This window comes from Arthrobacter sp. YD2 (assembly GCF_030410475.1).
Classification (GTDB): domain Bacteria; phylum Actinomycetota; class Actinomycetes; order Actinomycetales; family Micrococcaceae; genus Arthrobacter_B; species Arthrobacter_B zhangbolii.
Genome location: NZ_JAUHHB010000001.1, coordinates 1,183,718 through 1,296,897 on the forward strand (window position 1 = coordinate 1,183,718; position 113,180 = coordinate 1,296,897).

A 113,180-nucleotide genomic window follows, 5' to 3' on the forward strand; every position below is an offset into this window, starting at 1 on the left:
ATAGTAGGGGCGGACGCCCACCCAGAGCATCAGCAGATTCGCCCACCGTCGGGTGCTGTCCGAGCTGCGCAGCCGCAGTGACTCGATGCGGCGCGGTGCCTGGCCGAAGTACCCGAAGTTGCTCGCAACGACGTCGGCGTGCTGCAATTCCGCAACCATCGCGTCCACCCTCCCCGGAATCCAGACATCGTCCTGGTCCGAAAGGAAAATGTAGTCGCCCTTGCTCGCCGTCAGCGCCGCTTCGAAGGTCTTCACATAGCCGCGGTTCGTCTCGGCCCGGATGAGGCGGATCCGGGGGTCAGCCAGTGCCTCGATGACCTTCGCCGTGTCATCCGTGGAGGCGTCGTCGACAATCACCAGCTCGTCGCCGTCCTGCAGCTGCGGCAGGATGGAGGCGATCTGCTCCTCGATGTGTGCCGACCCGTTGTAGGCCGCCATGCAGACGCTGACCTGGCCGCGGGTGGGGGAGGAGGTGTGATTGCTGGGGTTCATGCCTGTCCTGGTGGTTCTTCGAAGATGGGGTGCAGTACCGCATCCAGCATACCGGCTGGCCTGTTTCGACTTAGCGGCGTGCCCTCCCTATAGTGGATGGTGTTCCCCTTCCTTTGGCTGCCCCATGACTGCGGCGCCGTTCGTCGGCTTGCCTGCCGTCGCCCATGAAAGTGAAAGAAGCAAGCCGTGACTGCCGTAAATGTAATGTTCCCGTACTACGGGGACGTGGAACTGATGAAGCAGGCTGCCCGAAGCGTGATGGGCCAGCAGCACCAGGATTGGCGCCTGGTGGTCATTGATGACGGATACCCGGATCCCGAGCCGGCCCGCTGGTTTGCCGGGATCGATGACCCCCGGGTCAGTTACCAGCGCAACGAGCAGAACCTGGGCGCCAACGGGAACTACCGCAAGGCCGTCGACCTGATCGAGGCGCCCATCGCGGTCATGATGGGCGCTGATGACATCATGCTGCCCAACTACCTCACCTCCGTGGTGGAAGCCTTTGATGAATTCCCCCAGGCCAGCGCCGTACAGCCCGGCGTGCAGGTCATTGATGAGTTCAGCCGGGCCACTGCTCCGCTGGGCGACCGGGTGAAGAAGGCAGCCCTTCCGCGCGGCAACGGCCGTCGCCTGCTGGGTGGCGAAGACCTCGCAACCAGCCTGCTGCGTGCCGGCTGGCACTACTTCCCGTCCATCGCGTGGAAATCCGAGACCATCAAGCGCATCGGATTCCGCACCGAGTTCGACGTGGTGCAGGATCTGGCACTGCTGCTGGACATCGCGGCCGACAACGGTTCGATGGTGCTGACCCCGGAATTGGCTTTCCTGTACCGTCGGCACTCCGGTTCCGACTCCTCCGTCAGGGCGTTCGACGGACGGCGTTTTGATGAAGAGCGCCGCTTCTTCGAAGGCGAAGCAGTCCGGTTCGAGAAGGTCGGCTGGAACCGCGCCGCCCGCGCCGCCAAGCTGCATGTGACCTCCCGTCTCAATGCCGCTGCGCTGATTGCACGCTCGGCCGCCGGCGGCAAGCTGGGATACATTCCCAAGCTGGCCAAGCACGTAGTGGGCTAGCAGCCCGCCGGCATCCCGCAGACACAAATGGAGCGGACCCCCAGAGGTCCGCTCCATTTCTGTCTGTGCTGCCTGCCGGTTCAGGCCCGGTGTGGAAGCGGGAAACTACTGCCGAAGGCCGTCCGCATTCCTGTCATCGGCGTTCTGCTCTGCAAGCCACGGCTTGGGCGCCTCGTCCAGAGCGATCCGGCGGGAGAGAGTGGTGATGGAGGTTTCCATCCCGCGGAACCGGTGGTAGGTGGTGGCGATGAAGACGAAGAAGCACACAATGGCCGCGTAAAGGACCAGGTCCGTGCCGCGCCCGATGCCGAGGAAGCCGGCAACCCGGGTCAGCGTGTCCGGGAAGAAAATGGACAGGGCAGCCGCCAGTGCAAAGACCATCAGCATGATCCGCCGGATGGCGAGGTGCTGGGCATTGACGCCTCCGCGCATCATGGCGATGGAAACCAGAATGACGGCGACGACGAGGACTATCTGGACGATTAGTAGCAATTCGATCACCTAAAGAAGAGTTCAGCCAAGATGTTTACGGAGTTCAGCAGAGACTGCCCCTTGGACTTGGAGTAGTCCGTGTAGATGATCTCGACGGGGTGTTCCACCCAGCGGGGACGGATCGTCGCCAGCTGGTTGACCAGTTCGGAGGCATGCGCCATGCGGTTCTGGGTCAGGTGGAGCTTGGAAGCCACCTCACGGTTAATCGCCCGGAGGCCGTTGTGCGCGTCCGTCAGGTTCATGCCGGTAGCCATCCGGGACTGCACGGCGGCAGTCTTCAGCACTATTTTCTTCCGCAGTGTGAGCTTGGTCCGGTCATCCAGGAAGCGTGAGCCCAGGACCACGTCGGCTTCACCGGAATTGATGCGCGCCACCATGTCCACGGCATCCTCTACCCGGTGCTGGCCGTCGGCGTCGAAGGTGACGATGCTGGTCATCCCCGGATCCTGGAGGGCATACTCCATCCCGGTCTGCAGCGCGGCGCCCTGCCCGAGGTTGATCGGGTGCTGGACCACCACCGCTCCGGCGTCGCGGGCGACCTGCTGGGAACCGTCGCGGCTGCCGTCATCCACGCAGACAACGTTGGGGAACACCCGTCGCAGGTCCTCGATGACGGAGCCGACAACGGTGGCTTCGTTGTACATCGGGATAACAATCCAAGTGCTGCTCACCATGTCAGTATCCCATATCCGGTGCGGACGGCTCTGCAGCAGGTTCTGCTCCGCCGCCCAGATAAGCGGCCAACCGCTCATCCGCATCCGCGGGCACAAAGCCTGCGGCCTTGATCTTGTCCAGCGCCAGGACACTGTTCAGCGGCCGGGGAGCGGCGGGCTTGTCCTTGAAGTACTCTTCGGTGCTGACCCCGGTGACGGCGGCTTCGGAGTGCCCGGTCAGGGCGTAGACGCGACGGGCAATATCGGCCCAGGACGCGGGTTCGCCGTCGTTCGTCAGGTTGTAGACGCCGTATTCGGCACCGGAGGAGAGGAGATGGAGGATGCCCGCAGCGATGTCCTCGGTGAAGGAAAGCCGGCCGATCTGGTCATCCACTACCGAGGGTTCAATGCCCCGCCCGGCCAGGGAGACCATGGTCCGCACGAAGTTCTTTCCCTCGCCGATGACCCAGCTGGTGCGCACAATGTAGTGTGCAGGCACGGTGGAGACGATTGCGTCGCCCGCAGCCTTGGTCTGGCCGTAAACACCCAGCGGCGTGAACGGTTCATCCTCAGGGTGCGTCTGCGCTGTGCCGTCGAAAACGTAGTCGGAGGAGACATGGACCAGGGTGATCCGGTGCTCGGCGGCAATGCGGGCAAGCGCCGCGACGGCGGAGACATTCACGGCCCACGCTGCGGCCCGGCCGGCGGGGGACTCGGCGTCGTCAACGGCCGTGTAGGCGGCGGCATTGATGATCGCCGAGTAGTTCTTCCAGTTCCGGTCCGCGTACGACGCCGGATCAGTCAGGTCAAGGTCACGGCGTCCGGCGAATTCAACGTCCCGGTTGCCGGCGCAGGCGGCGCGCAGCGCCTTGCCAAGCTGTCCGTCCGCACCCAGGACCAGGGTTTTCTTCGGTGCCATGGGAACCACCGCGTCAAGCCGAGGATGGGCCCGGTCCTTTTCGGACAGCTCGGCTTTCTCCAGCGGGATGGGCCAGGCAATGGCGGCGGTTTCATCAGCCAGGTTCAGGAACGTGTACTGTCCCTGTGCGTCGGCGCTCCAGTGGTCATTCACCAGGTAGGTGTAGGCCGTGTTGTCTTCCAAGGTCTGGAAGGCGTTGCCGACGCCGCGGGGGATAAAGATTGCCTTGCCCGGATCCAGTTCGGCGGTGAACACGGCACCGAAGGACGGCCCTTCGCGCAGATCCACCCACGCCCCGAACACGCGGCCGGTCGCGACGGAGATGTACTTGTCCCACGGCTCCGCGTGGATGCCGCGGGTGGTGCCGGCCTTCTCGTTGAAGGAAATGTTGTTCTGCACCGGTCCGAAGTCCGGCAGGCCCAGTGCGAGCATCTTTCCGCGCTGCCAGTTTTCCTTGAACCAGCCGCGGTTGTCGCCGTGGACCGGAAGGTCATACAGGACGACGCCGGGAATGGGAGTCGGGTGGGCAGCAAGGGGCTTGGAGAATTCCGGAGCCACGGCCTTACTGTCCCTGTTCCTTGTACTTGGCTTCGGTCTGTTCCTTCTGCGGCCGCCACCACGCCTCATTGGCGCGGTACCAGGCGATGGTGTCCTCGATGCCCTGGTCGAAATTGGAGAACTGGGGTTCCCAGCCAAGTTCGGTGCGCAGGCGGGTGGAATCGATGGCGTAGCGCATGTCGTGGCCCGGCCGGTCAATGACCTGGTCGTAGGCATCCGAGGGCTGGCCCATATGCTTGAGGATGAGTTCGACAACTTCCTTGTTGTTCTTCTCACCGTCCGCGCCGATCAGATACGTCTGGCCGATTTCGCCCTTTTCGATGATCCGCAGGACCGCAGAGGAGTGGTCATTCGCGTGGATCCAGTCCCGCACGTTTTCACCGGCGCCGTAGAGCTTGGGACGCACTCCGTCGATCACGTTGGTGATCTGGCGGGGGATGAACTTTTCCACGTGCTGGTACGGGCCGTAGTTGTTCGAGCAGTTGCTGATGGTTGCCCGGAGCCCGAAGGAACGCACCCAGGCCCGCACCAGGAGGTCTGAGCCGGCCTTGGTGGAGGAATACGGGCTGGAGGGGTTGTACGGGGTGGACTCCGTGAACCGCTGCGGATCATCCAGTTCGAGGTCGCCGTAGACCTCGTCCGTGGAGATGTGGTGGTAGCGGGTGCCGTGCCTGCGGGCAGCTTCGATCAGCGTGTACGTGCCGATGATGTTCGTATCCAGGAACGGCCGCGGATCATGCAGCGAGTTGTCGTTGTGGGATTCGGCTGCGTAATGCACCACGACGTCGGTGTCCGCCACCAGCGTGTCGACCAGTTCGGCGTCGCAGATGTCTCCGCGGACAAAGGTGAAGCGGTCCTCCGGGAGGCCCTTCAAGGACTCGAGGTTGCCCGCATACGTGAGCTTGTCCAGCACCGTGACCTCGTAGTCTGTGTTTTCAAGGACGTAGTGCACGAAATTGGAGCCAATAAAGCCGGCGCCGCCGGTGACCAGGAGTTTGCGCATGTAGAACAACATTACCGGATTTGCCGTCGCACCAATGAGCCGGGATGATGAGGTGCATGCGAGGAATCATATTGGCAGGCGGCACCGGCTCCAGACTGCACCCGATCACGCTCGGGGTCAGCAAGCAACTTGTGCCGGTCTACGACAAGCCGATGATCTACTACCCCCTGTCCACTCTGATCCTTGCCGGCATCACGGACATCCTGATCATCACCACCCCCCACGATGCAGACCAGTTCGAGCGCCTGCTCGGTGACGGAAGCCGCTTCGGCGTCAGCATCACGTACAAGCAGCAGCCCTCCCCGGACGGACTGGCCCAGGCATTTGTCCTGGGTGCCGAGCACATCGGCAACGGACCGGTGGCGCTGGTGCTGGGTGACAACATCTTCTACGGCCAGGGCATGGGCACGCAGCTGCGGCGTTTCGCGGATATCGACGGCGGTGCCGTGTTCGGTTACTGGGTAGCCGATCCCTCCGCCTACGGCGTGGTGGAATTCGATGAGTCAGGGCGCGCCATTTCCCTGGAGGAAAAGCCGGCCAACCCCAAGAGCCACTACGCGGTCCCCGGACTCTACTTCTACGACAACGACGTTGTGGAGATTGCACGCAACCTGGAGCCGTCCCCCCGGGGCGAGCTGGAAATCACCGATGTGAACCGGATCTACCTCGAGAAGGGGAAGCTGCAGGTGGAGATCCTGCCGCGCGGCACTGCGTGGCTGGACACCGGCACGTTCGATTCGCTGAACGAGGCCTCCGAGTTCATCCGCACCGTGCAGAAGCGCCAGGGGCTGTCCATCGGCTGCCCCGAGGAAATTTCCTGGCGGCTGGGCAACATCACCGATGACGAGCTGAGGCAGCGCGCCGAACCTTTGGTCAAGAGCGGCTACGGCCAGTACCTGCTGGACCTGCTTAACCAGAAGTAGCAGCACAGAACAGCAAAAGAGCCGGCCGGAGGAAACCCGGCCGGCTCTTTTGCAGTTCCGGCGTGTGTCGGAGACCTTTGGTCTATTTGCGGAACACGACGGCTCCGGAGGCCTTGGTCCACTCGATGCGGCCGCCTTCGTAAGGCTGAGTGCACTTGCCGGCAGCCGTGCAGGTCTCGTCAGCGGTGGGGTAGCCCAGATAACCGGTTTCAAAGCCGGTCGACTGCCACTTCTTCCGGATCTCCCCTGCCGTGGGATGGGCGCCGGCGGTCTTTGACCAGGTGATGGCTCCGCCTTGGTAGTTCTGGTAGCAGCCGCCGTCCTTGATGCCGCAAACCTGCCCTCCGATGGGGTAGCCCAGTCCGCCGTTTTCGAAGCCGTGCTTCTGGTACGCGGTCCGGATGGGCCCGGTGGGGCTGGCCTGTGCTCCGGTGGCAGGGGACCAGAGGATCGCTCCGCCTTGGTAGTTCTGGTAGCAGCCGCCGTTCCTGATGCCGCAGACCTGCCCTCCAGTGGGGTAACCCAGCGCTCCGGTTTCGAAACCGTGCTTCTGGTACTCGTTCCGGATCGGCCCGACAGGGCTTACATGGGCGCCTGTGGAGGGGGACCAGAGGATGGACCCGCCCTGGAAATCCTGGAAGCAGCCGTTGTCCTTGATGCCGCACACATTGGGGCTGCGCGGGTATCCGAGGGGGCCGTTTTCGAATCCGCTGGCGCGGTAGGCCTCCCGGATATCGCCTGCTGCACTGATCTGGGCTCCTGTGGAGGGGGACCAGAGGATGGATCCGCCCTGGAAATCCTGGAAGCAGCCGTTGTCCTTGATGCCGCAGGCCTTCGGGCCCGTCGGGTATCCCAGGGGGCCGTTTTCGAATCCGCTGGTGCGGTAGGCCTCCCGGATATCACCGCCGGTACTCACCTGGGCTCCTGACGCGGCGGACCAGAGGACGGCCCCGCCCTGGAAATCCTGGAAGCAGCCGTTGTCCTTGATGCCGCACACCTGGCCGCTGGTGGGGTAGCCCAGCGCGCCGTTTTCGAAGCCGGCGGCCTGATAGGCGCTGCGGATGGGGGCGTTGGGGCTGACCTGGGCTCCGGTCTGCGGGGACCAGAGGATGGATCCGCCCTGGAAGTCCTGGTAACAGCCGCCGCCGCGCAAGCCGCAGACCACGCCCGATTTCGCAGCCCCGAGCCCCGGGTTCGCTGCGGCCTTGGCCATGATCGCCGGGGCACCGGGAAGATTCGCGCCACGGGCAAAGGCATCCAGTGCCCCGGTGTTGCCGTTGAAGACGTTCGAGTCGCCGGCGAAGGGGCCGGTGCTGGAGTACTGCCAGACGGTGTAGGCCGGCCAGCCGTTGGGCAGTGCGCCCGCACCCTTCTGGCTGTAGGAGGCTATGTGCAGGGGATGGTTCGAGAAGGCATTGGTGTTCCCGGTGCAGGTACGCCACCAGTCAGTGGTCGAGTAGATCATTGGCACGCGTCCGGTACGGGCCTTGATGGTGTTCGAGAAATCCCTGATCCAAGTGATCATCTGCGACGCGCTCAAGTTGTAGCAGGTATTGCCAAGCTGCGGATAGGGGTTGTACTCGATATCCAGCAGCGGAGGCAGGGTGCGGCCGTCCGCTGACCAGCCGCCTCCGTTGTTGACGAAGTAGTTGGCTTCGGCGGCACCGGAGCCCACGGTGGGGATGGCGAAGTGGTAGGCGCCACGAACCATGCCTGTGTTGGCTGAGCCGTTGTACTGCTGCGTGTAGTACGGGTTCTTATAGTAGGTGCCCTCGGTTGCCTTGACGTAGGCGAACCGGGATCCCTGCCGCCAGGCGCCGGGCCAGTCCACGTTCTGCTGGTGGCTGCTGACATCCATGCCCTGGATACCTGGCGGCATCCAGCTGACCGCGGTATCCGCCGCAAACGCGGGGATAGCCTGGAACGCACTTACACCGGCGGTCACGGTCGTGTTGATTGAGGTAGCGGCTGGCGGCTTGCCGGCAGTAGTGTCCGGAACCTGCAGGGGCGCCTCCATGGAGACTTCGGCCTCGAGTTTCTCCTCTTGCTCCTGTGCTGACGGTACCTGCGGATCTCCGGTGGTGAGCAACCGCTCCATGCCCTGCCCCATATGGGCGCCTAGAAGGCCAGCCTCTTCTTCTACGATGTCAGCTGCGTCGGCGGCTGCGGGAGCCTCGGGTTCCGCCGGCACAGGTGTCTGCGGCAGTTCCTTTGGGGATTCGATTGCGGCCGCGGTCGGGACGGGTTCCGCCGTCGGGAAGGTGTCCGCCTCCGGCAGGGCGGAGGCCACCGGGGCAGGAGCAGGGACATCAGGTGCCTGCAGGGATCCGGCCACTGCGGGGGACATGCTGCAGACCAGGGCACCGGTTAGGGCCACGCTTCCCAGCCAGCGGGCGAGTGATTTTTTGTTCACGGTTACTCCAGATGTTTGCCCGGGTGCGGGCATGGGGGATCTATGAAGACTATCGGCCGCCTTGGATGAACCGGTAGAAACATATTTCACATCAGTAACACTCATTGGCTCAGGCAACACCTTCGGTCGGCGTTTGTTGCGGCTTGCCCCACCTGCGACAGGTGGAAACCAACCTGCACTATGCTTGCGGGGGTCACCGTCTCCGCGTGCAGGCCTCCGGTTACAGCATTGGTTTACGCGGCATACCAAGTCTCGACAATCGAAAGCTTGATTATTAATGTCCGCTAACTCTGAACAGTCCGCATGGGGGCCGGCATCCGCACGCACCACGCTGGGGGAACTGTTCGATCCCCGGAACAATGCCCTCAACGCCCTGCGCCTGCTGCTGGCATCCCTTGTCGTGGTGTCCCATTCCTGGGTCATATGCGGACTGGGGGAGGAGCCCGCGCTGGGCGGGCGGACGCTGGGTGCCTGGTCGGTGCTCGGATTCTTCGGGATCTCCGGATATCTCATCACCCGCAGCCGGATGAATGGACAGCCGGCCGCACGCTTTTTCCGTGCCCGGTTCCTGCGCATCTATCCGGGCTTCCTGGTGGCCCTGCTGCTGGTCGCCTTTGCCTTCGCGCCGCTGTCCGTGGTTGCCGGTTCACCGGGCAGCTTCACCCTGACCGACTCCCTGTCCTATGTGGCCAGGAACCTGTTCCTTTACCCGCCGATCGTTTCCCAGACCACCATCGGAACCACCCTGGCAGAAGGCGAAATTTGGAACGGCGCCCTGTGGAGCCTGTTCTGGGAGGCATGCTGCTACGTGGGCGTAGGGATCATCGGCATGGCGGCGCTGCGGCCACGCAGCAATGCCCTGCTGCTGGCCGTGTTCGCCGGCTCGACGGCGGCGGCGCTGGCCAGCCATCTGGGGGTCATCCCGCCGAGCGAACTGACCCTGGCCCCGCCGCTGCTGGCCGCGTTCGCGGGCGGCGCCTTGCTGTACCTGCACGCCGAGCGGATCCGGGTTCTGCCGGCCGTCGTCGTCTCCGTTGCGGTGCTCGTGGCCTCGGTCCTAACGGGCACGGCCACGGTCCTGGCGCCGCTGCCGTTTGCCATCCTCATCTTTGTCCTGGGCTCGGTGCTGCCGCTGCGGCGGATCGGAGCCAAGCGGGACCTCTCCTATGGCATCTACATTTACGGTGTCCCGGTGCAGAACCTCCTCGAGATCGCGTGGCCGGACCTCTCGCTGCCTGTCTACCTGTTGCTGACCTTTGCCTGCGTGGTCCCGCTGGCGTTTGCCAGCTACACCCTGGTGGAAGCACCGGCCATGAAGCTGAAGGGCCGCAGGACAGCAATAGCCGCAACAGTGCCTGTCTCCGTGGCCTGAGCGGCTTTCGCGCCCCGACGGATGCTCGGGCCACTACTTATCCACAACGGCTGACCACCACTCTCGCTTCTCCGCCATCCGGCCCCTACTCTGTCGCCCGTGGCCCGCAAACCGGGGCCGCCAGTCTCATGCCGGGTGCTGCCGCCCGGGTGAATACGGGGGATACGGATGGATGCGCTACGGATCGTGGAGGACGAGGTACGCGAACTCATCCGCGTGCGCGGCCTGGATCCGCAGGAACAGGTGGGGGAGGTCCGCCGCCTGGTGGACGCGGCAGTCTCGGATTACGACGAACGCTCGCTGCTCGGATCGCTGCCGCCGCTGGGCCGGCCCGAATCGGTGCGCCGGCAGGTGTTCGACGCCGTCGCCGGATTCGGCGTTCTGCAGCCACTGCTGGATGATCCGACGGTCGAGGAAGTCTGGATCAACTCTCCCTCAGAGGTCTATCTGGCGCGGGACGGCCGCTCGGAACTGACCTCGCTGACACTGACACCGGAACAGGTACGGGTCCTGGTGGAGCGGATGCTGAAATCCTCCGGTCGCCGGCTGGACCTGTCCTCGCCGTTTGTGGACGCTGCACTGCCGGACGGGTCCCGGCTGCACGTGGCCATACCTGATGTCACAAGGCGCCATTGGGCGGTCAACATCCGGAAGTTCGTGGCCCGCGCACGCCGCCTGGAGCACCTGGTGGAACTGGGCACGCTGTCCGCCCCCGCCGCCCGGTTCCTGGACGCGGCTGTGGGTGCCGGCCTGAATATCCTTGTGTCGGGTGCCACACAGGCGGGCAAGACCACCATGCTCAACTGCCTTGGCGCCGCCATTGGTGCCCGCGAACGGGTGGTGACCGTTGAGGAGATCTTCGAACTGCAGCTGCCGCTGCGTGATGTTGTGGGTCTGCAGTGCCGGCAGGCGAACCTGGAGGGGCAGGGCGAGATTCCGCTGCGACGCCTGGTCAAGGAAGCGCTGCGCATGCGGCCGGACCGCCTGATTGTGGGGGAGGTCCGTGAAGCGGAAAGCCTGGACATGCTGATCGCCCTGAACGCCGGCCTGCCCGGGATGTGTACCGTACACGCCAACAGTGCCAGGGATGCAGTGACCAAGCTGTGCACTCTTCCGCTGCTGGCGGGAAGCAATATTTCGAGTGCATTCGTGGTCCCGACGGTGGCCTCCTGCATTGACCTGGTGGTCCATTGCGAAAGGACCCCATCCGGGCAACGGGAAGTGACCGAAATCCTGGCCCTGGGGCGCCGGGTCGAAAACGGCCTCATCGAGTCATCTTCCGTTTTTGCCCGGTCCGACGGTCAGCTGGCCGTCACCGCGTCCTCCATGCCTGCTGCGGAGAAGTTCGCGCGGGCAGGAGTCAACGTCGCTGCACTCTTGGGGAGCGGACAGTGAGCGCCGCGGCCGGACTCTGTCTGGGGCTTGGTCTGCTGCTGCTGTGGCAGTCATGCTGGGTGTCTCCGGCCCGCCCGGGGCCCGGACGCCGCCGCACCGGGTTCCTGGAAGACCTGCTGCGGCAGGCGGGAATTGACCGGGTCGGTGTCGGCGGACTGCTGGTGACCTGTGCCGTCACCGGCATCTCCGTGCTCCTCCTGGTCTACGGCCTGACGCTGTCGGTGCCCATCGCCGCCTGCTTCGGTATCTTCGGTGCTGCCCTTCCCTATGCCCTGGTGCGGATGCAGGCCACCCGGCGGAGGGCGTCGCTTGCCGAGCTCTGGCCCGACGTCGTTGACCACCTGCGTTCGGCGATCCGGGCCGGACTCCCGCTCCCCGATGCGCTGATCCAGTTGGCGGACAACGGGCCGGAAGAACTGCGGGGGTACTTCTCCTCGTTCGCGTCGGACTACCGGTCCGGCGGCGACTTCGAGGATTCGCTGACCCGGCTGAAGAACAGGCTCTCGGATCCCGTCGCGGACCGGATTATCGAAGCCCTGCGGATTACCCGGCAGGTGGGCGGAACAGACCTGGGCCGCCTGCTGGGCACGCTGGCCGGTTTCCTGCGGGAGAACGCCCGTACCCGAAGCGAGCTGCTGGCACGGCAATCCTGGACCGTCAACGCGGCGCGGCTCTCAGCCGCTGCACCCTGGGTGGTGCTGCTGCTTCTGGCAGCCCGGCCGGAAACCGCGGCAGCGTACAACACCGCCGCGGGCGCCGGTGTCCTGGCGGCAGGCATCGGGATATCAGTGCTCTGCTACCGGCTGATGCTTCGGATCGGTGCCCTTCCGGAAGACGTGAGGGTCCTCCGGTGACCGGCCTGACGTCGATGGCGATGCTGGCAGGTGCCATGGTGGGCATCAGCCTGCTCCTGGTGCTGCACCGGTTGCCGCCGTTGCGCAGCACCACATTCGCAGAGCGCGTGGCGCCCCAACTACGCTCGGTCAGCCCGGCGTCGAGGCTGCTGGACCCTTCAACGGCGGACCTCACGCCCTTCGGCCCGCTGGAACGCATCCTGCGTCCGGTACTGCGAGACGCCGGACGCCGGCTGGCCCGGCTGTCTCCCGGGAACAGATCGCTCGCCGTCCGGCTGCAGCAGGCCGGCGGGACGAAAACCGTCCTGGATTTCCGGGTGGAGCAGGTGCTCTGTGCCGGTGGCGGGCTCCTGATGGGAGGGACGGCGACGGCGTTCCTGGCCGGCAGCGGACGCATCGGCGTGCCGGCTGTAGTCCTGGGGATTCTTGCCTGCGCCGCAGCGGGCTTCCTCCTGCGGGATTATCTGTTGACCCAGCAAATAGAGCGCCGCAATGCCCGCATCCTGGCCGAGTTTCCCAGTCTTGCCGAAATGATGGCGCTCGCGGTCGGAGCGGGGGAGAACGCCGTGGGGTCACTGGAACGTGTCTCGGCAGCGGCGCAGGGAGAACTGGCCGGGGAGTTTCGCAGGGTACTGGCACAGACACGGGCGGGGACACCGCTGACTGCCGCGTTGGAGGAGTTGTCCGACCGGATCCGGCTGGCGCCGCTGACGCGTTTTGTGGACGGGGTCAGCGTGGCTGTGGAACGCGGGACACCTCTGGCAGACGTGATGCGGGCCCAGGCCCAGGATGTCCGGGACGCGGCCAAACGCGAGCTGATGGAAACGGCAGGAAAAAAGGAAATCGCCATGATGGTGCCGGTGGTTTTCGGCATCCTTCCCCTGACGGTCCTGTTTGCCGTATTTCCCGGCATGGCGCTGTTGAGGCTGGGGCTGTGACGGGCAGCGGGCATAACGGTGTCCGGACATCCAAGACATGGCTACGACGGAAAGGGAGACCATGAATACCAGGAACGGCAGCAGGCACCGGAGGACCGAAACGGGCGGGGAGCGAGGCTGGAAAACAGCGGACAGCTGGAAAGCAGCCGCCGCCGTTCTGGCAGGCTGGTGCTACCGGCTCGTCCGTCAGGTTCGGGCTTCGGCCCGGCCTTTGGACAGGGAACGCGGCGACGTGCCCGGGTGGGTCATGATCACGCTTATGTCCGCCATCCTGGTGGCCGGGCTGCTGTTCATCGCCGAGCCCGCACTGGAGCAGCTTTTCAGGACGGCCATGGAACAGGTGAAGCCATAGCGCGGGGACGCCGTCCTGCGGACGCCCGGACCAGGGTGCTCCGTTCCGCACGGCTGCCTGCCGGCGCGACGGAGCGCGGGTCGGCAGTGGTGGACTTTGTGCTGGTGGGGGCGCTTGTCAGCCTGGTCTTTATGGCGGTGATCCAGCTGGCACTGGTACTGCACGTGCGCAACACGCTCATTGACGCCGCGGCAACGGGGGCCCGCTACGGGACGCTGGCGGACCGTTCTCCGGAGGACGGTATCCGGCGGACCTCCGAGCTGATCCATGCCAGCCTCGGGGCGGAATACGCCGGGGACATCACCAGCGCCGAGCAGACCGCAGGGGACGCCCGCCTGCTCGAGATCACCGTCCGGGCACCGCTGCCGGTGATCGGCCTGATCGGTCCCGACGGCGGGATCGAGGTGGCGGGGCATGCGGCCTGGCGCTGAGGGCGGACCGGACACCTGCGGCGGGACCCGGCAGGAGCAGGACGAAACCGGAAGCGCCGTCGTCGAATTCATTTTCCTGGGCCTGCTGCTGCTTGTTCCGGTGGTCTATCTGGTTATTACGGTGGGTCAGATCCAGGGTGCCTCTTTCGCTGCCGTGGGAGCAGCGGATGCGGCCGCCAAGGTCTATGCCACGGCCCCTGACGCGGCGACGGCCGAGCGCCGCGCCACGGAGGCTGCACAGCTTGCCCTGGATGACTTCGGATTGCCGGCCGGAACCATGGACATGGTCATCAGCTGCCCTGCCGACTGCCTGGCGCCGGGCACCCTCGTGACCGTCCGGGTGAGCGTTGATGTTCCCCTGCCCGGACTTCCCTGGGCAGGGGACTCACCGGTAGTGGTGGACTCGGAATCCACGCAGGTCGTGGAGCGTTTCGGATGAGGCCGGGCACCGGGAGCGACGGCGGTCCCGCCGGTGGCAGCGAGGGGCACGAAAGCGGCCAGGTAGGCGTGCTGATCATCGGCTACACCCTGTTGGCCCTGCTCACCGTGACCGTTGTGATGGCGGCATCTTCGGTGTACATCGGACAGAAGAAGCTGCTGTCGGCAGCCGACGGAGCAGCTGTGGCAGCCGCGGATACGTTCACCTTGGGCCAGTCCGACGCCGGGGACGGCCCGGCGGCGGCACTGGACGCAGGCGCGGTGCGCGCTGCGGCACGAAACTACCTTCAGGTAACGGGGGCCGAGTCCCGTTTCAATGACCTCGTGGTGGCGGAGGACACCGGTACGGCGGACGGCCGGACGGCCCGAATTGTCCTGGCTGCACGGGTGCACCCGCCGATTGTCAATTTCCTGGTCCCGGAGGGTATTCAAATAACGGCCGTCAGCGAGGCCCGGGCACGGCTGGTTCAGTAAACGCCCGCAGTGGCTATGACGCCTTTTTCTGCGCCATGTCCTGCGCCGGTCCGTGGCCCCAGCCGCCGTGGTCGATGTCCAGGACCTGCCCGTCCTCGCCGTAGCAGATATTGACGGGCTCCCCGTAGTACTCGCAGTTGCTGTCGGGGCACTTGTCGAACATCTTCACGGCATAGTCGTTGGAGAAGTCGCGGTCCCATTCGTCCACTTTGCCCATGGCCCAGGGATCCCCCTGCTCAGCCAGGTCGTTGAGTTCGTCGAGGGTGTAGAGGCGGCCGCGTTCGGGATGGGGGTGCGGATTCCGTTCGGTCAAGACAGGCTCCTTCATCAGGGCGTGTGTTCTTTCTCCGTCATTGGTTAATGTAACCCTCCCCGCCGACACATCCGTGCACTGCCGCGGCGCGTCAGGCGGCCGGTGCCGGACGGAATCTCCATCGCAGCGGCGGGTGAGGCCCGGCTGCTCCAGTGCTGCCCGGCCGCCGGAAGATACCGGGGGACGCCCGCCTTTACTGAGTCTCTGCCCCTGGCGCCGCGGGTGGCATACCCGACTTTGCATCCGACCCCCGCAATACCCTCGTCAAGGCCTTCCCGTGCTCCCTAGCCTTACGCCATAGCCACAAACCGGCCGCCCGATTCTCGCGGGACGGGCGGCATATCCGGTCCATCCCGTGCGTTACCGGGGGCCCGCCAGTGCATGCCGTGGGGATGGCAGCGGGCCGGGGCCAGTATCTGATCCGCGTGCGCGGATTGGACCCCGGCGGGCACGGCGATGATCCCGGCACTCTGCCCAGGAAGGAGGAGAAATGGAGGTCACGGTATTAGTGCCGGCGCACAATGAGGAGCAAACAATAGGGCAAACCATTGAATCCCTGCTTGCGCAGACCCGGCAGCCGGACCAGATAATCATTATCGCCAATGGATGCACTGATCAAACGGTCGAGGTAGCAAAAAAGTACCCGGTAATCGTTATGGATCTGCCCCGCCTGAAGCACCGCAAGTCCGAGGCCATGAACAGGGGATGGAATCTCTATGGCCGTGACTCCGACCTTGTCGTGTCCATGGACGCAGACACTGTACTTGTCCCCAATGCCATCGAAGACTGGGAGAAGGAATCATGGAAGCGTCTCTTCGGAGGATCGACTTCCAAATTCACCATCCGGCAGCCCGGTTTGTGGTGCAGGCTGCAGAAATCCGAATACGCCTACAACATCCAACAGGGGCTGAATCATGGCTGGACCAATGTCCTGGCAGGCGCCGGGTCTGCGTTCTCCGGCAGGGCGCTGAGGGAGATTGCCGCCAGGGACGACAGGGAAGGGCCGTGGTCGTACGAAAGTGCCGTGGAGGACTACGAGCTGACCTACCGGCTCCGGGAAGCGGGGTACAAGACCTACGTATCCACCACCATCAGGGCATACACCGACGGGATGAAGAACCTGAAGTCCCTGTGGGGGCAGCGCATGAAGTGGCAGACGGGTACCCTTCAGGATCTGCTTCGCTTCGGAGTCAACCATCTGACCATCAGGGATTGGGTTAGCCAGATGCTCAATCTGCTCGGACCTGCAATCCGCACACTCTGGGTGATGGTAATTTCGCTGGCGCTGTATCTGGATGCCCTGACATTGGCTTGGTGGGGACTGCTCGTGCCCATCCTGTTTATGGCCATCAACCTCAAGACGGCCCTTCGCGTCCCGTATAAGGACAAGTGGGACATCCTTATCGTCGTGTTGATAATCCCCATTGAGCTCCTGGCCTGCATACGTGGCGGATGGATTCTCGCTTCCTGGGGAGAAATCCTCCGCAAAAAGATCACCCGCAAAGATCGTGACTTGTGGGCGGCGCAGTACAAGGCAGAGGGCGTGGAAGCATGAAAGGGGTAATCCTGGCGTTCAAGGTTGCCGGCATCGCGGCAGCCGTACTGGAGATAGGCTCGATAGTCCTGTTTATCCTGGGCGGGATATTCGTTGCAGTAGGTCTTTTCACACTGCTGAAGAAGAATTCTTCCAACCGGCCCTAGGCAGACCCTAGGCAAAGGCCGTGCCCCGGCAGCGAAAACCTGCGAAGCCTTCCGCTGCTCTGCTGCCTCGCGGGCCGGACCCTGGCCCCAGCCGCGGTGGGACGACGGCAACGACGACGACGACGGGCAGCGGCGCAGGGACATGGCGTAGGCTGTAAGCACCATGGCAGAAATAGATTTTCCCGCAGAAATCCGCGCCCTCCGCTCCACTTTCGCCTCCATTGAAGAGGTCTCGGATGTGGCAAAGATCAAAGAGGACATCGAAGAGCTCAGCGAAATGGCCGGCGTGCCCGATCTCTGGGACGACCCGGCCGAGGCGCAGAAGATCACCTCCAAGCTGTCGCACCGCCAGTCGGAGCTGGAACGCCTGGAGAAGATCGAGTCCCGCATCGATGACCTTGAGGTCCTGGTGGAGCTGGCCCAGGATGAGGCGGACGCCGAGTCGAAGGCTGAGGCGGTGACCGAGCTGGAGTCGCTGCGCAAGTCACTGTCCCAGCTCGAGGTGGTCACCCTGCTCTCCGGTGAGTACGACGCCCGCGAGGCGGTTGTGACGATCCGTTCCGGCGCCGGGGGAGTGGACGCCGCGGACTTCGCCGAGATGCTGCTGCGGATGTACCTGCGCTGGGCCGAACGCCACGGTTACCCCACCACCGTCCTGGACACGTCCTACGCTGAAGAGGCAGGACTGAAATCGGCCACCTTCGAAGTCAAGGCCCCTTACGCCTTCGGCACCCTCGTGGTGGAGGCCGGCACGCACCGGCTGGTGCGGATCAGCCCGTTCGATAACCAGGGGCGCCGCCAGACCTCGTTCGCCGCCGTCGAGGTGATTCCGCTGATCGAACCCACCGACCACATCGAGATCCCGGACAACGAGATCCGCGTGGACGTCTTCCGGTCCTCCGGTCCCGGCGGCCAGTCCGTTAACACCACCGACTCCGCCGTCCGCCTGACCCACCTTCCCACCGGCACCGTGGTTTCCATGCAGAACGAGAAATCGCAGCTGCAGAACCGTGCCGCCGCCATGCGGGTGCTGCAGTCCCGGCTGCTGCTGTTGAAGAAGGAGCAGGAGGACGCGGAGAAGAAGGCATTCGCCGGCGACGTCAAAGCCTCCTGGGGCGACCAGATGCGCTCCTATGTGCTCAACCCGTACCAGATGGTCAAGGACCTGCGCACCGAACACGAAGTGGGCAACACGTCTGCCGTGTTCGACGGCGAGATTGACGACTTCATTGACGCCGGTATCCGTTGGCGCGCCAACGGCAGTGTCTCGGCCCGCAAATAACCCGGCGGATACGGCAGCCGGACAGTGCGTCGCGCCGGCAGGACCGCCGTCGTGCCGCCCGCCGGTTCCGACACGCGCCGGCCGGTTCTGGCCCATTGTCCGGCAAGCTGGCTATAGTCGAGGAGCCGGTGCCCATACCCCGAACCAAGGCCCGTGTCTCCGGCCGCTTCATGGGCACTAAGTAGTCATGATCACATTCGACAATGTCACCAAGCTGTATGACCGGAAGTCCCGGCCTGCGCTCAACTCAGTCAGCCTTGACGTGGACCGGGGAGAGTTCGTTTTCCTCGTAGGCGCCTCGGGATCGGGTAAATCCACTTTTATCCGCCTGATCATGAAGGAAGAGCACGCCACCAAGGGGACGGTCTACGTTGCCGGGGCGAATGTCGCGAAGATCCCCAGCTGGCGGGTTCCCCGGCTGCGCCGCGGAATCGGCGTGGTTTTCCAGGACTTCCGCCTGCTGCCCAACAAAACGGTTTTCGCCAACGTTGCCTTCGCCATGCAGGTGATCGGACGCAGCCGTGCCGTCATCCGTGACTCCGTTCCCGAGGTCCTGAAAACCGTGGGGCTGGAGGGTAAGGACAACCGCATGCCGCATGAGCTTTCCGGCGGCGAGCAGCAGCGTGTGGCCATCGCCCGCGCCATTGTCAACAAGCCCGGAATCCTCCTCGCGGACGAGCCCACCGGCAACCTTGACCCGACCACGTCGCTGGGAATCATGAAGGTGCTGGACCGGGTCAACCAGAACGGCACCACGGTGGTTATGGCCACCCATGACGACGACATCGTTAATGCCATGCGCAAGCGCGTGGTGGAACTGCGCAACGGCCAGATCATCCGCGACGAACGCGAAGGCATCTACCTGGGCGAGCCCGGGGCCGAACAGGATCCGGAGCCGCAGCCGGATGCGCCCGGCCGCCAGGAAAGCGGGGTATCCGAATGAGGCTTGCATTTGTCCTTGGCGAAATCGGTTCGGGCCTGCGCCGGAATCTGTCCATGGTGGTTTCGGTTATCCTCGTAACCTTTGTGTCCCTGACCTTCGTGGGTGCTGCCGGATTGCTGCAGCTGCAGATCGGGCAGATGAAGGGCTACTGGTATGACCGGGTGCAGGTGGCGGTGTACCTGTGCACCGACAATGACACCTCAGCCTCCTGCGCCGCGGGGGCGGTTACCGATGAGCAGCGCGACGCCGTCGAGGCAGACCTGCGGGCGGACCGGTATGTGGAAAGCGTGGAGTACGAAGACCAGGAAACTGCGCTGACGCATTTCCGTGAACAGTTTGCGAATTCGCCCATTGTGGACAGCATTACGGCGGAAATGCTGCCCGAGTCCTTCCGGGTGAGCCTGGTGGACCCGGAAAAGTATGAGGTCATCAACGAAGCGTTTTCCTCCAAGCCGGGTGTGGAATCAGTCAGCGACCAGCGGGAACTCTTCGAGAAGATGTTCACTTATCTGAACCTGGCGTCCGTGGCAGCCCTGGGCGTGGCGGCGGTGATGCTGATCTGCGCCATCCTGCTGATAGCAACGACTATCCGGCTCTCGGCCTTCAGCCGCCGGCGGGAAACGGGAATAATGCGCCTGGTGGGAGCCTCCAAGGCCGTCATCCAGCTGCCCTTCGTCCTGGAAGGCGTCATTGCCGCCGTTATCGGCGCAATCCTCGCTTCTGTGGCATTGTGGAGCACTGCACACTTCTTTATTGGTGCGCTGGCCAGGCAGTACCCCACCACAGCCTTTATCTCCTCGGAACAGGTTCTGTATCTAACACCCGTCTTACTTGTTCTCGGAGCACTATTGGCGGGCGTATCCTCGCTGTTGACGCTGCGTCGTTACCTGAAGGTTTAGAGTCATGAGCAGTACTCATGAGCAGTACATCGGCACCCGGAAGAGAAAGCTGAACATCATGGAGAGTCTCATCAATGGATAATGCCGTGTCCAAGCGGTCCCGACGCGCCCATGCATCACGGGCGGTCGCGGGTGTTGTTGTGCTCCTGACCATGACGCTTTCAATAGCCTTCACCAGTACTGCCAGCGCTGACGAACTGGATAACCGGCTTGAAGCCATCGAGGCGGAAAAGCAGCAGGTCCAGCAGAACTACGAGTATCTGGGTGAGGACATTGCCGAGACCGTGGCCAAGCTGAACATTTACAACGGGCAGCTGCCGGCAGCACAGCAGCAGCTGGCTGATGCTGAGGGCCGGGTGAACACCGCCGCAGACAAGGTCGGCGCGCTCAATGACCGGGTGGCCCTGGCGCAGAACACGCATGAGACCATCATGGGCCAGATTGAAAAGGACCGTGAGGAGATTGCGGCCACCGAGAAGGCCATCGGCCAGATAGCCTCCCAGGCCTATAAGAACGGCGGCGTTCCCTCCACCCTGTCGCTGATGTTTGGCGCCAAGGGTGCGGACAGCCTGACGGATTCCCTGGGCATGGCCGAACAGGCGCTCAAGGGTCAGAATGCAGCGGTGGAGAAGCTCTCCCAGCAGAACGCGAACAACCTCAACTCCGAAGCGCGGCTGGCCGCCGTTGCGGAGGAAATCAACAAGCTGAAGGCCCAGGCCGAAGAAGCACTGAAGGCCGAACAGGCAGCCCGCGATGCCGCTGCCGCCGAGAAAGCCAAAGTGGACAGCCTCATCGCCGAGACCACTGCCATGAACAAGGAACTCGAAGCGCAGAAGCCGAAGCTGCAGGCGCAGATGGCCACCTTGGAAAAGGAAAGCGCGCAGGTCACTGCGGACATTGCCGAACGGCAGCGGATCCTGCTCGAGGAGCACCGCAAGCGTGAGCAGGCGCGTATTGACGCTGCCAACCGGGCAGCAGCCGAAGAGGCCGCCCGAAACAACCGGCCGGCCCCTCCCGTCCAAACCGTGCCGCAGCCCTCCAGCCCGTCCTCCTTCGGACTGCGTTACCCGGTAGTCAGTGCACCCGTATCCTCCGGCTACGGGTGGCGTGCCACGCCTCCCGGATCCATCGACTTCTTTGGCAACGGCGGGTACCTGCACTCGGGCATCGACTTCGCCCCTGCCTGCAACACGCCGGTCTACGCTGCGGCCGCCGGCGAAGTCTGGCGGGCGGACCAGGGCGGCGGCGAGATGATCGGCACGGGAAACCGCATTGTCCTGAACCACGGTGTGGTGGGCGGCAACGTCCTGGCCACGAACTACTACCACCTCAACGGCTTCGCCGTCCGTGGGGGACAGTGGGTGAACCAGGGCCAGCTGATCGGTTACGTCGGCAGCACCGGTAACTCCACCGGCTGTCACCTGCACTTCGAGACGGTCCTGAACGGCAACCTGGTTGACCCGATGGGTCTGTTGTAGGCCTACAATAGAACTTTCGCTCAAAGACCAGCTGACGCTGAATCACTAAGGAGTTGCCCCGTGCCTAAGGAAAGTGGCCGGAAGGTAGTGGCCACCAATCGCAAGGCCCGGCACGATTACGAAATCCTGGACACCTATGAGGCCGGTATGGTCCTGATGGGAACCGAGGTGAAATCGCTGCGCGAGGGCAGGGCTTCACTGGTGGACGGCTTTGCCACGTTCTACAACAATGAACTCTGGCTTGAAGCCGCCTACATTCCCGAATACCTGAATGGCAGCTGGACCAACCACGCGGCCCGCCGCCGGCGGAAGCTGCTGCTGCACCGCGAACAGCTCGAAAAAATCATGCGGAAGACCAGCGAATCAGGCTTCACCATCGTCCCGCTCCAGCTCTACTTCGTTGACGGGCGGGCCAAAGTGGAGATTGCCGTGGCGCGCGGTAAGCGTGAGTATGACAAGCGCCAGACACTGCGGGAAAAGCAGGACAACCGTGAGGCACTTCGGGCCATGCGGGAGAAGAACCGCGGCGCATGAGCGGCACGTTCTGGGAAGCGCAGCCCGATGCCGCCGAAGAGGTAAGCGTCCGGAAGCCGGCTTGGACCTGGGTGGTGGCGGCCGTTGATCTGCTGATTGTCCTTGCCGTGCTGCCCGTAGTGATCCTTGTGGTAGTGCCGTTTTTCCTCGCTTTTTATCTCTACCTGGCAACGGTACTGGTCTGGCTGGCTCCGGTGCTGGTGGGAGCCAACATAGCGCTTTTTGCCTGGGCCTTCCGGCGCAAAGCACCTGGAATGACGGCGCTGAGCATCCTCTCCGTGCTGTTTGTCCTGGTCTCCTGGATTCTTCTTATCGCCTGGCAGGCGCCGGTAGTAATACTGGGCTTCACCCTCTAAACCCGGGCCTGCGGCGCATGGGCTACAATGGGTGTTCCGGCTCCGGCCGGATTGGCAACTCAATAAGGGGATGACCGGTTTCGACGATGTTTTGTTGAGACAGGGGAAGCGGGCCGAGGATACAGGGTTATCTCGTTAACGATCTCTGTAAACCAATAAGTGCCGAATCAAAGCGCACTGACTTCGCTCTTGCTGCCTAAGCAGTAAGGCATAGTCCGTCAGCCCGGGGATGCTCTCGCCCCGGTGCCTGGCGTCATTTAGAGGGCCACTGCTGAACACCTTCGCCGTTGGGGTGTTCGGGACTTTTAGACGGCTGGGTCCGGATCAGCCACTTGTTTGCGTGATGGCTGGGACCGAGAAAATCCGATGCAGACTGCGCCCGGAGAAGCCCTGACAAAGCGACATCGGACGGGGGTTCGATTCCCCCCATCTCCACTGTGTTCCGCACAAGACGGGACGTGTCCACGGACACGTCCCGTCTTGTGGTTTAAAGGCCGACGGTCATCGGACCGGGGCGGAGTTGTTTCTCACACCCACGCTTGTTTAGGCCGTAAGTCCGGGCTCCGCCGCCGGGACGTGCGGGACACGTTGCTAAACTTGCACTGAAGCACTACCCGCGCCGGCCCCCACCGGAGCGGGCGATATAACCGGTCGGAAGACCTCGTAGGAGACGCACCACTCTATGCAAAGCCCGGCAGTTGAATCCCAGCATGACGACCTCTGGAACCGACGGTACGACCCCAATGTTGCGGAAGTGAACCAGCTTTGCGACGCACTGGCCGAAATCAAGCCGGGCAGCCAGGTCCCCTATGTGGACCCCATGCATGACATCGGTGAATGCCGGATTGTCAGTCTTTTTTCCAACATCGGCGAAGCGCACGAGTCCGGGTTTATCACGGCGGGGGACAACGACGCCATGACGCGGCTTCTGGGTGTCCATTGGCAGGCCGGGCTCCGCCCCGAGTTTGTGATGCCGTGGAACACCTATCCCTGGCATGTGCCCGGCGAGCCCAATGGCAAGCTGACCAAGGAGCAGGTGCAGGAAGGGCTTCGGCCGCTGCTTCGCTTCCTTGCCCTGGTGCCGCGTGCTTCGGTGATAGTGGCACACGGTACTGAGGCGCAGCGTCTGGCCGCGGCCTTCCTGAAGACGGAAAACCGGATGATCTACCGCCGGAGCTTCAAGGTCTACAAGGCCCGCTCACTCTCGGGACGTTCCTTCGGTGCCACAGCGGAGCGCCAGCAGGAGGCCCTTGACGATATGAAGGCCGCCTACACTGACGCGATGGCACGAACCGGACTTAGCGCTACCCGCTAGCCGCGGCACGGCACCTCGCCGGGGGCCGGTCCGGCTCCATCGGCCGGCACGGCTCCATCGGCCGGCACGGCTCCATCGGGCGGGCCTGCCTTCAGGGAGCCGGCCCGGCTCCATCGGGCGGGCCTGCTTCCGCCGGCAGGGCCGAGGGATCTTCAGTCCGCGGGGCTTACGGCGGAGTCCACCACGCCAATAAACCGGGAGCCTACGCCGGGGTACTCGCTGCGCACCGCGCCGTCGGGCAGGGCGGGCAGTTCGCGGACGCTGTGGTCCTCGCACGCCAGGAAGGTGAACTCCGGCCACCACTTCTTCGGCCGCGCCGTTTCGGTGTAACCGCACACGGTGCAGGAAAGCTCGACCCATACCGGGCGTTTCCCGGTGCGGTTGGCCCGTGACTGGAGCAGCCACCCGGGAGGATCGGCCTGGAGCCGGGCCAGCTCGGCGTCCTCCATCCGTGGCGGGATACCGTGGCGGGTGGCCATTTCAAGCGGAATATCAAGTATTTGTGCGGCTTGGCGTCGAGTAATCATCAGTTAAACGATACGGCGTACGGGCCTTCATCCGTTTCAGGGCAGGAATGCCCTGGAACGGCAATAGCGGGACGGCGGCCATCCGGCCGGCGTCCCGCTATTGTGATCAGGCGTTGCGGGCCTGCCTAGGCAGGCGTTGCCTCAAAGAAAGCCTCGCGAAGGTTCGCTTCCTGCTCCTTGGAGAGGTTGGTGTAGATCAGCTTGGCACCCTGGTAGTCCTTGAACGCTTCGGCTACCCGGTCCTCGACCGCGTCGGTGGACAGGACGAACAGGGCCGAGGAGCCCGGAGTCACTTCCTGACGCACCTGCTTGATGAAGTCGTCGTTGATCCCGACGTCCACCATGGACGCGGAAAGCGCGCCCACTGCTGCACCGACCGCGGCCCCGATCAGCGGTACAAAGAAAATCAGGCCGAACAGCAGCCCCCAGAAGCCGCCGCCCAGGGCTCCGGCTCCCACCAGATGATGCTCCTGGATGGTCTTGGGCTTTTTCTTGTCTTCGGGCCAGGTGACGATTGCTTCATCCTGGACATTGATCAGCCCCTGGGACTGCAGGCTGGCGAGGGTTTCCGTGGCGCGTTCCGCAGCCCCGGCGTCAGAGAATTTCCAAACGGTCAGTGTTGCCATGGCAGTTACTCCAAACGGTTGAGTTCGACGAGGGTGTCCGTACAGGGACCCGCCGGCAGCGCCAACGTTATCGGTGTGCATGGGCGGCGTACAAGGCAAACGGCCATGACCGGGCAGCTTGGCCGGGAAGTTGCCGAAGGCCTGTGCCGGCGGCGTCCGCAGACGTAGCATGCAGGGAAACCCTGAGGCCAGGGACTGGGAAAGGACGGCCTGCCATGGAACCCCGTACCCCGTGGTGGGCCAACGCAGTGGTCTACCAAATCTATCCCCGCAGTTTTGCGGATTCGACCGGCGACGGTATCGGTGACATCGGCGGGATCATTGAACACCTCGATCACCTGCAGGATCTGGGCATTGATGTCCTCTGGTTGTCCCCGATCCACCAGTCGCCGCAGTTCGACAACGGCTATGACATCAGCGACTATCGCCGGGTGGACGAGCTGTTCGGCACCAACGAGCAGCTGGACGAACTGTTGGAGGGCCTGCACGGGCGGGGGATCAAACTGATTATGGACCTGGTGGTAAACCATACCTCCAGTGAGTATCCCGCCTTTTTGGAGTCCAGGTCCTCCCGCAGCTCACCCCGGCGGGACAGCTATTGGTGGCGGGATCCCCGGCCGGGCTTCACCGCGGGGGAACCCGGCGCCGAGCCGAACAACTGGGGATCCATGTTCGGCGGATCGGCATGGACTTTCGATCAACGCACCAGGCAGTACTACCTGCATCTGTTTACTCCGCAGCAGCCGGACCTGAACTGGGAAGTCTCCAGGGTGCGGGAGCGTGTCTACGAGATGATGAACTGGTGGCTGGACAAAGGCGTAGACGGCTTCCGCATGGACGTCATCAACTTCATCTCGAAGGATCCCGCCTTGCCGGACGGAGTCTCTGAAGCAGGGGGTGTCTGGGGCGACGGAAGCCCGCACTACGTCAACGGTCCGCGGATCCACGAGTTCCTGCAGGAGATGCACCACCGGGTCTTCAGCGAACGCCAGGGCGAGTACCTAACGGTGGGTGAGACCCCCGGCGCAACGGTGGAGCAGGCGCGCCTGTATACGGACAGGAGGCGGCATGAGCTGGACATGGTCTTCCAATTTGAGCACGTCAGCCTGGACCAGGGGCCGGGCGGGAAGTTCGACTACAAGGGCCTGGAGCTCGCCGACCTGAAGACCAGCTGGAACCGCTGGCAGCGGGGACTGGCGGAAACCGGGTGGAACAGTCTCTACCTGAGCAACCACGACCAGCCCCGGATCGTTTCACGTTTCGGCGATGAGGAAGAGTACCGGTACGAATCCGCCACGCTGTGGGCGACCCTGCTGCATCTGCAGCGCGGCACGCCGTACGTCTATCAGGGTGAAGAGATCGGTATGCCGAGCGCCGGGTTCACCTCGATCGGCCAGTATCGGGACGTGGAGTCGCTCAACCACTATGCCGAGGCACTTCGGCTGGGGATGGATCAGGAAGCCGTGCTGGAGTCCCTGCGCCGGATGAGCCGGGACAACGCCCGCACCCCCATGCAGTGGACCTCCGGGCCCCACGCCGGATTCAGCACGGTTGAGCCGTGGATTCCGCTGGGAAAGGGATTTCCCGAAACCAGCGTGGAGGCTGACCGGGCCGCGGAAAAGTCCGTTTTTCGCTATTACCAGCGGCTTATCCGGCTGCGGCACGAGTCGGAGCTGGTATCCCTGGGGGACTTCCACATGCTCGACCCGGCACACCCGACGCTGTTTGCCTTCAAACGCACGCGCGGCGACCAGGCACTTCTCGTCCTGGGCAATGTCTCCGGGGCAGAGCTCGGTGTGCCCGCCAACCTGGAGTCAGGTGACCTGGTCCTGGGTAACTACATCACCCCGGGGGACCACCGTCTGCTGCGTCCGTGGGAAGCGAGGATCCTGGACGTGTCCATTTACCCCGGCGGATGAGGAGACGCTACAGCTCACCCGTAAGCGTCGACGAATAAAGCTCCAACAGCCCGGGCATGCCGCCTTCCTGCATCGCACGGCGCTGGCGCTGCGCGCCGGTGCCTTTCTCCCACAGCCCGGCCAGGCCGGCCTTCACCCACTGGGTATCCCCCTCCTGCTCCAGGGCCCCGGCTATGAACGCCATCAGCGCCTGCACGCGTTCCCGTGCGGGGACGAGCCGGGCGGAGAGCGGGTCCACCAGATCTCCGGTGAGACCGTCCCGCGCCGCCTGCCACATGGCGGCGTCGAGCAGCTCATCGTCCGGCGTTGAGTACGGCACGCCGGCGCGGGCCTCGGCCACTGCGGTACTGACCAGTCCGCGGATGATGCCGCCGAGCAGGACACTGTCGCGTGCCTGGAGCTGGGCATCCCCGGCGCGCACCTCCAGAGTGGGATAGCTGTCCGAGAGCCTGGCCATCCAGGTCAGTACGCCACGGTCAATGATGGCGCCGGAGTCCACGAGCCGCTGGATCCGGCGCTCGTAATCCGCCGCGTCACGGAAGACCGGAGCGCAGCCCTGTACCGGCCAGCGGCGGTAGTGCACCACCCGCCAGCTGCCGAAGCCGCTGTCCCGGTCCAGCCAGAACGGCGAGTTGGTGCTGAGGGCGATGATGGCGGGCAGCCACTCGCGGATCCGGTTCAGGGCCTGCACGCCGGTTTCACGGTCCGGGACGGACACATGGACGTGCAGTCCGTTGACGAACTGGTCTCCGACGATTCCCGGGGCACTGGCCTGCAGGTCACGGTAGCGGTCCTTGTCCGTCAGCTCCGGATAGTGCTCCTCGATGCGCGGCGCGCTGGCAGTACCGGCTGCGATGACGCCCGCCTTGCGGGCCCCGGCCTCCAGCTGGGTGCGGAAATTGAGCAGGTACTCTTCGGCCTCCGTGAGGGTGGCAGACACGGGTGTGGCGGTTTCCAGCTGACAGCTCAGCAGTTCCCGCTGTATTTCGCCCTCGGTGATCCGGGGCGAACGGTGAAGGAAGGCTTCGACCTCGGCAGCCTTATGCACCGGCAGCCCGGTGGATGGATCAAGGAGAAGGTATTCCTCTTCGATGCCCAATGTCGCCATGTGTGTTCTCCCGTGGGTTTTCGAGCCGGGCCCCAACCGGCACCGCAGTTTTTGTTCCTCCCCGAGAGTAGTTCCGCCGGGCTCCAGCAGAAAATCCGCATCTGCAGCGTGAAGCGGCACTGTCCGGCCTGCGCTCCTGGTGCAGGAGCCGCGCGGCGGGGGCGGGTTCCTCAGGGTTCGAGCACCAGGGAGCGGGTGAAGAGCTCGGCCAGGGCCGGCTCGCCGCCCTGCCGGACAGCCCGCCGCTGCCGTTCGGCACCGGTTCCAGACCCGGCGGCCGAGCCGGCGTGTCCGCCCAGGACGCGGTGGATTCCGGCGGCGACGAACTCGGTATCTCCTGCCTCCTCCAGAGCGGGGGCCACGAAATCCAGGAGTGCCGCCAGACGGCTGGCTGCCGGGACGCTGCCGCCGGGGTGGGAGACCAGATTCGCCCCTAGCCCGAAGCGCGCAGCCTGCCACAGCCCGGCGTCGAGCAGTTCCGGGTCCGGCGGGCGGGGCGCCGCCCCGGCTGCCGCCAGGGAGCTGACCAGTCCGCGGACCAGGGTTGCCAGCAGTACGGAGTCGCCGGCCTCCAGCTGCGCGTCGGCAATACGGACCTCCACGGTGGGGTAGCTCTCCGAGAGCCTCGCCGCCCAGCCCACGTGGCCCGCGTCGAGCACCACGTCGGTCTCCAGCAGGCCCTGCAGCCGCCGGTCATAATCGGCGGCGTCGGCAAAGATTGGAGGGCAGCCCTGCACGGACCAGCGCCGGTAATGGACCATCCTCCAGCTGGCGAAGCTGGTGTCCCGTCCCCGCCAAAAGGGGGAGTTGGCGGCAACGGCGCCCAGCAGGGCCAGCCATGGCCGCAGCCCATTGAGCACGCGGACACCGGCGTCCCGGGTCGGTATGCCTACGTGGATGTGGGTGCCGTTAACGTATTGTTCGTGGGCGATCCCGCCGGTCAGCCGGCCCATTTTCCGGTAACGGTCCGTAGCGGTCAGCGAGGCCGGTGTGTCCGGAATCTGCGGAGCCGCGCCGGTGGCAGCCACCCGTACGCCTGCGGCTGATGACGCCGATGCCAGTAGGGAACGGAACGCCAGGAGGGAATCCATTGCTTCCTCCCTGCTGGTGCACACAGGCGTGGAACTCTCCACCTGCGCATCCAGCAGCTCCACCGAGGAATGAAAGTTGGGGCGTACAGCGGCCCTGAGCGTGCGCATAACCTGCGGCGAACCGGTAGGGAACCCGGTCAGCGGATCAATAAGCAGGAACTCTTCTTCAATACCGAAAGTGGAGACCATCTCAATATCTCCCTGCGCCAGGAAAACGCCGGACCCCGACAATTCTACGTAGCGCGGCGGACGGAAAGCACTACGTTCAGGCGCTGCGGCCCGTCGGCCCGCGTCCGCCGGGCGGCCGCGGCGAATCCATCGGGGCATCCGCGAGGGAACTTCAGGCGCGCAGCGCCCGCCAGGTCAGGGTCAGGTACGGCAGGTCCAGCCGGTCACCGGGCCGGTGGCCAAGGTGCTCGTAGAGGTACCAGGTCAGGTTCGACTCCAGCCGCAGGCGGGCCTCCGGTCCGGCGGAAAGATAGAACGCACGGGATTTGGCCAGCTCGAACAGGTCTTCGGGGGTCATCGGCTGGTTCCAGGCCACAGTGGAGGAGTCGTCGAGGGCGAATTCCGGGCCGATGACGGGCCGGAAGCCCGGGCGGATGACATCACCGGCGTGGATGATGCGCGAATAGCGGTGCACCCAGGGCACACTGACGTCCAACTGGTTCCAGACGAGGCCGAGGACGCCGTGCGGGCGCAGGATGCGCGCAAACTCGCGGCTCGCGGCTTCGGGATCACACCAGTGCCAGGCCTGGGCCACGGTGACGGCGTCCACGCAGGAATCGGGCAGCCCGGTCTGCTCTGCCGTACCGATGCCCGCGGGCACCCCGGGCAGCGACCGGGAAAGCTGGGACAGCATGTCCGCTGAGGGGTCCACCGCATGGACGTTCAACCCGGCGGCGTGCAGCTCACGGGTGTACTTTCCGGTGCCGGCGCCAACATCCGCCACGTCCCGGACGATCGGAGAACCGGGACGGGAAACCAGCCAGTGAACGGCTTCGGCAGGGTAACCGGGGCGGATGCGGTCGTAGTGCTCGCCGCCCTCCCGGTAGCTGTCGGCCAGCTGCCGGCGCCTCAGCGCCTCGAGCCGTGGTCCGGTGGTACCCACTGTTACAGCAGGTCGTCCAGGTCGGGATTCAGGCGCTGGAGCACTTCGCTGTGCAGCAGCCCGTTGGTAGCCAGCGCGTTCCCGCCGAACGGTCCGTCCTCGCCGTCCAGGGACGTGAAACGCCCGCCGGCCTCGGTCACGATCGGCACCAGGGCTGCCATGTCATAAAGGTTCAGCTCGGGCTCGCAGGCAATGTCGACGGCGCCCTCGGCCACCATGCAGTAGGACCAGAAGTCGCCGTAGGCACGGGTGCGCCACACCGACTCGGTAAGGTCCAGGAATTCCTCCAGGTTTCCCCGGTCCTTCCAGCCGCCCAGGCTGGAGTAGGAGAGGGACGCATCGGACAGGTTGGATACGTTCGAGACGTGCAGCCGGGTGGCCGCAGCCAGGGAGCGGCCCATGTAGGCTCCGGTGCCGGTGGCCGCCCACCACCGCTTGCCCAGCGCCGGGGCGCTGACGAGCCCGACAACGGGAACGCCGTCGTCCACCAGGGCAATCAGGGTTGCCCAGACGGGCACGCCGCGGATGAAGTTCTTGGTGCCGTCGATCGGGTCGATGATCCAGCGTCGGGGGCCGGAGCCCGAGGAACCGAATTCCTCGCCCAGGACAGCATCCCGAGGGCGGGCGCGGGAGAGCTGGCCCCGGATGGCGTCTTCGGCGGCCTTGTCGGCGTCGGTGACCGGCGTGAAGTCGGGTTTGGTCTCGATCTTCAGGTCCAGGGCCCGGTACCGGGACATGGTCTGGTCATCCACGGAGTCGGCCATGACGTGGGCCAGGCGTAGGTCATCGTTGTAGTTCTGAACGAACGGCATACTGTTCAACTTATCCTTATTCGGCGGGCACTGCCCGGCATTACGCCCGCAACCGGGCAGTGTCCTGCGGACGGGACGGGCAGGAGCCCGTGCCGCTACTGTTCGCCAAGCTCCTTGGCGGAGGATTTGTTTTCGGTCCGGCTGCCGGTGACCAGCAACCGTCGCAGCGACGCCAGCCGGGCAGGTCCGGCCGGTCCGGCGTGGCCTTCCTCCACCCACGGGTCCAGCCCGCAGCCCACGGCGGCCGCATCATGCCGGCAGCCCCGTTCGCAGCCGGCGGTACCGGGCTCCAGATCGGGGAAGGCCTGCAGGATGCGGTCCGGATCCACGTGGGCCAGGCCGAAGGACCGGATGCCGGGGGTGTCAATAATCCAGCTGCCCGCCGGGGAATCACTCAGGCGCAGTGCTAGGGCGGATGAGGAAGTGTGCCGGCCGCGTCCGGTCACGGCGTTGACGCCGCCGGTGGCACGGGCGGAACCGGTCAGGGCGTTGACGAGCGTTGACTTGCCGACGCCGGATGGGCCCACCAGTACGCTGACGTTTCCCTTCAGCACTTCATGCAGGGCCTCGACGGCGGTGCCCTGCAACCGGGCAGACAGGCCGTCATCGGAACGGGCATCGATGCCGGAGGCGTCGGCGGCCGCGGTGCGGCTGATGATGACGTCCATATCCAGGTGCTCATAATTGGCCAGCAGCTCGGCAGGATCCCTGATGTCCGCCTTGGTGATGCACAGGACGGGGGAGATGCCGGCGTCGTAGGCCGCCACGAGCGCGCGGTCGATAAATCCGGTGCGAGGCTCCGGGTTGGCGGCTGCCACCACAATGACCAGCTGGTCCGCGTTGGCCACGACCACCCGTTCCACCGGATCGGTATCGTCGGCGCTGCGCCGCAGCACGGTGTCGCGTTCCTCTACCCGCACCAGCCGGGCCAGGGTGTCCGGGGCGCCGGACACGTCGCCCACCAGCGCCACCCGGTCTCCGGCCACCACCGGGGTGCGGCGCAGTTCCCGTGCCCTGGCGGCGATTACCGTGCGTTCCTGCGGAGTGTCCTCATCGACAACCGCCGTGTACCGTCCCCGGTCCACGGTGATGATGCGGCCGATCACGGCGTCCTCATGCGCCGGCCGGTCCTTGGTCCGCGGGCGGGAGCCCTTTTTGTTCGGCCGGACCCGGACATCGGATTCGTCCCAGCCGGAGGTGCTGCGCGCCATGTCAGGACACCGCCGAATCGGTCAGCTGCTGCCACAGCTCGGGGAACTCCGGCAGGGTTTTTGCCGTGGTGCCGATGTCCCGGACGACGACGTCGGGTACCGCCAGGCCGATCAGCGCACCTGCCGTGGCCATCCGGTGGTCGGCATAGGTTTCCCATGTCCCGCCGTGCAGGGCCGCCGGCCGGATCAGCAGCCCGTCAGCGGTTTCCTCGGCGTCTCCGCCGAGCCGGTTGATTTCAGTGACCAGCGCAGCGAGCCGGTCAGTTTCATGCCCGCGCAGGTGCGCGATTCCGGTGAGGACCGACGGCGAATCGGCCAGGGCAAGGAGCGCGGCGACGGTGGGCGCGAGTTCGCTGGTGTCCGCGAGCTCCGCGCCGTGGATCGTGCCGGTGCCGGTGACCGTCAGGGTCCCGTCCGAGAGCGAAACACTGGCGCCCAGGGCCGGAAGGATGCTGCGCCATTTATCGCCCACCTGGTCGGTCTTCTCCGGCCAGCCGGTCACCCGGACGGTGCCGCCGGTCACCAGGGCGGCGCCCAGGAACGGCCCGGCATTGGAAAGATCAGGTTCAATGGTGACGTCGAAGGCCGCCACGGGGCCGGGGGCAACCCGCCACTGGAAGGGTACGGAATCATCCACCTCGACACCGATGCTGCGCAGTACCGAGACAGTCATGGCGATGTGGTCCGGGCTGGGCAGGACACTGCCGGTGTGGATCAGGTGCAATCCCTGTTCAAAGCGGGGCGCGGCCAGCAGCAGGGCGGAGACGAACTGCGAGGATGCGCCGGCATCGATCTCCAGCTTCCCGCCGGCCACCTGTCCCGAACCGGACACGGTGAAGGGCAGGGAGCCCGTGCCGCCGTCGTCAATGCCCACCCCCAGGGTGCGCAGTGCGTCGATGATGGCTGACATGGGCCGGGTGCGGGCGTGCGGGTCACCGTCGAAGGAGGTGCTGCCCCGGAGGAGGGCGGCCAGCGGCGGAACGAAACGCATCACGGTTCCGGCCAGCCCGCAGTCCACGTGCCGCGGATCGGCGGAGGCGGCTGCCTGCGGCGGATCAATCAGCAGGTCCGGACCGAAAGCTCCGGTTCCTTCAGCCTCGGTGACCGTAGCGCCCAGTGCCCGCAGGGCGGAGACCATCAGTACCGAATCCCGTGAATGAAGCGGAGCCCGCAGCCTGGACCGGCCCTCCGTCAGGGCAGCGAGAACCAGGTAACGGTTGGTCAGGGACTTGGAGCCGGGAACGGACAGGACCGCGTCGACGGGGGAGGGGGCGAGGGGCGCCGGCCACAGTGCCGGCGCCCCGGCGTTTGGAGCATTCATTACTGCTAGGAACCCACGATGTCCGAAGCGGCGTTGGAAACCGCGGCGAGCTGCTTGCGGGTGCTCTTCTTCACCGACTTGGAGACCGCCCGGGTCTTCCGGCCGGTGTCCGTTGCCAGGTGGTTGGCCCGCCAGGCCAGGCCGGGACGTCCATTCGTATCCACGGCGGACAGCAGGACGCCGCCGATCAGGGAGAGGTTCTTGAGCAGCTGGTAGCGCCGGTCCTTGCGCTCCTGCGCGGTGGACGCCTCGGCGTTGCGGTACTCCACCACAGCGTTCAGGGCGGCCGTACCTGCCAGCAGCAGCGACGCGAGGCGGCTCATCTTGCCCATGCCGAGGAGGGATGCTGCTCCCACCTGGGTGTAGCCGAGGACGCGGGCAACCATAGTGGGGTTGGCGGCCAGCGAAGCTGCGGAGGGCACCGTGCTTCCGATCCACTTCAGGGTCGGCGCCAGCTGCTCCGCCGTCTGGTCAACGTTCCTCAGGCGCTCCACGCCCACGGCAACGAAGCCGGTGGCGAGAAGCGGGCGGGCAAACAAACGGACTATCGACATAAAGGCCTCCTGGTGAATCCACAAATTACGCGAAAGAACAACATTTGGTGCTGCCTCCACCTTAGTCTGGCATTCCGCCGTGCAGGGCACAGCCGGTGGTCCTTTGTTCCCGGGCGGCGGGCTGCGGGAATACCGGGCCCCGGCAGACCGTTGGCACATATATCGCAAGGCAATCAACCGTCAGGAGACGCATAGTGCCAGCCGCCACGCTGAGACAGGCGCGGACCGACCGAGAGCCGAAGCTACGCCTACGGGTGCCCGCCCGCACCGTAGACTGGGAGGTGATGAGAACTGACGCGCCGGAAGGCAGCCCCCACGTGGAAAACTTCGAGCTCGACGTTGCCACCGAAACGGACGAGGCACGCAAGCTGCGTTTTGAGCAGGACGCCATGCAGTATGTGGACCAGCTTTATTCGGCGGCCATGCGCATGGCAAGGAACCCCTCGGACGCGGAGGACCTGGTACAGGAGGCCTACACCAAGGCTTTCTCCGCTTTTCACCAGTACCGCCCGGGTACCAACCTGAAGGCATGGCTGTACCGGATCCTGACCAACACCTACATCAATCTTTACCGGAAGCGCCAGCGGGAGCCCCTGCAGGCCAATTCTGACGGTGTTGAGGACTGGCAGCTGGCACGGGCAGCAGAACACAGCTCCACCGGGCTACGCTCGGCTGAGGCTGTTGCCCTGGACCACCTGCCGGACTCAGACGTCAAAGACGCCCTGCAGTCCATCCCGGAGGAATTCCGGCTGGCCGTGTACTTCTCCGATGTGGAGGGGTTTGCGTACAAGGAAATTTCAGAAATCATGAACACGCCGATCGGCACCGTGATGTCACGGCTGCACCGCGGGCGCAAGCTGCTCCGCGAGCTCCTGGCGGAATACGCCCATGAGCGCGGAATCAAAGGTAAGGTGCCCGCAGCCGAAGCCGTTGGCGCATCAACCAAGAAACAGGGGAATGAGCTATGAGCGATTGCCAGAGCCTGGGCGATTGCGAAGACGCCCGCATTGAACGGCTGTACGAATACCTGGACGGTGCCCTGTCCCACGAGGATCTCGTGGAGATCAAGGAGCATCTGGAAGGCTGCCCGGAGTGCGCACAGGAACACGACCTGGAATGCGTTATCCGGTCGGTGGTCAAGCGTTCGTGCACGGAAGCGGCCCCCGCAACACTGAAGGCCAGCATCCTTAACCGCATCAGCCAGATCCAGACCGCGGACCACTAGCCGGCCGCAGTCCAACAGAAAAGAACCCCCGGCACCGTTAGGTTCCGGGGGTTCTTTTTGCCTGGCCGTTAGGCCACGCGGCTACCAAAGCACTGCTTAGGTGTTGGGACGCTTACCGTGGTTAGCGCCGCCGCGCTTACGGTCACGACGCTTGCGTGCACGCTTGCTCATAGCTGCCTCCTTTGATTCCGAAAAGTTCTGCCCTCCAGTGTCCCACATGCCTCATGCGCACGCCTAACGCGTTTCGGGCGGCCGCAGGCACGGTCCCCTAGGATGGAGGGCACGCCAGATAACCGAGCCAGAAGTGAGGGAGTTCACGATGCGAGCAGTGTACGCGCAGACGCAGTCCGCGGAAGATCCAATCAGCGGGTTGAAAGTCGGGGAATTCGACGCCCCGCAGCCGCCGGAGGGGTTCCGCCGGGTCCGGGTTAAGGCATCGGCACTGAACCATCATGACCTGTGGTCCCTGCAGGGGGTGGGGCTCGCTGCTGACGCCCTGCCGATGGTGCTGGGCTGCGACGCAGCCGGGATCGACGACGACGGCAACGAGGTGATTGTCCACGGCGTCATTTCCTCCCCGGGCTGGGAAGGCGACGAGACCCTGGACCCAAAGCGCAGCCTGCTCTCCGAACGCTTGCCCGGAGCCATGGCCGATGAGGTGTGGGTTCCCGCCCGCAACCTGGTGCCGAAGCCCGCGGAGCTGAGCTTTGAGGAGGCAGCCTGCCTGCCGACGGCCTGGCTTACCGCCTACCGGATGCTGTTCACGGTCAATCCCGCCGCACCGGGCTCCACCATCCTGGTCCAGGGCGCCGGCGGGGGAGTGGCCACAGCACTCATCAGCCTGGCCTCGGCGGCCGGCTACCGGGTGTGGGCCACCAGCCGGAGCGCCGAGAAGCGGGACCACGCGCTGAAGCTGGGAGCCGAGCAGGCCTTCGAGGCCGGGGCACGGCTGCCGGAGCGGGTGGACACGGTGTTTGATTCGGTGGGTGAGGCCACCTGGGCGCACTCGCTGAAATCCCTGAAGCCCGGCGGTGCGGTAGTGACCTGCGGCGCCACCAGCGGCCCCAACCCGCCGGCGGACCTGAACCGGGTTTTCTTCCTGCAGCTGCGGGTCCTTGGCTCCACCATGGGCACGCGTGCCGAGCTGGTGCGGCTGGTGAACTTCCTGGTGGCAACCGGAGTGCGGCCGGAGATTGACTCGGTCCTGCCGTTGGAGGAAGCGGAGAAGGGGTTCCGGAAAATGCACGACGGCGACGTCATGGGGAAGATTGTCTTCCGCCACTGACGCCGCCGCCTTAAGCCGGTGAGCCGGCTAGTCGGTGCTGCCGGCCGCGAGCAGTGCGTTGCGCTGCTCGCGGCGGTAGGCCTGCTCGGCCGGATCCGGCACGGGGGCCGCCGCCAGCAGGCGCCGGGTGTACGGATCCTGCGGGTACTTCAGGACCTGCTCGGTGGACCCCTGCTCCACCATGCGGCCCTTGTTCAGCACCGCAATGTGGCTGGCGAGGATCTCCACCACGGCAAGGTCGTGGCTGACGAAGAGGCAGGCAAAACCGTATTCGCGCTGCAGGTCCTGCAGCAGCGCGAGCACCCGTGCCTGGACTGACACGTCCAGGGCCGAGGTGGGTTCGTCCGCCACCAGCAGCGAGGGGCGCAGCGAGAGCGCGCGGGCAATGCCTACACGCTGGCGCTGGCCGCCGGACAGCTCATGCGGATACCGGTTCCGGAACGCCCTGGGCAGCTGGACGTCGTCAAGCAGCCCCTCCACCCGCTTGTTCAGCTCGGCCTTGCTGAGCTTCTCATGCAGGAAAAGCGGTTCTCCGATGCTTTCACCAATGGACATGCGCGGGTTCAGGGACGCCGCGGGGTCCTGGAAGACGATGGCGAACTTTTTGCGCAGCGGACGCATCTTCTTCGGTGAGAGCCCGGCAATGTCCGTCCCGTTGATCCGCACGCTGCCGTCCGCCACCGGAAGCAGGCCGGTGACGGCGCGGCCGATGGTGGACTTGCCCGAACCTGACTCGCCCACCAGGCCCATGACCTCGCCGGGCATGATGGTGAAGGAAACATCGGACACAGCACGGAAAGCGGGCTGGCGGAACCGCCCCGGGTACTCGATGGCGACGTTTTCCAGTTGAAGGGCGGGCGTCTGCGACGACGTCGGCTCGGCTACCTCCTCGGAAGCGGCCATCACGGAGCGGGGGGCCTCGGTGATCTGCAGTGAGCCGTCGTCCTCGACCTCCACGGCCGCGAGCACACCACCCACCTTTGACCCAAGGTGGGGTACGGCGTCGAGCAGTGCCCGGGTGTAGTCCTGCTGCGGGGCACCAAAGAGGTCGGTCGCCGAGGAGGCTTCCACAATCCGGCCGTTCTGCATCACAATCACGTTGTCCGCGAGGTCCGCCACCACGCCCATGTCATGGGTAATCAGCAGGATGGCACTGTTCAGGCGTTTGTTGAGCTTGCGCAGCAGTTCCAGGACTTCGGCCTGCACTGTTACGTCCAGAGCCGTGGTGGGTTCGTCCGCGATAAGCAGGATCGGGTCATTGGCGATGGCGATGGCAATCATCGCCCGCTGCCGCTGCCCGCCGGAGAACTGGTGCGGATAGTTTTCATAGCGGGTTTCCGGATCGGGGATCTCCACCATGCGCAGCAGCTCGATGGCGCGTTCCTTCGCCTGGGCGGGCGATGCGTCCGTGTGCTGCTCGATGATCTCCTTGACCTGTTCACCGACCGTCAGCACGGGATTCAGTGCCGTCATGGGTTCCTGGAAGATCATGGCAATGTCATTGCCGCGGACCTTCCGCAGTGCCGACTGGGGTGCTCCGATGAGTTCCCTGCCCTGCAGCTTGGCGCTGCCCTTGGAGCGGCCGTTGCCGGGAAGCAGGCCAAGCAGGGCCATGGAGGACATGCTTTTGCCGGATCCGGATTCGCCCACGATGGCCAGGATTTCGCCGGGATAGACCCGGTAGTTGACGTCCTCGGCGGCCATGACCCATTCGTTGTCGACATTGAAATCGACGCCGAGTCCGGAGACCTCCAGGATGGGGGTCCCGGTTCCGGTGGCCGGGGTGTCGCTGTATACCGGTGTGGAGGTCATTGCTTGTTCCTTGTCTGTCGGGGATCAAACGCATCCCGGAGGCCGTCACCGATGAAGTTCACGGTGAGGGCGATGGCCACGATGAACACGCCCGGCCACAGGAAGACCCAGGGCCGGACGGTCATCGCGGACCGGTTCTCATTAATCAGTTTGCCCAGCGAGGTGTCCGGTTCCTGCACGCCCAGGCCCAGGAAGCCGAGCGCGGTCTCGAGCAGGATGGCACCGGAAATGGCCAGCGTGGCCGAGACGATGATGACGCCCACAGTGTTGGGCAGGATGTGTTTGAAGATGATCCGGGAGGAGCTTGCGCCCACTGATTTCGCCGCCTCGACGAATTCCTTTTCGCGCAGGGAAAGGAACTCGCCGCGGACAATACGGGCAAGCCCGGTCCACGTGAGCATGCCCAGGAAGATGGCAAACACCACGATGCCGGCCTTGGCTACGATGGTGGCGAGCACGGCGGCCACCACCAGCAGGGGAATGGTGATGATGACGTCGGTGAAACGCATCAGCACGGCTTCAACCTTGCCGCGGTAGTAGCCGGCCAGGGCGCCGATGACGGTTCCGACGATGGTGCCCACGATCCCGACGATGAAGGCGATGATCAGGGAGATCTGCGCACCGCGCATGGTCATGGCGAAGTAGTCCCGGCCCAGGGCATCCTGGCCGAAGGGGTGCTCGCCCAGTCCGGTCCAGGACAGGGTGGGCTTGCCACCCTCGACCGTGGGCATAACATCGGTGAACGAGTGCTTCCACCAGCCCGGGATGTGCAGCGGACCGATGTTGAAGCCGATGGAGGAGAAGGCAAGCACCACAATAAGGGCCAGGCCGATCATGCCGCCCATGGCCCCTTTGTGCCGGAAGAAGCGTTCCCGGACCAGCCGGGACTGGCTTTTTGCCTCGGTGATTTTCGGTTCGGCGACGACATCCCGGGTTGCGGGTGCGTCCGCGGTGACCGTGCGCTGGCTTGCCAGCGTCATGGCAGCCAGTTCCGGACTGCTGTCCTTCGGCCCGTCTGCTGAGTTGTTGTTGTCAGTCATTGCACTACCAATCAGTTCAGGCTGATGCGCGGGTCGAGGAACGCGTAGGCGATGTCGGCCAGCATGTTGAAGGTCACGGCGGCAACAGCCGTGACGAGGAAGAATGCCATGATCACGTTGGGATCCACGTTGGACAGGCCGTCGGTGAACATTTTGCCCATGCCGTTCCAGCCGAACACGGCCTCCGTAATGACTGCTCCGCCAAGCACACCGGCGAAGTCGAAGGCCATCAGCGTGGTGATGGGGATCATCGCGTTGCGGAAGGCGTGCTTGACAATCACGGTGCGCTCGCTCAGGCCCTTCGCGCGTGCGGTGCGGATGTAGTCCTGGGTCATCACATCGAGCTGGCTTGCCCGGGTGTAGCGGGTGTACATGGCGAAGGAAATCAGCATGATGGCGATCGTTGGCAGCACCAGGTACAGCGCGTAGTCCAGGTTCACCTCCCAGAACGTGCCCTCCAGGTTGGGGGTGGAGGATCCGGTGGTGGGAATCGGACGGCCGCCGTTCTTCTGCGAAAGCGAGGGGTAGGCGTGCAGCAGGGAATCCACGAAAACGATGAAACCGATCAGCAGACCGATGACGGCCGTCAGGGTGCGGGCCTGCTTGGCATACGGGCCGCCCACGAAATGGCCGATGGCGGCGGAGACCGCAAGGGTCACGATGGCCAGGCCGGCGATGGTGAGCCAGTTGGGATCTTCCATGATGTTCATGGTGACCAAGTAACCGACAAACCCCGTGGCTGCAGTGGCAAGAGCGGCATACACGATCCTGCGGCGGCGGAAGCCCGCGAAGAGGGCTGTGACGCCCACGGCAATGGCGAATGCGCTGACGAGGATACCCACGGGACCGAATCCGGGGGTCTTGAACCAGTTGGTTTCCAGCAGCACCAGGAAGGTGCCCGAGGTAGCCACTGCGGCTATGGCGAATACCTGCAGACGGCGCTTACGGTCTCCGCCGATCACGATCATCCAGATAACGCCCGCTATCAGTCCCATTATCAATAGGCCCAGATAGGACATTGCCGGATTCGCGAGCCAGGTGTTGAGGCCGATGGCCAGGTACTGCTTGAGCAGGGTGGAGAGCCAGAACAGCGGCATGGAGAAGAGCAGGAAAGCGACGAAGGTAATCGAGTAGTCAAACACGCTGTACTGGCGCAGGGCGGTGACGACGCCTACCAGGACGCCGAGGATGATGGCCAGGACCGTGGCGACGAGTACGAGGCGGAAGGTGGATCCGGCAGCGGACTGCAGCTGGTCGATCACCGGGTTCCCTACCCGGTCCAGGCCAAGGGTGCACTGGGCGCCGCCGGGGATGACGCAGCGGCCGATCTCCTGCAGCCACAGCAGGTACCTGATATACACGGGCTGATCCAGGTGCATGGCCTCGGTCCGGGCAGCGATGCGGGACTCTTTGTCCGTACTGCGCAGTTCGGCCAGATCCCAGAACGGATCGCCTGAATTGACGGCCAGGACGAACATCAGCGCCGTGGCGGCCAGAAGGATAAAGAACGAGGTCACCGCTCTTTTGAGAATGAAGTAGAACACCGAAGGCTCCTTGGGGGTGGGACTGGACACCGCGTGCACAAGGCGGGGATGGGCAGACCGAGGTCTGACCATCCCCGCCTCTCACACGGCTAGCGTGGTGCTTTTGCTAGGCCTGCTTTGTCCACTTGTAGGCATTCCAGGTGATGCCGTTCTGGCTCGGGTTCAGTTCAACGTTCTCCATCTTGGAGGAGTGGGCAACCACTCCGGAGTTCGCGTAGAGAACCACGTTGTAGACCTCGGCAGCGAGGATTTCCTCGGCCTGGGTCTTCAGTTCCTTGACTTCTTCGTCGTCAGTGGACTGGGCGATCTGGTCCCAGATCTTGTCCAGTTCTTCGCTGGCGAACTTGCCGTAGTTCTGCTCGCCGTCGGAGACGTAGATGGACTGGGCGCTGGCAGCCAGGCCGGAACCGGCCCAGGCGAAGAGGATGGCATCCCAGGCGCCGGGTTCATTGAGCTTGGCGCTCCAGTCCTTGTCCGGGGTAGGAACAATCTCGAACCCGGCCTGGTCGCACGAGGTCTTGATCAGGGTCACGATGTCCGCACGCAGCTGGCTCGTGGAGGAGAACATCAGGCGGACCGAAACAGGCTCGGTCTTGCCGGCGTCGGCAAGGAGTTTCTTGGCACCTTCGATGTCGACTTCGTCGTACTCGCTGGCGGACGGTGCGCCGGCCAGGACCTCTTCGTAATCTTCCTGGCCGGGCTGGTATTCGCGCAGGTTGTCGACGGTGGCGTTCTCATCGATGGGCTTGGCGAACTTCTCGACGATGTCCTCGCGCGGTACGCACTTGGCGAAGGCCTGGCGTACGGCCAGGTCCTTGAAGACGCCGTTCTCGGACTGGTCCAGGTCAATGTGGCTGAAGGTCAGTTCCGGGCCGGTGAGCATGGTGACGCTCTCACCGATGTTCTCGATGGAGGTCTTGGTGTCGACGGTCGGGCCGGACGGCTCGATGATGTCAACATCACCGTTCTGAAGTGCCTGCACGGCTTCGGTGTCCTCGATGGCCTTGAAGACGATGTTCTCGGTCTGGCCCTTGCGTGCCTCGCCCCAGTAGTTTTCGTTGACCTTCAGGGTCAACGTGCCGTCGGTGGCATTGTCCAGCACGTACGGACCAGAGGAGGGGATCAGTGCGGCATCCGGGAGGGCGGTCAGGTCGGCTTCATAGTTCCAGCCGGTGTTCCAGAACTCGGCGACCGGAGTCAGCGCTGCGGTGTCGTTGTCCTGGATGGCCTTGACCAGGGCTTCGCCGTTGTTTTCAACGCTAAGGCCGCCCTGCTCGGCAGCAATGTGAGCCGGCATGATCGGGCCGATCATCATGGCTTCCCAGTCAGCGTAAGGAGTTTCGAAAACCATCTCGAATTCCTTGGCGCCAGCCTCGCCCTCGATCATCTTGGTCTGCGAGTAACCGTTGGTGGAGGAAGGCTGGAAGATGTTCTCGCCGTCAGCGCCCACGGTCTTGCCGGAGTAGGCGGCCCAGTTCAGCAGCACGTCATCAAAGTCGATGGGGGTGCCGTCGGACCACTTGGCGTCCTCGTTGATGGTGTATTTCACCGTCAGGGGATCGTCACTGGTCTTTTCGAAGGTGCCGAACTCCTCGTCGTGGATGATGCCGTTGGGGCTGTATTCCACAAAGTTGCTGTGCACCAGGTTGTCAACGTAGCTGTTGTACGAGCTGTTGGTGTTGGCCGTGCCGGAGTTGTAGGCATCTGGTGCCTGGCTGATGGCAACCGTAATGGTTGAGGCAAGGTTCTCCGCCTGAGCGGTTTCCCCGTCGCTTTCGTTTCCGCCCCCGGCGGATCCGCAGGCGCCAAGGAACAGGGCCCCCACGGAAAGTGCGGCAAGAGCTGCCGTGCGCTTAGTACGCATCTGTAGTCCTAACTGGTGATGAGGAGTCAGGAACCACCAAAGATGGCCCCCCAAGCGGCCAGTGATAGCCGCCACATGTGGAGAAACACTAGCCACTAAATGTTTCGGCTGTGAGACAAGTTACATGTTGTTAACTGATCGTTACCTGATCGTGGTCAACCGGGGGAACAAAAAGACGCAAAGCTGCCAGTAGTGGCAAAAAGGCCCCTGCGGATATATTCCGCAGGGGCCTGCCTGTCCGGGTCCGTGACCTCTTACGGAGCCAGTGCCTGCCGTGCAGGCTCATCGTCATGCCGGGCTTATTCGTGCCCGCTAATTCATGTCGGGGAGGTCCAGCCACTGGTACCAGCCGCGGTGCAGCACCAGCCAGGCCATCAGGCCATAGCCGGCCTGTCCAGGGGTGCCGCCGTTCGCAGCGAGGTCGTTGCGCCACTGTTCGTGGTTCAGCAGCGGGCTCAGCGTGTCCACGTAGACATGCTTGCGGCGGGTGGTGACGTCGCCGAAGGCTGCGGAGAGGTCCGCGAGCTTCCGGTTACGTTCCGGGTCCAGTCCCGGGGGAGGCCCGACGACGAACACCTTGATGCTCATCTGGGCGGCACCGTCGAGGATGTTGGCCAGGTTCAGCCTGCTCCGTGCGGTGGTGAGTTCCAGGTCCAGGTCACGGTCGGAAAGACCAATGACCAGGCGGTTTTCGCAGCCGTCATCAAAGCGCCGTCCGGCCTCGGCGAGCCACCGGTTGGCCAGGGCCTCCGTGCCTTCGTGCGGGGCAGCGAGGCTGTATGCCTGCAGGTTTACGTTCTCCGGCGAGGTCCGGGCCAGGACACGGCCCAGCCAGCCAAGTGCCCGCGGATCCCCGTGTCCGGCCAATAGCTCGTCACCTACCGCAGCAAGCCGGATTCTGCGTTGTTCCACTAGTCACCTTCTCGGGTCAAAAAACAGGGTGGGACGCCGAAGCGCCCCACCCAAACGTAGCCTACTGCCGTTCGAAGGCCTTTTTCACGAGGATGTCCTGCTCCACGGCGTGGCGCTTGGCCGAACCCGTAGCGGTGGACGCCGACGCCGGACGGGAAACCAGGCGGAGCCGGCTGTCCAGGTACTGCGGCAGGTTCAGGCCGATGAACGGCCACGGACCCTGGTTCGCCGGTTCGTCCTGTGCCCAGACAATCTCCGCATTCGGGTACTTGCCAACGGCAGCGCGGATCTCTTCCACCGGAAGCGGGTAGAGCTGCTCCACGCGGACGATAGCCGTCTTTTCGTCGCCGGTCTTCTGGCGGTTGGCCAGCAGATCGTAGTACAGGCGTCCGGACACCAGCAGGACCCGGTCCACGGCGTTTGCATCCAGTTCCGCGTGCTCGGGGATGACCGGCTGGAACTCGCCGTGCGTGAACTCATCCACCGACGTCGCGGCAGCCTTAAGGCGCAGCAGCTGCTTCGGCGTGAAGATCACCAGCGGCTTCCGCGGACGGCTGTAGGCCTGGCGGCGCAGCAGGTGGAAGTGCGAGGCACCCGTGGTGGGGTTGGCAACAATCATGTTGTCTTCCGCGCACATCTGCAGGAAGCGCTCGATCCGGGCGGAGGAGTGGTCCGGGCCCTGTCCTTCGTAGCCGTGCGGAAGCATCAGCACCAGCGACGAACGCTGGCCCCACTTCTGCTCGGCCGAGGAAATGAACTCGTCAATGATGGTCTGTGCACCGTTGACGAAGTCACCGAACTGGGCTTCCCAGAGCACCAGTGCATCCGGACGCTCCACGGAGTAGCCGTATTCGAAGCCCATGGCAGCGAATTCGGACAGCAGGGAATCGTAGATCCACAGCTTCGCCTGGTTCGGGTCCAGCTCGGCCAGCGGCATCCACTCTTCGCCGGTGGCGCGGTCATGGAAGACGGCGTGGCGCTGGGTGAACGTTCCGCGCCGCGAGTCCTGCCCGGCGAGGCGTACCGGGACGCCCTCCATCAGCAGGGTGCCGAAGGCGGCAATCTCGGCGAAGCCCCAGTCGATGTTGCCCTCGCGGGACATCTGCTCGCGCTTCTCCAGCAGGGACTTGAGCTTCGGGTGGATGGTGAAGCCTTCCGGCACCGCCACGTGGGCCTTGCCGATGTGGGCCAGGACCTCTGCCGAAACCGCCGTGCTGGCCGGCTTGATGATGGTGGTGCCCTCCTGCTGGGCGGCGGGCCGCTCCAGGTCGGAAACCGCTTCCGAGTCCTTCGTGATGACCGGGATCGGGGAGGTCTGGGCAGCGTGCGTCTCAGCGAAGACCCGCTCGAGGCGGCCCTGGTAGTCGCGCAGCGCCTGCTCGGCCTCTTCCTGGCTGATGTCGCCGCGTCCGATCAGGGACTCGGTGTAGAGCTTGCGCACCGAGCGCTTGGCCTCGATCAGGCTGTACATCATCGGCTGCGTCATCGAAGGATCGTCGCCTTCGTTGTGGCCGCGGCGGCGGTAGCAGACCATGTCGATGACAACGTCCTTATGGAACCGCTGGCGGTATTCGTAAGCCAGCTGGCCCACCCGGACCACTGCTTCGGGGTCGTCTCCGTTGACGTGGAAGATCGGTGCCTGGACCATCTTCGCCACGTCGGTGGAGTAAACCGAGGAGCGTGAGGAGGTGGGGGAGGTGGTGAAGCCCACCTGGTTGTTGACCACCACGTGAATGGTGCCCCCGGTGCGGTAGCCGCGCAGCTGGGAGAGGTTCAGCGTTTCCGCCACCACGCCCTGGCCTGCGAACGCCGCATCGCCGTGAATCAGGATCGGCAGGACGGGGAACTCGTCGCCCTTGTCCAACCGGTCCTGCTTGGCGCGGACAATGCCTTCAAGAACCGAGTCTCCGGCCTCAAGGTGGGAGGGGTTGGCGGCCAGGTAGATCTTGGTCTGGTTGCCGTTATCGGAGGTGAAGGTTCCCTCGGTGCCGAGGTGGTACTTCACATCGCCCGAACCCTGCACGCTGCGCGGATCCTGGGTTCCTTCGAACTCGCGGAAGACCTGGGCATAGGTCTTGCCGGCAATGTTCGTCAGGACGTTGAGGCGCCCGCGGTGGGCCATGCCGATGCCGACCTCTTCGAGGCCGTCGTCGGCTGCTCCGGAAATCACGGCGTCCAGCAGCGGAATCAGGGATTCGCCGCCCTCCAGGGAGAAGCGCTTCTGGCCAACGAACTTGGTCTGCAGGAAGGTTTCAAACGCTTCCGCGGCGTTGAGCTTGCTGAGGATGCGCAGCTGCTCTTCGCGGTTCGGCTTGGTGTACTTGGTTTCCAGGCGGTCCTGGAACCACTGGCGCTCTTCGGGATCCTGGATGTGCATGTACTCAATGCCGGCGGTGCGGCAGTACGCGTCCCGCAGGACACCGAGGATCTTGCGCAGCTTCAGCATCGGCTTGCCGCCGAAGCCGCCTGTCGGCCACTCCCGGTCCAGGTCCCACAGCGTGAGGCCGTGGTTCAGGATGTCCAGGTCGGCGTGCCGGCGCTGGACGTATTCCAGCGGGTTCGTGTCGGCCATCAGGTGGCCGCGCACGCGGTACGCGTGGATGAGCTGCTGGATGCGGGCAACCTTGTTGATCTGCTCATCCGGGTTCACCTGGATGTCAGGGCTCCAGCGCACGGGCTCGTACGGGATCCGCAGGGATTCGAAGATCTCGTCGTAGAAGCCCTGCTCCCCGAGCAGGAGCTGGTGGATGATGCGCAGGAACTCGCCGCTGCCGGCACCCTGGATGACGCGGTGGTCATACGTGGAGGTCAGCGTGATGATCTTGCTGATCGCGTTGCGGGCAAGGATCTTCTCATTGGCACCCTGGAATTCAGCCGGGTACTCAAGGGCGCCGGCGCCGATGATGGCGGCCTGGCCCTTGGAAAGGCGGGGAACCGAATGCACGGTGCCGATACCGCCGGGGTTGGTCAGGGAAATGGTGGTGCCGCGGTAATCGTCGGCGCCGAGCTTGCCGGCGCGGGCACGCTTGACCAGATCCTCGTAGGCGTGCCAGAACTCCGAGAAGTTCAGCGTTTCGGCCTTCTTGATGTTCGGCACCACCAGCAGGCGGGTGCCGTCCGGCTTGGGCATGTCGATGGCCAGGCCGAAGTTCACGTGCGCCGGCTGGACGGCAACGGGCTTGCCGTCCACTTCGTCGTAATGCACGTTCATGGAAGGGAACTGGGCTGCGGCGCGGATGATGGCGTAGCCCAGGAGGTGGGTGAAGGACACCTTGCCGCCGCGTGCCCGCTCCAGGTGGCTGTTGATGACAATGCGGTTGTCAATGAGCAGCTTGGCCGGCACGGCGCGAACCGTGGTGGCCGTGGGAACGCTCAGGCTGAGGTCCATGTTGGTGGCGATGGCCTTGGCCGGTCCGCGCAGGACGGTGACCTTGTCCTCTTCCGCAGCAGCGTCGCTGGGCTGGGTTTTGGGCAGCTGGGCGGGAATGGGCGCAGCCTTGGGGGCCGGATCGCTCTTGGCGGCCTGCTGCGGGGCGGGCTCGGCCTTCGGCTTTTCCTTGGCTACCGGCGGTTTGCCCGACTGCTGCGTTGCAGCGGGGGACTCACCGGAGGCCTTGGGTGCCGTGGGGGCCGTGGACTCGGCCTTCACTACGGGCAGCTGCCTGGTTACCGGGTTTGCGCCGAGTTCTGAGGGAGAGCCGGATGCCTTCCCGTTGGAGCCGTTGTCTGACTGGGAGTCTTCAGCCTTGAAGGACTCGAAGATGCTCCACCACTTTTTGTCAACGGAATCCTTGTTCGACAAATACTGTTCGTACAGTTCATCGACAAGCCACTCGTTGCCGCCGAATTCTTCCGGCAGGCGGTGGTTGGATTGGTCTGGCACTAGATATACGCCTCTTCCATGAGTTGCCGTTTGCCCTGATGGCACCATGATCTGAGCGGTTCCGCTACAAGAACTTGTTGGTGCGGCCCGGTGCGCAGTGACCGAGACTTCATGCCAGTCTAGTGACATATTCGAAGAACTGGCCAATCCCGGCGGGTTGCGTGAAGGACACCCGGCGCGATCTGCCGGCAAGCGCTGTAGCAGGCACCTGTGGCGGGCGTGCCCCGAACCTGTAAACTGACTCTCCTATGGACAGTTTTTCTAGGCGCCGGCCTGCGTCCCGGACTGCGGCTCCCGCTGCCGGTTCGCCCCGAGCCGGCAAATCCCGCGCCCGATCCACCCAGCATTCGCCTGCCGCTTCATCGGAGCCTTCCAGTCCGGCCTTAGCCGACCACCCTCCGTCTGAACGTATCCCGGCAGCGCCTGTTTCCCGGTTTCCCCGGGCCTTGCCTCTTTCTTTAAGGCAGCCCGCCGCAATCCCGGCCCGGCGCTGCGGCGAAGTGGCGGTGAGGGCCTGATATGGAATGGCTCTACCTCTTCTTCGGTCTGCTCCTTATTCTCGGTACCGGTTTTTTCGTTGCCGTGGAATTTTCGCTCGTCGCCCTGGACCAGCCGGCCGTACGCCGCGCGGTGGAAAACGGCGATAAGGCCGCTGAACCCCTGCTTCGGTGCCTGACCACGCTCTCCACCCAGCTCTCGAGCTGCCAGCTGGGCATCACCCTGACAACCCTGCTGACCGGCTTCGTCATGGAGCCGTCCGTGGGACGCCTGCTGGAAGGCCCGCTGGCCGGGCTGGGACTGCCGCCCCTGCTGGTTGACTCGGTCTCGGTTACCGTCGCAATGATCCTGGCTACGTTCCTGTCCATGCTGCTGGGTGAACTGATCCCCAAGAACATGTCCATCGCCATGCCCTTCCGGGTAGGCAAGGCACTGGCACGCCCGCAGCTGGCCTTCACCGTGGTCTTCAAGCCCGCGGTGCTGCTGCTGAACGGGTTCGCCAACCGCATCCTGCATCTCTTCGGCCTCGAAGCCAAGGAAGAGGTCAGTGGTGCACGCACCCCGGCTGAACTGTCCTCGATGGCACGCCGGTCCGCTGAGATGGGCACACTGGATAAAAACACCGCGGCCTTCCTCTCCCGGACGTTCTCCTTTGCGGGGCGCACTGCGGCGGATGTTATGACCCCGCGTATCCGGCTCGAGACCATCGACGCCGAGCAGCCCGTCGCAGACGTGATTGAAGCGGCCCGCCGGACCGGCTATTCCCGGTTCCCGGTGCTGGGGGATTCCCCGGATGACATCCGCGGTGTCGTGCATGTGAAAAAGGCCGTGGCGGTGCCCCGCAGCAAACGCGCAACGCTGCCTGCCGCCGCGATCATGAGCGACATTCTCCGGGTGCCGGAAACGGTGCACCTGGATTCGCTGCTTTCCGAACTCCGCAACGCCAACCTGCAGCTCGCCGTCGTGCTCGATGAATACGGTGGAACCGCCGGCGTCGCCACCTTGGAGGACCTCGTGGAGGAGATCGTCGGGGAAGTCTCGGACGAACACGACAAAGCCAAGCCCGGGGTGCTGCAGAGTGCATCCGGTGCCTGGTACTTCCCCGGGATCATGCGTCCGGATGAGGTCTCCGCACTGGTGCCGCTGCTGCGGATGCCCGACGAAGCCGGGTATGAAACCGTGGGCGGCTACATCATGGCCGAACTCGGCCGCATTGCGGAAGCGGGGGACCGTGTGGAGGTTCCCGGCGGAATGCTGGAAGTGGAACGCATGGACGGCCGCCGGATTGACCGGGTCAGCTTTATCCCCGTTGCGGAAGACAGCGAAGGGGAGCATCCCACCGAGCATCAGGACAACATGGAAGCACCGCGGGCCGAGGCCCGTAAGGACCGTTCGGCACGAAGGGAGGGCATCCGATGAGCGATCTGGCAGGGATTTTCTGGCTGGTCGTTCTGTTGCTGGGCAATGCCTTCTTCGTTGGTGCCGAGTTTGCCGTGATGTCCGCCCGGCGCAGCCAGATTGAGCCCTATGCGGAAGCCGGTTCCAAACGGGCCAGGACAACACTGTGGGCCATGGAGCATGTTTCCCTGATGCTCGCCTGCGCCCAGCTGGGCATTACTGTGTGCTCCCTCCTGATCCTCTCCGTAGCCGAGCCGGCCATCCACCATCTGCTCTCGGTTCCGCTGGAAGCAGTGGGGCTGCCGACTGAGGCCGCGGACGGCGCAGGGTTCCTGGTGGCGCTGCTGCTGGTCACTTTCCTGCACGTCACCATCGGCGAGATGGTCCCCAAGAACATCTCGGTGTCCGTGGCGGACCGGGCCGTGCTGCTGCTCGCGCCGCCGCTGGTCTTCATTTCCAAACTTGTCCGGCCGGTCATTGCCGCACTGAACTGGCTCGCCAACCATGCCCTGCGCGTGGTGGGCATTACGCCCAAGGATGAGGTTGCCTCGGCCTTCACGCTTGAGGAGATGCAGTCCATCGTGGAGGAATCCACGAAGCTTGGCACCGTGGCGGATAATTCCGGCGTGATTTCGGGTGCGCTGGAGTTTTCCGGGCAAAGCGCCGGAACGGTCATGGTGCCGCTGGATGAGCTGGTGACGCTGCGGACTGATTCCACTCCGGAAGAGTTTGAACGGGCAGTGGGCCGGACCGGCTTCTCCCGCTTTGTGCTGGTGGATGAAGCAGGCAACCTGACCGGTTACATGCACTTGAAGGACATCATGTCCATCCCGCCGGAGGCGTACGAACGGCCGATCACCGAGAACAAGGTGCGCACCCTGGCGAACCTGCGCCTCGATGATGAAATAGAAGACGCGCTGGCGGTGATGCAGCGGACGGGTTCGCACCTTGCCCGTGTGCTGGCACCGGACGGAAGCACCCGGGGAGTGCTGTTCCTTGAGGACATCATTGAGCAGCTGGTGGGCGAGATCCGGGACGCCACCCAGGCGCAGGGTTTCCGCCGCACCGGGGAAAGCCTCTAAAGGGCGGGAAGTCTAGATGCGAATGGTTCGCGTTTAGGTTATGCTGTAGAGGCTTTCGCTGCCGGGCCGGCAGTCTGCGGCGCTGCCGTCAGGCGCCGGCGCCGGCCTGTCCTGCCGTCCATGCCACCACCTAACCCAGGGATATTGAACTTATGCGCCGTACCCCCGCCCGCCTGGCCGGAACCGTCCTTGCCGCAGCAGCACTGGTCCTTACTGGCTGCAGCGGCGGAGGCGGCGATGCCTCCGGCGGTTCCGGCGACGGCGGCACGGTGAACGTGGTGGCTTCCACCGACGTCTACGGCAGCATCCTTTCCAGCGTCGGCGGGGACAAGGTTGAAGTCACCGCGCTGATTGACCGGCCGAGCCAGGATCCGCACTCCTATGAGGCCACGGCCAGGGACCGGCTCGCCGTGTCCAAGGCTGACCTGGTGGTGCTCAACGGCGGAGGGTATGACAGTTTCATGGAAAAGCTGGCTGCCGATGAAGGCGTTCCGGAGGATGACATCCTCAACGCGGTGGAGATCTCCGGACTCGAGGGCTCCGAAGAGGAAGACCACTCGGAAGAGGGCCACTCGGAAGAGGGCCACTCGGAAGAGGACCACGCCGAAGAGGACCACGCCGATGCGGGCCACTCCCACGAAGGGCACAGCCACGGTTCCTTCAACGAGCACGTCTGGTACAGCCCCGAGGCGATGGGCCTGCTCGCTGAGGCAGCGGCCGAACGGCTCGCTGAGCTCGACCCCGACGCCGCCGAAACCTTCCGCAGCAATGCCGCGGACTTCAACGCGGGTATCGAGGACCTCAATGCCGCCCTGGCCGCCATGCGTCCCGTGGCGGACGGCCGTGACGTGGCCCTGACCGAGCCGGTGCCGGATTACCTGGTGGAGGAAGCAGGGCTCCACAATGCCACCCCGTCCGACTTCACCGAAGCCGTGGAAGAGGGCGCCGACGTGCCGCCGCAGGTGCTCAAGGAGATGCAGGACCTGGTCACCGGTGGTTCCATCGTCTTCCTTGGCTACAACGAACAAACCTCCACCCCGCAGACCGAAGCCGTACGCGAAGCGGCACTGGCCGAAGGCGTCCCCGTGCTGGACTTCTCCGAGACCCTGCCCGAGGGCCAGGACTACCTGCAGTGGATGGCAGCGAATACCGAGGCCATTGAAGGTGTCCTGCAGTGACGCCCGCAGCGGCTCCGTCGCCGGTAGTGCGCCTGCGCGACGCAGGGCTCTCATTTGGTGAGCGCACGCTCTGGAAGAACCTCGACCTGGACATTAACGCCGGCGAATTCCTGGCAGTGCTGGGCCCCAACGGCTCGGGCAAAACCAGTTTCCTGAAAGTCCTGCTTGGCCTGCAGCCGCTCAGCGGTGGCACCGTCACCATCAACGGCCGCAATGTGCACCGCGGCAGCAGGGACATCGGCTACATTCCGCAGCAGAAGTCCTTCAGCCCCGGCACCCCGCTGCGCGGCCGGGACCTGGTGGGCCTCGGAGTCGACGGCGACCACTGGGGGCTGCGGCTGCGCCGCGCGCCGGTGCGCCGCCGGGTGGACCGGCTGCTGGAGCAGGTGGGCGCACTGGCCTATGCGGACGAACCCGTGGGACGCCTCTCCGGAGGAGAGCTGCAGCGGCTGCGCGCCGCCCAGGCACTGGCAACGAACCCCGATCTGCTGCTCTGCGACGAACCGCTGCTTTCCCTGGACCTGCATCATCAGCAGGCCATCAGTTCCCTCATCGAACGGCGCTGCCACGACGACGGCTCTGCCGTGGTTTTCGTGACCCATGAGATCAACCCGGTGATCGAATATGTGGACCGTGTCCTGTATCTGGCCGGGGGCCAGTTCCGCACCGGAACACCGTCCGAGGTGCTGCGCAGCGACGTGCTCTCGGAAATGTACGGCAGCCGCGTGGAAGTGCTGCGCAGCCACGGACGGATAGTGGTGCTGGGTATCCCCGACGCCACCACACACCACCACGGAGAAAGCGAGGGTGATCTTGGACCTGCGTAGCTTCTTCGAGGCGGTTTTCGATTTCAGTGATTACGGGGAGCTTTTGCCCCTGGTCCAGAACTCCATCTGGGCAGCCGCCATCCTGGGCCTTGTCGGCGGGCTGATCGGCACGTTCGTCCTGATGCGGGACCTGGCCTTCGCGGTGCACGGCATTGCCGAGCTGTCCTTCGCCGGGGCCTCGTTTGCCCTGCTGATCGGCGTCAACGTGGTGATCGGGTCCCTTGCCGGCTCGGTGGCAGCGGCCGTGCTGCTGGCGGTGATGGGTCTGCGGGCCAGGGACCGCAACTCGATCATCGGCGTCATTATGCCCTTTGGCCTGGGCCTGGGCATCCTGTTCCTGAGCCTCTACGAGGGCCGCTCAGCCAACAAATTCGGTCTGCTCACCGGCCAGATCGTGGCGGTGGACACCGTGCAGCTGAACCTGCTGGCGGGTGTTGCCGCGGTGGTGGTTGCCGCCCTGCTGTTCATCTGGCGTCCGCTGACCTTTGCCAGCGCTGATCCGGACCTGGCCGAAGCGCGTGGCGTGCCGGTACGGGTGCTCTCCATTGTCTTTATGTTCCTGCTCGGACTGGCCGTGGCGCTGTCCATCCAGGTGGTGGGGGCGCTTCTGGTGCTGTCGCTGCTGATTACCCCGGCTGCGGCGGCCCTGCTGGTGACCTCCTCGCCACGGCTGGTGGTGTTTCTCAGCGTCGCCTTTGCCCTGGTCTCGTCCGTGGGCGGGATCCTGCTGGCCCTGGGCGGCCGCATTCCGATCAGCCCGTACGTAACCACCGTGTCCTTTGCCATCTACTTGGTCTGCCGGCTTATCCGCCGGTTCCGGACCGGGCGCGGACGGCGGGAACTCAGCAGGAACACCGCCACTGCCGGCGCCTGACTGAGCCTGTTGCGGCCCGCCGGCCTTGCGGCGGCCCGCCGGCCTCGTGCGCTGCTGCGCCAGGCCTCGTGCTGCACTAGGCCTTACGGGCGCTGCATTCGGGGCAGAGCCCGAAAACCTCCACGGTATGGGCCACATCGGTGAAGCCGTGCCGGGCGCCGAGGCCCGCCGCCCAGGTCTCAACAGCCGGGGCCTCCACTTCCACTGCCTTTCCGCAGTCGCGGCAGACCAGATGGTGATGGTGGTGCTCGACGGCGCAGCGCCGGTAGATTGCCTCGCCGTCACCGTTGCGCAGCACATCCACCAGGTTTTCATCCGTCATGGACTGCAGGATGCGGTAGGTGGTGGCCAGCGAAACGCGTTCCCCGCGTTCCTGCAGCAGCCGGAAGAGCTCCTGGGTACTGACAAAATCGTCCAGCTCGTCCAAGGTGCGCCCCACGGCAAGCCGCTGGCGGGTCATTCGCTGTTCCGGTGCGCGTTTGGACGGCCGGGATGTCTCGGATGACACGGATTTCCCTCCCGGCAATAGGTGTACGGACACTCCGTCTAGATTATCAGCCGGCGGAGGTGAATCCCCGGGCGGCGGGAACCTGCCGGGCCCGGGCAGCGCAGAGTAGGGTGGCGCTATGAAAATGACGAAGTACACGCATTCCTGTGTCCGCTTCGAGCAAGGCGGCAATGTCCTTGTCCTGGATCCCGGGACTTTTTCCGAAGTCGAGACTGCCCTCGAGGATGCGGACGCCATCCTGGTCACCCATGAGCACGCAGACCATCTGGACCGCACCCGTGTGTTTGCACAGATGCATGATGCGCCGGACCTGGAGCTGTACGCACCGAAGTCCCTCGCAGATTCGCTGCGCGCGGAAGCCGGGGACCTCGCCGGGCGCATCCATGACGTGGAGCCGAACGCGAGCTTCACCATAGCCGGTTTTGGTATCCAGTCATTTGGCGGCCAGCATGCCCTCATCCATCCACTGATTCCGATGGTGGCGAATATCGGCTACCTCGTGGAAGGCCGGGTCTATCACCCCGGTGATTCCTTTGTTGTTCCCAACGGGCTGCGTCCTCGGACCGTGCTGGTGCCGGTGCATGCCCCGTGGTCCAAGGTGGGGGAGGTGCTCGATTTCGTGATCGCCACCGGCGCCGAGCGGGCGTACAACATCCACGACGCACTCCTCAACGAGACCGGACTGGGCATGGTCGAGGGGCACGTTACCCGTTTCGGGAAAACCTACGGCACCGAGTTCCGCCACCTGGACTCCGGCGAATCCGTGGACCTGTAGTGGACGTAGTAATTTCGGTGCAGGAACTGGCACAGGCCGTCAGCTCGGACCGTCCGCCGGTGCTGCTGGATGTGCGGTGGGTGCTTGGAGCCAGTGACGGCCGCGGGAAGTACCTGCGGGAGCACCTTCCGGGCGCGGTCTACGTGGATATGGATACCGAGTTGTCCGCACCTGCCGTTCCCGCGGAGGGCCGCCACCCGCTGCCGGATCCGGCTGCATTCGCGGATGACGCGCGCAGCTGGGGGCTGAACCAGGGGGATGCGGTGGTTGTTTACGACGACGCCGGCGGCACCGCAGCTGCCCGTGCCTGGTGGCTGCTGCGGCACGCGGGGTGGAACGAGGTGCGCCTTCTCGATGGCGGGCTGGGCGCCTGGCGGGCTGCAGGCCTGGCACTGGAGAGCGGGCCGGTGAAGGCAACGGAGGGAACCGCGCAGCTCTCCTGGGGCCACATGCCCGTAGCCGGCCTTGCGGACGTGGACGGGGTTGCTGCGGCGGGAACACTGATCGACGCCCGCGCACCGGAACGCTACCGCGGTGAAACCGAGCCGGTGGACCCCCGTGCCGGGCACATTCCCGGAGCCGTCAACCGCCCGTCCACAGCCAACCTGGCACCGGAGGGCACCTTCCGTGCACCGGACGAGCTGCGGAGCGAGTTCCAGGCTTTGGGTGTGCGTCCCAGCGCCCCGGTGGCAGCGTACTGCGGCTCGGGTATCTTCGCTGCCCATGAAGTGGCCGCGCTGGCCTACGCCGGCATCCCCGCGGCCCTGTATCCGGGCTCCTGGTCGCAATGGTCCAATACGCCCGGCGCCCCCGTGGCCACGGGCCCGGGGGCCGGCCGTGCTGAAGTGCCGCCGGAAAAAGGGTAGCGTCGAAGCATGTTTACCGGCCGACCCGTCCCGCCGCCGCTGCGGGCGCCCCTGCCCGCCGCCCGCCGGACGGAACACCCCAAAGGAGAACCCATGCCCACCCTGTTCACCCGGATCATCAACGGCGAGATTCCCGGCCGTTTCGTGTGGAAGGACAACGACGTCGTGGCGTTCCTGAGCATCGGTCCGCTCAGCGACGGCCATGTACTGGTGGTTCCGCGGCAGGAGATCAACAAGTGGACGGATGCCCCTGCCGAACTCATGCAGAAGCTCATCACTGTGGCCCAGGCTGTCGGGAAGGCCCAGGTGGAGGTTTTCGGTTCCGAGCGTGCGGGCCTGAGCATCGCCGGGTTCGAGGTGGATCACCTGCACCTGCACGTCTGGCCGGCCAACTCGCTGGAGGATTTCGATTTCAGCCGCGCCGAAACGAATCCGGACCCGGACCGGATGGAGCGGAACGCGCAGAAGATCAGGGCCGCGCTGCAGGATGCCGGGTATGCGGAGTTTGTGCCCGCAGCCTGAGGCTGCACGGACAGCACAGTGGCAGTTCCGCCCCTGGGGGCGGGGCTGCCGCTGGTGTTTCCGGCCCGGGACTTACGCCGGTGCCAGCGCCGAGTTCAGTGCGGTCCGGATCCGCTTTTCCGAGACGGAGCGCACCGTTCCCAGTTCCTGGGCGAAGAAACTGATGCGGAGTTCCTCGATCATCCACCGCACCTCCGCCAGTTCCGGGGGAGTCCCGCGGCCGGGCGCCAGGGCCGCTACGGCGTCGTCGTAGTCATCCTCGAGCCCCTGGACGACGGCCATCTGCAATCCGTCGCGCTGGACATTGTTCGGCAGCTTCTCCAGCCGGCGCTCGATCCCTGCCAGGTACCGCGGCAGGTGCATCAGCTGGGCGTACCCGGTACGGGCCACAAACCCCGGATAAACGAGGTTCTCCAACTGGGCCCTGATGTCATTCAGGGCGCTGATCAGGGCCAGGGACGTGGTGCCTTTCAGTGCCTTGTTGATCCGGCGGGTGCTGGAGAGGATCTTCTCCACGATCGCCGTGACGGTGAAGACAGTATCGATGAGTTCGGCCCGTACGGTTTCATACAGTGCATCAAACTCCGCCCGGGACCACGGCAGTGCTTCCGGAGTGAGCTTGTCCACGGCAGCCAGCGTGCAGTCCTCGATGAGGGCCGCCACGCTGCCGTGCGGATTCTGGCTGAAGGTCAGTTTTTCGGTATTGCTCAGATGCTCCAGCACATACTTTGCGGGGCTGGGCACGCGCAGTACGAGCAGCCGGATGACACCGGCGCGCATTGCCGCCTGCTGTTCGCCGGGGCTTTGGAAGATCCGCACGCCGGCGGTACTGCCCTCGTCCACCAGGGCCGGGTAACCCGTGACGGTGTGGCCTGCCACCAGCCGCTGCACCTGCTTCTCCAGAGTGCCTACGCTCCATTCGGTGAGCCCGGTCCGTTCCGCCACGGAGGAACCGTTGTCAGCAGCGCCGGAGACCGGGCTGCCGCCCTTCGCCGCTGCCGTACGCTTCGCGGCCTTGGGCCCATGAGGCGCTTTGGGCCCGCGCGGCTGCACGGTCGACGGCGTTGCTCCCAGCGACTCGGCGATCGCCCGGCGGGTGGCCGGGGCCAGGGCTTCCTGCAAAGCAGCCAGGTCCTTGCCCTCGTCCAGCACCCGTCCGGAGGAGTCCACCACGGTGAAGGTCATGCGCAGGTGTCCCGGGACGGCATCCCAGTTCCAGGAACCGGGCGGGATGATGGAGCCCTTGAGCCGGCGCAGCACCAGTTCCAGGGACGCTTCCAACTCATCCGTTGCCGGGTCGAAGTCGGCTGCCAGTGCGGCGGCTGCGGCGCGGGCAACGTCGGGGGCCGGGACGAAGTTCTTCCGCACGGCCTTCGGCAGGGACTTGATCAGCGCCGTGATGAGCTCGGCGCGCAGGCCCGGGATCTGCCAGGCGAAGGGGCCGGGAGTGAGCTGGTTGAGGAACAGCACGGGTACTTCCACGGTGACGCCGTCATTGGCGGAGGGCACCCCGGGCGTGAACTCGTAGGAGAGCGGCAGTTCAAAGGAACCGTAGAAGAAGGACTTGGGGAAGTCGTTCTCATCCAGGCCGGCGGCGTCGTCGGTGCGCAGAGCATCCGGGTCAAAGTCCAGCAGCGCCGGGTTCTCATGCCGGGCGGATTTCCACCACTTGTCGAAGTGCCGTTCGGAGACGACGTCGGCGCCCACGCGCTCGTCGTAGAACTCGAAAAGGGTTTCGTCATCCACGCGCAGGCCGCGGCGGCGGACCCGGTTCTCCAGTTCCTCCACTTCGGCCAGCAGTGCCTGGTTGCGGTGGAAGAACTTGTGGTGCGTGCGCCAGTCTCCCTCCACCAGGGCATGCCGGATGAACATCTCGCGGGAGAGCACCGGATCGATCCGGCCGTAGTTGATGCTGCGCTGCGGAACCACGGGCACACCGTAGAGGGTGACCTTCTCATAGGCCATCACCGCGCCGCGGCTCTTGGACCAGTGCGGTTCGCTGTAGGTGCGCTTGACCAGGTGCGGGGCCACTTCCTCGGCCCAGAGCGGATCGAAGGACGCTGCCACCCGCGCCCAGAGCCGGGAGGTCTCCACCAGCTCGGCGGCCATCACCCAGTCCGGGGATTTCTTGAACAGGGCCGAACCGGGGAAGACCGCGAAGCGGGTGCCGCGGGCACCGGCGTACTCACGTTTGCGCTGGTCATAGAGGCCGATGTGGCTCAGCAGTCCGGCCAGCAGCGACATGTGGATTTCCTTGTGCCGGCCCACCGGGTCCACCGGGTCCGGGGACAGCGTGATGCCCAGCGGTTTGGCCAGCTGGCGCAGCTGGGCAAACAGGTCCTGCCATTCGCGGATCCGCAGGAAGTTGAGGAACTCGTTTTTGCACAGCCGCCGGAACGCGGAGGAGGAGAGTTCCTTCTGCTTTTCCTGGATGTAGCGCCACAGGTTCAGGTAGCCGGTGAAGTCCGACTTCTCATCCACGAAACGCTTGTGCATTTCCGCGGCCTTCTGCGCCCGGGCCGGATCATCCTTGGAGGGGCGCTCGCGCGGGTCCTGGATGGTCAGCGCGGCGGTCAGGACCATGACTTCCTTGGCGCAGCCGCGCTGTCCGGCTTCAACGATCATCCGGCCCAGCCGCGGATCCACCGGCAGCTGGGAAAGCTTGCGTCCCACCGGGGTGATGCCGCCCTTGGGGTGCAGTGCGCCGAGTTCGCGCAGCAGCACCGCGCCGTCGTTCACCGCCTTGGAATCCGGGGGCTGGACGAAGGGGAAGTCGGAGACGTCCTTCGGGCCCTTGGCCACGCCCATGGCGGCCATCTGCAGAATGACGGCGGCGAGGTTGGTGCGCAGGATTTCCGGATCGGTGAACTCCGGCCGGGACTCGAAGTCCTCCTGCGAATACAGGCGGATGGCAATACCGTCGGAGACACGGCCGCAACGGCCCGAGCGCTGGTTGGCCGAGGCCTGGGAAATACGTTCGATCGGCAGCCGCTGGACCTTGGTGCGGTGCGAGTAGCGCGAAATGCGTGCGGTGCCGGTGTCGATCACGTACTTGATGCCGGGGACCGTCAGCGAGGTTTCAGCCACGTTGGTGGCCAGCACAATCCGGCGGTTCCGCCCGGGGGAGAAGACCTTGTGCTGTTCGGCCAGGGAGAGCCGTGCGTACAGCGGCAGGATTTCGGTGTTGGCCAGCCGCGGGTTGCGGGAGACGGAGGAGCGCAGGGCGTCGGCGGCGTCGCGGATTTCGCGCTCGCCGGAGAAGAACACCAGGACGTCGCCGGGTGCCTCGCGGGAGAGCTCATCCACGGCGTCGCAGACAGCGTCCACCGGGTCGCGGTCCTCTTCGAGCTCATCCTCGATGCCGTCTTCGTCGCTGCCGCCGTCGGCGGGCTGGTTGAGCGGCCGGTACCGGATTTCCACCGGGAAGGTGCGGCCGGAAACTTCGATGATGGGTGCGGGTTTGCCGTCCAGGGCGAAGTGCTCGGCGAAGCGCTGCGGGTCGATGGTGGCCGAGGTGATAATCACCTTCAGGTCAGGGCGCTCGGGCAGCAGCCGGCGCAGGTACCCCAGGATGAAGTCGATGTTCAGGCTGCGCTCATGGGCCTCATCGATGATGATGGTGCTGTACTTCTTCAGCTTCGGATCATGCTGGATTTCGGCCAGCAGGATGCCGTCGGTCATCAGCTTGACCTTGGTTTTCCGGCTGGTTTCCCCGGTGAACCGCACCTGGAAGCCCACCTCGTCGCCTATTTCGACGTCGAGCTCGGAGGCAATGCGCTCAGCAACGGTGCGTGCGGCAAGCCGCCGGGGCTGGGTGTGGCCGATCAGGCCCTTTTCCGCCAAACCCAGTTCCAGGCACATCTTGGGGATCTGTGTGGTTTTGCCGGAGCCGGTTTCACCGGCGATGACGGTGACCTGGTTGGCCGCAATGGCAGCCATGATGTCTTCGCGGCGCTCCGAAACGGGCAGCTGTGCGGGATAGGAAATTGTCAGTGCCATGATTGCCACCAGTCTAGTGGCTCGGGCTGTGCGGCTTCCCGGATTCCGCCGTCGGCGGGATTTCCGCGGCCTGCTGCAGCAGGGCTGCGGCACGGCGGGCACGCTCACGCATTTCCGGCGGTTCAAGGATCTCAAAGGGGACGCCCCAGGCCGTGAGGCGGATCAGGGGCAGGTCCAGGGAATCCCAGCCCCCGCGCAGGATGGTGTGTCCGGGCCCGTCAGCGGAGACATGGGCAACGTCCGGGGGGACCTGTTCGGCTACGGCATGCAGCGGTGCCGCCAGCCGCACCACCACGGAATAGCGGTATGGATTGCGGGTGATGGATTCCTGCACATAGGCGGCCAGGTCGGTGGCCGGCAGGGGCCGCGGGGAAAAGCGTTCCCGTTGGGAGGGGGTGCTGTTGCAGCGGTCCACCCGGAAGGTCCGCCAGTCGGCGCGTTCCAGGTCCCAGGCCACCGCGTACCAGCGCCGCCCGGTGCTTACCAGCCGGTACGGTTCCACCATGCGGCGTGCGGAACCGCCGTCGGCCGCGGTATAGCGGAAGGCCACCACCCGGCGTTCGGTGATGCCGGATGAGAATGCCGTCAGGATCTCCGGGTCCACTCCGCCGCCCGGCCCGGCGAGGGTGGATACGGACTGGCGGAGCGCAGAGAACTTGGGCCGCAGCCGCCCGGGCAGCACCTGTTCCAGCTTCGCCAGCGCACGAACCGAGGCCTCCCCGATCCCGGTGACCGGGCCGGTGGCCACCGCGGTCAGGCCCAGCGCTACGGCGAGGGCTTCTTCGTCATCGAGCAGCAGCGGGGGCAGCTGTGCACCGGCGCCGAGCTGGTACCCGCCGGCGATTCCGGGGGACGCGGAAATGGGATAGCCCAGGCTGCGCAGCTTGCCGATGTCACGGCGGACCGTGCGCTCGGTAATGGAGAGCCGTTCCGCCAGCGCAGCACCGGTCCATTCACGTCGCATCTGCAGCAGGGAGAGCAGTTGCAGCAGCCGCGCTGAGGTTTCCAACATGAACTTCAAGTTACGCCGGATCGAGGTCAAAAGCTGTCCTGATTTCTTTTTACGCTGGGTAAACTCCCCTAACGAAAGGTGCCAGCCATGACGCAGGAACAGCAGGAACAGCAGCAGGATCATCAGCCGCGGACCGGCCCCGGGTTGCAGGAACCGGCGGCGGCACTTGCCGAGCAGCTCACCTGGCACTGGGACAGCCAGGCGCGGCCGCGGCTGGCCGGGCTCACGGACGCCGAGTACTTTTGGGAGCCGGTGCCCGGCTGCTGGAACGTGCATCCGCGGGGCACGGGCAATGCTCCGGTACAGGGCGGTGCGGGGGATTACACCATCGACTTTGCGTTTCCCGAACCCGACCCCGCTCCGGTGACCACCATCGCGTGGCGGCTGGCCCATCTCCTTGTGGGTGTCCTGGGCATGCGGAATGCCACCCACTTCGGCGGCCCGCCCGTGAGCTATCAGGATTTCGACTACCCCGGCACTGCTGACGGCGCCTTGGAACTGCTGGACGCCTATTACAGCCACTGGATCAGCGGGGTGCTGGCGCTGAGTCCCGAGGAACTGGACGCGCCGGCCGGTGCGGCGGAGGGCAGCTGGGCCGAGGCTCCCATGTCCGCGCTGGTGCTGCATATCAACCGGGAAATGATCCACCATCTGGCCGAGATCGCGCTGCTGCGCGACCTGTACGCCCACGGGCTGCGGTAGCGCTCCGGCGCAGCCGCGGCAGCGGACACGCACTTTTGCGCTGCTGCCAACCATTGCGCTGCATACCGTCTGGTCGGTATTGTCGGCCCCACACTGCCAGACCTGCCACGCCGGCCCGTGCACCGACGCACGGGCGGCAACCTAGGAGAGCCATGTCTGAAACACCAAACAGCACCATCCGCCGTGTAGCCGTTGTGACGGGTGCCGGACGAGGGATCGGTGCCGCCGTCGCCATGCGGCTTGCCGCTGACGGAAACGCCGTCGCCGTCATCGACCTGCGGGAGCAGGATACGGAGCGGACCGTCGAGGCCATCCGCGCGGCCGGAGGCACGGCGCTCGGCATCGGCGCCGACGTTTCCGATGCAGCCGCCGTCGAACAGGCGGTGGAGCGGATCGCCGCGGAGCTGGGTCCGCCCACCATCCTGGTCAACAATGCCGGGATCCTCCGGGACAACCTGCTGTTCAAGATGAGCGAGACGGACTGGGATGCCGTGATGGGTGTCCATCTGCGCGGGGCGTTCCTGATGAGCCGGGCGGTGCAGGCACATCAGGTGAAGGAGGAATGGGGACGCATCATCAACCTTTCCTCCACCTCGGCCCTGGGCAACCGGGGGCAGGCGAACTATGCCGCCGCCAAGGCGGGCATCCAGGGATTCACCAAGACCCTGGCGATAGAACTGGGCCGGTACAACGTCACGGTCAATGCCATTGCACCCGGCTTCATTGAAACCGACATGACGCGGGCGACGGCGGAGCGTATAGGCGTGCCGTTTGAGGATTTCGTGGCGCACGCTGCCAAGGAGATCCCGGTGGGCCGGCCGGGCAAACCGGAGGACATTGCTGCGGCAGCATCCTTCTTCGCACGGGATGATGCCTCCTTTGTCTCCGGCCAGGTCCTTTACGTCGCCGGCGGACCGAAGGCCTAGCGGTGGCCCGGTTCAGCTCCGTGGAGGAGCTCGAAGCTGCGGTGGGTCAGACGGAAACCAGCGACTGGATCACCATTGACCAGGAACGGGTGAACCAATTTGCCGATGCCACCGATGACCACCAGTGGATCCATGTTGACCCGGAACGCGCCAAACAGGGTCCCTTCGGCGGACCGATAGCCCACGGCTACCTGAGCCTGGCACTGCTGCCGGCGCTCGCCTCGGGCCGCTTCCGGGTGGACGGGATGGTGATGGGCGTGAACTACGGCCTGGACCGGGTACGCTTCCCGCATCCCGTACCCGTGGGAAGCCGGGTCCGGGCACATTCGGAGATCGCTTCCGTGGAGCCCGTGGCCCAGGGGGTGCGGGTGAAGCTGCTGGTCACCATCGAGATTGAGGGCGTGGACAAGCCGGCAGCCGTGGCGGAGTCCATTTCCCTCTACGTCCTGGGCTAGCAGTAATCTTCCCGTCCCGCGGACCGGAAGGAAGCACAAACAGCCGGGGCCCGTCCGGTTGGACGGGCCCCGGCTGTTTGGGGTTCGGAACTACGCTGTGGGTCCGGAACTACGCTGTGGGTCCGGAACTACGCTGTGGGTCCGGAACTACGCTGTGGGTCCGGACCTACTCCGGCAGCCCGTCGGCCGGCATGGCCGGGCGCTCTTCGGTGTACTCCGTGACCTCGTCGCCGGAGACCACGTACGGAGTGCCGAAATAGGACTGTACGCCGTCCTGCACCTTGGTCAGCATCGCGCCGGTGTACCCCTGGTGGCTGTCCTCACTGAATCCCAGCGGCGTGTGGCCGTTACCGGTGACATTGCCGGATTCAAGTGCCTCGAGCAGGGATTCGCGGGTGGGGTTCTCGCCTGCTTCCTTCAGCGCCTCGACAAACAGGTAGCCGATGGACATGCCAAAGATAGTGTTCCCGTCAAAGGCGGCCCCGCCGTTGTATTCCTCGTTGATCTCCTTGAACTTTGCGGTCCATTCGTCCTCGGTGTCCGAGTAGCCGGGAAGGTAGTTCGCACTGACAAAGCCCTGCAGCAGTGCGTTGGTGTTTTCGCCGAGGTAGCCGGAGAGGGTGTTGAAATCACCGCCGGCGGAGGAGGCCATCCACTGCGGGAAGTAGTCCAGCTTTGCTGCCGTGCCCACTGCCTGCGCGCTGAAGCCGTTGATCGTGGCCAGGAAGTTGACCTCGCAGCCCGCTGCCTTCATGGCGCTGATCTGGGCTGCAATGTCGGTGTTGGCGGTGGAGTAGACCTGGGTGCTGGCCAGGCCGTCGGCGCCGACCACGGATTCCACCCCGGCCTGGAACTCTTCGCCGAAGTCGTCATCCTGGCCAAAGAAGCAGTAGGTTGCATCCGGGAACTCTTCCATGGCGTGGGTGGCCAGGATCCGGGATTCCGTGGGGTAGTCCACCATAAAACCGTAGGTGTACGGGTAATCCTCGGGCTGGTTCCAGGTGGGACTGCCGGATGCGACAAACAGATCCGGCACCTCGTTGTCGTTGACGAAGTCGAGCACGGCGCTGTGCGGCGGCGTGCCGAGCCCGCCGACCAGGGCAAATACTTCGTCCTGGAGCACCATTTCGCGTACGGCTGTCTGCGTGTTGGCGGGGTTGTAGCCGTCATCCTTGACGATGTATTCAATGGTGCGGCCGTTCACCCCGCCGTTTTCATTCACGTAGTCGAAGTAGGCCTTCGTGGCGGGGGAGATGGTGGCATAGCCGGCGGCTGCAGGGCCGGTCAGCGGTTGGTGGGTACCCACGGTGACCGTGGTGTCCGTGATGCCCGGCACGTCTTCGGCTGCGGCGTCGGAACCTCCTTCCGGTGAAGCGCAGGAGGCGAGACCAAGGGCTGCAGCTGCCAGGACAGCGGCACCTATGCGGAGCGGAGAACTAGTCATCATTGACCTTTCTGGGTTGCGGGTAGCTCCGCCGACTGGTGCCGGTCGGATAGCGGAAGAGACGGGGCAGGCAGCTGGTCGGCGGCCGCGGCTGCCGGAGCTGATGAGGGGGCTGACGAGCGGGCAGATCCGGCTCCGGGCCTGCGCCGAAGTTTCAGAAGCAGGCCCTGGATGCCCTGCGGGGCAAGCAGGATCACCAGGATGAGGACCAGTCCGAAGATGGCTACGGAAAGGTTGCCGTCCAGCCGTTGGGCCAGGTCCGCAGGCAATGCCAGCCGCGCCGTGGCACTGCTGATCAGGTGCGGCAGGGCCACCAGGAGCAGGGCGCCCCAGACCGCGCCGGTCAGGGAACCGATACCGCCGACGACGGCGGCCATCAGCAGGAAGAGGGAGAAGACCAGGGAATACGCGCCGGGGCTGGCGCTCTGCGTGGTGTAGGCCAGCAGGCCGCCGCCCATGCCTGCCGCTGCGGAACTGACCACGAAGGCGGTGACCTTGGTGCGTGCCGGGTTGATCCCGGCGAGCGCTGCGGCCACGGAATTGTCCCGAACTGCCCGCAGCTCCCGGCCGAAGCGTCCATGCAGCAGGTTTGCCAGCACGGTGAGAACCAGTACGGCGCAGATGACGGCGAGCCACGCCTGCCACGCCTCATTGGAGACGGTGCCGCGCAGCGACGTCGGACGCTTTTCCACGGTGATCCACAGCCCCTGGTCGCCGCCGAGGACGGCGGAGAACGTGCTGGTCACTGCGGGCAGCGCCACCACCAGCGCCATGGTGAAGCCGGCCAGATAAGGCCCGTGCAGCCGCCCCGCGGCGAGTCCGATCACCAGGCCAAGCAGCGCTGCTCCCAGCACCGCGGCCAGCAACGGAAGGACCAGCAGCAGCGGGCCTTCCACGCCGGCGTCGGACATCGTGTTGGCGCTCAGCGCGTAACTGTAGGCGCCCGCTGCCATCAGTGCCGCCTGCCCGAGGGAGAGCTGTCCGCCGGCGCCGGTGAGCAGGGTGAGGCCGGCGATTCCGCACAGGTAGGCGCAGACGGTGGCCAGCTGGTAGGAGGTGAAAGACGGTATGACGAACGTCAGCCCGATCAGCCCGGCAGCAATGACGGCGGCAAACAGATACCGTTTGGGGACGCTCATACTGTTCGCTCCTTCGTCATGGAAAAGATGCCGCCGGGCCGGATCAGCAGCACGGCCAGGAGGAGTACAAGGATGGCCACGGGAGCCAGGGTGGCGCCCAGATAGCCGCTGACCCAGCTGAGCAGCACGCCGACGGCGAGTCCGCCCAGCACGGCCCCGGCCGGTGAATCCAGCCCGCCGATCACCGCAACGGTGAAGGCGTAGACAAACACCGTGTCCGCGGCATGGGGGTTCAGGCCCAGTTCGGTGGGGATAACCAGCAGGGCGGCAAGGGCGCCCAGGGCCGAGGACATGGCCCAGCCCAGCGTCAGCATCCGGGACGTGCGCACCCCCAGCAGCCGGGCGAGATCCGGAGCGAAGGCTGAGGCGCGCAGCCGCAGGCCCAGCGGGGTCCTGGTGAACAGCAGCACCAGTCCGCCTACGAGTACGGCGATGCAGGCGAAGACGAAGAGGTCATAGGAGGAGACCGCGGTAATGCCGAAGATTTCCACCGGATTGGAGCTGAACGGGGTCACCATGGTTCGGTAGCTGTTTCCGAAGATCATGCCCAGGACCGCCTGGATCAGCATCAGCAGTCCCAGCCCCGCGATTACGGGATTCAGCGGGGAGGCGTTGCCCACGAAGCGCATGACTCCGCGTTCCACTATGGCGCCGATGAGGAAACCCGCGGCGAGCGCGGCAGCCAGCCCGGCCCAGTAGTTGCCGGTCAGTGCGGTGACGGTGAAGGCAATGTACGTTGCCGCCACTGCCATGGCGCCCTGGGCGAAGTTCACTATCCGCGCCGCACGCCAGATGAGGACCAGGGAGAGCGCGAAGGCTGCCAGCACGGCACCGCGTGCGAGCCCGTCAAAGGTGAGAAAAAGGAATCTGTCCATTAGAACCCCAGGTAGGTGTGGCGGAGGTCGGTGTCCCCGGCCAGTTCGGCGGCAGGCCGGGAGGCGACTACCCGGCCCAGGTTGAGGACAACACCGTGGTCGGCGACGGCGAGCGCGCTGCGGACGTTCTGTTCAATAAGCAGGACGGTCAGTCCGGTATCGTCCCGGAGGCGGCGCAGCATGCCCAGGATCTGGGCAGTAACTTTGGGGGCAAGCCCCAGGGAGGGCTCATCCAGCAGGAGCAGCGACGGGGCAGCCATCAGCGCCCGGCCGAGCGCAAGCATCTGGCGCTCGCCGCCGGAGAGCTGGTGTCCGGCCGCCTTCCGACGGCGGGCCAGCGGTTCAAACAGGTCGTACATGTCCGCGAGCACGGCAGTTGCCGCCTTGCGGTCCTGGCGCCACAGGCCGCCCAAACGCAGGTTCTCCTCCACGGTCAGTTCCGTAATGACCCCGCGGCCCTCCGGAACCAGTGCCACACCGTGGCGGACCATGTCCTCGACCGGGACACGGCTGAGGTCTGCACCGTTGCCGAGGCGGATAGTGCCTGCGGTGGGGCGCACCTGGCCGGTGATGGTGCGCAGCAGGGTGGTTTTCCCTGCCCCGTTGGCCCCCACGACGGCGGTGATGGAGCCGTCCTCCACATTCAGGTTGATGCCGTGCAGCACCTGGACGGCACCGTAGCCGGCGCTGACATCCGCCAGGACCAGTCCGCCGCTCATGCCACCTCAACTCCCAGGTAGGCATCCGCGACGGCGGGGTCGGCACCGATCTCCGCCGGTGTCCCCTCGGCGATCAGCCGGCCGAAGTCCAGGACGGCAATGCGGTCACAGACTGCCATCACCAGGTCCACATGGTGTTCCACCAGAACAACCGAGCATCCGTCACCTGGCACGGTGCGGATGATGTCGGCGAGTTCCTCGATGTCTTCGTGGCCCAGTCCGCCGGCGGGTTCATCGAGCAGCAGCAGCCTCGGTTCGGAGACGAGGGCACGGGCCAGAGCCACCTTCTTGCGGATGCCGTAGGGCAGGGTGTCAGGCAGGGCGTCGGCGTATGCGGCGACGCCGAGCAGGTCCAGGGCTTCCATGGCCCGGACGGCGAGGCGTTTTTCGTCCCGGACGGCTCCCGGCAGTGCCAGCAGCCCCAGTCCGCGGTGCGACGTTGCAGCCAGCCCGGCGGCAACGTTCTGCCGGACGGAAAGCCCCGGGAACAGGCCCAAGCCCTGCAGCGTACGGGCCACGCCGTGGCGGGTCAGGCGGTGCGGTTTGGGCGTGAACCCGCTCCCGTCGAGTTCCAGGCTGCCTCCGCTGGGGGGAAAGACGCCGCAAATCACGTTGAACAGCGTGGTCTTTCCGGCGCCGTTGGGCCCCATGACACCTATGATCCGGCCGGCGGGAATGTCCAGGGACACCGAGTCCAGGGCGGTCAGCCCGCCGAACCGGACGGTGATGTTGTCCAACCGGAGGCGGGGTAGTTCCGACCGGTCGGTATGTTGCTCCTGCATGAGTACTCCATCGTCTCTGCTCTTACCTTGCGTGCTTTTCCGTGCTCGGGTGGCGCGTGTGCTGCGGTGCTGCGGTGCTGAGGGAGGTGCGGTGGTGCCGGTGGTGCCGTGGTGCTGGTTTTGCGGTAGTGCCGGTAGTGCAGAAGTGCTGGGCGGGCTTGGCTACTTCGCCTGCAGTCCGGCCAGGTAGAGGTCGGTCAGCTGGGCCGCCACTGCCTCGCGGCTGATGGCCCCGCCGGGGGAGTACCAGTAGGAGAGGTAGTGCGGATCGGAGAAGAAATTCGCTGCGAGGACCGGAATGGGGATATCGGTGCGGAACACCCCGTCTTCCTGGCCGCGGACCAGGATGCCGGTGAACGCCTTGTTAAATTCCCGCCGTCTGCGCTGCACCTCTTCGAGCCGGTCTTCGCTGAGCATGTGCTGGGAGCGGAAGAACACCGTCCCTTCCCGGATCCAGTCAATGGACGTGCTGACCAGGTCCTCGCAGACCAGGCGCATGGTTTGGGCTGCCGGCAATCCGCGGCTGATGATCTCGGTAAGGTGCTCGTGCTGGAGGGTCAGGATGCGGTCATAGATGTCGAAGAGCAGGTCATCCTTGGAATTGAAGTAGTGATAGAGCGCCCCTTTGGTCACGCCGGCCGCATCCACGATTTGCTGGACACTGGTTTTGGCGTAGCCCTGCCGCGCGAAGAGCTCCACGGATGTCCGTGCCAGCTCTTCCTTGATATTCATGGTCTTCATGCAGCAGTGTCCGGGTTCTCGTGTCGTGGCCCGGCGGTTTCCAGTTCGGACCGACCGGTTGGTATGTGCGAACACCATAACCCCGGCAGGCCGGTTCTGCGCAAGGTTTTTGGGAATTTTGTTTTCGGCGGGGCGGCCGGCCGGCCAAGCAGGCGCTGCCGCTAGGGTTTGGTGAATGTCGAACTTTCCCCACCCGCCCCTTCCCTTTACCCCGGCCGGGCCGGGATTCCCGGGCTGGAACATGCCAGCGTCCGTACCCCGCGGAATGCGCATGGAGTTGAGCAGGGCGCGGCTGCTGGACGGTGCAGAGTCATCCTTCGATGACTGGATGGAGATGTTGCATAAACGCTACGACGAATGTTTGGCCACGCTCGAGCGTGAGCTGATGGCTGTGGAAGCGACGTTCCTGAACCAGGAAGCAGACGGTTCGTGGTGGATGTACCACTTCCAGCTGAGAGGACAGGACAGTCCGGGGCTCATTCCGGACAATTCCCTGGATCAGGCGCACCTTGCGTACGGAATGAAAACGAAGCATCCCGGGTGGGAAGAACTGGAGCCCAGGTTCTTCCTGGCCCCTCCGCATGTCCGGGCAGCAGTGGAAAGTGCCGGCCGTGCCGGAACGGAAGCCCGGGATGTTTCCTGAGCGTGTCTGACGCGGTTGGGCCTGATATTCGCTGGTAGCCTCCCGAACAGACTGCCGGCGACCGGTGCCGCGGTCACTTCCTATGGGGGAACCGATGGCTGCTGTGCGGCGCTACGTCTTTCCGATTCTGTGGCTGGTGGTCTTTGCCGTTATCGCCGCCGCTCTGTTCAAGCTCGCTTTCATTGACGGGATGCGGGCTGATGCCGCAGCCGTCGGTGAGCAGCCGTCGGCGCAGCTCACCACGCCGCTGGTGCCTGCTGCGCTGGGCACGGTAACCAACCTCGTGGCTGTTCAGGGTTCGGTTATCAGTGATCCGCTCGTGAGCGTCAGGAGCACGGCTGAGGGCACCGTCGAGTTCATCTACGTCGAGGCAGGACAGAACGTGCTCAAGGGGGAGCCGCTGTTCCAGGTGAAAACGCTGCTGGAGCTCCCGGAACCGGTGGGAGATGAACCGGGACCTGCCGCGCCGCCCGCTTACGCATACAACGACGTCGTTGCCACCGCGGCAGGGACAGTCGCCGAACTGATGGTCCTGCCCAAACAACAACTCACGGTGGGAGCGGAGGCCGCGTCCCTGGACCCGGGGACATATTCGGTCACGGGCACCCTGACCAGCGACCAGCAGTTCCGGATCCTCGACCGGACAAATACCGCACGGGTGAGTATCAACGGGGGTCCGGCGCCCTTCCCCTGCAGCAACGTGAGCATGGGCGGCACGCCGGCAACGGACACCGGGGTCAACGCCCAGGCCCAGCGTGTTCCCGCCGGGCCGGGCCAGGAACAGCCGGAAGCGGCCGGAAGCGTCCGCTGCACCGTGCCGGCCGATGTTCCCGTCTTCGCCGGGCTTGGTGCCACCATCGAGATCACTGCCGGTCACGCCGAAAACGTGGTCACGGTGCCGACGACGGCGGTCCGGGGCAGTGTGCAGACGGGGATCGTATGGGTCGCTCCCGGCGAGGCGGGACCGGATAGCGCCGGAGACGCGGTGGAACGGGAAGTGGGCCTTGGCCTGAATGACGGCAGCACAGTGGAAATTGTCTCCGGACTGGCAGAAGGGGAAATGGTTTTGCAGTTTGTTCCCGGCGCTGCAGCAGACATTGATCCGATGACGGGTATGCCCGGAGTGATGGGCGGGTGAGCATCGCCGAGTCCGCCGGTGAACACACTGCCGATGAACACACTGCCGGTGAACATACGGAAGGTGAACACACTGCCCGCGAGCGGCGTGTCGGGCGACAGCGTGACCGGCGACAGCGTGTCGGGCGCATCGATGATGAGGGGATGCCGGTGTCCCTGCATGAGGACGGTGCATTGGTGTCACTCTCGGGAGTGGCACGGGTAGTCAGTCTTCCCGGGCGTGCCCCGCTGCAGATCCTCGCCGGGGTGGATCTGACCGTGTATGCGGGGGACCATGTTTCAATTGTCGGCCGGTCCGGTTCGGGCAAGTCCACCCTGCTGAACATTCTTGGCCTGCTGGATGTGCCCAGTGCCGGTGAGATGGTCTTTGGCTCGGAACCGGTGGAAAGGATGAGTGAGCGCCGCAGAGCTGCAGCCAGGGGAGCGTCAGTAGGGTTCATTTTCCAGCAGTTCAACCTGCTGGCTGAACGCACGGCGCTGGAGAACGTCATGACCCCGCTGCTGTACGCCCGCGGCAGGCAGTTCTGGCAGCGGGAGCAGCTCGCCGGCGCCATGCTGGAGCGGGTGGGCCTGGGCAAGCGGCTGCAGGACCGGCCCGCGAGGCTTTCGGGTGGAGAACAGCAGCGCGTAGCGATTGCCCGTGCCCTGGTACGTTCGCCCCGGCTGATCCTGGCCGATGAACCCACCGGCGCCCTGGACATCGCCACGGGTGCATCCGTGATGGCCCTGCTGGCGGAGGTGGCAGCGGAATCCGGGGCCGCCCTGGTGACCATCACGCACGACCCGAAGGTGGCAGCCCTGGCCAGCCGGCACTATCTGCTTCAGGACGGCTTCCTGGAACCTGGACGGCAGGCGGCGGCATGAGCCTTTCCGGTGTTGTCGCCTCTCTTGTGGAAGCCTGGACAGAGCTTCGGATTCATAAAACCCGCGTGCTGCTCGCGCTGATCGGTGTCGCTCTGTCCGTTGCCGCGCTGACCTCGGTTGTCGCGCTGGGCAACATGGTGCGCGAATCGATTGCGCAGGGCAGCGAAGCGCAGAGCGGCCGTCCGGCGACCCTGACGGTGGTGGTGTACCAGCGCGACGGCTCCGCCATGGATGCCGAGAGCGTGACTGCTGCTTTCCGGGACGTGGCACAGCGGTATTCGGTGGAGTATTCCTCTTTGACCCATCAGGCTCTTGTGCCGTTTCAGCTGCCGAACGGGGTGATGACGGTGCAGACGCAGGTTGTGGACCCCGCCTATGCCAAGATGCGTCGCATTCCGATGGTCGAAGGTGCCTGGTTCACGGCGGAAGACGCGCAGAGACTGGCTCCCGCCGTCGTCGTTAATGAGGCGTTCCACCGGCAGATGGGCAGTCCGGACCTGAGGCACCATCCGGTGGTCCGCATCGAATCCGGCAGGCCGTTGGACGCCGTCGTTGTGGGCGTGCGGCGTGACCAGTACTCTGACGAACCTCCGGCAGCCATTCTGCTCAGCGATGCGTTTGCGGGGCTGGGGCTGAACGTAGAGACGCCAAGCCTGGAGCTGTGGGTCCCGGAGGAACTGGGAGAACCGCTGATTCCCGCGATAACGGGCGATCTGGCGGCACAGTTTCCGGGCGCCGACGTGGACGCATACCGGACGGATTATGCCGCTTACGGCGATCCGTTGGGCGGTCTGACCTGGGCGGTAGGCGGCATTGCCGCGCTGGTGATGCTGCTCGGGGCAGTCGGTCTGTTGAACATTTCGATGGTGACCGTGAAGTACCGGATCAGGGAAATCGGCATCCGGCGCAGCTTCGGAGCTACCTCCGGACGGATTTTCTTCGGCGTCATGTTGGAGTCCGTTGTTGCCACTTTTGCTGCGGGTGTTGTGGGCGTTATGGCCGCTGTGGCGGTGGTGAAGCTGCCAGTGGTCCAACGGGTGATCGGCGGCGGCATCGCCGAGCTGCCGCCGTTCCCCGTGGAAGCCGCGCTGATAGGGCTGGGTTCGGCGACGCTGGTAGGTGCCCTGGCCGGGCTTGTCCCGGCGCTGGTGGCGGTGAGGGTAAAGGTCATCGACGCGATTCGCTACTGATCCGGTCCCTTGCGCTTGCCGGCCGGGCGCGGGGAATCGTGGCGGGGGTTTCCAGGTCTTTATGCGCCTAAAGTTCTCCGGTGCTTTTCAACACTGGGAGCTTTCTAGGTTTTATGGGTCGGAGGAAGTCCTCTAGGGCTGTCCAACCCCGGGAACCATAAAAAGCAGAGAGACCCCGCAGCTGGGCTGCGGGGTCTCTCTGTGTCTCAAAGTGCCCTCGATAGGATTCGAACCTACGGCCTGTTGCTCCGGAGGCAACCGCTCTATCCCCTGAGCTACGAGGGCAAGGACACCGGTAAACCGGACGTCCTGTGGGACTCAAGAAGCTTAGCAGGTTTCCGCGGGTCGGGGAAAACCTCGCAGGCTGAGGCGAAATGTGGAGAAGTTTCAGGGTGGTGTGCGGGCTGGTTGACCACGTCGCCGGGTTCCCTGGCGGGGGATGCGAGGAATCGTAGCGGGGGAGCCTCCCAGGTCTTTATGCGCCGGAAATTCTCGAGCGCTGTCCAATCCGCTTCGGGCAGGTAGCGGCTGGCAAAAAGACGGGTATCTGGAGTTTTCCGAGGTGCCGTTTTGCGCCGGTTTTTGACCCTGAAATGTCAGTGCCGGATGAAATCCTGAAGCATGGATCAGGACAGGAAATCCGGGTGCGGAGCCGGAATACCGGCCGGCACGGACCTTCCACGGGAAGGGGCGGCCGACAATGCGGATGCGCCCGGGAAACCGTCCCCGGCCCCGACCAGTCTCGCGGTATATCGTGCGGACCCTGCAGGCGAAGCTGTCGCACGGTCCGCGGACGCCATGCCCGCCGAGAGTCCCATGGGTGCAGCCAGTCCCTTAGCTTCAGATGCCGTGCCCGCCGCGAGTCCCATGGGTGCAGCCAGTCCCTTAGCTTCAGATGCCATGCCCGCTGCAAGTTCCATGGGTGCAGTCAGCGCCACTGCTTCCACCAGTCCCGCGGGCGCCCCCGGCAATGCGGAATGCTCAGGCAACATTTATCCGGATGGGTTTACCGGAACCCTGGCCCTGGCGAATCTTGAGTCCTTCGACGAAGTAACCACGGGCGAAGCCTTGGGCCGGATGGGACACCTGATTGCCTGGGCTCAGGCGCAGCAGGCCCGGCTGATGAACCGCATGCAGGAGGTCTTCCGGGACAGCTACCATGACGCCACCGGCCGGCTGGAACCGGGTATGGCTTTCAGCCTTGCCTCCGCCGAGTGCGCGGCCATCCTAAGAGTCCCGCAAATGACGGCACAACGGCTGATGGACGAGGCCTGCAGGCTCTGCGGCCCGCACGCCGCCACCCTCACCGCCCTGGAGGAAGGCACGCTCGGCTACCCGCATGCGCAAGTGGTTCTGGAGCAGTGCGAGAACGTTCCCGCTGCTGACCTGCCGGAACTCGAAGCGGACCTGCTCAGCGCTGCCGAAGGTCAGACCCGGGCACAGTTCTCCGCCAAAGCCCGCAGACTGCGGGAGAAGAAATATCCGCAAACCATTCCTGCTCGGCACCAAAGCGCGTTCGAGAAACGGAAGGTCACCCTGGATCCGGTTGAGGACGGCATGTCCTGGCTCTCGGCCCTTTTGCCGGCACCGGAAGCCCAGCAGATTTACACTGCCCTGAGCACCTCCGCCCAGGGAGAACAGGCGGACGGGGACCCGTGGAGCAGGGACCAGTTGCGTGCCGACATCCTGGCCCAACTGCTGATGGGCGGCATGGGATCAGCCCGCAGTGGTGCCGCGGGCAACACAGGCCACCGGGGTCGCAAGGGGACGGCTGACAGTGGAGGTCGCACGCGCACGATCGACGGTGGCAGGTACCCCGACACTACCGATCACGGGGATCCCGCGGACGCAGCCGGTGGTGGGGGCCACGCGGTCGAAGGTGTTGGGCACGCGGATAAAACCGGTGCCGGGCTCACCGATCCGGACGATATTGGCAGCATCCCGCGGGCCGAGATCATGGTGCTGATCAGCGCTGAAACCCTCTTCGGTGCTGACGAGGAACCCGCCGAGCTCCACGGCTACGGACCCATCAGCGCCGAAGCGGCCCGCCGGCTGGCTCGCAACGCTACCCGCTGGACCGGACTCGTCCGGGATCCGGGCACCGGAGAGATCCTGGGTGTGGGCAGGCGCCGGAAAGTCCCCGCCGGACTCGCCCGCTGGCTCCGGGCACGGGACGGGACCTGCCGGTTCCCGGGATGCCGGGTCAGTACCGGGGTGACCGAGATTGACCACACCAAAGATTGGGCCAAGGGCGGGAACACTGAGCATTCGAACCTGGCTCACCTGTGCCGGAGGCATCACCGGTTCAAGACTCTGGGTTATTGGAAGGCCTGCCAACCTTCGCCGGGGGTGTTGGAATGGACTTCGCCCACCGGCCGGGTCTACCGGACCGAGCCCTTCCTGGAACTGGCGGGCGCGGATCCAAACGCACGCTCTGTCCCCGGTCCGGAAGAGGTACCCCCGTTCTGACGAGGTTCGTCCCACGTCGAAAGCCGTCCGGCAGCGGAAGGAGGTTGGATGCCCGCTGTCGGTGATCGCAGAGTGGGAGGTGCGGGCCGGGCAGCGGTGGGACGTGTGGCGTAGGAACGGTTGGCGCCGCGCGGCCGGTAGTAGGCGGCCGGTAATCGCAGAGTGGGAGGTACGGGTGCGGCTTGGTGGGGACGGATGTCGTTGCGCGGTCGGTAGTCGGCGGCAGTGTGCTGGCGGTGGTGCCGGGTCCTGGCGTGGCGCGGGGTACTGCTGGCCAGCAATACCCCGGAACCAGCAATAACCAGCAATACCCCGAAACTAGTACCCCAGGAACGGATCCGTTCTCACGCGCCGGCCACCGGCCTCGCGGACCGCCTTGCGCGCTGAGGCTACGGCCTGCGGCGAGCCGGAAACATATATCGCCCGCGATGCAAGATCGGGAACTTCCCGCTTCAGCACGTCCGCACCTGGAAGCCCCGGACCAAGCCAGGTCCCGCCAGCAAAACCGGGATCTGTCGGCGTACAGATCAGGACCCGGACGTCCAGCTCCTGCAGCTCGGCTGCATAGGCCAGCTCGTCAGTGGAGGAAGCGGCATACACCAGGACGACGTCCCGGCCCTCTCCGCAGGCCTGCCGCAACTGGCTGATAAACGGCGTAATGCCGATACCGGAAGCAATCATCAGCACCGGTTTTGTCGTGTCCCGGGGCAGCAGGAAATCCCCGGCCACAGCGGTAGCTGTCACTTCGGCACCCGGCCGCATCTTCAGCAGCGACTTCTTGAAGCTGCTGGACGGCTCTGCCACCCGCAGCCCCACCGCTACGGTGTCCGGTGCAGACGGGGCCGTGGTGATGCTGAAAATGCGGCGGGAGCCGCGCGAGTCCGGCTCGAAATGCGGAACGGCCAGCTCCAGGTACTGGCCGGCACGGTACCGGACCGGACGCGTTGGTTCGAAAACAAGTTCGCGTGCAGTGGGCGTGAGCGCCCGGGATGACTTCAGCCGCAGCCGCACAGCCCCGCGCTGACCCATCGCGAAGGCCAGAGCATTGCCAACCAGGAGCGCCAGCTCGGGAGACATGGCCACCGGCCCCAGCGAGAACGGCACGGCAAACAGCACGCCGACGACGGCGGCCTCGGCCAGACGCTGCCAGCGCAGCGGAGGCAGGGTCAGCGGTTCGGTGAGCATAAAGCCGGCCAGGAAGACGATGGGATAGGAACCGGCAATGATGGTCAGCGCCTCGACCGGTGCTTCACCGGCAGCAAGGAAGCGGACAAAGATGATCACCGCAGCGGTGAGGACAAACACTCCGGCCATCGGCAGCAGCCGGTTGCGGTACAGGATCAGGACGGACGCCGGAAGCACGGCCGCAAGCATCCACGGAGTGGCTACCCACCAGACAGCCCCGCCCAACCCGGCCGCTGCCACCACAAAGGCGCCTACTGCCGCGGGGTTGAAAATGTGCCGGCGCCGGACGGCCAGCACATATTTGGACGCGGTTGCCACGGCCGCCGCCAGCGCCACAATGCCCAGCTGGGCACCGTCGGTGCCCGGCCAGAACAGGAAGTACAGGATCAGGCCCGTGATCAGGGAGGAGTCGGTCTGCGGCCGGGTACGCAGCAGCAGTCCGGCCACCCGGCTGGTCACCAGGGCGGAGGCAACTGCCGTGGCGGCGGTCGCGGCGAGCTCGGCAGGTGTGTAAAAAAGCACCCCGGTAAGGGAGAGCACAAAGGACCAGAGCACACAGGCAAGCAGCAGCCAGACCGTGAGCCGGTACATGGTCCAGCGGCCCAGGAAGGTATTGAGGGTGCGCGGCTGCGCCGGGGCGGAAACACTCATGTAAACAGGACTCCAGCCATTGCAGGGGAATAGTCGGCCCGGCCGTCGGTAAACATCCGGACATAATCAAACTCGAATTCGGCAGCCAGCTCCCGCGGTTCGGCGAAGAACAGGGCGGTGGCCAGGCCATCGGCGGTTCGGGTGTCAGCCGCCAACGTCCAGGTTGCTGCCACTGCCTGGACCGGAGCCCCGGTCCGGGCATCCAGGACGTGGTGCAGCCCGTCCCCCCACTGCCGGCGGTTCACCGCCGAGGCGCACAGGGAACGGTTCCTGACGGAAACGAGGCCAACAGCCCGCGCCGCGTCATAGGGATGCTCCAGGGCCACCCGCAGGGCAGTGCCGCCGGCATGGCGCAGATCCGAACCGGCATCCACCACATACTCCCGGTGCCCGGCGGATTCCAGCACGGCGGACACCAGGTCCACCAGCTGGCCCTTGCCGGCCGCCCCGATGTCCAAGGTCACCGGCGCGGTGGTCCTGACCTCCACCACGGAGCCACCGGCCGACCAGGACACGGTGTCAGTCCAGTCAGCAGCGGGAGAAGGGGCGCCCGAGGCACGGAAGCTGTACCCGGCGTCGTACCCCAGAACCTCCAGCGAGCGTCCGACCAGGGGATTAACAGCGCCGCGGGTGAGCCGGTGCAACGTGTCAAAAAGCTCCAGCAGCGGGGCAGCGGAGGCGGGCAGCTCGAAGCTTCCGGCACCCTCCGCCATCCGCGCCAGGGTGGAATCGCTGCGGAAACGCGAATAGGTGCGGTCATAGCCCTCGACCAGTTCCGCCACTGCCGCCTGGGTCGAAGCGTCCAGCGGCTCGGCAGTGGAGAGCGTCCACTGTGTGCCGATGGCTTCGAACCCGTGGGAAAGCATGGGTTAGGACGCCGCCACGGAGCGGATGGCGTCCAGTGCCCGGTTGAAGCCCTGGCTGGTCAGCGAGGAACCTGCCACTTTGTCCACGTCCAGTTCGTCAATGTTCTTTCCCACCACCTGCTCCTGCACGTTGGAGGTGAACTCGCGCTGGTACTGCTTGGATGTGGGGTTCTTCTGGGACGTTTCCACTTCCAGCTCGGTGACCACGTTGCCCTCGAGCGTGAGCTTGACGTCCACGTCTTCGGAAGTGCCCGACGGCGGGATGTAGCTGCCGGTGCCGGAGTACTCGCCGTCGGTGTACTTTCCTGAGGCAGCGGATCCGGAACCGGCAGCCCCGGAGGCATCAGACGCGGCGGGGGACTGCGCGGGGGACTGGGCAGGGGATTCACTGGCAGGGCCGGCGGGTGAGGCAGTATCGGCTTCCTCGCCAGCGGCACATCCTGCCGCGGACAGCAGGGACAGGCCGGCGGCGGCACACAGCAGGGACTTGCTCGCTCGGTTCACGGTTCTCCTCGGTGGTGGGGGTTCCCCGGATGGGAATCTCTGCAGGGGTCAAACCCGGGCTTCCTCTTTATTACATCGCATCATGGCGGCAGCGGCTGAGCCGGCACAGGGTAAGGCCCGTCATAGTCAACGGGGGCACGGCCGTACCCGGCTATGCTTAACCGGTGACTCCTGAAGAACTTTCCTCCGCCGTAACTGCCTGCCTCCAAGACGCCATCGATGCCGGTGACTTCAGCATTGAACTGCCGGGGGAGGTGCGCGTGGAGCGCCCCAAGAACCGGGACCACGGTGACTGGGCCACCAACATCGCCCTGCAGCTCTCCAAGCAGGCCGGCATGAATCCCCGCCAGTTCGCCGGGATCCTGAAGGGCCGCCTCGAGCAGATCGACGGCGTGGCCAAGGTGGACATCGCCGGCCCCGGCTTCCTGAACATCACCCTCGACGCGGGTGCCGCGGGTGAACTGGTCAAGACGATTGTCGACGCCGGTCCCGCGTACGGCACCTCCGAAATCCTCAAGGGCACCCGGATCAACCTGGAGTTCGTTTCCGCCAACCCCACCGGCCCGATCCACCTCGGCGGCACCCGCTGGGCCGCCGTCGGCGATGCCCTGGCCCGGGTCTTCGAATCCCAGGGTGCCGATGTCACCCGCGAGTACTACTTCAATGACCACGGCGCGCAGATCGACCGCTTCGCCCGCTCCCTCCTCGCTTCGGCCAAGGGCGAACCCGCACCGGAAGACGGCTACGCCGGCGAATACATCGTGGACATCGCCAACCGCGTGCTGGCCGCCGAGCCGGGCATCGTGGACCTGCCCGACGACGAAGCACAGGAACGCTTCCGTGCCGTCGGTGTGGACTTTATGTTCGGCGACATCAAGGAATCCCTGCACAACTTCGGCGTGGACTTTGACGTCTTCTTCCACGAGGACTCCCTGCACGAAGGCGGCCAGGTGGAGAAGCTCCTGGAACAGCTCAAGGGCTCGGAAAACCTGTACGAAAAGGACGGCGCCTGGTGGCTGAACTCCTCCGAGTTCGGTGACGACAAGGACCGTGTGGTCATCAAGTCGGACGGCAACGCCGCCTACATTGCCGGCGACATTGCCTACATCCAGAACAAGCGCGAGCGCGGCTTCGACCTGAACGTCTACATGCTCGGCGCAGACCACCACGGCTACGTGGCCCGCCTGAAGGCCGCCGCCGCCGCACTGGGCCATGACCCCGAATGCGTGGAGGTCCTGATCGGCCAGATGGTCAACCTGGTCAAGGACGGCAAGCCGGTCCGTATGTCCAAGCGTGCAGGCACCGTGGTCACCCTCGAAGACCTGGTGGACGCCGTGGGCGTGGACGCAGCCCGCTACACACTGGCCCGCTTCTCCGCAGATTCCAACATCGATGTGGACCTGGACCTGCTGACCAAGCGCAGCAACGAGAACCCTGTGTTCTACGTCCAGTACGCCCATGCCCGCACGCATGCCCTGGCCCGCAACGCCGAGGCCGCCGGCGTGGATGACTCCGCTTTCGACGCCTCGCTGCTGACCCACCCCACCGAAAGCGCACTGCTTGCCGCGCTGGGCCAGTACCCCGGCGTCGTCGCCCAGGCCAGCGCCTTCCGTGAACCGCACCGCGTGGCCCGCCACCTTGAGGTCATCGCCGGCACCTACCACCGCTGGTATGACGCCTGCCGGATCGCACCCCAGGGCGACGAGGAAATCACCGACACCAACCGCACCCGGCTGTGGCTGAACCTCGCCGCACGCCAGGTCCTGGCCAACGGCCTGGACCTGCTGGGAGTTTCCGCACCCGAACGGATGTAAGTAATGACTGCTTCACCCCTGGCCCCCGCCTGGCTGAGCCACCCGGAGGACCCCAATGCCCTGCGCCCGCAGATGTGGGCGCGCGACGTACGGCGGGGGGAGGCCGGGGAGCTGGAAATCTCCGGCATTCCCGTCTCCCGGATTGCGGAGGACTTCGGCACTCCGGTCTTCGTGATGTCCGAAGATGATTTCCGCGCCCGGGCCCGTGACTTCAAGGACTCCTTTGACGCCGCGTTCGCACCGCTGTGCGGGGGAGTGGACGTCTACTACGCGGGCAAGTCCTTCCTCTGCACCGAGGTGGCCCGCTGGGTCGATTCCGAGGGGCTGCGCCTGGACACCTGCTCCGGCGGGGAGCTGGCTGTGGCCCGCCGCGCCGGGTTGCCCGGCAGCCGGCTGGGCCTGCACGGCAACAACAAGTCGGTGGCCGAACTGACCCGTGCCCTGGACATGGAGCTGGGCCGGATTGTGGTGGATAGCCTGGGTGAGCTGGAACTGCTCGGGCAGCTTGCGGCGTCCCGCGGCGAACGCGCCAACGTGATGCTGCGCCTGACCCCGGGCGTGCACGCCTCCACCCACGAATTCATTGCCACCGCGCACGAGGACCAGAAGTTCGGCCTGTCCATGGTCGCCGATCCGGAGCTGGACGGACGTTCCCCGGCTCTGACGGCGGTGGAAACGGCGCTGAAGCACGACGGCGTGAACCTGGTGGGCGTGCACTGCCACATCGGTTCGCAGATCTTCGACGCGGCCGGTTTCGAGGAGGCCGCACGCAGGCTGCTGGGTTTCCTGGCCGAGGTCAAGGCTGCCTACGGCGTCGAACTGGCCGAGCTGGACCTGGGCGGCGGTTACGGCATCGCCTACACCGAAGCCGATACCCCGCGCCCGCCGGCCGAGATCGCCAATGCGATGGCCGCCGTCGTTGGCAGCACCTGCGCTGACCTGGACCTTTCAGTGCCGAGGATTTCCATTGAGCCCGGCCGGGCCATTGTGGGGCCGAGCACCTTCACGCTCTACCGCACCGGAACCATCAAAACGGTGCGGGTGGACACGCCCGACGGCGGCACCTCCCCGCGGCGCTACGTCAGCGTGGACGGCGGCATGAGCGATAACGCCCGTCCGATACTGTACGGCGCGGACTATTCCGCGGTGCTGGCCTCCCGCGTCTCCGAACATGACGCGGTTATTTCGCGGGTGGTTGGCAAACACTGCGAAAGCGGGGACATAGTAGTGCGGGACGTCTACCTGCCCGGTGACGTAGCCGCGTCGGACCTGCTGGCCGTTCCGGGTACCGGAGCCTACTGCTGGGTGCTTTCGAGCAACTACAACTATGTACCCCGTCCGCCCGTTGTCGCAGTGCGGAACGGAACCGCGCGGCTGATTGTGCGCGGCGAGACCGAAGACGACCTGTTGGCACGCGACGTTTCCTAACCGTTAGAGGAGTTGGCACGCACATTGAAGACCCTGAGAGTAGCCCTGCTGGGATGCGGAAACGTGGGATCGCAGGTTGCCCGGATCCTCATTGACGACGCCGCGGACCTCACCGCCCGCCTCGGCGCACGCCTGGAGCTGACCGGCATCGCCGTGCGCAACGTTGATGCTCCCCGCGATGTTGACCTGCCCGCGGAGCTGTTCACCACGGATGCCGAGGCGCTGGTCAAGGACGCGGACATTGTCATTGAGCTGATGGGCGGCATGGAGCCGGCGCGCACCCTGATCCTGCATGCCCTGGGCCACGGCGCCGCCGTGGTCACCGGCAACAAGGCACTGCTGGCCGCCGACGGCGCGGCCCTGTATGAGAAGGCCGACGCCGCCGGCGTCCAGCTTTCCTACGAGGCAGCCGTGGCCGGCGCCATTCCGATCCTGCGGCCCATCCGCGACAGCCTCTCCGGCGACCGGATCACCAAGGTCATGGGCATTGTCAACGGCACCACCAATTACATCCTGGACGCCATGGACACCACCGGTGCCCAGTTTGGCGACGCCCTGGCCGAGGCCCAGCGGCTGGGCTACGCGGAAGCGGATCCCACTGCCGACGTCGAGGGGCATGATGCCGCCGCCAAGGGCGCCATTCTCGCGTCCCTGGCCTTCCATACGGACTTTGACCTTTCCGCCGTGTCCTGCGAGGGCATCAGCTCGGTGACCGCCGAAGACATGAGCGCCGCGAAGGACGCCGGCTTCGTCATTAAGCTGCTCGCCATCGCGGAGAAATTCTCCGACGGGGACAACGGCGAAGGCGTCAGCGTGCGGGTGCACCCCACCCTGCTGCCGCGCCGGCATCCGCTGGCGGCGGTACACGGAGCCTTCAACGCCGTGTTCGTCGAGGCGGAGAATGCCGGCGAACTGATGTTCTACGGGCAGGGCGCCGGCGGTGCACCCACCGCCTCGGCCGTGATGGGCGACGTCGTCACCGCGGCCCGGCGGCTGGTCCTTGGCGGTCCCGTGGCGGCCGGGCAGGCCTCCGGGCACCTGCCGGCCCTGCCTTTGGAGAAGGTCACCACGAGCTACTCGATTGGCCTGGAGGTGGCAGACCAGCCGGGTGTGCTGGCCGCCGTCGCCCGTGTCTTCTCCGAGCACGGCGTCTCCATCGAGACCATGCGCCAGACCATCCACGGTGAAGGAGCCAGCGCCGAGCTGCGCTTCGTCACGCACCGTGCATCCGAGGCCGCACTGGCGGCCACCGTCGAGGCCATCAAAAACCTCGATGTCATCACGAACGTCAAATCCGTACTGCGGGTAGAAGGAGTCTGAGCCGTGGCTCACCAATGGCGCGGCGTTATCCGCGAATACGCCGAACGGCTGCCGGTCACCGACAGCACCGAAGTCATCACCCTGGGGGAGGGCGGTACCCCGCTGGTCCATGCCAAGGCACTCTCCGAGCTGACCGGTTCCACGGTCTACCTCAAGGTCGAGGGCATGAACCCCACCGGGTCCTTCAAGGACCGCGGCATGACCATGGCCATGACCGCTGCCGTGGAATCCGGTGCCAAGGCCGTGGTCTGCGCGTCTACCGGCAACACCAGTGCCTCCGCTGCCGCCTACGCCACGCAGGCGGGCATCACCTGTGCTGTCCTGGTTCCGGACGGCAAGATCTCCATGGGAAAGCTCAGCCAGGCCATCGCGCACGGCGCCCAGCTGCTGCAGGTCCGCGGCAACTTCGACAACTGCCTTGAGGTGGCCCGAAAGCTTGCCGAGGCGTACCCGGTGTTCCTGGTGAACTCCGTGAACCCGGCCCGCATCGAGGGACAGAAGACCGCATCCTTCGAAGTGGTGGACTATCTCGGGGACGCCCCGGACTACCACCTGCTGCCCGTCGGCAACGCGGGCAACATCACCGCGTACTGGAAGGGCTACACGGAGTACGCCGCGCCCTACACCAACGTGGCCGGTGAGGAAATTGCGCCGGTAGCCACCAAAACCCCGCACATGTGGGGCTTCCAGGCAGAAGGCGCCTCGCCGCTGGTGAAGGGCCATCCGGTGACGGACCCGGACACCATTGCCACCGCCATCCGGATCGGCAACCCGGCATCCTGGGATGCCGCCATCGCAGCTCGCGATGAATCCGGCGGACTTATCGAAGCCGTCACGGACACCGAGATCCTGGAGGCGCACCGCTGGCTCTCCTCCCGCGAGGGCGTTTTCGTGGAACCGGCCTCCGCCGCAGGCGTTGCCGGACTGTTGAAGAAGCACGCCGCGGGCGAGGTGCCTGCCGGCAAGACCATTGTCATAACGGTCACCGGGCACGGCCTGAAGGATCCGCAGTGGGCCCTGCGCACCGCCGACGGTTCGGAGGTGGAGCCCACCAAGGTGGACTTCGACGTCGTCAGCGTTGCTGCGGCACTGGGGCTGGAAGCAGCCGCACCTGCCGCCGGTACCAAGTAGGACCGCCATGCAGGTGGATCTGCCCGGACAGCTTCCCGGCGCAACAGTCCTGGCCCCCGGCCGGGAGGTGGCCGTAACGGTCCCGGCCACCAGTGCCAACCTCGGCCCGGGGTTTGATTCCCTGGGCCTTGCGCTCTCGCTGTATGACACAGTCCGGGTACGGACCACCGATGAACCGGGAATCACGGTGCAGGTGGCGGGGGAGGGCGCGGACCAGGTCCCGCTGGATTCCTCGCACCTGGTGGTGCGCACCATCCTCTCCACCCTGGCGGACGCCGGCTACACGGTCCGCGGACTGCACCTGAGTGCGGAGAACGTCATCCCGCACGGCCGCGGGCTTGGATCTTCCGCCGCGGCGATCGTCTCCGGCGTCCTTGCCGCCAATGCGCTCCTGCCGGACGCGGACCGGCTGGACGCCGCACAGGTTTTGCACGCCTGCTCGGCGCTGGAGGGCCACCCTGACAATGTGGCACCGGCACTGGCAGGTGACCTCGCGATTTCATGGGAGACCGACGGCGTCTTCCGCTCGGCCCGCGCCGCGGTCCATCCCGACGTGGTGCCGGTGGTGGCAATACCTGCCACCGAGCTGTCCACGGAACGGGCGCGAGGGCTCCTCCCTGCCACCGTTCCGCACCGTACCGCCGCCGCGAACTCGGGCCGTGCCGCGCTTCTGGTCCATGCACTGACCATGGATCCGGCACTCCTGCCGGAGGGGACACAGGATTTCCTGCACCAGGACTTCCGCGCCCCTGCCATGCCCGCCAGTGCTGCGCTGATCCAGGCACTGCGCTCGGCCGGATTTGCCGCAGCGGTTTCCGGAGCGGGCCCCACCGTCCTGTGCCTTGCCAACGGAGCATCCGCCGCCGCAGCGGCAGAGGAGCTGATGGCCCGCCAGCTGCAGGCAGCCGGTGAAAACTGGCGGGTTCTCCGGCTTGGCGTGGAGCGAGATGGTGCTAGAGTGGAAGTGCACCAGCGGTAATTTTACCGTTCTTGTGCTCCCGCAGGCATGGCCGTCCGTTTCGGGCCGCCCGGGCTTTCGTTGAAGACACTTCGCCGCCCCTGGTGTAACTGCACCCGTTCCGGTGATTTAGTTGACGCAATCGCCTTACCCGCGGAAGTACGGTCTTCGGTGTAGCCTTCATCCGGTACCGCCAAGAAGCGGCGAGTCCCATTGAATGCCGCGTGTTCGGCAGCAAAGCTGACGAAACTCCGTGTGGATTCTTCTAAACAAGGCACCCAGCAGAATCGCCCCTTTTCCGGCCCCGGCCGGATTGTGGCGGACCCGGTCCTATGTCTGATCATCGGTCCGGGGTCAATCACCGCGGCCGGCAATGCGCCGGACCGCCCGACGAGGGGGAAGGATCCTTCGTGACAGATACCACCAGCCTGACTGCAGGCGTGGATTCAGCATCCGCCGGTTCCACCGGCGAGAACACTTCAAAGAGTGCCGGTCTTGCCGGTCTCAAGCTTGCGCAGCTCCAGGCGCTTGCCGGTCAGCTCGGCATCACCGGCGGCTCCCGGATGCGCAAGGGAGACCTGGTCACGGCCATCTCCAACCACCAGCGCGGCGGCGCAGTAGCCGACCGCCCGGTGCGGGGATCCCGTTCCGGCGAAGACGCCGCAGGCAAGGGCGCCGCTGCCGGGTCCGAGTCAGCCCAGGCAGCTCCGGCGAAGTCCGCGGATGCCCCGGCACAGGGCACCGCCACCGAGCGTCCCACGCGGACCCGGAACCGCAACCGCCGCGCGGCCAGTGACGGTGTTGTCACCTCAGCTGCGGCCGAAACCCCCGCTCCGGAAGCTGCACAGCAGGCTCCGCAGGCCGAGACCGCCCCTGAGCGCCCGGCCCGCGAGGACAACGCCCGCGACGAGAACCAGCGTGAGCGCGGCAACCGCCGCAGCCGCAGCCGCCGCAGCGACAGCAGCGAGACCAGCACCTCCGGCGCAGAAGCACAGGACGCCGGCGAGAACCGCGGCAACGCTTCCTCGAACGGCAACGCTTCCTCTAACGCTTCCTCCAACGGCAGCAATGAGGCAGCGTCCTCCAATGGCGCGTCCCAGGGCAACGGTTCGGAGAACCGCTCCAACGACGACGAGCGCAGCGAACGCCGTGAGCGCCGCAACCGCGACCGCGGCAACAACCGCGACGGCGATAACAACCGCGACGGTGGCAACAACCGCGAGAACAACCGCGACCGCGATAACAACCGCGACGGCGGCAACAACCGCGAGAACAACCGCGACCGCGACAACAACCGCGATGACAACGAAGAGAACGGCCGCGGGCGTAACCGCCGCAACCGGAACCGCAACGATCGCAATGACCGCAACGATCGCAACGACCGTTTCCGGGACCGCAACGAGCGCCGCCGCAACCGTAACCAGAACCCCGAGGTTGACGACGTCGAGGTCACTGATGACGACGTCCTGCTGCCCGTAGCCGGAATCCTGGACGTGCTGGAGAACTACGCGTTTGTACGTACCTCCGGTTACCTGCCGGGCCCGAACGACGTTTACGTTTCCCTCGCCCAGGTCAAGAAGTACAACCTGCGCAAGGGCGACGCCGTGGTTGGCGCCATCCGTGCACCGCGCGAGGGCGAAAACCAGGGCGGCAACCAGCGCCAGAAGTTCAATGCACTGGTTCGCCTGACCTCCGTCAACGGCAAGCCCGCCGAGGACAACAAGGACCGCGTGGACTTCTCCAAGCTGGTTCCGCTGTACCCCTCCGAGCGCCTGCGCCTGGAAACCTCCGCCAAGGTGATCGGTCCTCGTGTCATTGACCTCGTGGCCCCGATCGGCAAGGGCCAGCGCGGCCTGATCGTCTCGCCGCCGAAGGCAGGCAAGACGCTCATCCTGCAGTCCATTGCCAACGCGATCACCATTAACAACCCGGAAGTCCATCTGATGATGGTCCTGGTTGATGAGCGTCCCGAAGAAGTCACGGACATGCAGCGCACGGTCAAGGGCGAGGTCATTGCCTCCACCTTCGACCGTCCCGCCGATGACCACACCACCGTGGCCGAGCTCGCCATCGAGCGTGCCAAGCGCCTGGTGGAAATGGGCAATGACGTGGTGGTGCTGCTGGACTCCATGACCCGTCTGGGCCGTGCATACAACCTGGCCGCTCCGGCGTCGGGACGTATCCTCTCCGGCGGCGTTGACTCCTCGGCGCTGTACCCGCCGAAGCGTTTCTTCGGTGCTGCCCGCAACATCGAAAACGGCGGCTCGCTGACCATCCTGGCCACCGCGCTTGTCGAGACCGGCTCCAAGATGGATGAAGTCATCTTCGAAGAGTTCAAGGGCACCGGCAACATGGAACTGCGCCTCTCCCGCAACCTGGCGGACAAGCGCATCTTCCCGGCCGTGGATGTCAACGCTTCGGGCACCCGCCGCGAAGAGAACCTGCTGTCTCCGGATGAAGTCAAGATCATGTGGAAGCTGCGCCGCGTTCTCTCCGGCCTGGATACCCAGCAGGCGCTGGAACTGCTGACCGGCAAGATCAAGGAAACCCAGTCCAACGTGGAGTTCCTGATGCAGGTCCAGAAGACCACCCTGGGCAGCAAGGACGACTAGCTGCCTTACAAGCCGCTCATGCTCCGGCCCCCGGTTAACCCGGGGCCGGAGCCTGGGCGGTTTGTCCGTTAACGCAGGACGGCGGAGCCTCCGCGCGCCCGCACCCCGCCGGGGCCGATAAACTGCCTGTGGGATACACAGTCGAAAGAGGAACCTAAAACATGTTTGAGTCCATTCAGGGTCTGTTGGATGAGCACGCTGAGCTTCAGCTGCGTCTCTCCGATCCGGCAGTACACGCGGACCAGGGTCTGGCCCGCCGGCTGGGCCGCCGCTACGCCGAGCTCAGCCGGATCGTGGATGCCTACAACCAGTGGCACGGACTCGAGGATGACCTCGCCGCCGCAGCCGAAATGGCAGATGAGGATCCGGAATTCGCCGCCGAAGTGCCTGTCCTGAAGGAACAGCTGGCCGACGCCCAGGAGAAACTGCGCCGCCTGCTCATCCCGCGCGACCCGAACGACGGCCGCGACGTCATCATCGAGGTCAAGGGCGGCGAAGGCGGCGACGAAGCCGCCCTGTTCGCCGGGGACCTGCTGCGCATGTACACCCGCTACGCGGAGCACCGCGGCTGGCGCACCGAGATTATCTCCGCCACCGAGTCCGACCTGGGCGGCTACAAGGACGTTTCCATGGCCATCAAGGGTTCCTCCAATGACCCGGCCGAGGGCGTTTACGCCCGCCTGAAGTACGAAGGCGGCGTGCACCGCGTCCAGCGCGTCCCCGTCACTGAATCCCAGGGCCGGATCCACACGTCCGCTGCCGGTGTGCTGGTGCTGCCCGAAGTCGACGAGCCCGAAGAAGTCGAGATCAACCAGAACGATCTCAAGATCGACGTCTACCGCTCCTCCGGCCCGGGCGGCCAGTCGGTGAACACTACCGACTCCGCCGTGCGCATCACCCACCTGCCCACCGGCATTGTGGTGGCCATGCAGAACGAAAAATCCCAGCTGCAGAACCGTGAAGCCGCCATGCGCGTGCTCCGCTCCCGCATCCTGGCGCACGAGCAGGAGAAGATCGACGCCGCGAATTCCGACATTCGGAAGTCGCAGATCCGCACCATGGACCGTTCCGAGCGGATCCGTACGTACAACTACCCGGAAAACCGGATTGTGGACCACCGCACCGGCTACAAGGCCTACAACCTGGATACCGTGCTGAACGGTGAACTGGAAGCCGTGGTCCAGGCTGCCATTGAAATGGATGAGCAGGCCCGGCTGGACGCCATCGGTGACGAAAGCTAACCCGGCCGGAACCGCCGGGGAAACCCTGGACGCAGCACTTCGGAGCGCGGCGGCACGGCTGGCAGAGGCCGGTGTGCCCTCGCCCCGGGTGGATGCCGAACTGCTTGCCGCACACCTGCTGGGTGAAACCGTGGGCAGGGTACGGGCACTGGCCTTTACCGATGCCCCGCCTCCGGAGGGGTTTTCCGATCTGGTGGCGGAACGCGCTGCGCGGGTTCCGCTGCAGCACATCACCGGCAAGGCCCATTTCCGCTATCTGGAACTCGCCGTGGGGCCCGGTGTGTTTGTGCCCCGTCCGGAAACCGAAACCGTGGCCCAGCTGGCCATTGATGCTGCCCGGCGGACCCCATCACCGAAGGTCGTGGACCTCGGCACCGGTTCCGGGGCCATCGCAGCGGCCGTGGCGTCCGAAGTTCCGGACGCCGAGGTGCATGCCGTGGAGCTCAGCCCGCTCGCCTATGCCTGGGCGGAGCGGAACCTGGCACCGCTGGGCGTCCACCTGGTACAGGGGGACCTACGCACCGCACTGGGGGAGCACAACGCCAGTTTCGACGTGGTGGTTTCCAACCCGCCCTACATTCCGGCAGAAGCCGTACCCAACGAACCCGAGGCCGCCGAGCATGACCCGGCGATGGCCCTCTACGGCGGCGGCGCGGACGGGATGGAACTGCCCGCAGCTGCAGCACGCACGGCAGCACGGCTGCTGGTCCCGGGCGGATACTTCGTCATGGAACATGCCGAAGTGCAGGCACCGGCCGTCGCCCGGCTGCTGGCCGCGGACCCGGCATGGACGGACGTCCGTACCCACCTGGACCTCAATGACCGGCCCCGCGCCACATCAGGCATCCGGCGGACCGTCACGGACGAACCCGTGAGAGAAGAACCGATGGCATCCACACGTGAAAGAATGTTGCCGTGAGCACCAGTTATGACTGCACCAACCCCGAAGAACTTAGCGAAGGACTTGCTGCCGCGCAGCAGGCCATTGCCGCAAAGGCATGCATAGTCCTGCCCACTGACACCGTCTACGGAATCGGCGCCGACGCGTTCTCCCCGCAGGCCGTAGCCACCCTGCTTGCCGCCAAGGGCCGTGGGCGGAGCATGCCCCCGCCCGTCCTGATCCCGCGGCTGCAGACCATGGACGGACTCGCCACGGACATCCCCGAGGATGCCCGGCGCCTTGCCGAAGCCTTCTGGCCCGGTGGCCTGACGCTGATCTTCCATGCCCAGCCCTCGCTGAGCTGGGACTTGGGGGACACCCTGGGAACCGTGGCGCTGCGGATGCCCGATGACAGGATAGCGCTGGACCTGCTCGGGGTTACCGGCCCGCTGGCGGTCTCCTCCGCCAACCGCACCGGATCCCCGGCGGCACAGACCGCGGCCGAGGCACAGGGCCAGCTGGCCGAGTCGGTTGAGGTTTACCTGGAGGCCGGCCACCGCCCGGCGGCCAAGGAAGACGGGATCCCGTCCACCATCGTGGACGCCACCAGCGAGCCGATGCGCGTGGTCCGCCGCGGGGCAGTGAGCCTGGAAGCGCTGCGGGCCGTGGTGCCCGGCATCCTGGACCTGGACGAAGAACCGGGGCAGGATCCGGCACCGGAGGCGGCTGCGCCCTCCCTGACCAAGGAATAAAACCGTTCGGAAACAGTCCTCCCGCTAGCTGCGGGAGGACTCGAGAACGTGCTGCACGCGCGGTTCCGGCACGTTGCCGGTGGCTTCAGCCCAGCCCGGTTCCTGGCGCTGCCCAAACCACATCATTTCCACCCGGCGCAGCGGGCCGTGGAAACGTTCCCCGGCGAGTGATGAGACAGCGTACCCGGTACGAAGCACGCCGCGGCAGAACCAGGCGGGGAGCCGGACCGGGCGCCGTCCGCCCGCGGACTCGAGCACGGAGGAGACTGAGGCCTGCTCCCAGGGCTGCAGGACCACCGGCGGCACCGGGCCCATATGCCCGGCGACGGTCAGCACAAAATCCACCAGCGCATGCACGGAACTGACCGGGCTCGGTGCGGTGCCGGGCGCGGCCACAGACGCGAGCGGTGAAGCTGCCAGCCTGGCCAGCTTCGCCGTCGTTGGCCGGCCGGGGCCCTGTACCGAGGTTGCCCGGACGGTAACAACGCTGCATGGCCCGGACTGCCTGACGGCCAGTGCCTGTTCGCCCAGCGCCTTGGCCCGCGAATAGGCGGAGAAGGGTTCAACGTGGCTGCTCTCGTCCAGGAACGGGCGATGCCCCTGGACGGCAGCACTGCTCAGATGGACAAAGCGGCGGACTCCGGCGGCGTCGGCGGCGTCGGCGATCAGCAGGGGCAGCAGGGCGTTTGCGCCACGCAGTTCGGGTGAATCCCCGGCACCGGGAGTAGCGAGTCCGGCGGCGTTGATCACTACGTCAGCATTCGCGAAGGCTTCGGTTAGTGCCTTCCGCTCCGAAACCAGGCCGGCCGCAACGGCTGCCAGAGCCCGCGCATCGGTGGCGTCCGTCCGTAACCGGGGTGCGGCAACCGACCTGACGCGGGCACCCCGTGCGGTGAGTGCGGCATGCACGGAGGAACCGATAAACCCTGAGGCCCCCACCACTACCCAGACGGGTGCGGAGGACGGTACGGAGGCGGAACCGGGGGACTGCGGTGTGGAGGGAGTGCTCAGACCTGCTGCTTTCGTGGTGATGGTTCTTCCAGCGGCGGCATGGGAGTCCAGGCCGGATCCCGCAGGATCCGCCGCGAACCGCGCCACCCGGCCCAAAGCCGTTCCACGCCGTGCAGCGTGTGCTCAACTGCCATCAGGCGCAGCAGTTCCTTGGCCGCGGTCAGGAACGTACCTATCCCGAAGCCCACCGGACTGAACCGGCCGTGCGCCTGCAGATAGCGGGCGGTGTGTCCGCGGTTGCGCATGGAGGTAAAACGGCCCAGATTGCTGGAATCGTTCAGGTGGCGGATGCCGAGGTCGATCTGTTTCTGCGGGCGGACCTTGCGCAGTACAAACTCGTTGACGTACGCCACGGGCCGGTCCAGGGATGCCAGCCAGCCGTACATCAGGTCATCGCCGTTGATGAAATACCGTGCGTCCGGCAGACCGATCCGGCGGACCTGCGCGGCACTGATGAGCATGCCTTCAAAGCAGCCCACATTCGTTTCGAAGACAGGGGAGTCGCGGAAGACGTTGCCGCGCACCGGCAGGTGCACGCCGAGGAACGGCACAAAGCGGTGCTGCCAGAAGAACGGCGCCCCGGCGTCGTCGTACCGGCGGCCGTGGATGCATTCGTAACGGCCGGTCCACTTGCGCAGTGAGGCCACGGCACCGGGGAGGACCTCGACGTCGTCATCCATAAGCCACAGCCACTGCGCCCCGGCGGCCAGTGCGGCCTCGGTGCCGGCCGCAAATCCGCCGGCGCCGCCGGTATTGGTCTCCAGCCGGATGGACTGCAGCGGAACGGGGAAATCCGCCCTGGCTGCCGCCACCACCTCGGGGGTGTCATCGGTGCTGGCATTGTCCACCACCAGCACCGCGGCCGGGGCCGGGTCGAGCGCACGGATGCTCTGCAGCAGGCCGGCCAGGAAACCGGAACGGTTGAACGTGGCGATGACGATGGTCAGTGCGGCCTCTTCGGCCGGCAGGTCCTGCACGGCGGACATGGCTAGAACCCGAAGTCCGACGGAGGTCCGAAGCGGCGGCCGCCCAGGCCCGCTGCGTAGGCGCGCAGCCAGCTGACAAATCCCTTGGGATCCCTCGTCCGGGCAAAGTGGACCGGGTAGCCCACGGTGTCGGCAACCAGTGACCGGACCCGCCGGTACCGGCGGGTCAGGTGGCCCCGGTTGCGGTAGAAATAAAATTGTTTGAACGCGTTTTCCGGAACCAGCACGTGCATCCGGTCACCCAGCACAGGCTGGACCTCGGCCCAGGCGGCAGGATGGGTCAGCGCGACCGTGGTGACCGTGCCGAACTCCACGCCGGCGCGCCGCAGCCGGATCATAAAATCTGTTTCGTCGCCGCGGATGAACAGCCGCAGGTCCGGGAGGCCCACCCGGTAGAACACATCGGCACGGATCAGTGCGCCGTTGAAGAAATGACCCACGTTGGGCAGGAAACCCCGTTCGGCCACCAGCGCGCGGTCGTGGGTGAGCTTGCCGTCGATGCGGAAGTGGAAGGAAAGGGTGTCGGGTGCGCCGGGTGCGACCACCAGCGGCAGGACAACGTCCAATCCTCGTTCCTTTGCCGCTGCCAGAAGAGTGGCGACACATTCGGGATCTTCAGGATGGGCGTCGTCGTCCATGATCCAGATCCATTCGGCCCCTGAAGCCATTGCTGAGAGAATGGCCAGGGAGAATCCGCCGGCACCGCCAAGGTTGGTCTTGGACCGGATGTAGTTGACCGGGGCGGAGGAGTCTTCGGCGATATCCTTAACCGGGCTCTTTCCGGAGTCCACCAGGGCCACGGATGTGATGTTTCCGGTCTGCGCGGCCAGGGCTTCCAAGAGCGTCTTGACGTCGTCGGGGCGGTCGAAGGTGACCGCCGCTACCGCCACTGAGTCCGGCAAGATGTTCCTTTCGAAGCACCCTGGAGCATCGGCCAAAGCCGAAACAGGAGAGGGTGTGCAGTTAGTATGCTGAATAGATTCCAGTCTATTACACCGGATTCTTCCACCAGTTCTATGCACCACCGAGAAGAGAGCCGGGTATCCACCCGTTGAGGACCATGAGGCAAAAACCTACGGACAACAAGAGCCTTCCCCGGGGGGAAAAGCCGGTTCTGTGGCTCTGGTCGCAGTACATGCTGGACTCGCTGGCATGGATCGTGTCCATCGTGCTTGCCCTGGTGCTGCGCTATGAACTGACCGTGGAGCAGATCAGCCCCGGCGGCCTTGCGGTCTTCTGCGGCGTCGCGGTGCTGACCCAGCTCATTGTCGGCTACTCGTTTGCGCTGTACCGCGGACGCTACAGTTTCGGCAGCTTCCATGAGATGCGCCTGCTGGCCGTCGTTACGCTGATTGTCTCCGCCATCCTGGTCCTCGCCAGCGCCCTGTTCGGCCTGGTCATCGATATTCCGCGCAGCACCGGCATGATCGCGTTCCCGTTCGCCTGCCTGTTTATGGCCGCCATCCGGTACGTGAAGCGGATGTATGTGGAAAGCCGTGCCCGGCCGGGCGAGGAAGCACAGCGTGCGCTCGTCTACGGTGCAGGCTTCCTCGGCAACTCCCTGGTCACGCGGATGATGAAGGATCCCGAATCCCCGTATTACCCCGTTGGCCTGGTTGATGATGATCCGGCCAAGAAGCACCTGCGGCTGGCCACCGTTCCCGTTCTGGGCAAGCTGGTTGACCTCCCCGAGCTGGTGCACCGGACCCGTGCCACGGTATTGATCGTGGCGATGGCGGACATCGAGGCCAAGCAGGTGCGCGAAATCTCCGACCGCGCCGAAGGCCTGGACCTGCGGGTGCTGGTGCTTCCCCCGCTCAAGGACATGCTGGCCAAGGGCGACGGCGCCGGGTTGACAGACTTCCGCGACGTCGCCGTGGAGGACCTGATCGGACGGCGTCCCGTGGATATTCACGTGGACGAGGTGGCCGGCTACCTTTCGGGCAAAAAGGTGCTGGTAACCGGTGCCGGCGGCTCGATCGGTTCCGAGCTGTGCCGGCAGATCACGGCCTTCAACCCCGGTGAGCTGATCATGGTGGACCGGGATGAAACCGGCCTGCAGCTCACCCAGCTCTCCATCACCGGCCGCGGCCTGCTGGACGGCCGGGACACGGTCCTTGCGGACATCCGCGACCCCGACGCGCTGGAGAAGATCTTCCGCGAACGCCGTCCCGACGTCGTTTTCCACGCTGCCGCGCTCAAGCATGTGTCCCTGCTCGAGCAGTACCCGCACGAAGCCTGGAAGACCAACGTGCTGGGCACCGCCAACGTCCTGGCAGCGGCCCGCAAGGCGGACGTACGCCACTTCGTGAACATTTCCACGGACAAGGCGGCAAACCCCACCACCGTCCTGGGCCACTCCAAGCGCGTGGCCGAGAAACTCACTGCGTGGATGGCCCGGGCCACGGGGGAGCGGTACGTCTCCGTCCGCTTCGGCAACGTGATTGGCAGCCGCGGCTCCATGCTGCCGCTGTTCAGCGAGCAGATCCGCCAGGGCGGCCCGGTGACGGTGACCGACCCCGAGGTGACGCGCTTCTTTATGACCATCCCCGAGGCCTGCCAGCTGGTGATCCAGGCCGGAGCCATCGGCCGCGGCGGCGAGGTCATGATCCTGGACATGGGCGAGCCCGTGAAAATCCTCGACGTCGCCCGCCGGATGATTGCCATGTCCGGTAAGGACGTGGAGATAGTCTTCACCGGTCTGCGGCAGGGCGAAAAGATGCACGAAATCCTGGTGGGCACCGGTGAGGAGGATTCCCGGCCCTTCCATCCCAAGATCTCCCACGCTTCCGTGGCCGTGCTTGACCCGGAGGAGCTGGACCTTTCCGACTGGCTGCAGCGCTGCGGCCTCGACACCCCGCCCGGCGGTGTGGTCCGTATGCCCGACACCGGTGCGGACGCCGACGCCGACGGTTCCTACCATGAACGGCGGACAGGCTGATGCTTTTGGTGCTGTGCGTAGCCGTCGCGTTCTTCGCGAGCCTGCTGCTGCCGTTCCTTTTTATTCCGCTGCTGCGCCGGCTGGGCGTGCTTGACGTGCCCAATGAACGTTCCTCCCACTCCACCGTGGTGATCCGCGGGGTGGGGGTTACCGTGGCCGCCGGGCTGCTGGCGGGACTGGTGCTGTCCCTGCTCACGGGCGTGGTGGCCGTGGACCGTTCCATCGTTGCCATCCTCATTGCAATCATCGGCCTGGCATCCCTGCTGGGCTGGATCGAAGACTGGCGGGGAGTTTCAGTCCGCGCCCGTGCCGGAAGCCAGGTCCTGATCGGACTGGCGGGAACAGCAGCCCTGGCCTGGACCATGGAACAGAGCTGGTGGTGGGTTCCCGTCGGGGCACTTGCCATTGCCGGCTACATCAACGTGGCCAACTTCATGGACGGCATCAACGGCATTTCGGGGCTGCACGGTGTGGCCGTCGGAGCGCTGTACTCCGTGAGCGGCGTGCTCTCAGACCATATGTGGCTTACCGTGGCCGGCGCCGTAACAGCTGCCGCCTTTGCCGCGTTCCTGCCGTGGAACCTCGGCCGGGGACAGGTGTTCCTGGGTGACGTCGGCAGCTACCTCCTGGGAGCCGCGATCGCCGGAACCGCTGTTGCCGCGTTCCTGGCCGGCGTGTACATCGAGTACCTGCTGTTCCCGATCCTCATTTACCTGGTGGATACCTTCTCCACCCTTCTTCGGCGTGTGCGCCGGGGGGAGCGCTGGTATACCGCGCACCGCCAGCACGTCTACCAGCGCCTCACCGACTGCGGGCTTAGCCACATCCAGGTGTCCCTGTTCGTCACGGCCTGCACCCTCGCCGTTGGCGGAACCGGCCTGCTGACGGCCGGTGCCGGCGCCGGGGCTACGTCCGCAGGGGTGCTCTTCGCCGTAGCCGTGGTGGTGTTCTACCTGAGCTCCCCGCGCCTCTTTGCCCGCCGGTACGTGGCCTAGCTGTACCCGGACGCGACACCGCCTTCCGGAGGGCACACGCCCGGCCGTCACGCTGTCAACGGCTTCTTCTATGTACTGTAGAATTCAAGGGTCGCGGTAGCCCGCGCCTTATCCAAACCCATCACAGCCCAGGCAAGGAAGACTGCCCACACCATGAGATCCGAAGACGGTTCCCGCTCCGGCGGGTACCTGACCCCCTCCGGGCCAACGGCGGCCCCCTGGCTGGGGATCCTCAGGGCGGCGTTTCTCCTGACCGGTGCTGCAGCGGTTCTCGCCGCAGCGGCGGCCGCAGTCCTCACGGGTCCCGGCGCAGCAGCGAGTTCGCTGCTGGGGTGGTTCCTGATTGCGGCTTTCTTCGGCATCAGCCTTTTGGTCGGCCATTTCGTGGGCCGCAGCAATCCGTCAGGTGCCATTGGAATGTTTGTGGTCACCTATGCCATTAAAGTTGTCGGTTTCGCCGTCATTCTTTTCGGCCTGGGCGCTCCGGAATGGCTGCACCGGGAATGGTTTGCCCTCACGGCTGTAGGTGCTGTGGTGCTTTGGCAGGCTGCTGAGGTCCGTGCATATTCGCGGACACGGCACCTGATATACGCAGACATTCCCGACGAGACCACCAAAGGAGCCGGACATGCCTAAGAAACAGCCCGTACCCGTGGCCTTCCAGGCACCGCCGTCCCGCCGCAAGGAAGCACTGCAGTATGTGCTGGCGGGAATCATCGCCTTGGGTTTGATAGGGTGGAGCCTGGATAGTCTCCTGGGAACTCGCTGGATTTTACCGGCCGGTATCGTCTTGGGCGCGGTGAGTGGCTACTATGTGGCCGCCGCGCACAGACGCACCCCGGGTGCGGACCGGCCCACCACGGGCGGAAAACAGCCGGATACGGATAAATCGAATTGACTTCACAAAACCTGAATAGAGGGCGCACCTCGCGCGTGCCCGCCAATGATATGCCCAACGATGGACACAGCAGAGAGGAAACGCGTTGATCGCGCTTGCGCTTCCCGCCTCCAATGACGAGGGATTCGTTTCACCCACCCTCGAAGACATGCACCTCCCTGAGATCCTTCCATGGGGCGCCCCGACCGGTGAGGGTTTCGGTAAGCAGATGCTGCTTATCCTGATCTCCGTCATCATTATCAGCTGGTTCTTTATTGCCGCTGCGCGCAAGCGCCAGCTGGTGCCGGGCCGGCTGCAGTTCCTGGGTGAGTTCGGCTACAACATGGTCCGGAACTCGATCGGCCGGGACATTATCGGTGAAAAGGACTTCCGGGCATTCACCCCGCTGCTGTTCTCGCTCTTCTTCTTCATCCTGATCAACAACCTCTGGGGCAGCATTCCGCTGGCGCAGCTGCCGACCACCTCACACGTGGGAACGGCCTACGCCCTCGCCGGCATCGTCTACTTCACCTGGATCATCCTGGGCATCAAGAAGCACGGTATTTCGTACTTCAAGTTCGCCGTGGTTCCTTCCGGTGTGCCGATGGCGATTCTGCCGCTCGTGGTACTGATCGAAATCATCTCCACCTTCCTGGTCCGCCCGATCACGCACAGTCTGCGACTCTTCGCGACCATGCTGTCGGGCCACCTCATCATCATGCTGGCGGCAAGCGGAACCGAGTTCCTGCTGCTCGAGGCTGAAGGACTGCTGAAGCCGCTGGGTGTCCTCACCCTGGTTGGCGGCGTTGGCATGTTCCTGTTCGAAGTTTTGATCCAGTGCCTGCAGGCCTACGTATTTACCCTGCTGACTGCGATCTACATCCAAGGCTCCCTGGCCGAGGAACACTAAACCTCCCCTTTTCGGGGGAAACCTCTGAACCCACAACCTGCCCTCGGGCATCTTGAAAGGAACAAGCCAAATGATTGGTGAAATCAACGGCAACATCAACCTCGTCGGCTACGGTCTGTCCGCCATCGGCGGCGCCATCGGCGTGGGTCTGGTCTTCGCTGCCTACATCAACGGCGTTGCACGCCAGCCGGAAGCACAGCGCGTTCTGCAGCCCATCGCCTTCCTGGGCCTGGCGCTGACCGAAGCACTGGCTATCCTTGGTCTGGTTTTCGCGTTCGTTCTCTAACTTCAGCGCGTATTTTCCTAACCAAGTAGATAGGACGGATGGTAAATGAACGAGGCACTAATCCTCGCCGCTGAAGAAGGCGCGAATCCTCTGGTCCCAAACATCTGGGAGATCCTCGTAACACTGCTTGGCTTCGCTGCGCTGATGTACATCGTGGTCAAGTTCGTCGTCCCGATGTTCGAGAAGACGTATGCAGAGCGTACCGAGGCCATCGAAGGCGGACTCAAGAAGGCTGAAGCCGCCCAGGCAGAAGCCAGCGCAGCTCTGGATGAATACAAGCAGCAGCTGATCGACGCCCGCACCGAGGCCAACCGGATCCGTGAGGAAGCACGCGCCGAAGGCGCCCAGATCCTTGCCGACCTCAAGGCCAAGGCCGGCGCCGAGTCCGCCCGCATCATGGAACAGTCCCACGTCGCCATTGAGGCGGAACGGCAGGCAGCTGTCGTTGCGCTTCGCAGCGAAGTGGGAACCCTCGCCACGGAACTGGCCAGCAAGATCGTTGGCGAGTCCCTCGCCGACGACGCGCGTGCAGCCCGTGTCGTTGACCGCTTCCTTGACGACCTGGAAACCCAGAACGCAGGTGCGGTCCAGTAATGGCAGGTATATCGAGCGAGTCACTGGCCGCGGCACAGGAAAAGCTGGAAACAATGCTTCCCGGCGCACGCCTGTCCCTGGCTGAGGAACTCTTTGGAATTCTGGGCCTGCTGGACAGCGATGCTGGACTGCTGCGTGCCCTGACGGATCCGGCTCGTGAAGCCTCTGCCAAGGCAGCCCTGGTCTCCAAGCTGGTGGGCGGCAAGGTTTCGACCGACGCCGAGCAGCTTGTTGCTTCTCTGGTGGAGTCCCGGTGGCGCAACCCGCGCGACATGGGCGACGCCCTGGAAACCCTGGGTGCAACGGTTGTTTCCGCAGTGGCGGAAAACAAGGGCCCCGGCCTCTCCGGCCTGGAAGATCTGGAAAGCGATCTGTTCCGGTTCAACCAGGTTGTAGCAGCCAACCACGAGGTCCAGCGGGCCCTGCAGGAACGGCAGGCTTCGGCCGAGGCGCGTTCCGCGCTGGCCATGAAGCTGGTACCCGGCATGGGAGCCGAAGCAAAGGTGCTGGTGAAGCAGGCAGTTACCGCCCCGCGCGGACTGCGTCCTTCGGCACTGGTCACCCGGTTCATGGAACTGGTAGCCGGCCGGCAGCAGCGGTGGATTGCAGAAGTGCAGTCGAGCCGCCCGCTGACGCAGGAGCAGCAGAAGCGTCTGCAGTCCTCTCTCAACGGACTGTATGGCCGTGAGCTGAAGATTAACGTCAACGTAGACCCGACGATTCTGGGCGGCATCCGTGTCACAGTGGGGGATGAAGTAGTTGATTCCACTGTCACGACACGACTGACCGAACTGCGCCGAAAGCTCGCTGTCTAGTCACCTTCAGGGCCGGCAACGGCCAGAGAAACAATTGAGAACCAATCACGGTCATCGGAAGTAAGCGATGATCACAACATAGGAGAGCAGGGACTGCAGATGGCCGAATTGACCATCAACGCCGACGACGTCCGTAATGCGTTGAACGAATTCGCGGCGTCCTACGAACCCGGAAACGCAGAGCGCGTTGAAGTTGGCCGGGTAACCACCGCCAGCGACGGCATCGCCCGTGTGGAGGGCCTGCCCTCCGTTATGGCGAACGAGCTGCTTCGGTTTGAGGACGGCACGCTGGGCCTGGCCCAGAACCTGGACACCCGTGAAATCGGTGTCGTGGTACTTGGCGATTTCGCCGGTATCGAAGAAGGCCAGGAAGTACACCGCACCGGTGAAGTCCTGTCCGTACCCGTAGGCGACGCCTTCCTGGGCCGCGTAGTCGACCCGCTGGGCGAGCCGATGGATGACCTGGGCCCGATCCAGGCTGAAGCACGCCGTGCACTGGAACTCCAGGCCCCCGGCGTTACCCAGCGTAAGTCGGTCCACGAGCCCCTCCAGACCGGCCTCAAGGCAATCGACGCCATGATCCCGATCGGTCGCGGCCAGCGCCAGCTGATCATTGGTGACCGCAAGACGGGTAAGACCGCCATTGCCGTGGACACCATCCTGAACCAGAAGGCCAACTGGGAGTCCGGCGACGTCCAGAAGCAGGTTCGCTGCATCTACGTTGCCATCGGCCAGAAGGCTTCCACGATCGCTGAAATCAAGCGCACGCTGGAAGACCAGGGCGCCATGGAGTACACCACCATCGTGGCCTCCCCGGCATCCGACCCTGCAGGCTTCAAGTACCTGGCACCGTACGCAGGCTCGGCCATCGGCCAGCACTGGATGTACGGCGGCAAGCACGTCCTGATCATCTTTGATGATCTCTCCAAGCAGGCTGAAGCCTACCGCGCCGTGTCGCTGCTGCTGCGCCGCCCGCCGGGACGCGAAGCCTACCCGGGCGACGTCTTCTACTTGCACTCCCGCCTCCTGGAGCGTTGCGCCAAGCTCTCTGACGAGCTCGGTGCAGGCTCGATGACCGGCCTGCCGATCATCGAAACCAAGGCAAATGACGTCTCGGCCTACATCCCGACCAACGTTATCTCCATCACCGACGGCCAGATCTTCCTGCAGTCGGACCTCTTCAACGCCAACCAGCGCCCCGCCGTCGACGTCGGTATTTCCGTGTCCCGCGTCGGTGGTGCAGCGCAGCAGAAGGCCATGAAGAAGGTCTCCGGTACGTTGAAGCTGGAACTGGCCCAGTACCGCGACATGCAGGCATTCGCCATGTTCGCCTCGGACCTGGATGCGGCTTCCCGCCAGCAGCTGACCCGCGGTGCACGCCTGATGGAACTGCTCAAGCAGGGCCAGTACGCTCCGTTCCCGGTGGAAGACCAGGTTGTCTCCATCTGGATGGGCACCAACGGCTACCTGGATGACGTTCCGGTAGAGGACGTCCGCCGCTTCGAGACCGAGTTCCTGGAGCACGTACGCCACTCCTCGTCCGTCATGACCGTCCTGGCCGAGACGAACAAGCTCGAGGATTCCACGGTCGATGAGATGAAGAACCTCATCACCAACTTCAAGCAGGGCTTCTTCGGCGAAGGTGACAACCGCATGGTTGCCGCCGGCAACGAAGAGACCTCCGCCTTGGACGAGGACTCCGTAGACCAGGAAAAGATCGTCAAGCAGAAGCGCTAGCGGTTTGGTGTTCCGCTGCCGGGCCCGGTGCCCGGCAGCGGAACACCTGGCCCTTGCCTTAGCCCCTAGTTCGAACGCTAGGAACTGAAAGGAAAAGTATGGGAGCCCAAATTCGGGTCTACCGTCAGAAGATCGCGTCGACCACGTCGATGCAGAAGATCTTCAAGGCGATGGAGCTGATTGCTGCCTCTCGGATTGGAAAGGCGCGCACCCGTGTGGCTGCGTCACTGCCTTACTCCAATGCGATCACCCGTGCCGTTTCTGCTGTGGCATCCCAGTCGGAGATCGATCATCCGCTGACCACCGAACCGGAGCAGATCCGGCGCGCAGCCGTGGTCATCATGACCTCCGACCGCGGTCTTGCCGGATCATACTCCGCCGGTGTCCTCAAGCAGGGCGAAGCACTTAATGAATTGCTCCGTGAAGAGGGCAAGGAAGTTAAGACCTACCTTGTCGGACGCAAGGCGCAGGCGTACTACGAATTCCGCAACCGTTCCGTGGAACGGGTGTGGACCGGTGGTACCGATGCACCTGAGTTCGAAACAGCCCGAGAAATCGGCAAGGCACTCCTCGATGACTTCAATACGGCCTACGAAGACGGCGGCGTGGATGAAATCCACATTGTCTACACGCGCTTCAAGTCCATGGTTGTTCAGGAACCTGCGGTCATCCGACTGCTGCCGCTGGAGGTAGTGGAGGAAGAAGCCCAGTCAAGCTCTGAGTTCCTGCCCCTCTACGAATACGAGCCCGAGCCCGAAAAGGTCCTGGACGCACTGCTGCCGCGCTACATCGAGTCGCGCATCTTCGCAGCCATGCTCCAGGCAGCCGCTTCCGAGCTTGCCGCCCGCCAGCGTGCCATGAAGGCCGCAGGGGATAACGCCACGGACCTGATCAAGAAGTACACGCGACTTCGCAACAACGCCCGTCAGGCTGAAATCACCCAGGAGCTTTCCGAGATTGTCGCCGGTGCGGACGCGCTCAGCGCCTCCTAGCCGCCTGCAATCGAGCAAGCTCCAACGCAAAACAAAACTTAGTCCACACGCCATCTAACTGAGTGAAGTGAGAGAGATGACTGCCCAAACTGCCGAGCACGGAGCAACCTCCGTAGCACCGGGCGCCACAGGCCGTATCGCCCGTGTCATTGGCCCGGTTGTCGACGTCGAATTCCCGGCTGACGCAATCCCCACCATCTACAACGCACTGACCACCGAGCTGACGCTCGACGGCCAGACCCGCACCATCACCTTCGAGACCTCCCAGCACCTGGGTGACAACCTCGTCCGTGCCATCTCCCTGCAGGCCACCGACGGCCTCGTCCGCGGCGCAGCCGTGGTGGACACCGGTGCTCCCATCTCCGTGCCCGTGGGCGACGGAGTCAAGGGCCACATCTTCAACGTGCTGGGCGAGCCCCTGGACGTTGCCGAGGACCAGCTGGAAATCTCCGAGCGCTGGCCGATCCACCGTTCCGCTCCGAACTTCGCGGACCTTGAGGGTTCCACCGAGATGCTCGAAACGGGCATCAAGGTGATCGACCTCCTGACCCCGTACATCAAGGGCGGCAAGATCGGCCTGTTCGGCGGCGCCGGCGTCGGCAAGACCGTGCTGATCCAGGAAATGATCACCCGTGTTGCCCGCAACTTCGGTGGTACCTCCGTATTCGCCGGTGTCGGCGAGCGTACCCGTGAAGGCAACGACCTCTGGGTTGAAATGGAAGAGGCAGGCGTCCTGAAGGACACGGCCCTTGTCTTCGGCCAGATGGATGAGCCGCCGGGAACGCGTCTTCGCGTGGCCCTGTCCGGCCTGACCATGGCGGAGTACTTCCGCGATGTGCAGAACCAGGACGTGCTGCTCTTCATCGACAACATCTTCCGCTTCACGCAGGCAGGTTCCGAGGTTTCCACCCTTCTCGGCCGTATGCCGTCCGCCGTGGGCTACCAGCCGAACCTGGCTGATGAGATGGGTCTGCTGCAGGAGCGCATCACCTCCACCAAGGGTCACTCGATCACGTCCATGCAGGCCATTTACGTGCCTGCCGATGACTACACCGACCCGGCTCCGGCAACCACGTTCGCCCACCTGGACGCGACCACGGAACTTTCCCGTGAAATCGCTTCGCGTGGCCTGTACCCGGCCGTGGATCCGCTGACCTCGACGTCGCGCATCCTCGACCCGCAGTACGTGGGCCAGGAGCACTATGACACGGCTATCCGCGTCAAGCAGATCCTGCAGAAGAACAAGGAACTCCAGGACATCATCGCCATCCTCGGCATCGACGAACTCGGTGAAGAGGACAAGATTGTTGTTTCGCGTGCACGCCGCATCCAGCAGTTCCTCTCGCAGAACACCTACACCGCCAAGCAGTTCACCGGTGTTGAAGGCTCCACGGTTTCCATCAAGGACACCGTTGAAGGCTTCAAGGCCATCTGCGACGGCGACGTTGACCACATTGCCGAGCAGGCCTTCTTCAACGTTGGCGGCATGGACGATGTTGAGCGTCAGTGGGCGAAGATCCAAGAGCAGACCGGGAAGTGAGCCCCATGGCGGACACTGCTGAACTCGAAGTTGAGATTGTTGCAGCAGACCACTTCGTGTGGTCCGGTGCGGCAAAGATGGTCAAGGCCCGCACCAGCGACGGCGAGATCGGGATCCTTCCCGGCCACTCACCGGTGCTGGCCATCCTGGCAGAGGGCACCATGGCCATCGAGCCTGTGTCCGGCTCGCGCATTGAGGTAAGCGTCGACGGAGGATTCTTCTCCGTGGACAACAACCGCGTGGTCATTGTGGCCGACAATGCCAAGGTGACCAACGAAGCAACCGCCGGGATCCGCTGACCCCCACCGATGGACAGCTCCTACGTGTTCATTGCTGTGGCAGCCCTGTTCGGGCTGCTGGTCCTGGCAGTAGTGCTTTTCTGGGTGCGCCGCAGCACGTTGCGGCGCACCCTGGGGACCTTTGATGCCTCCATCTGCTTCCCGCCTGCCGGGTGGCGGATGGGGGTTTGCCGTTATACGGACACCCATCTGGAGTGGCTGCGCCTTGTATCGCTGAGTCCCCGTCCGCCGTACCGTTTCCTGCGAAGTTCGCTGGAAATCAACGGCTGGCGGGAACCCACCGAAGCGGAGCGTGCCCGCATCCAGCCCGGTGCCGTGGTGGTGAAGCTGTCCTGCGAGGACAGCGAGGTCCTGGTGGCCATGAAGTACGAAACCTACACCGGCCTCTCCTCCTGGCTCGAAGCCGGTCCGGTCATCGGCATCGGCACCTGGCGGTAGATCCGGCAGGGCGTGAAAAAGGCACAGGGAAAATTCCCTGTGCCTTTTTTGCTGCCCGGAAACACCCACCGCCGACCGCCGCCGAACGAAGCGGTGCGCCGGCGTCCGCCTAGGATGGAGTAATGGAAGACGTCATTGTTGTTACCGGCCCCAGCACCCTCCGCGGAGCAGTTACCGTTCCGGGTGCCAAGAACAGCGTCCTGAAGCTGATGGCTGCCACGCTGCTGGCCGAGGGCCGATCCGTCATCACCAATGTGCCCAACATCCAGGATGTGTGGATCATGGCCGAGCTGTTGCGCCGGCTTGGCTGCACGGTGGATTACGACGTCGACGCCGCATCGGTGGCTGTGGACGTTCCGGCGCTCCCGGGGCACCAGGCGGACTATGACCTGGTGCGGGCCATGCGTGCCTCCATCTCGGTCCTGGGCCCGCTGGTTGCCCGCTGCCGCCGCGCCGAGGTGGCGTTGCCCGGCGGGGACGCCATCGGTTCACGTGGCCTGGACATGCACCGGGCGGGGCTTGAACTGATGGGTGCGACCATCGGTATCGACCACGGCTACCTGATGGCCTCAGTCCCGGAAGGGCTGCACGGTGCCGCCCACATCCTGGACTTCCCGTCCGTGGGTGCGACCGAGAACCTGATGATGGCCGCAACGCTGGCGCGGGGGAGGACCATCATCGACAACGCCGCCCGCGAACCGGAAATCACTGACATAGCGCTGATGCTGACCGGCATGGGCGCCAAGATCAGCGGCGTGGGAACCAACACGCTGGTCATTGACGGCGTGCAGGAGCTGCATCCGGTGGAGCACCGTGTGGTGCCGGACCGGATAGTCGCGGGTACGTGGGCCTTCGCTGCGGCCATTACCGGCGGCGAAATTGAAGTCCGCCAGGCGGACGCGTCAGCTCTCGCCGTAGTACTGGACAAGCTGGTCCAGGCCGGCTGCGAGGTTGAAACCGGGCAGGACGGATTCACCGTCAAGGGGCCCGAGCGCCCGGAGCCGATCAACGTTTCGACGCTGCCTTATCCGGGGTTCCCCACTGACCTGCAGCCGTTTGTGGTCACATTGAACGCCGTTTCCACCGGATCCGGCATGGTGACCGAGAATGTCTTCGAGGCACGCTGGGGGTTTACCTCGGAACTGGCACGATTGGGCGCCGTGGTGCGCCTGGACGGCCATCATGCATTGATTCAGGGTGTTCCGCTGCTTTCCGGGGCGCCGGTGGTAGCGAACGATATCCGTGCAGGGGCAGCGCTGGTAATCGCCGGACTTGCGGCGGACGGAACCAGCGAAGTGCGCGGTGTCGATCATATTGACCGCGGCTATGAAAGGTTTATGGAAAACCTTCGCGGCCTCGGCGCGAACGTGGTGCGCCGGAGGGGCTAGGCCCGCGGACACAGGAAAGCCTCCGGCATATGCCGGAGGCTTTCCTGGTTTCCCTTTCGGGATGTACTGCTGGCTAATCCTTAGAGGGCGGTGACGCCGGTGGCCTGGGGGCCCTTGGCGCCCTGGCCGATCTCGAAGGAAACGCGCTGGTTCTCGTCGAGCGTCTTGAATCCGTTGGTCTGGATCTCGGAGTAGTGAACGAAGACGTCGCCGTCGGAATCGTCCGGAGTGATGAAGCCGAAGCCCTTTTCGGCGTTAAACCATTTGACGGTACCCTGAGCCATTGTTTCTCCTCATAAATGGAACTTACCTGCACGCTCCGTGCGGCTTATGTTACTGAAGCAAGAAAGCCCAAGTTCTTGCCGTTCAGCAGTTCCTTGAGGAGCTTCTCGCTCGCAACGGTCTTGCGAGCATGAAAAAACACCTACACAAAGACTGGTAATAGAGTCGCATAAGCCATTTCGCTGGTCAATGCTGAAAACGAAATATTTGTAAGTTTTTCCTACGTGTTTTCCGGGGCCCGCAGCCAGGTCCCGCTCCGCAGCACACAGAGCAGCTCCAGGTCCGCTGAAACCAGCAGGGCATCGGCCCGCAGCCCACGCCTCAGCGTGCCGACTTCGTCCGCAAGCCGGAGCACCTCCGCCGGCACGGCGGTGGCTGCCAGCACGGCATCGGCCAGCGGGACGCCGGCCGCCACCGCGGTTCGGACGCACTGCAGCAGGGTGGCCGTCCCGCCGGCCAGCCCGCCGTCGGTTGCCAGCCTCGCGGTACCGCCGCTGACCACGACGTCGGCGGGACCAAGGCGGTATCTGCCGTTCCCCAGCCCGGTGGCGGCCATGGAATCGCTCACCAGCGCCACGTTTTGGGCACCGGCCAGCTCAAAGACCGTGCGGATCATCGCCGGGTCCAGATGCACGCCGTCGGCAATGAGCTCCACCACCGCATCACCGCGCTGCGCCGCCCGCAGGCAGGCCGCCACGGGGCCGGGGGAGCGGTGGTGCATGGGGGCCATCCCGTTGAACAGGTGCGTCACGGTAGGGCGCGGAGCGTAGCCGTCGAAGCCCGCTTCCTCCATCTCCTCCCGGGCAGACTCCAGTGACTCGGCAGCGGTGGCGTCCGAGGCATCGGAATGGCCCAGTGAGGGTGTCACGCCCCGGGTAATCAGCCGGTCCACCAGCTCATCGGCACCGGCAAGTTCCGGGGCGTAGGTCATGGTGACCAGTTCATCGTCCGAAGCCAGGAGGAATTCATCCACGAAGTCGGGGTCCGGAGGAAGCAGGGAGGCCGGGTCCTGTGCACCGCAGCGGACGGGGGAGAGGAAGGGGCCCTCGGCATGGATGCCGGCAATCAGCCCTTCCCGGGCCAGGGCGCCCAGCCGGCCGGCGGCCGCCAGCAGCACATCCCGGGGCGCGGAAACGGTACTGGCCAGCAGTGTGGTGGTTCCCGCGGCGTGGAGGAAACCCGCGGCCCGGCGCATCCCCTCGGCATCCGCCGTGGTGAAGTCGCTGCCCACCGCCCCGTGGCAGTGCAGGTCCACCAGCCCGGGAATGATGAGGCTGGCGTCGGGGGCGGCGACCGGATCCGGCCAGCCCCCGCCGTCGAAGCCGTCAGCCGGTCCGGCATAGACAATGCGGTCGCCCTCAAAAGCCAGCACACCGTCGCTGACCAGTCCATCCGGGGCGAGCAGGGCGCCGCGGATCCAGCCGCGGTTCTGGTCAGAGGCTGTGGACGTCATGCACCGATTCTAGGCATGCCGGCCGTGCGGGAGAGTCAGAACAGCCGGGAATCCCGGTCATCCACTCCGCGCATGGCGTCATAATCCAGGGTCAGGCAGGTGATCCCGCGGTCTTCGGCCAGGACCCGTGCCTGCGGCTTGATCTGCTGGGCGGCAAAGATCCCCTTGACCGGTGCCAGCAGCGGATCGCGGTTGAGCAGTTCCAGGTAACGGGTGAGCTGCTCCACGCCGTCAATGTCCCCGCGGCGCTTGAGTTCCACCGCCACGGTGGCGCCGGAGGCATCGCGCGCCAGGATGTCCACCGGACCGATGGCGGTCATGTATTCGCGGCGGATCAGCGTATGCCCCTCGCCGAGCCGGTTGATCTGCTCGGCCAGGAGCCGCTGCAGGTCCGCTTCCACGCCGTCCTTGATCAGGCCGGGATCGACTCCCAGGTCATGGGAGACGTCGGAGAAGCGTTCGTGGATGCTGATGATCAGCCGGTCATCGGTTTTGGCACTCTGGACGTTCCACACTTCGGTGACGCCGGCCTCGGCGTCCGTCTCGTCCGGTGCCACGCTGCGCATGGTGGCAGGAGGGCTCATCCAGTTCAGCGGTTTGTAGGATCCGCCGTCGGAATGGATCAGGACGGAACCGTCGGCCTTGACCATCAGGAGCCGTACGGCCAGGGGCAGATGGGCACGGAGGCGGCCGACGTAGTCAACGGAGCATCGGGCTATTACTAAACGCACAGTTGCACTTTACCGGCTCAACTGCGGCAAAATGACTTCTATGCCCCGCTCCAACCGTCCCCGCCGTGCGCCATCGCCCGGCAGCCCCGCCGGGCGCAACGCCCGCCGCAAGTGGGCCTCCGCGCCGCCGGAAGTGGATCTGGAGCGAACCCGCGCCGGACTGCCGCGGCATGAAAGCGGTCCCGACGGCGAATGGTCAGTGCGGCAGATCACGGCGCAGAACGCCGCCAAGGACTACCGGTGCCCCGGCTGCGGTGTGCTGATCCCGCCCGGCACCGCCCACCTGGTGGTCTGGCAGGAAGACTCGCTGCTGGGCAGGCAGGCGGCCGTGGAAGGCCGGCGCCACTGGCACAGCCACTGCTGGCGGACCCGCCGGCGCTACTAGGCCAATAGGCCAATAGGCCAAGGTCCCGGCGGACCGGACAGGCGGATCGGCCTGGCAGTCCGGACAGCGCGTTACCGAAAGGGCGCTAGTGCCGGTCCTGCCGGGCGATAAAGACTTCCTTGAGCAGCAGCAGCGTGGCCGCCGCCGTCGGGATGGCGATGAGTGCGCCCAGGACCCCGAGCAGGGTGCCGCCGGCGATGACGGCGATGACTGCCACAGCGCCGGGCACTGCCACCGCACGCTGCATCACGCGCGGCGAAACGAAGTAGGCCTCAAACTGCAGGTACGCCATGTAAAGGATGGCGAACACCACCGCAGTCTGCCAGCCCACGGTCAGCGCAACGAGGGACACCAGCACCAGGGCGATGGGCGGCCCCACGAGGGGGATAAACGCCAGCAGGGCGACTACGAAGGCCAGGAGTACGGAGAACGGGACACCGGTAATGGTCATCACGATGAACGCGTACGTGGCGTCCAAAAGGGCCACGAAGCCCTGGCCGATCACGTAGTTGCCCACGCTGCCGGTGATCTCCTCGGAGAGCGCCTCCACCCGGCGGCGCCGGCTGCGCGGCGCCAGCCGGTAGGCCCATTTTTTCATCGACGGCAGGGAGGCCAGGAAATACAGGGTGAGCACCAGGATGATCAGCGCACCGAACAGGCCGTTGGCAATCACCGTGCCCACGCTCAGCACCCCGCCGAACACGCCGCCCACCGCGTCGCTGTTGGAGAAGAACTTGGTGACCTCTTCGTCAATGCGGTCACGGATCTGGAACTGCCGGTCGATGTTGACGAAGAAGTCCGAGGCCAGGAAATTATCGATGTAGCCGGGCGTCTTGGAGACAATTTCCGAGGTCTGGCTGACGATGGTGGGAATCAGCGTGGCGAAGAAGGCTGCAACGACGCCGGCCAGTACCAGCACCGTAATGGCGATGCCTGCCGGACGGGGAATCCGCCGCGCAGCGAGCCAGCGGACCACCGGGTCCAGGCCGAGGGCAATGAACAGGGCGGCGCCGATCCACACCAGAAGTTCACCGACGTTCGTGATGACGAAGTACAGCAGCAGGGCAAGTCCCACGCCAACCGTGAGCATAAATCCGAAGTAAATAGGGTGCGCACGCATACTGCCGGCGTCCGAATCCGGTGCGGCCTGCGCTCCACCAATACCCAGCCGCTCATCGGGCAGACGGACCTCGGAGTCCACGGTGACCTCGGGGCCGGAAAGATCGTCGGGCGGGATTTCAAACCGCGGCCGCGGCCGGGCACCAGGGAAGCCCTGCTGCAGGCGTCCCGTCAGCGCGGAGATGAAACCGGGCAGCCGGCGCGGAGCCGGTGCCCCGGCGGCCGGAGCGTCCTTCGGGGACCGGTCTCCGGCGGCAGGCACCTGGTCCGGGCCGGGGAGCGGTGCGTGGACGGGGAGGTCCTCGTTTTCGCTCATGCGGTGCCTCTTCCTCTGCCGTTTGCGGTGCCTGATACGTTGCGAAACCTTATCAGCAGCACCGGCCCCCGGGAGCGTTTTTGCACTGTCGGGCCCCGGAAGGACATCTCTGCCGGACCCCTCGAATGGGCCGTGTCAAGGGATTTCGTTACCATTGGGTTATAAAGTGCCAGGACACCGATGAACCGCTGCGCTTCCGCCGACCACATCCGCAGGCTTTGTTCCTGCCTGCCGGACGGCGCCGACCCGGAGATGTCACTTCACCGAAGATAGGTAAATTGTGCGAAACAAATTTGCAGTTCCGCTGATAGTCCTCGGGGTGCTGCTGATGCTGATCGGCATCGGACAGCGCACCATCTGGGCACCCCCGGAGACCGAGTCGGTGTCCGCGGACACGTCGGGCAGCGAGGGGCCGGGCGCCGTCGTCACCGTCCTGGAATCGGAATTGCTGGACGAGTATCCGGACGGCGTGGATATCACGGTCCGTTCCGATGCCCCGTTCACGCTGGCCGTAGGACGTGCCAATGACGTGCAGGCATGGGTGGGGGATGCATCCGCCACCCGGCTGAGCCCCGGAGACGGCAGCCTTGGCCTGGTGGTTGGCACGGATGACACCGGCATCACCGCCCCGAACCCGGCAGGGTCTGACCTCTGGGTGGCAGAGGAAGCAGCTGAAGGGGAACTCTCCTATTCCTGGGAAGCGCCGGCTGAGGGCGAGTGGGAGATCCTGCTTGCCGCCGACGGCACCGCCCCGGCTCCCACCGACGTCACGCTGAGCTGGGAAAATGATGCAACCCGCCCGTTTGCCGTCCCCCTGATCATTCTGGGCGCACTGCTTGCCGTCCTGGGCCTGGCACTGGGATTCCTGCGAAGCGGGGGCGACGGCCCGCGCAGCGGACGCCGCAGCACCGGACCGGACACCGGTGCCGCCCCCGTGCGAAGCACCGAAACCGTTTCCGGCAGCACCGCGCCCTTCACCGCCGCGTCCCGTGGCCGGCGTCGTCCGGTCCTGGCTGCTGCTGCTGCCGCGGCCCTGGTTCTGGTGGCCGCACCCGCACCGGCACTCGCCGGAGAGGAATCCGCTGAGGCCGGCAACCCCGTCATCCTGGATTCGCAGCTGGACCGGATCCTCGCCTCCGTTGCTGACACCGTGGCGGCCGGCGACACGGCCAAGGACGCCTCGGCGCTGGATCAGCGGGTGACGGGTGCAGCCCTGGACATGCGCAAGGCCAACTACGCAGCCGCAGCAAAGATCCCCGACCACAAGGCGCCCGTGCCCGTGGCCGCCGAGGACCTGCTGACCCAGTCCGTGAGCTCAACCTTCTCCTGGCCGCGCACCGTAGTGGCGGTGACCCAGGGCGAAGGCAACGAGGTGCCCCAGGCCCTGCTGCTGGTCCAGGCATCCGCAAGGGACAACTACAAGCTCGCTTCCGCAGTCGAGATGCTGCCGGCCAGCACCTTCCCCCAGCCTCCCGCTGCCGAGACCGGAACGGACCAGATCCCGGCCGATTCGGACAACGGCCTGGCCATGGCGCCCCAGGCAGCCGTGACCGCCCTGGCAGACTCGCTCTCCAACCCGCAGGGCGGCAACAAGGACACCTTCGAGTCCAACCGCTTCAGCGATGACGTGGTGAAATTCGAGGACGGGGTGAAGAACGATCCCAAGAACGAGTTCGCCAACATCACGTTCAGCCACACCCCGGATCCGAAGGCCACGCATGCACTGCGGACCGAGGACGGGGGCGCGCTGGTGTTCGGTTACCTCTCCAACACCTTCTCCAGCACCCCCAAGGACGCAGGGGATTCCGTGAACCTGGCCGGGACGATCTATGAGGCACTGACCGGGGCACCGGACACGGATGCCGGTATCGATGTGACGCACGGTGAGGCAGTAATGATCTATGTCCCGGCCTCCGGCGGCACCGGCAAGGCGCTGGTGGTGGGTGCTTCGCAGCAGCTGCTTTCGGCAACCCTGAAGTAGCCGGGGACCCCGGAACGGGGACAGGCTTGCCGGTGACCGGGCGCAAGGTAATAAGGTGAAGAAATGAGCACACCGAACCACCGCCCGTCACCGGCGGCCCCGTCCTCCATGAACCTCCGCGGGGCCGTTGACCTCTCCGCGCTGAAGGCCCGTTCCGCGGCCCCGCCCGCCGCCGCGCCGGCCGCCCCGGCTGCCCCGTCGGGAGGAAACGCCCCGGCCGCGCCGTCGCCGTTCGTGGTGGAGGTTTCGGAGCAGACCTTCCCGCAGATCGTTCAGCTTTCGGCAGAGGTGCCGGTGGTTATTGACCTGTATTCGCGGACAAACGCCGAATCCCAGAACGTGTCCGCCGTGCTGGCGGGCATTGCCGCCGAAGAGAACGGCCGGATGCTCCTGGCCCGGGTGGACGTGGATGCCTATCCGCAGATTGCCCAGGCTTTCCAGGCCATTGCCGTGCCCACCGTTGCAGCCGTGCTGAAGGGCCAGCCGGTACCCATGTTTGACCGTGCACTGCCCGAGGAACAGATCCGTGCCGTGGTGGCCGAGCTGCTGCAGGTGGCTGCCGCCAACGGGGTCAACGGTTCCCTGGACGGCGCTGCGCCGGAGGATCCGGCTGCCGAAGCACCCCTGCCGCCGCTGCATCAGGAAGCTTTCGACGCCATTAACGCCGAGGACTACGACGGCGCCGCGGCAGCG

At 65.1% G+C, this 113,180-nt stretch carries 106 protein-coding genes, 1 tRNA gene and 1 other RNA gene (2 of these 108 running past the window's edge); 66 read left to right on the forward strand and 42 right to left on the reverse strand.

All coding sequences use genetic code 11. The features are described 5' to 3' along the window. Positions 1-492, reverse strand: partial view of a glycosyltransferase gene (locus QWJ37_RS05705; protein WP_290244634.1) — the 5' portion only. 282 nt of this gene lie to the left of the window's left edge; the window shows 492 of its 774 coding nt (coding positions 1-492); it begins with the start codon at positions 490-492; the stop codon falls past the left edge of the window. A 186-nt stretch (positions 493-678) separates the two neighbouring features. Between QWJ37_RS05705 and QWJ37_RS05710 the strand changes: the two genes are divergently transcribed. Then, entirely contained in the window at positions 679-1,563 is an 885-nt protein-coding gene (locus QWJ37_RS05710) for a glycosyltransferase family A protein (protein ID WP_290244636.1), read from the forward strand. Positions 1,564-1,668: 105 nt separating this feature from the next. Here QWJ37_RS05710 and QWJ37_RS05715 read toward each other — a convergent pair whose 3' ends face one another. The 4 genes from QWJ37_RS05715 to rfbB are packed head-to-tail and all read right to left on the reverse strand — an operon-like array spanning position 1,669 to position 5,188. Next, positions 1,669-2,064: a DUF2304 domain-containing protein gene (locus QWJ37_RS05715; protein WP_290244638.1), complete on the reverse strand. Its 396-nt coding sequence runs from the start codon at positions 2,062-2,064 to the stop codon at positions 1,669-1,671. After that, positions 2,061-2,729 carry a glycosyltransferase family 2 protein gene (locus tag QWJ37_RS05720; protein WP_290244640.1) on the reverse strand — a complete coding sequence of 223 codons (669 nt, stop codon included), beginning with the start codon at positions 2,727-2,729 and terminating at the stop codon, positions 2,061-2,063. Before QWJ37_RS05720 ends, QWJ37_RS05715 begins: the two co-directional genes overlap by 4 nt. A 1-nt stretch (position 2,730) precedes the next feature. Further along, on the reverse strand, positions 2,731-4,185 hold the full coding sequence (locus QWJ37_RS05725) for a bifunctional dTDP-4-dehydrorhamnose 3,5-epimerase family protein/NAD(P)-dependent oxidoreductase (RefSeq protein WP_290244642.1): 1,455 nt from the start codon (positions 4,183-4,185) through the stop codon (positions 2,731-2,733). Between the two features lie 4 nt (positions 4,186-4,189). Beyond that, a complete protein-coding gene (gene rfbB / locus QWJ37_RS05730) occupies positions 4,190-5,188 on the reverse strand; it encodes a dTDP-glucose 4,6-dehydratase (RefSeq protein ID WP_290244644.1) in 999 nt (332 codons plus the stop codon). Between the two features lie 56 nt (positions 5,189-5,244). Between rfbB and rfbA the strand changes: the two genes are divergently transcribed. Continuing rightward, positions 5,245-6,111, forward strand: a complete 867-nt coding sequence (rfbA, locus tag QWJ37_RS05735; RefSeq protein ID WP_290244646.1) for a glucose-1-phosphate thymidylyltransferase RfbA — start codon at positions 5,245-5,247, stop codon at positions 6,109-6,111. An 82-nt stretch (positions 6,112-6,193) separates the two neighbouring features. Here rfbA and QWJ37_RS05740 read toward each other — a convergent pair whose 3' ends face one another. After that, complete coding sequence (locus tag QWJ37_RS05740) at positions 6,194-8,524, reverse strand: GH25 family lysozyme (protein ID WP_290244647.1); 2,331 nt, start codon at positions 8,522-8,524, stop codon at positions 6,194-6,196. A 277-nt stretch (positions 8,525-8,801) separates the two neighbouring features. Between QWJ37_RS05740 and QWJ37_RS05745 the strand changes: the two genes are divergently transcribed. The 8 genes from QWJ37_RS05745 (at position 8,802) to QWJ37_RS05780 (ending at position 14,778) form a co-directional block, all read left to right on the forward strand. After that, positions 8,802-9,896, forward strand: a complete 1,095-nt coding sequence (locus QWJ37_RS05745) for an acyltransferase (protein WP_290244649.1) — start codon at positions 8,802-8,804, stop codon at positions 9,894-9,896. 168 nt (positions 9,897-10,064) lie between these two features. Then, on the forward strand, positions 10,065-11,291 hold the full coding sequence (locus tag QWJ37_RS05750) for an ATPase, T2SS/T4P/T4SS family (protein ID WP_290244651.1): 1,227 nt from the start codon (positions 10,065-10,067) through the stop codon (positions 11,289-11,291). Then, positions 11,288-12,145 carry a type II secretion system F family protein gene (locus QWJ37_RS05755; RefSeq protein WP_290244653.1) on the forward strand — a complete coding sequence of 286 codons (858 nt, stop codon included), beginning with the start codon at positions 11,288-11,290 and terminating at the stop codon, positions 12,143-12,145. The genes QWJ37_RS05750 and QWJ37_RS05755 overlap by 4 nt, the downstream gene beginning before the upstream one ends. Then, positions 12,142-13,083, forward strand: coding sequence for a type II secretion system F family protein (locus QWJ37_RS05760; protein ID WP_290244654.1), 942 nt, complete (start codon positions 12,142-12,144; stop codon positions 13,081-13,083). The genes QWJ37_RS05755 and QWJ37_RS05760 overlap by 4 nt, the downstream gene beginning before the upstream one ends. A 61-nt stretch (positions 13,084-13,144) precedes the next feature. Beyond that, the gene (locus tag QWJ37_RS05765; RefSeq protein WP_244802770.1) at positions 13,145-13,435 is read left to right on the forward strand and encodes a hypothetical protein; all 291 of its coding nucleotides are present in this window, start codon (positions 13,145-13,147) and stop codon (positions 13,433-13,435) included. 35 nt (positions 13,436-13,470) lie between these two features. Beyond that, positions 13,471-13,866 (forward strand): TadE family protein, encoded by a 396-nt coding sequence (locus tag QWJ37_RS05770; protein WP_227929453.1) that lies wholly within the window; start codon positions 13,471-13,473, stop codon positions 13,864-13,866. Beyond that, entirely contained in the window at positions 13,850-14,305 is a 456-nt protein-coding gene (locus tag QWJ37_RS05775; RefSeq protein WP_227929454.1) for a hypothetical protein, read from the forward strand. Before QWJ37_RS05770 ends, QWJ37_RS05775 begins: the two co-directional genes overlap by 17 nt. Further along, a complete protein-coding gene (locus QWJ37_RS05780; RefSeq protein ID WP_290244655.1) occupies positions 14,302-14,778 on the forward strand; it encodes a pilus assembly protein TadG-related protein in 477 nt (158 codons plus the stop codon). The genes QWJ37_RS05775 and QWJ37_RS05780 overlap by 4 nt, the downstream gene beginning before the upstream one ends. Positions 14,779-14,791: 13 nt before the next feature. On the opposite strand, the gene QWJ37_RS05785 is transcribed toward QWJ37_RS05780, so the two are convergent. Further along, positions 14,792-15,091 carry a hypothetical protein gene (locus QWJ37_RS05785; RefSeq protein WP_290244656.1) on the reverse strand — a complete coding sequence of 100 codons (300 nt, stop codon included), beginning with the start codon at positions 15,089-15,091 and terminating at the stop codon, positions 14,792-14,794. A gap of 490 nt (positions 15,092-15,581) precedes the next feature. Between QWJ37_RS05785 and QWJ37_RS05790 the strand changes: the two genes are divergently transcribed. From QWJ37_RS05790 to QWJ37_RS05835, 10 genes are all read left to right on the forward strand, one after another. Further along, entirely contained in the window at positions 15,582-16,646 is a 1,065-nt protein-coding gene (locus tag QWJ37_RS05790; protein ID WP_290244657.1) for a glycosyltransferase family 2 protein, read from the forward strand. Further along, positions 16,643-16,792: a hypothetical protein gene (locus QWJ37_RS05795; RefSeq protein ID WP_290244658.1), complete on the forward strand. Its 150-nt coding sequence runs from the start codon at positions 16,643-16,645 to the stop codon at positions 16,790-16,792. Before QWJ37_RS05790 ends, QWJ37_RS05795 begins: the two co-directional genes overlap by 4 nt. Positions 16,793-16,955: 163 nt before the next feature. Continuing rightward, complete coding sequence (gene prfB, locus QWJ37_RS05800) at positions 16,956-18,074, forward strand: peptide chain release factor 2 (protein WP_290244659.1); 1,119 nt, start codon at positions 16,956-16,958, stop codon at positions 18,072-18,074. Between the two features lie 187 nt (positions 18,075-18,261). Then, complete coding sequence (gene ftsE / locus QWJ37_RS05805; protein WP_227903449.1) at positions 18,262-19,017, forward strand: cell division ATP-binding protein FtsE; 756 nt, start codon at positions 18,262-18,264, stop codon at positions 19,015-19,017. Further along, a complete protein-coding gene (gene ftsX, locus QWJ37_RS05810) occupies positions 19,014-19,916 on the forward strand; it encodes a permease-like cell division protein FtsX (RefSeq protein WP_227903447.1) in 903 nt (300 codons plus the stop codon). Before ftsE ends, ftsX begins: the two co-directional genes overlap by 4 nt. A gap of 74 nt (positions 19,917-19,990) precedes the next feature. Further along, positions 19,991-21,394: a M23 family metallopeptidase gene (locus QWJ37_RS05815; RefSeq protein WP_227929460.1), complete on the forward strand. Its 1,404-nt coding sequence runs from the start codon at positions 19,991-19,993 to the stop codon at positions 21,392-21,394. Between the two features lie 60 nt (positions 21,395-21,454). After that, entirely contained in the window at positions 21,455-21,928 is a 474-nt protein-coding gene (gene smpB, locus QWJ37_RS05820) for an SsrA-binding protein SmpB (RefSeq protein ID WP_227903444.1), read from the forward strand. After that, positions 21,925-22,284, forward strand: coding sequence for a hypothetical protein (locus tag QWJ37_RS05825; RefSeq protein WP_227903443.1), 360 nt, complete (start codon positions 21,925-21,927; stop codon positions 22,282-22,284). The genes smpB and QWJ37_RS05825 overlap by 4 nt, the downstream gene beginning before the upstream one ends. A gap of 66 nt (positions 22,285-22,350) precedes the next feature. After that, positions 22,351-22,722: a transfer-messenger RNA gene (gene ssrA, locus QWJ37_RS05830) on the forward strand. Positions 22,723-22,966: 244 nt separating this feature from the next. After that, positions 22,967-23,599: a uracil-DNA glycosylase gene (locus QWJ37_RS05835; protein WP_227903442.1), complete on the forward strand. Its 633-nt coding sequence runs from the start codon at positions 22,967-22,969 to the stop codon at positions 23,597-23,599. Positions 23,600-23,751: 152 nt separating this feature from the next. On the opposite strand, the gene QWJ37_RS05840 is transcribed toward QWJ37_RS05835, so the two are convergent. Next, entirely contained in the window at positions 23,752-24,126 is a 375-nt protein-coding gene (locus QWJ37_RS05840; RefSeq protein ID WP_227903441.1) for a hypothetical protein, read from the reverse strand. 125 nt (positions 24,127-24,251) lie between these two features. Further along, positions 24,252-24,752 carry a DUF1269 domain-containing protein gene (locus QWJ37_RS05845; RefSeq protein WP_227903439.1) on the reverse strand — a complete coding sequence of 167 codons (501 nt, stop codon included), beginning with the start codon at positions 24,750-24,752 and terminating at the stop codon, positions 24,252-24,254. A gap of 215 nt (positions 24,753-24,967) precedes the next feature. On the opposite strand from QWJ37_RS05845, the gene QWJ37_RS05850 reads away from it, so the two are divergent. Beyond that, a complete protein-coding gene (locus tag QWJ37_RS05850) occupies positions 24,968-26,671 on the forward strand; it encodes an alpha-glucosidase (protein ID WP_227929462.1) in 1,704 nt (567 codons plus the stop codon). 7 nt (positions 26,672-26,678) lie between these two features. Here the strand turns inward: QWJ37_RS05850 and QWJ37_RS05855 are convergent, their stop codons facing one another. The 7 genes from QWJ37_RS05855 to QWJ37_RS05885 form a co-directional block, all read right to left on the reverse strand. Beyond that, positions 26,679-27,779, reverse strand: coding sequence for a glutamate--cysteine ligase (locus tag QWJ37_RS05855; protein ID WP_290244660.1), 1,101 nt, complete (start codon positions 27,777-27,779; stop codon positions 26,679-26,681). Between the two features lie 170 nt (positions 27,780-27,949). Further along, complete coding sequence (locus QWJ37_RS05860; protein WP_290244661.1) at positions 27,950-29,101, reverse strand: glutamate--cysteine ligase; 1,152 nt, start codon at positions 29,099-29,101, stop codon at positions 27,950-27,952. A gap of 109 nt (positions 29,102-29,210) precedes the next feature. Further along, complete coding sequence (locus QWJ37_RS05865; protein ID WP_290244662.1) at positions 29,211-29,981, reverse strand: class I SAM-dependent methyltransferase; 771 nt, start codon at positions 29,979-29,981, stop codon at positions 29,211-29,213. A 2-nt stretch (positions 29,982-29,983) separates the two neighbouring features. After that, positions 29,984-30,793, reverse strand: coding sequence for a histidinol-phosphatase (gene hisN / locus QWJ37_RS05870; RefSeq protein ID WP_227903430.1), 810 nt, complete (start codon positions 30,791-30,793; stop codon positions 29,984-29,986). 95 nt (positions 30,794-30,888) lie between these two features. Beyond that, positions 30,889-32,004: a ribosome small subunit-dependent GTPase A gene (locus QWJ37_RS05875; protein WP_227929465.1), complete on the reverse strand. Its 1,116-nt coding sequence runs from the start codon at positions 32,002-32,004 to the stop codon at positions 30,889-30,891. 1 nt (position 32,005) lies between these two features. After that, positions 32,006-33,325: a 3-phosphoshikimate 1-carboxyvinyltransferase gene (aroA, locus tag QWJ37_RS05880; protein ID WP_290244663.1), complete on the reverse strand. Its 1,320-nt coding sequence runs from the start codon at positions 33,323-33,325 to the stop codon at positions 32,006-32,008. Between the two features lie 5 nt (positions 33,326-33,330). Continuing rightward, the gene (locus QWJ37_RS05885; RefSeq protein ID WP_290244664.1) at positions 33,331-33,879 is read right to left on the reverse strand and encodes a DoxX family membrane protein; all 549 of its coding nucleotides are present in this window, start codon (positions 33,877-33,879) and stop codon (positions 33,331-33,333) included. 284 nt (positions 33,880-34,163) lie between these two features. Here QWJ37_RS05885 and QWJ37_RS05890 point away from each other — a divergent pair, with 284 nt between their 5' ends. From QWJ37_RS05890 to QWJ37_RS05900, 3 genes are all read left to right on the forward strand, one after another. Next, positions 34,164-34,847 carry a sigma-70 family RNA polymerase sigma factor gene (locus tag QWJ37_RS05890; RefSeq protein ID WP_227903418.1) on the forward strand — a complete coding sequence of 228 codons (684 nt, stop codon included), beginning with the start codon at positions 34,164-34,166 and terminating at the stop codon, positions 34,845-34,847. Further along, positions 34,844-35,104: a mycothiol system anti-sigma-R factor gene (rsrA, locus tag QWJ37_RS05895; protein ID WP_227903416.1), complete on the forward strand. Its 261-nt coding sequence runs from the start codon at positions 34,844-34,846 to the stop codon at positions 35,102-35,104. The genes QWJ37_RS05890 and rsrA overlap by 4 nt, the downstream gene beginning before the upstream one ends. A gap of 319 nt (positions 35,105-35,423) precedes the next feature. Next, a complete protein-coding gene (locus QWJ37_RS05900) occupies positions 35,424-36,389 on the forward strand; it encodes a zinc-binding dehydrogenase (RefSeq protein WP_290244665.1) in 966 nt (321 codons plus the stop codon). A gap of 27 nt (positions 36,390-36,416) precedes the next feature. Here the strand turns inward: QWJ37_RS05900 and QWJ37_RS05905 are convergent, their stop codons facing one another. From QWJ37_RS05905 to QWJ37_RS05930, 6 genes are all read right to left on the reverse strand, one after another. Then, positions 36,417-38,201, reverse strand: coding sequence for an ABC transporter ATP-binding protein (locus QWJ37_RS05905; RefSeq protein WP_227903413.1), 1,785 nt, complete (start codon positions 38,199-38,201; stop codon positions 36,417-36,419). After that, entirely contained in the window at positions 38,198-39,241 is a 1,044-nt protein-coding gene (locus QWJ37_RS05910; protein WP_227903411.1) for an ABC transporter permease, read from the reverse strand. The genes QWJ37_RS05905 and QWJ37_RS05910 overlap by 4 nt, the downstream gene beginning before the upstream one ends. Before the next feature lie 11 nt (positions 39,242-39,252). Then, positions 39,253-40,785 (reverse strand): ABC transporter permease, encoded by a 1,533-nt coding sequence (locus tag QWJ37_RS05915; RefSeq protein ID WP_290244668.1) that lies wholly within the window; start codon positions 40,783-40,785, stop codon positions 39,253-39,255. 106 nt (positions 40,786-40,891) lie between these two features. Then, positions 40,892-42,649, reverse strand: a complete 1,758-nt coding sequence (locus QWJ37_RS05920) for an ABC transporter family substrate-binding protein (protein ID WP_227903407.1) — start codon at positions 42,647-42,649, stop codon at positions 40,892-40,894. A gap of 312 nt (positions 42,650-42,961) precedes the next feature. Then, positions 42,962-43,561, reverse strand: a complete 600-nt coding sequence (locus tag QWJ37_RS05925) for a GDSL-type esterase/lipase family protein (protein WP_227903405.1) — start codon at positions 43,559-43,561, stop codon at positions 42,962-42,964. A 61-nt stretch (positions 43,562-43,622) separates the two neighbouring features. Further along, complete coding sequence (locus tag QWJ37_RS05930; protein WP_290244671.1) at positions 43,623-47,444, reverse strand: multifunctional oxoglutarate decarboxylase/oxoglutarate dehydrogenase thiamine pyrophosphate-binding subunit/dihydrolipoyllysine-residue succinyltransferase subunit; 3,822 nt, start codon at positions 47,442-47,444, stop codon at positions 43,623-43,625. 519 nt (positions 47,445-47,963) lie between these two features. Between QWJ37_RS05930 and QWJ37_RS05935 the strand changes: the two genes are divergently transcribed. The 5 genes from QWJ37_RS05935 (at position 47,964) to QWJ37_RS05955 (ending at position 53,301) form a co-directional block, all read left to right on the forward strand. Further along, positions 47,964-49,361, forward strand: coding sequence for a hemolysin family protein (locus QWJ37_RS05935; RefSeq protein ID WP_227903403.1), 1,398 nt, complete (start codon positions 47,964-47,966; stop codon positions 49,359-49,361). Beyond that, on the forward strand, positions 49,358-50,422 hold the full coding sequence (locus tag QWJ37_RS05940) for a hemolysin family protein (RefSeq protein ID WP_227903401.1): 1,065 nt from the start codon (positions 49,358-49,360) through the stop codon (positions 50,420-50,422). The genes QWJ37_RS05935 and QWJ37_RS05940 overlap by 4 nt, the downstream gene beginning before the upstream one ends. A gap of 152 nt (positions 50,423-50,574) precedes the next feature. Then, a complete protein-coding gene (locus tag QWJ37_RS05945; RefSeq protein WP_290244673.1) occupies positions 50,575-51,600 on the forward strand; it encodes a zinc ABC transporter substrate-binding protein in 1,026 nt (341 codons plus the stop codon). A 26-nt stretch (positions 51,601-51,626) separates the two neighbouring features. Further along, positions 51,627-52,427: a metal ABC transporter ATP-binding protein gene (locus QWJ37_RS05950; protein ID WP_227903974.1), complete on the forward strand. Its 801-nt coding sequence runs from the start codon at positions 51,627-51,629 to the stop codon at positions 52,425-52,427. Further along, positions 52,414-53,301: a metal ABC transporter permease gene (locus tag QWJ37_RS05955; RefSeq protein WP_227929473.1), complete on the forward strand. Its 888-nt coding sequence runs from the start codon at positions 52,414-52,416 to the stop codon at positions 53,299-53,301. The genes QWJ37_RS05950 and QWJ37_RS05955 overlap by 14 nt, the downstream gene beginning before the upstream one ends. A gap of 76 nt (positions 53,302-53,377) precedes the next feature. On the opposite strand, the gene QWJ37_RS05960 is transcribed toward QWJ37_RS05955, so the two are convergent. Then, a complete protein-coding gene (locus QWJ37_RS05960) occupies positions 53,378-53,761 on the reverse strand; it encodes a Fur family transcriptional regulator (RefSeq protein ID WP_227903971.1) in 384 nt (127 codons plus the stop codon). A gap of 166 nt (positions 53,762-53,927) precedes the next feature. On the opposite strand from QWJ37_RS05960, the gene QWJ37_RS05965 reads away from it, so the two are divergent. The 3 genes from QWJ37_RS05965 (at position 53,928) to QWJ37_RS05975 (ending at position 55,972) form a co-directional block, all read left to right on the forward strand. Further along, on the forward strand, positions 53,928-54,584 hold the full coding sequence (locus QWJ37_RS05965) for an MBL fold metallo-hydrolase (RefSeq protein ID WP_290244675.1): 657 nt from the start codon (positions 53,928-53,930) through the stop codon (positions 54,582-54,584). Beyond that, positions 54,584-55,450 carry a sulfurtransferase gene (locus QWJ37_RS05970; RefSeq protein WP_290244676.1) on the forward strand — a complete coding sequence of 289 codons (867 nt, stop codon included), beginning with the start codon at positions 54,584-54,586 and terminating at the stop codon, positions 55,448-55,450. The genes QWJ37_RS05965 and QWJ37_RS05970 overlap by 1 nt, the downstream gene beginning before the upstream one ends. Before the next feature lie 93 nt (positions 55,451-55,543). Then, complete coding sequence (locus tag QWJ37_RS05975) at positions 55,544-55,972, forward strand: HIT family protein (protein ID WP_227903395.1); 429 nt, start codon at positions 55,544-55,546, stop codon at positions 55,970-55,972. A 72-nt stretch (positions 55,973-56,044) separates the two neighbouring features. Here the strand turns inward: QWJ37_RS05975 and hrpA are convergent, their stop codons facing one another. Together hrpA and QWJ37_RS05985 are read right to left on the reverse strand one after the other, a co-directional pair. Beyond that, positions 56,045-59,971: an ATP-dependent RNA helicase HrpA gene (gene hrpA, locus QWJ37_RS05980; protein WP_290244678.1), complete on the reverse strand. Its 3,927-nt coding sequence runs from the start codon at positions 59,969-59,971 to the stop codon at positions 56,045-56,047. A gap of 13 nt (positions 59,972-59,984) precedes the next feature. Then, positions 59,985-60,983 (reverse strand): YafY family protein, encoded by a 999-nt coding sequence (locus QWJ37_RS05985; protein ID WP_227929476.1) that lies wholly within the window; start codon positions 60,981-60,983, stop codon positions 59,985-59,987. An 87-nt stretch (positions 60,984-61,070) separates the two neighbouring features. On the opposite strand from QWJ37_RS05985, the gene QWJ37_RS05990 reads away from it, so the two are divergent. The 3 genes from QWJ37_RS05990 to QWJ37_RS06000 all read left to right on the forward strand — a co-directional run bounded on the left by QWJ37_RS05990 (position 61,071) and on the right by QWJ37_RS06000 (position 63,066). Then, entirely contained in the window at positions 61,071-61,685 is a 615-nt protein-coding gene (locus QWJ37_RS05990; protein ID WP_290244681.1) for a DinB family protein, read from the forward strand. A 152-nt stretch (positions 61,686-61,837) separates the two neighbouring features. Continuing rightward, positions 61,838-62,611 carry a 3-oxoacyl-ACP reductase FabG gene (gene fabG / locus QWJ37_RS05995; RefSeq protein WP_227929478.1) on the forward strand — a complete coding sequence of 258 codons (774 nt, stop codon included), beginning with the start codon at positions 61,838-61,840 and terminating at the stop codon, positions 62,609-62,611. A gap of 2 nt (positions 62,612-62,613) precedes the next feature. Then, entirely contained in the window at positions 62,614-63,066 is a 453-nt protein-coding gene (locus QWJ37_RS06000) for a MaoC family dehydratase (protein WP_290244684.1), read from the forward strand. Between the two features lie 166 nt (positions 63,067-63,232). Here the strand turns inward: QWJ37_RS06000 and QWJ37_RS06005 are convergent, their stop codons facing one another. The 6 genes from QWJ37_RS06005 to QWJ37_RS06030 form a co-directional block, all read right to left on the reverse strand. Beyond that, positions 63,233-64,510: an ABC transporter substrate-binding protein gene (locus tag QWJ37_RS06005; protein ID WP_290244686.1), complete on the reverse strand. Its 1,278-nt coding sequence runs from the start codon at positions 64,508-64,510 to the stop codon at positions 63,233-63,235. Beyond that, the gene (locus tag QWJ37_RS06010; protein WP_227929480.1) at positions 64,510-65,649 is read right to left on the reverse strand and encodes a branched-chain amino acid ABC transporter permease; all 1,140 of its coding nucleotides are present in this window, start codon (positions 65,647-65,649) and stop codon (positions 64,510-64,512) included. Before QWJ37_RS06010 ends, QWJ37_RS06005 begins: the two co-directional genes overlap by 1 nt. Continuing rightward, positions 65,646-66,524, reverse strand: coding sequence for a branched-chain amino acid ABC transporter permease (locus QWJ37_RS06015; protein ID WP_290244688.1), 879 nt, complete (start codon positions 66,522-66,524; stop codon positions 65,646-65,648). Before QWJ37_RS06015 ends, QWJ37_RS06010 begins: the two co-directional genes overlap by 4 nt. Continuing rightward, a complete protein-coding gene (locus QWJ37_RS06020; protein WP_290244690.1) occupies positions 66,524-67,243 on the reverse strand; it encodes an ABC transporter ATP-binding protein in 720 nt (239 codons plus the stop codon). Before QWJ37_RS06020 ends, QWJ37_RS06015 begins: the two co-directional genes overlap by 1 nt. Beyond that, the gene (locus tag QWJ37_RS06025; RefSeq protein WP_290244692.1) at positions 67,240-68,025 is read right to left on the reverse strand and encodes an ABC transporter ATP-binding protein; all 786 of its coding nucleotides are present in this window, start codon (positions 68,023-68,025) and stop codon (positions 67,240-67,242) included. The genes QWJ37_RS06020 and QWJ37_RS06025 overlap by 4 nt, the downstream gene beginning before the upstream one ends. Positions 68,026-68,187: 162 nt before the next feature. Then, positions 68,188-68,766 (reverse strand): TetR/AcrR family transcriptional regulator, encoded by a 579-nt coding sequence (locus QWJ37_RS06030; protein ID WP_290244694.1) that lies wholly within the window; start codon positions 68,764-68,766, stop codon positions 68,188-68,190. 271 nt (positions 68,767-69,037) lie between these two features. Between QWJ37_RS06030 and QWJ37_RS06035 the strand changes: the two genes are divergently transcribed. The 4 genes from QWJ37_RS06035 (at position 69,038) to QWJ37_RS06050 (ending at position 72,600) form a co-directional block, all read left to right on the forward strand. Then, positions 69,038-69,409, forward strand: a complete 372-nt coding sequence (locus QWJ37_RS06035; protein WP_290244696.1) for a DUF6176 family protein — start codon at positions 69,038-69,040, stop codon at positions 69,407-69,409. Positions 69,410-69,503: 94 nt separating this feature from the next. Then, the gene (locus QWJ37_RS06040) at positions 69,504-70,547 is read left to right on the forward strand and encodes a secretion protein HlyD (protein WP_290244698.1); all 1,044 of its coding nucleotides are present in this window, start codon (positions 69,504-69,506) and stop codon (positions 70,545-70,547) included. Then, positions 70,544-71,410, forward strand: coding sequence for an ABC transporter ATP-binding protein (locus tag QWJ37_RS06045; protein ID WP_356881403.1), 867 nt, complete (start codon positions 70,544-70,546; stop codon positions 71,408-71,410). The genes QWJ37_RS06040 and QWJ37_RS06045 overlap by 4 nt, the downstream gene beginning before the upstream one ends. After that, positions 71,407-72,600, forward strand: coding sequence for an ABC transporter permease (locus QWJ37_RS06050; RefSeq protein ID WP_290244700.1), 1,194 nt, complete (start codon positions 71,407-71,409; stop codon positions 72,598-72,600). The genes QWJ37_RS06045 and QWJ37_RS06050 overlap by 4 nt, the downstream gene beginning before the upstream one ends. Positions 72,601-72,812: 212 nt before the next feature. On the opposite strand, the gene QWJ37_RS06055 is transcribed toward QWJ37_RS06050, so the two are convergent. Then, positions 72,813-72,885 (reverse strand) — tRNA-Arg (locus QWJ37_RS06055). Positions 72,886-73,500: 615 nt separating this feature from the next. On the opposite strand from QWJ37_RS06055, the gene QWJ37_RS06060 reads away from it, so the two are divergent. Next, entirely contained in the window at positions 73,501-75,069 is a 1,569-nt protein-coding gene (locus tag QWJ37_RS06060) for an HNH endonuclease signature motif containing protein (protein WP_290244702.1), read from the forward strand. 318 nt (positions 75,070-75,387) lie between these two features. On the opposite strand, the gene QWJ37_RS06065 is transcribed toward QWJ37_RS06060, so the two are convergent. Genes QWJ37_RS06065 through QWJ37_RS06075 form a run of 3 tightly spaced genes read right to left on the reverse strand, consistent with a single transcriptional unit; the run spans position 75,388 to position 78,275 of the window. Then, entirely contained in the window at positions 75,388-76,905 is a 1,518-nt protein-coding gene (locus QWJ37_RS06065; protein WP_290244704.1) for an oxidoreductase, read from the reverse strand. Further along, on the reverse strand, positions 76,902-77,771 hold the full coding sequence (locus QWJ37_RS06070; protein WP_290244706.1) for an FAD:protein FMN transferase: 870 nt from the start codon (positions 77,769-77,771) through the stop codon (positions 76,902-76,904). Before QWJ37_RS06070 ends, QWJ37_RS06065 begins: the two co-directional genes overlap by 4 nt. A 3-nt stretch (positions 77,772-77,774) precedes the next feature. Next, positions 77,775-78,275 carry an FMN-binding protein gene (locus QWJ37_RS06075; protein ID WP_290244708.1) on the reverse strand — a complete coding sequence of 167 codons (501 nt, stop codon included), beginning with the start codon at positions 78,273-78,275 and terminating at the stop codon, positions 77,775-77,777. A 164-nt stretch (positions 78,276-78,439) separates the two neighbouring features. Between QWJ37_RS06075 and argS the strand changes: the two genes are divergently transcribed. The 9 genes from argS to QWJ37_RS06120 all read left to right on the forward strand — a co-directional run bounded on the left by argS (position 78,440) and on the right by QWJ37_RS06120 (position 90,411). Continuing rightward, a complete protein-coding gene (gene argS, locus QWJ37_RS06080; protein WP_290244710.1) occupies positions 78,440-80,089 on the forward strand; it encodes an arginine--tRNA ligase in 1,650 nt (549 codons plus the stop codon). A gap of 3 nt (positions 80,090-80,092) precedes the next feature. Then, positions 80,093-81,517 carry a diaminopimelate decarboxylase gene (gene lysA / locus QWJ37_RS06085; RefSeq protein WP_290244712.1) on the forward strand — a complete coding sequence of 475 codons (1,425 nt, stop codon included), beginning with the start codon at positions 80,093-80,095 and terminating at the stop codon, positions 81,515-81,517. 24 nt (positions 81,518-81,541) lie between these two features. Beyond that, the gene (locus QWJ37_RS06090; protein ID WP_290244839.1) at positions 81,542-82,837 is read left to right on the forward strand and encodes a homoserine dehydrogenase; all 1,296 of its coding nucleotides are present in this window, start codon (positions 81,542-81,544) and stop codon (positions 82,835-82,837) included. A 3-nt stretch (positions 82,838-82,840) separates the two neighbouring features. Further along, entirely contained in the window at positions 82,841-83,968 is a 1,128-nt protein-coding gene (gene thrC / locus QWJ37_RS06095) for a threonine synthase (protein WP_227903366.1), read from the forward strand. A 7-nt stretch (positions 83,969-83,975) separates the two neighbouring features. Then, positions 83,976-84,947 carry a homoserine kinase gene (thrB, locus tag QWJ37_RS06100; protein ID WP_290244714.1) on the forward strand — a complete coding sequence of 324 codons (972 nt, stop codon included), beginning with the start codon at positions 83,976-83,978 and terminating at the stop codon, positions 84,945-84,947. A gap of 389 nt (positions 84,948-85,336) precedes the next feature. Continuing rightward, entirely contained in the window at positions 85,337-87,538 is a 2,202-nt protein-coding gene (gene rho / locus QWJ37_RS06105) for a transcription termination factor Rho (protein WP_290244716.1), read from the forward strand. Between the two features lie 161 nt (positions 87,539-87,699). Continuing rightward, positions 87,700-88,779 (forward strand): peptide chain release factor 1, encoded by a 1,080-nt coding sequence (gene prfA, locus QWJ37_RS06110; protein ID WP_227903363.1) that lies wholly within the window; start codon positions 87,700-87,702, stop codon positions 88,777-88,779. Continuing rightward, positions 88,766-89,698 (forward strand): peptide chain release factor N(5)-glutamine methyltransferase, encoded by a 933-nt coding sequence (gene prmC / locus QWJ37_RS06115; RefSeq protein ID WP_227903362.1) that lies wholly within the window; start codon positions 88,766-88,768, stop codon positions 89,696-89,698. The genes prfA and prmC overlap by 14 nt, the downstream gene beginning before the upstream one ends. Further along, positions 89,695-90,411, forward strand: a complete 717-nt coding sequence (locus QWJ37_RS06120; RefSeq protein ID WP_290244719.1) for an L-threonylcarbamoyladenylate synthase — start codon at positions 89,695-89,697, stop codon at positions 90,409-90,411. Before prmC ends, QWJ37_RS06120 begins: the two co-directional genes overlap by 4 nt. 24 nt (positions 90,412-90,435) lie before the next feature. Here the strand turns inward: QWJ37_RS06120 and QWJ37_RS06125 are convergent, their stop codons facing one another. Genes QWJ37_RS06125 through QWJ37_RS06135 form a run of 3 tightly spaced genes read right to left on the reverse strand, consistent with a single transcriptional unit; the run spans position 90,436 to position 93,310 of the window. Then, the gene (locus QWJ37_RS06125) at positions 90,436-91,509 is read right to left on the reverse strand and encodes an NAD-dependent epimerase/dehydratase family protein (protein WP_290244721.1); all 1,074 of its coding nucleotides are present in this window, start codon (positions 91,507-91,509) and stop codon (positions 90,436-90,438) included. After that, the gene (locus QWJ37_RS06130) at positions 91,419-92,408 is read right to left on the reverse strand and encodes a glycosyltransferase (RefSeq protein WP_290244723.1); all 990 of its coding nucleotides are present in this window, start codon (positions 92,406-92,408) and stop codon (positions 91,419-91,421) included. Before QWJ37_RS06130 ends, QWJ37_RS06125 begins: the two co-directional genes overlap by 91 nt. A gap of 2 nt (positions 92,409-92,410) precedes the next feature. Beyond that, on the reverse strand, positions 92,411-93,310 hold the full coding sequence (locus tag QWJ37_RS06135; protein WP_290244725.1) for a glycosyltransferase: 900 nt from the start codon (positions 93,308-93,310) through the stop codon (positions 92,411-92,413). A 158-nt stretch (positions 93,311-93,468) separates the two neighbouring features. Here QWJ37_RS06135 and QWJ37_RS06140 point away from each other — a divergent pair, with 158 nt between their 5' ends. The 14 genes from QWJ37_RS06140 to murA all read left to right on the forward strand — a co-directional run bounded on the left by QWJ37_RS06140 (position 93,469) and on the right by murA (position 106,220). Continuing rightward, positions 93,469-95,349 carry a nucleoside-diphosphate sugar epimerase/dehydratase gene (locus QWJ37_RS06140; RefSeq protein ID WP_290244727.1) on the forward strand — a complete coding sequence of 627 codons (1,881 nt, stop codon included), beginning with the start codon at positions 93,469-93,471 and terminating at the stop codon, positions 95,347-95,349. Then, positions 95,349-96,344, forward strand: coding sequence for a glycosyltransferase family 4 protein (locus tag QWJ37_RS06145; RefSeq protein WP_227929494.1), 996 nt, complete (start codon positions 95,349-95,351; stop codon positions 96,342-96,344). The genes QWJ37_RS06140 and QWJ37_RS06145 overlap by 1 nt, the downstream gene beginning before the upstream one ends. A 153-nt stretch (positions 96,345-96,497) precedes the next feature. Continuing rightward, positions 96,498-96,980 carry a hypothetical protein gene (locus QWJ37_RS06150; RefSeq protein WP_290244730.1) on the forward strand — a complete coding sequence of 161 codons (483 nt, stop codon included), beginning with the start codon at positions 96,498-96,500 and terminating at the stop codon, positions 96,978-96,980. Then, positions 96,973-97,242, forward strand: coding sequence for an AtpZ/AtpI family protein (locus QWJ37_RS06155; RefSeq protein WP_227903352.1), 270 nt, complete (start codon positions 96,973-96,975; stop codon positions 97,240-97,242). Before QWJ37_RS06150 ends, QWJ37_RS06155 begins: the two co-directional genes overlap by 8 nt. Before the next feature lie 85 nt (positions 97,243-97,327). After that, complete coding sequence (atpB, locus tag QWJ37_RS06160) at positions 97,328-98,131, forward strand: F0F1 ATP synthase subunit A (RefSeq protein ID WP_290244733.1); 804 nt, start codon at positions 97,328-97,330, stop codon at positions 98,129-98,131. A gap of 70 nt (positions 98,132-98,201) precedes the next feature. After that, on the forward strand, positions 98,202-98,417 hold the full coding sequence (gene atpE, locus QWJ37_RS06165) for an ATP synthase F0 subunit C (RefSeq protein WP_191807777.1): 216 nt from the start codon (positions 98,202-98,204) through the stop codon (positions 98,415-98,417). A 45-nt stretch (positions 98,418-98,462) separates the two neighbouring features. Further along, positions 98,463-99,011, forward strand: coding sequence for a F0F1 ATP synthase subunit B (locus QWJ37_RS06170; RefSeq protein WP_227903349.1), 549 nt, complete (start codon positions 98,463-98,465; stop codon positions 99,009-99,011). Next, complete coding sequence (locus QWJ37_RS06175) at positions 99,011-99,826, forward strand: F0F1 ATP synthase subunit delta (RefSeq protein WP_227903348.1); 816 nt, start codon at positions 99,011-99,013, stop codon at positions 99,824-99,826. The genes QWJ37_RS06170 and QWJ37_RS06175 overlap by 1 nt, the downstream gene beginning before the upstream one ends. A gap of 99 nt (positions 99,827-99,925) precedes the next feature. Then, positions 99,926-101,563 carry a F0F1 ATP synthase subunit alpha gene (gene atpA, locus QWJ37_RS06180; RefSeq protein ID WP_227903347.1) on the forward strand — a complete coding sequence of 546 codons (1,638 nt, stop codon included), beginning with the start codon at positions 99,926-99,928 and terminating at the stop codon, positions 101,561-101,563. A gap of 98 nt (positions 101,564-101,661) precedes the next feature. Further along, complete coding sequence (locus QWJ37_RS06185; RefSeq protein ID WP_227903346.1) at positions 101,662-102,555, forward strand: F0F1 ATP synthase subunit gamma; 894 nt, start codon at positions 101,662-101,664, stop codon at positions 102,553-102,555. A gap of 76 nt (positions 102,556-102,631) precedes the next feature. Continuing rightward, a complete protein-coding gene (atpD, locus tag QWJ37_RS06190) occupies positions 102,632-104,095 on the forward strand; it encodes a F0F1 ATP synthase subunit beta (RefSeq protein ID WP_227903345.1) in 1,464 nt (487 codons plus the stop codon). 5 nt (positions 104,096-104,100) lie between these two features. Next, positions 104,101-104,394: a F0F1 ATP synthase subunit epsilon gene (locus tag QWJ37_RS06195; RefSeq protein ID WP_227903344.1), complete on the forward strand. Its 294-nt coding sequence runs from the start codon at positions 104,101-104,103 to the stop codon at positions 104,392-104,394. Positions 104,395-104,403: 9 nt separating this feature from the next. After that, entirely contained in the window at positions 104,404-104,832 is a 429-nt protein-coding gene (locus tag QWJ37_RS06200) for a DUF2550 domain-containing protein (protein ID WP_227903342.1), read from the forward strand. Positions 104,833-104,954: 122 nt separating this feature from the next. Then, positions 104,955-106,220, forward strand: coding sequence for a UDP-N-acetylglucosamine 1-carboxyvinyltransferase (gene murA, locus QWJ37_RS06205; RefSeq protein WP_227929495.1), 1,266 nt, complete (start codon positions 104,955-104,957; stop codon positions 106,218-106,220). Between the two features lie 80 nt (positions 106,221-106,300). Here murA and QWJ37_RS06210 read toward each other — a convergent pair whose 3' ends face one another. The 3 genes from QWJ37_RS06210 to nucS form a co-directional block, all read right to left on the reverse strand. Further along, a complete protein-coding gene (locus QWJ37_RS06210; protein ID WP_146361532.1) occupies positions 106,301-106,504 on the reverse strand; it encodes a cold-shock protein in 204 nt (67 codons plus the stop codon). Between the two features lie 218 nt (positions 106,505-106,722). Next, positions 106,723-107,955: an amidohydrolase family protein gene (locus tag QWJ37_RS06215; protein ID WP_290244748.1), complete on the reverse strand. Its 1,233-nt coding sequence runs from the start codon at positions 107,953-107,955 to the stop codon at positions 106,723-106,725. A gap of 35 nt (positions 107,956-107,990) precedes the next feature. Next, entirely contained in the window at positions 107,991-108,686 is a 696-nt protein-coding gene (gene nucS / locus QWJ37_RS06220; RefSeq protein WP_227903334.1) for an endonuclease NucS, read from the reverse strand. 40 nt (positions 108,687-108,726) lie between these two features. Between nucS and QWJ37_RS06225 the strand changes: the two genes are divergently transcribed. Beyond that, positions 108,727-109,071 carry a hypothetical protein gene (locus QWJ37_RS06225; RefSeq protein ID WP_290244750.1) on the forward strand — a complete coding sequence of 115 codons (345 nt, stop codon included), beginning with the start codon at positions 108,727-108,729 and terminating at the stop codon, positions 109,069-109,071. Positions 109,072-109,156: 85 nt separating this feature from the next. Here the strand turns inward: QWJ37_RS06225 and QWJ37_RS06230 are convergent, their stop codons facing one another. Further along, positions 109,157-110,506, reverse strand: coding sequence for an AI-2E family transporter (locus QWJ37_RS06230; protein ID WP_290244753.1), 1,350 nt, complete (start codon positions 110,504-110,506; stop codon positions 109,157-109,159). A gap of 280 nt (positions 110,507-110,786) precedes the next feature. Here QWJ37_RS06230 and QWJ37_RS06235 point away from each other — a divergent pair, with 280 nt between their 5' ends. Then, the gene (locus QWJ37_RS06235; RefSeq protein ID WP_227903330.1) at positions 110,787-112,487 is read left to right on the forward strand and encodes a hypothetical protein; all 1,701 of its coding nucleotides are present in this window, start codon (positions 110,787-110,789) and stop codon (positions 112,485-112,487) included. A 63-nt stretch (positions 112,488-112,550) separates the two neighbouring features. Beyond that, positions 112,551-113,180 carry the 5' portion of a tetratricopeptide repeat protein gene (locus QWJ37_RS06240; protein ID WP_290244756.1) on the forward strand. 345 nt of this gene lie beyond the right edge of the window, so only the first 630 of its 975 coding nucleotides appear in the window; the start codon lies at positions 112,551-112,553; its stop codon lies beyond the right edge, outside the window.

Excerpts from the sequence above, each read along its gene's own strand:
- QWJ37_RS05720 (WP_290244640.1), bottom strand. The coding sequence starts at position 2,729 with ATGGTGAGCAGCACTTGGATTGTTATCCCGATGTACAACGAAGCCACC.
- rfbB (WP_290244644.1), bottom strand. The coding sequence starts at position 5,188 with ATGCGCAAACTCCTGGTCACCGGCGGCGCCGGCTTTATTGGCTCCAAT.
- rfbA (WP_290244646.1), top strand. The coding sequence starts at position 5,245 with ATGCGAGGAATCATATTGGCAGGCGGCACCGGCTCCAGACTGCACCCG.
- QWJ37_RS05745 (WP_290244649.1), top strand. The coding sequence starts at position 8,802 with ATGTCCGCTAACTCTGAACAGTCCGCATGGGGGCCGGCATCCGCACGC.
- QWJ37_RS05750 (WP_290244651.1), top strand. The coding sequence starts at position 10,065 with ATGGATGCGCTACGGATCGTGGAGGACGAGGTACGCGAACTCATCCGC.
- QWJ37_RS05765 (WP_244802770.1), top strand. The coding sequence starts at position 13,145 with ATGAATACCAGGAACGGCAGCAGGCACCGGAGGACCGAAACGGGCGGG.
- QWJ37_RS05775 (WP_227929454.1), top strand. The coding sequence starts at position 13,850 with ATGCGGCCTGGCGCTGAGGGCGGACCGGACACCTGCGGCGGGACCCGG.
- QWJ37_RS05780 (WP_290244655.1), top strand. The coding sequence starts at position 14,302 with ATGAGGCCGGGCACCGGGAGCGACGGCGGTCCCGCCGGTGGCAGCGAG.
- QWJ37_RS05790 (WP_290244657.1), top strand. The coding sequence starts at position 15,582 with ATGGAGGTCACGGTATTAGTGCCGGCGCACAATGAGGAGCAAACAATA.
- QWJ37_RS05795 (WP_290244658.1), top strand. The coding sequence starts at position 16,643 with ATGAAAGGGGTAATCCTGGCGTTCAAGGTTGCCGGCATCGCGGCAGCC.
- prfB (WP_290244659.1), top strand. The coding sequence starts at position 16,956 with ATGGCAGAAATAGATTTTCCCGCAGAAATCCGCGCCCTCCGCTCCACT.
- ftsE (WP_227903449.1), top strand. The coding sequence starts at position 18,262 with ATGATCACATTCGACAATGTCACCAAGCTGTATGACCGGAAGTCCCGG.
- ftsX (WP_227903447.1), top strand. The coding sequence starts at position 19,014 with ATGAGGCTTGCATTTGTCCTTGGCGAAATCGGTTCGGGCCTGCGCCGG.
- QWJ37_RS05815 (WP_227929460.1), top strand. The coding sequence starts at position 19,991 with ATGGATAATGCCGTGTCCAAGCGGTCCCGACGCGCCCATGCATCACGG.
- QWJ37_RS05825 (WP_227903443.1), top strand. The coding sequence starts at position 21,925 with ATGAGCGGCACGTTCTGGGAAGCGCAGCCCGATGCCGCCGAAGAGGTA.
- QWJ37_RS05835 (WP_227903442.1), top strand. The coding sequence starts at position 22,967 with ATGCAAAGCCCGGCAGTTGAATCCCAGCATGACGACCTCTGGAACCGA.
- QWJ37_RS05840 (WP_227903441.1), bottom strand. The coding sequence starts at position 24,126 with ATGATTACTCGACGCCAAGCCGCACAAATACTTGATATTCCGCTTGAA.
- QWJ37_RS05845 (WP_227903439.1), bottom strand. The coding sequence starts at position 24,752 with ATGGCAACACTGACCGTTTGGAAATTCTCTGACGCCGGGGCTGCGGAA.
- QWJ37_RS05850 (WP_227929462.1), top strand. The coding sequence starts at position 24,968 with ATGGAACCCCGTACCCCGTGGTGGGCCAACGCAGTGGTCTACCAAATC.
- QWJ37_RS05855 (WP_290244660.1), bottom strand. The coding sequence starts at position 27,779 with ATGGCGACATTGGGCATCGAAGAGGAATACCTTCTCCTTGATCCATCC.
- hisN (WP_227903430.1), bottom strand. The coding sequence starts at position 30,793 with ATGCCGTTCGTTCAGAACTACAACGATGACCTACGCCTGGCCCACGTC.
- QWJ37_RS05875 (WP_227929465.1), bottom strand. The coding sequence starts at position 32,004 with ATGGCGCGCAGCACCTCCGGCTGGGACGAATCCGATGTCCGGGTCCGG.
- aroA (WP_290244663.1), bottom strand. The coding sequence starts at position 33,325 with ATGAATGCTCCAAACGCCGGGGCGCCGGCACTGTGGCCGGCGCCCCTC.
- QWJ37_RS05885 (WP_290244664.1), bottom strand. The coding sequence starts at position 33,879 with ATGTCGATAGTCCGTTTGTTTGCCCGCCCGCTTCTCGCCACCGGCTTC.
- QWJ37_RS05890 (WP_227903418.1), top strand. The coding sequence starts at position 34,164 with ATGAGAACTGACGCGCCGGAAGGCAGCCCCCACGTGGAAAACTTCGAG.
- rsrA (WP_227903416.1), top strand. The coding sequence starts at position 34,844 with ATGAGCGATTGCCAGAGCCTGGGCGATTGCGAAGACGCCCGCATTGAA.
- QWJ37_RS05900 (WP_290244665.1), top strand. The coding sequence starts at position 35,424 with ATGCGAGCAGTGTACGCGCAGACGCAGTCCGCGGAAGATCCAATCAGC.
- QWJ37_RS05905 (WP_227903413.1), bottom strand. The coding sequence starts at position 38,201 with ATGACCTCCACACCGGTATACAGCGACACCCCGGCCACCGGAACCGGG.
- QWJ37_RS05910 (WP_227903411.1), bottom strand. The coding sequence starts at position 39,241 with ATGACTGACAACAACAACTCAGCAGACGGGCCGAAGGACAGCAGTCCG.
- QWJ37_RS05920 (WP_227903407.1), bottom strand. The coding sequence starts at position 42,649 with ATGCGTACTAAGCGCACGGCAGCTCTTGCCGCACTTTCCGTGGGGGCC.
- QWJ37_RS05935 (WP_227903403.1), top strand. The coding sequence starts at position 47,964 with ATGGAATGGCTCTACCTCTTCTTCGGTCTGCTCCTTATTCTCGGTACC.
- QWJ37_RS05940 (WP_227903401.1), top strand. The coding sequence starts at position 49,358 with ATGAGCGATCTGGCAGGGATTTTCTGGCTGGTCGTTCTGTTGCTGGGC.
- QWJ37_RS05945 (WP_290244673.1), top strand. The coding sequence starts at position 50,575 with ATGCGCCGTACCCCCGCCCGCCTGGCCGGAACCGTCCTTGCCGCAGCA.
- QWJ37_RS05960 (WP_227903971.1), bottom strand. The coding sequence starts at position 53,761 with ATGACCCGCCAGCGGCTTGCCGTGGGGCGCACCTTGGACGAGCTGGAC.
- QWJ37_RS05965 (WP_290244675.1), top strand. The coding sequence starts at position 53,928 with ATGAAAATGACGAAGTACACGCATTCCTGTGTCCGCTTCGAGCAAGGC.
- QWJ37_RS05975 (WP_227903395.1), top strand. The coding sequence starts at position 55,544 with ATGCCCACCCTGTTCACCCGGATCATCAACGGCGAGATTCCCGGCCGT.
- hrpA (WP_290244678.1), bottom strand. The coding sequence starts at position 59,971 with ATGGCACTGACAATTTCCTATCCCGCACAGCTGCCCGTTTCGGAGCGC.
- QWJ37_RS05985 (WP_227929476.1), bottom strand. The coding sequence starts at position 60,983 with ATGTTGGAAACCTCAGCGCGGCTGCTGCAACTGCTCTCCCTGCTGCAG.
- QWJ37_RS05990 (WP_290244681.1), top strand. The coding sequence starts at position 61,071 with ATGACGCAGGAACAGCAGGAACAGCAGCAGGATCATCAGCCGCGGACC.
- fabG (WP_227929478.1), top strand. The coding sequence starts at position 61,838 with ATGTCTGAAACACCAAACAGCACCATCCGCCGTGTAGCCGTTGTGACG.
- QWJ37_RS06005 (WP_290244686.1), bottom strand. The coding sequence starts at position 64,510 with ATGACTAGTTCTCCGCTCCGCATAGGTGCCGCTGTCCTGGCAGCTGCA.
- QWJ37_RS06010 (WP_227929480.1), bottom strand. The coding sequence starts at position 65,649 with ATGAGCGTCCCCAAACGGTATCTGTTTGCCGCCGTCATTGCTGCCGGG.
- QWJ37_RS06015 (WP_290244688.1), bottom strand. The coding sequence starts at position 66,524 with ATGGACAGATTCCTTTTTCTCACCTTTGACGGGCTCGCACGCGGTGCC.
- QWJ37_RS06020 (WP_290244690.1), bottom strand. The coding sequence starts at position 67,243 with ATGAGCGGCGGACTGGTCCTGGCGGATGTCAGCGCCGGCTACGGTGCC.
- QWJ37_RS06025 (WP_290244692.1), bottom strand. The coding sequence starts at position 68,025 with ATGCAGGAGCAACATACCGACCGGTCGGAACTACCCCGCCTCCGGTTG.
- QWJ37_RS06030 (WP_290244694.1), bottom strand. The coding sequence starts at position 68,766 with ATGAAGACCATGAATATCAAGGAAGAGCTGGCACGGACATCCGTGGAG.
- QWJ37_RS06035 (WP_290244696.1), top strand. The coding sequence starts at position 69,038 with ATGGAGTTGAGCAGGGCGCGGCTGCTGGACGGTGCAGAGTCATCCTTC.
- QWJ37_RS06040 (WP_290244698.1), top strand. The coding sequence starts at position 69,504 with ATGGCTGCTGTGCGGCGCTACGTCTTTCCGATTCTGTGGCTGGTGGTC.
- QWJ37_RS06050 (WP_290244700.1), top strand. The coding sequence starts at position 71,407 with ATGAGCCTTTCCGGTGTTGTCGCCTCTCTTGTGGAAGCCTGGACAGAG.
- QWJ37_RS06060 (WP_290244702.1), top strand. The coding sequence starts at position 73,501 with ATGCCCGCTGCAAGTTCCATGGGTGCAGTCAGCGCCACTGCTTCCACC.
- QWJ37_RS06065 (WP_290244704.1), bottom strand. The coding sequence starts at position 76,905 with ATGAGTGTTTCCGCCCCGGCGCAGCCGCGCACCCTCAATACCTTCCTG.
- QWJ37_RS06070 (WP_290244706.1), bottom strand. The coding sequence starts at position 77,771 with ATGCTTTCCCACGGGTTCGAAGCCATCGGCACACAGTGGACGCTCTCC.
- lysA (WP_290244712.1), top strand. The coding sequence starts at position 80,093 with ATGACTGCTTCACCCCTGGCCCCCGCCTGGCTGAGCCACCCGGAGGAC.
- thrB (WP_290244714.1), top strand. The coding sequence starts at position 83,976 with ATGCAGGTGGATCTGCCCGGACAGCTTCCCGGCGCAACAGTCCTGGCC.
- prfA (WP_227903363.1), top strand. The coding sequence starts at position 87,700 with ATGTTTGAGTCCATTCAGGGTCTGTTGGATGAGCACGCTGAGCTTCAG.
- QWJ37_RS06130 (WP_290244723.1), bottom strand. The coding sequence starts at position 92,408 with ATGTCCGCCGTGCAGGACCTGCCGGCCGAAGAGGCCGCACTGACCATC.
- QWJ37_RS06140 (WP_290244727.1), top strand. The coding sequence starts at position 93,469 with ATGAGGCAAAAACCTACGGACAACAAGAGCCTTCCCCGGGGGGAAAAG.
- QWJ37_RS06145 (WP_227929494.1), top strand. The coding sequence starts at position 95,349 with ATGCTTTTGGTGCTGTGCGTAGCCGTCGCGTTCTTCGCGAGCCTGCTG.
- QWJ37_RS06150 (WP_290244730.1), top strand. The coding sequence starts at position 96,498 with ATGAGATCCGAAGACGGTTCCCGCTCCGGCGGGTACCTGACCCCCTCC.
- QWJ37_RS06155 (WP_227903352.1), top strand. The coding sequence starts at position 96,973 with ATGCCTAAGAAACAGCCCGTACCCGTGGCCTTCCAGGCACCGCCGTCC.
- atpE (WP_191807777.1), top strand. The coding sequence starts at position 98,202 with ATGATTGGTGAAATCAACGGCAACATCAACCTCGTCGGCTACGGTCTG.
- QWJ37_RS06170 (WP_227903349.1), top strand. The coding sequence starts at position 98,463 with ATGAACGAGGCACTAATCCTCGCCGCTGAAGAAGGCGCGAATCCTCTG.
- QWJ37_RS06175 (WP_227903348.1), top strand. The coding sequence starts at position 99,011 with ATGGCAGGTATATCGAGCGAGTCACTGGCCGCGGCACAGGAAAAGCTG.
- atpA (WP_227903347.1), top strand. The coding sequence starts at position 99,926 with ATGGCCGAATTGACCATCAACGCCGACGACGTCCGTAATGCGTTGAAC.
- QWJ37_RS06185 (WP_227903346.1), top strand. The coding sequence starts at position 101,662 with ATGGGAGCCCAAATTCGGGTCTACCGTCAGAAGATCGCGTCGACCACG.
- atpD (WP_227903345.1), top strand. The coding sequence starts at position 102,632 with ATGACTGCCCAAACTGCCGAGCACGGAGCAACCTCCGTAGCACCGGGC.
- QWJ37_RS06195 (WP_227903344.1), top strand. The coding sequence starts at position 104,101 with ATGGCGGACACTGCTGAACTCGAAGTTGAGATTGTTGCAGCAGACCAC.
- QWJ37_RS06200 (WP_227903342.1), top strand. The coding sequence starts at position 104,404 with ATGGACAGCTCCTACGTGTTCATTGCTGTGGCAGCCCTGTTCGGGCTG.
- murA (WP_227929495.1), top strand. The coding sequence starts at position 104,955 with ATGGAAGACGTCATTGTTGTTACCGGCCCCAGCACCCTCCGCGGAGCA.
- QWJ37_RS06210 (WP_146361532.1), bottom strand. The coding sequence starts at position 106,504 with ATGGCTCAGGGTACCGTCAAATGGTTTAACGCCGAAAAGGGCTTCGGC.
- QWJ37_RS06215 (WP_290244748.1), bottom strand. The coding sequence starts at position 107,955 with ATGACGTCCACAGCCTCTGACCAGAACCGCGGCTGGATCCGCGGCGCC.
- QWJ37_RS06225 (WP_290244750.1), top strand. The coding sequence starts at position 108,727 with ATGCCCCGCTCCAACCGTCCCCGCCGTGCGCCATCGCCCGGCAGCCCC.
- QWJ37_RS06230 (WP_290244753.1), bottom strand. The coding sequence starts at position 110,506 with ATGAGCGAAAACGAGGACCTCCCCGTCCACGCACCGCTCCCCGGCCCG.